Consider the following 82,898-nt stretch of genomic DNA (forward strand, 5'->3'; position numbering starts at 1 on the left):
GGATGGAGTGTGGAGAGGTTCTTAAAGGTTTCGCACTGCCATGCGGCCACATTGTCCTGGCAGGAGAGAATCCGGTTGTCCAGCTTGTTGATCTCATCCTGGGAGTCATCTTCTTCTGCTGAGGGGGCCAGTACGCTGCGCCCTCTGAAGCATGGCTCGATGTCTAATATCTTTCCGTCATCCACATGGGCGGTGCAGGTAAAACGGTACGGCTCATCCTTGTTATTTCCCCATCCGGTCTCCACTCTGACTTTAAAGCGGGTATCTGCCTTATCCGGTTTTAAGAAAAGTCCCTCTGTGATATGGATCGGCTCTAAATTTTTATAAATTACAATTTTATCAATAGGATAGCAGGCTTTCACAGAGTAATGAATCTCTCTGGGGGCGGAGGTGTGTTTCACGATCGAGCCCATAACAAAGCCGTTGATATCAAATGTACAGAGAATTCTGTCCCCGGTGACTGCGTAGGTGCGGCGGTTTATCATGGCATCCCAGATGGATTCCCGGTCCTTCTTATCGGTCAGTACAGCCATTTTGCCGTCGCCGTAGGAACCGGGGTATCCGGCGTGATGGTCGGTAGAGCCTGTAAAACCAAAATGGTAACCCCTTCGGAGTCCCTCGTAAACGGTATTTCTGCTGTCCCGCGGTCCCATATTGTGATAATAGGGATAAGCGGCCGTCTCATTCATGGCGCAGCCATGCTTGGAGCAGACCTCTACCAGCGGAGTCACGCTTTCATCAAATTCATCCCAGTTGATTCCACGGTATCCCGGTGTATAACCGATGTGGTGGGCGACCGTAACAGATCGGCAGCCGCAGTCATCCTTTAATTCCTGCGGAGAGCTGCGGTATATCAGAGGGAGTGTATCATCCGGGCTTACCAGATGATGATCTCCGTAATGCGAAGAGTGCATTTCATAAGCCTGAAATGTGACCAGCTCTTCGGAATTGGCATCGGCCACAGCGCTCCTGACCTCCGGCCAGTGATCCTTCAGCTTTTTAAAACCTCTGTTGTGGAAATCTACCACAAATGCCGTTTCCTCAGTTCTTTCATGCATATCCGGCCACATGGCATGTCCAGTAACCGCACAGAAGTCCAACTGATTTTTTGCTGCGGTCAGTGCGTTGTCAAGTGCTCCGTAGCCGTATGTGATGCCGCAGTGATTGTGAATATCGCCCCAATAAATGTTCATAAGTTTGTCCTTTCTGAATAAAAAGAGTGGTTGTGGTCTGGATTTGGAAGCGCCTCCGGGTGAGGAACCCACTGTCCCATATCCTGTGTGTATGCCGTAATTCCCATGGCTGCCTTTATGCGTTTTTGAAATTCCTTAGCCCGTTCGTTCACTGCATAAGGATCACAAATGGAGAGCAGGCGGCGATGGCAGTTGTCCGCAGCTTCCTGAACCACGCCGTCGTTCGCCCGGGTCTCCAGTAAGTTTTCATTTTCCCCGGGGTCGGCCTCCAGATCAAAGAGCTGGGGACCGTCAGAACAATAAAATACATATTTGTATTTGTCCCATCGAATCATGAACATGCCATCCGGAATACCGTGAGCATGGTATTCACTGAACGCGAAGTCTGGATGCGCGGAGTCTTCACCGTGTTCTGCCAGTCTCATCAGGCTGTGTCCTGAGATGGAAGATGGCTGGGGAACGTTTAGAAGATCGCAGAAGGTGGGATAGAGATCCACCAGTCCGGCAGGGGAGGAAACCCGTTTTGCCTCGATTCCGGGGATTCGAAAGATCAGCGGAATATGAGAGGACTGCTCAAACATACAGCATTTCCACCACATCCCATGATATCCCATCTGTTCGCCATGGTCGGTGGAATAACAGACCGCCGTATGATCCCGAAGGCCCAGGGCATCAATTTTATCAAGAAGGATTCCCAGGCGTTCATCCAGTTCCTCGATGGCGCAGTGATACCCGACTAAGACTCTCCGGACGGTCTCTTCCGGTACACTCCCGCATTTAAAATAGGTTCGCATCCATTCCAGTGAAGGGTTTAAGGAGGTAAAGGGAGGTTTTAATTCTTCTGGTATCTCTGTAATTGCGGAGTTATAGTAATCCCAGTGTTCCTGCTTCACATAAAATGGAAAATGTGGATCTAAAAATCCTATGTACAGCATAAAATCTTTCTCATCCCGATGCTCTGTCAGCCAGGAAAGGCCTGCCTTCAGCACCCGGTCATCAAAGCTCTCCTCTGTTTTGATGCCGATGCGGTCAAACCGTTTTTCCGCGCCGATTCTTGCCAGCTTTTGATCTCTGAAGTAACAGCCGATATCGGGTCTGAACATGTATCCCGCCAGGGCCTCATACGTAAATGCATAACTGCCTTCATGATGAAAATGTGTTTTTCCGATACAGGCAAAGGTATGACCGTTTTCCGTCAGATGGTGAGAGATACCCTTCACTGTCCCATCATATGGGGTTGAATTGTCCCAGGTTCCCAGTTGGTGTACATAGTCCCCGGTGAAGAAGCTGGCGCGGGCCGGTGCACATACAGGGCAGGAGGAATAGAAATTGTCAAAAACGATACCTTCCGCCGCCAGGCGGTCCAGATTCGGTGTCCTCAATATGGAATGATTGATAAAGTGCATCATTTCATAGGAATGTTCGTCGGATAAGATTGTAATGATATTCATGGCCGCCTCCTACCAGTAAGGGTTCCAGTCTTTTGTCAGCCGGGTCAGGGCTTCCACATAGAAATAATCACCCCACAGGTTGCATTCATCGATACCATGATCGATACAGTCGTTGTAAGGAGTTTTTTTCCCGTAGACGCCATGGAGCAGCTGCCCGTTTGAACTCTCGGGGGAGGTGACGGCGCATAAGTCTGTCAGTGCCTTCATAAGCCTTTTGGCGGCAGCCAGATAAGGAGCCGCTTCCGCTTCCGGCAGGAACCGGCACATCTCCAAGATTCCGCAGACGGCGATAGCGGAAGCCGAGGAATCCCAGGGCTCGCCGCTGCCGTCTTCAAAGATGAAATCCCAGTATGGCACCAGGTTTTCCGGAAGATGAGTGAGGAAATAATCTGTCACATGCTTAAAGTCTTCCAGATATTCAGGGCTTCTCGTATAGCGGTAGCTGAGCGCCAGCCCATAGACGCCCCAGGCCTGGCCTCTGGCCCAGACAGAGTCCGCAGAATATCCCTGATGCGTTACTCCGCGCAGCGGTTTCCCGGTTTCCGGATCAAAATAATACGTATGATAGGTGGAATAATCAGGACGGATAATTACGCTTAAGGCGGTGTCTAAGTGAGCTCTGGCCTTTTTGGCATACTCTGGCTGTCCGGTCTCCTCCGTGGCCCAATAGAGAAGCGGAAGATTTAGGAGACAGTCAATGATCAGGCGGTAGTTTTTTAAATTGTCCATAGCCCCCCAGGCCTGAAGAAACTGTCCTTTTTCATGAAATCGGGATTTCAGGCGGTCAGCTGCAAGGAGAGCCGCTTTTTTCGCTGTTTCATTTCCGGTGAGCTTATAGCCGGAGACGCAGGATAAGGAGTAGAGAAAGCCAAGATCATGGGTGTCGGTGTGATTGCCGGTCTCGATCCGTTCCAGGAAACTTTCTGCCTGCTTCAAAGCGGCTTCCCTGTATCGTTCATCTCCGGTATTTTCATAGGCCAGCCACAGTTCGCCCGTCCAGAAGCCGTTGGTCCATTGTTCGTTGGGGACGGGAGTATAGAAGCCGTTTTCAGAATAAACGGATTTAAACTGGCTGGAAAATTCGCTTAAGCAGCTTTCGGTCTGTCTGGAAGCCAGCTCCAGCGCTTTTTTCGTCTCGTCCGGAGAAAGCTCCGGTTTTTTCATTAATTCTTCAAATGTCATAATTTCCTCATATTCCGGGGCGGCTGCAGGTGATATTTCTTATTTCCTGCAGCCGCCTCTAATGTATTTACAGGCAGCGTGAGATTCTGATCAGATTGCAGGGAAACATTCCAGTGATAATTTTTTATCCATGGCAGGAGCCTGCTCCCGGAGTTTGGTCCTTAAGGAATGGAGATTCAGGCCGGAGCTCCACGTTCCATCTGTCACATCCAGGATGAGAAGGTCTAACGTGATAGTACCGATATCCACCTTTTTATCTTCCGGTCCAAGGAAAGACACATCAAGAATCGGAGCCAGCATATCTTCGGAGCCATAGATTTCAGGGCATAGAGCGGTATTCTTCCACAGTCGGATATCGCAGCAGTCTGTCCAGATCCAGAGAAGCGAAACTCCGTTTTTTTCCATCAGAACCGAATAATCATTGAGAATGCGGCAGACAGTTCCAGGTTCTAAGTGCCAGCGCTGGATATGCGGCTTCTCCCGGCGGTTTCCCCGTTCCATCTCGTCACGGATGATAAGACCGCGGGTACGATGGAACAGAATCCGGCGGGTGTGACGGCAATACGTATAGGCATCATGGTGCGCTTTGACATAAATACCTTTGGGATCGGTCCAATACTCAGTCACCGGCGTATCCGGGCGGTAAACGCCCCATTTATTTGCATAGACACAGTCGGGCAGAACAGGCTCCCCATGGGCCAGCACCGTGTTATGGGAGGTCATGTTATACATATATCCGCGCAGTTCACTGTTCATCCGTATGGAATGATACAGTTTGTCTGTGTACGGCTCCCCGATGAAGGCCTGACCGCGGAAGGTAAGAAACAGGGACAGTAAATCCATATGGTTATGGCCGGAACAGCCGCAGCCGGTCTTGGCGGACATGAGGATATAATTGCCGTCATGCCGGTAGGAGCTTCGACTGCAGAGAAAACCGGCTTTTGTGCTGCAGAAATCACGGGGAAGAATCTCCGGATCTGCGTCTTTCTGAAGCATTCTGGCGCGTTCCAGCTCTGTGCACATGGGGTGTGAAAGCATTTTTATGCCCAGCTGAAGGATTGGGTCTGCTAAGGGGCCGCCGTTGTCCCCCAGGGAAGGGTAGAGGGGGCCGGGCGGGGTCAGCATGGACAGAAGGGAGAAGGAAGCGTATATCTTCTGGTGGGATTCTTCATCCAGAAGAGGCACTTCATTTAAGTTAGCCAGATAAATGCCGCGAAACAGCATTTCTCCAATAGCAGCACCTGACCAATAGGCAATAGAATGCTCACTGTAACCACCGTCTTCATTGAAATCTTCTTTTATATGGCGGCAGACGATGCCGGCCCCTCTCTCTCTGTAAGCACGAAAATCAGGAATCTCAGGGAGCAGGATGCTGAGCAGGAAAGGAACCAGCCCTCTTTCCCACATGTGATGATTGTAAGGGCGGTAGCCATCCTCTTCAAAGCGCTTGAACTGAATTCCCAAAAACCAGATATGCTTCAGGAGATCAAAGGCTGTGTCGATGTCGGTCTCATAGGGAAGTCTGGTATAAAACAAGCTGATGAGAACGATGGTCAGCCAGCCCACGCTCATGGCATCCCGGTCCTCCGTATACTGGAAACGGTTGGCTCCGGCAGACGGATCCTCTACAATAAGAGGATAGGTCTCAAAAAATTTATGTACAAGCTCCGTGAAGGTAGCAATCACCTGTGTGTCGCCTTCCTCGTGATAAAGGACGGACAGAGCCTCGAAAAACTGTCCTCTTACAAACATATCAAGACTGTGACGGTGGCGCTTTCCCTGATCCTCCAGAAAGTTAAAATGTATCATATTTTCATAGGAAGGGCCTAAGTCCTCTGATTTTCTGGCACCCGGCAGAAGATAGCGGTGTTCCATCATACTGCGCCCGGATTGTAAGCAGAAGTCCTTCAAACTGCCGCGCAGGCCCAGGGAAGACTGATAGGCATATGGCAGTTCATCCGGCTCCATCCTCTTAAGCGGAAGGCTGCGGCAGTCATAAAAATAGGTCACCTGCGTTCTTTGCTCGAAGTACTTGACCAGCGCTTTTTTAGCCAGTGCTGTATTACCCCTGGCCCAGTTATATTTTACCTCAGAGAGGCCGGGGAGATTAAGGTCTAAAGCTTCAAACAGCTGGTTGTCTGTGAGAAGTGTTTCATCGCCGGGGATATTATTCATGGCGTATTTCCTCCTTCTTCAGTTTATTGCCGCTCAGTATAAAGCGGAGAGTGTATTCCTTAAACTCACATACTACGGTAAAGCTGTCCCCGTTAAGAGCCTGCCGGACAGATACGGTCCGCTTATTCTGGGTAACCGGGTAGGGAACTGCTAATACGGCAAAGTAACATGTGCCGCTGCTGTCTGGATTTAAGCGGAAGCAGACTTGCCTGGAATCGTGCCAGATGTTGTTGGCAGTGGAGATTTTTCCGTCTGTTATGATGGTTTCGCAGTCGGCGCCTGCCGCGAGCTCGATGGAGGGGCCGTCATCACAGGAATAAAGGGAGCGGTCATCACCACACACCAGATGCGTTCTGTTTAAATGGTAATGTACCTGTACTGTGTCATCCGGGGACAGACCGGTTACGTGGTCGATGATCAGGAGAAGACGGTTACCAATAAGGGCCAGATGGCGGACCGTCTGTGCCGGAGCATAATTTTCATGGCAGGAGGTAATGCAGGTAAGACCGGATGCCTCCTGTACTTCACAGATGAAGCCCTCTCTCTGAGGGCCGTATTTCCAGGAACCCCTGTATTCCCACGGGTCCCTGTCATTTACCGTCAGACAGTTGTGGGAAGCTGCTCTTTTGAAACGGTATCGGTTTTCATCATCCTTATACGTATAAATGCCTGGGTCGGAGATCAGAGGAAGGCCGTACGCGGTGAAATCAAAGCCTCCCGGGTCCATGTGAGCGTGGAGATTCTGCACGGGCGTGCGGCAGCCTGTCATGAGGCTTAGGGCCTGATTATCCCAGGAGGAACGCAGATAGACCTGATTTAAGTCCTTCTGCCAGGCCAGAAGGGGAAGGTCAGGTTTTTTTGGATGCGCTTCCGCCCAGATTAAATCGTCCTTTAAATGCGTGATATCAGGAATTCTCCACAGATTATCCCTGATGACCTCATATATGGAAGAAACAGGATAGAAATGAGCGGCAGCGGCCAGATAATCCCGATTGCCTGATGCCATATAGCAGGAGACTGCGGAAAGGCACAAGGATTCCTTGTCGGCCGTATGGCTGTCTCCCCATGGGAAGTTGCCTCCGCAGGCGCGGGTAGCGTGGACTGAGTGGAGAAACATCTTGTGAAGCCTTTTGGTATATGCCTCCGATTCCGGCAGATGAAATTTTCTGGAAAATACATTGCGCATGGCAAACCAGAACACACATCCATTATGGTAGGACGGACATCCCTCGATCTGTCCCCCGCAGGGCGTACACTGGGCTTCCATACACCGGTCCAGCTCCTTTAAGGCATGATTTTGGTAAAGACTGCTGTTTTTAAGCTCCGGAAAGAGACAGGAGAAGGACAGCAGGCCCAGGTTTTCCATCAGATAGTGGTTGTGATCTGCCTTCGGCCACAGAAGCGGGGAAATATGATACAATACCAGACAGTGAACATAGATGCATGGAACCAGCTTTTCTAAAAAGGATTCATTCATATAGGGTGTTTCTGCCAAAAGTTCAATTACATAAGGCCATGTGCGGTAACCTCTGATTCCGGCCTCTAAGGCTCTCCAGGGGGTGAGTCCGTCGAAACGTCCAGGCACATAGTCTCCCTTCTCGTCAGTTAAGGCCGGGCAGCGTACAGAATCAATCCAGTCATTCACTTCTTCTATAACTTTTTTTGCATATGTCAAATCCCCGGTCAGGCTGTAGGCTTCGCACATGGTTTTCCAATGGTGCATCCGGTTTAAATGAAACGTGTATTCATTATCGTTCACGGGATTTTCTGTCCATTCCGGCGGATTGCCGATGAAGTGGAGCGCTGGGCCCGTGCCGGGAAGTACCAGCCGGCCAGCCAGAGCTTCATCGGCCAGGCGCAGCGTGTCCACAGCCAGGTCAGGAAACTGCTCCCTGATGCAGCGGCCTCTTTCCAGGGCGCTTATCTGCCCGTTTGTTTGAAGAACTCTTTGCTTCAAGCCGGGTAACAGCGAGGCAGCAGTGGCGCCTTCTGTTAAAATGTCCTGAAGTAGCGGGTATGTCTCTGTCATGTGATTTCTCCTTTTACTTTGTGATAAATCTCATCCGGGTATTGTTTTTTTGTGGCCGAAGCCCAGTTCCAGGCTGCGCTTTTCAAAGCGGAGAACGGCTTCTTTATATTGGGGGGAATCGATAACGTTTAATGTTTCGGATGGATCAGAGGCAAGGTCAAACAAAACCCGGGGCATGTCCGGTCCGTAATACTGGTATTTTAAGTTTCCTTTTTTAATCATTAAGTATTCTCCAAGATATTGGCTGATACTCTCATCATCCCAGTCTTCTTCTTTGCCGGCCATAAGGCAGGATAAGGAACGGCTGTCGAGGCCGGCAGGGATGGGAATATCACAAAGCTGGCAGAGTGTGGCGTATAAGTCGCAGAGGTTTACATTAGAGGTTATCCGGCGCGGTCTGTACTGCGCGGGCCAGCGAATAAACAGGGGGACTCTTGCGCTGGACTCGTAAAACTTATGCTTGGCCCAGATCCCGTGTTCGCCCAGCATTTCTCCGTGATCGCTGGTAAAAACAATAATCCAGTCATCCAGATTCTGCCCGGCTTCCTCTAATTTATGGAGAATCTGACCGATATATCCATCGACTGTTTCGACCATACCATAGTAAGCGGCTGTAGTGCGCTGCACGTCACGCATGGTGATATCTTTTCCTATTTCCAGGTGCTTTGTATCCAGGTAAGGATGGCCGGACAGCTTCTGCTCGGGGCCGTATAGGGGAACCCGGTTTAAATAGTATTTAAATAAATCCTCGCTGCAAAAGTATGGATAATGAGGCAGGACAAAACTCACCTTCAGCAGAAGGGGCTGGAGGGGCTGAGGCTTATCGTAATAAGGAGATTCGAAAATTTCCTCTATAATATCTAACGCCCCCTGCAGGGTGTATTCATCCTCCACCGTGTTTCTGGCGTGTCCGACGCCGGAACGTCTGACTTCCTTTGCATTGGTCCAGCGGTGCTCTTCCTTTGATATCTTTACACGGGCCAGCTCTCTGGTATCTAATTCAGGCACAAAGGATTCCGTGATGCGGCAGTCCCGGCCGATTCGTCTCATCCAGCCCTGCATCTGATCAGGGCCGTTGTGATGCAGCTTTCCGCAGCAAACCGTATTGTAAGCATGTTCTGAAAAGGTTCGGGCAAACGTGGGGTAGAAGGGCGGCAAGTCTTCCCCGAATATCTGGCAGCCGCAGGTTCGCGGCAACTGGCCGCTCATCAGGCACTGGCGCGCCGGAATACATACCGGAGAAGGGGTATAGGCGTGATCAAATACGACGCTGTCTTTTGCCAGACGGTCCAGGTTCGGGGTCCTGATCACTGTGTTTCCTGCGAAACCCGTTAAGTCCGGCCGGTGTTCGTCAGTCATGAGAAACAGAATATTGGGTCGCCGTGAGTTCATGGTTTGATTTTTTCCTTTACAAAATTTTTTTAAAACTGAGTTTATTATAAGGATAGGGAAAATTAGGTTCAACGGCACTTTTTTGTAAAATACCAAATTTTTGTGAATCGTGCATAAGAAAATTAAAAAAATGGGTTCTTAAGGACTTAAAAATAGAGGATAAAATGGCAGATAAAGCAGAAATGATAATGATCTGACAGCAGGAATGCAGTAAACATGCGGATTTTTGCAGATCACAGGTTAAATACAGAAGCCACAAAAAAGTGGTATTTTTCAAATTTTTGCAGATTGTCAATCGGAAATGTCTGTGGTAGCATGTACCCAGAATCAAGCGCGTTTGGAACTCAAGCACTTTACATTTAAAAGGAGAGTATGATTATGAAGAGATCAAAACGGCTCATAGCCGGATTCATGGTATCTGTAATGGCAGCATCAGCACTGGCCGGCTGTTCTTCCTCAAAGAATACGGCGAAGGAAACGGAGCAGACACAATCACAGACTGCAGAAGATCAAAAGGGAGAGACCCGGAAGGAGGAAACTACAGCGGCAGAAAAAGGCGAGCCGGTAGAGATGGAATGGCTGGTAGGGCAGACCTCCTCTGAAGTAGATGATGACGCGGAAGTAGTGAAAGCGATTGAAGAGCGTTTCAATATTGATTTAAAGGCATGGTACGTGGATTCCAATAAATTCTGGGAGAACTTAAATGTAAGGTTCGCAGGAGGGGAAATGCCTGACGTACTGGTTATCGATAACTTAAGTCAGCTTCCGGCATTTGTTGATGGTGGAATCATCGGAGAGATTCCCATCGAAGAGATCCGGGAAAAGGCTCCTAATTACACAAAGACAGCGGATGCCAATGATGACGGTTCCCTCTGGAGTACCATGATCTATAACGGAAAGAATTACGGTATCGTAAATCCCATGGACGCGGTTCCTATGGCTATGTTCTGGAGAAAAGACTGGCTGGACAAGCTGGGCCTTGAAGTTCCGGAGACATTGGAGGATTACGAAAAAGTATTGACCGCATTTGTGGAGCAGGATCCTGACGGAAATGGAAAGAAGGACACGGCTGGTATGGCAGAAAGGGCATTCGGCGCAGTATTCGGCGCGTATGGAATGCGCTGTGTGACCGGAGGCGGAACCGGATTTAAAGTAGAGGAAATGCAGCTGGGCGAAGATAATGTACCGTTTTTCCCATATATACGCCCGGAAGCGAAAGAAGCGCTTACCACGCTTCATGACTGGTATACCAAGGGCCTGATCGACAAGGAATTCATTACAGGCGAGAACCATGGCGGATACGCATGGCTGTCTCATTCTTTTATGAATGGAAAGATCGGTCTGACCTCTGCCCAGCCGTATCACTACTTAAATGCCAGTACAGATACGACGGATGAGAACAACTGGGGCGTCTGCATGAAGGAGTTAAAGGGCTTAAATCCCGACGCGGATATCGTGATTGGGCCGGCTCCTGTCGGGCCGGATGGAAAGTCCGGAACAGAAGGCTGGAATTTAACAGGCCGTCTTACCTGTTTAACCACAAAGGGAGTCAGTGATCCCCGCAAGGTAGATGCATTCCTGGCTATGTTAGATGCATATTATTCCGATATGGATTATGCAAAGATGGTAAACTACGGGCTGGAAGGCAAGCATTTCAAGACCACACCGCAGGGGCCTGTCAGAATCATGGAGGGCACAGAGCTGCGTAAAGAAGGCGTGCTTCAGGTAGATTTCGGCAGTACTGTAAACTTCGCACAGGAAGTAACACCACAGAAGACGAAATTCGGACATGAAGTGACCGGTAACGGCTATTACCGTTTTAATGCGCCTCCGGTTGAGGAATTCTCTGAGGTTATCGCGACGCTGGATACCCTTACGGAGCAGGCATATTTCGATATGATCACAGGTACAAAGCCGATCGACTATTTCGATACATTTGTGGAAGAGTTTAAGAAAGCAGGCGGCGAAGCGGCAGAAAAGGCCGTACAGAAGGCATATGCCGAGAAGCTTGCCGCGGCAAAATAATTAATTGAAGCAGACATGGGGGCGCTCAGATAAATTTTTCATTTGCGCTCCCTTCTTTTTTCATGGAGGTACTTAAATGACATCAGAAGCACGAAAGGGCAAGACGGAGAAAAAAGGCTTTCTCTACAATATGACCCACTATAAAGAGTATTATATTATGCTGATTCCAGGAATCCTGTTTTTTCTGGTATTCTGCTATGGCCCCATGTATGGACTGGTCATCGCATTTCAGAACTATTATCCCTTAAAAGGTATCAGCGGCAGCCCGTTTGTGGGACTAAAGCATTTTAGAGCGCTGTTCACCGATCCATTTTTTCTTTCCGTACTGAAGAATACGCTGGTCATCAGCTTGTATAAGCTTTTAATCTGTTTCCCGGCCCCGATCGTGCTCTGCCTGATATTAAATGAGATTAAGGCTCCGCGGTTCAAAAAGTTCGCTCAATCGGTCTCTTATCTCCCTCATTTCGTTTCATGGGTCGTGGTATCGGGCATTATCATTGAGTTTTTATCTCCGTCTAGAGGACCCATTAATATACTGCTTCAGAACCTGGGCATTGATCCCATCTTCTTTGTAGCTGAGCCAAGGTGTTTCCGCGGCGTTTTGGTTATGTCTGATTTGTGGAAATCCATAGGCTGGGGCTCCATTGTCTATTTAGCCGCCGTTACAGCGGTAGATCCCACGCTCTATGAAGCGGCGGAAATGGACGGAGCGGGCAGAATTAAAAAGATTATCCATGTGACATTGCCGGCGCTGGCGCCTATTATCACCGTTATGCTCATCATGGAATCCGGTAAGATACTAAATGACAGCTTTGAACAGGTATACAACTTCCTGACACCCAGTACCTATTCCGTTGGCGACGTAATTTCTACCTTTGTATACCGGATGGGTATTCAGAAGATGCAGTACAGCTTTACCACTGCGGTAGATCTGTTTAAAAATACCATTTCATTTATTCTTGTCATACTGACCAATTATGTGGCCGGAAAAACAAATGATTATGCGTTGTGGTAAAGGGGGAGAACGATGAAAAAAGATAATAACAGCGGCGAAGACAGAGGCATAAACGTCAGAAAACACAAAAGGAGTATGGAAGACTGGGCAGTAGACTGTTTTGCCTACGGCATGGCGGCATTTTTAATGATATCCATCATCCTTCCCTTCATGCAGGTGGTGACAATCTCCATGAGTCCTGCTTCCGTCGTAAACGCGACGGGCTTCCATTTGTTTCCGACGAAATTTGACTTCTCGGGCTACCGCAAGATTGCAACTGACAGCAATTTCTGGCACAGCTATTTTATCACGATTATGAGAACTGTCATAGGAACCGGCTGTGGTGTACTGATCACGGTTATGACGGCCTATCCGCTGTCGAAACTAAACCTTCCCTACCGGAGGGGCCTCATGCTTTTTGTGGTGTTTACCATGTACTTTTCAGGCGGAATGATTCCTAAATATCTATTGATTAAGAATCTCCATCTGACCAACAATTTTCTGGTTTATATTCTTCCCTGTATGATGACAGGCTTTGCCCTCATCATCACCAGAAACTTTTTTATGAGTATACCGGGAGAACTGGAGGAATCGGCAAAGATAGACGGAGCCACGCCCTTTATGGTCCTGTTTCGCATTTATCTGCCTTTATCCAAGCCGGTTATGGCTACAATTTCGTTATGGTATTGTGTTCAGCACTGGAATTCCTGGATGGACAACATGCTCTATGTGACGAAAACCGGTCTTTATGTCCTTCAGTATGTCCTTCAGACGATCCTGACCAATGGACAGACGGCCGACATGGAGGCAATGGTAGATGTGGTGGTGCATACGGAGACCATGAAGATGGCGGCATTGGTGTTGTCTCTGCTTCCCATCGTGTGCACCTATCCATTCCTGCAGAAGTATTTTGTAAAAGGAATGATGGTGGGGTCCGTCAAAGGTTAACAAAGATAGTGGAGGACTTACCATGGGGGCTAAAAGATATTCAATTTTTTACATACTTTTGTGCATTAATCTTTGCAGTATCACAATTCTCTCTGCGTTCAATTACTTTGTTTTTCATGATATGAACAGCAAAGTATATCTGGAAAGCTTTATCGATTACAATAAGCGTGTTACCAATCTGGCCTTCCGCAATATAGACAAGCAGATTATGGAATCCCTGGTGGACATTCCCCAGCTATATTTTTCGGATTTAAAGTTAAATGAGCCTGTACTGCTTCCCCAGAAACGCTCGATCATCGATTCGCCCAAGGCGATTACCGATTTGGTAGGAAAGCTGGAGGAGATCAGAAAGGTGTATCCGTATGTGGTGAGTATGGATATCTATTATGAAGGAACCGGAACCATCGTGACCGGATTTAATAAAATACATTTTCCGTTGGATGAAAAAGAGGTAAACCAGTATCTTCCGTGGTATTTTGAATTTGAGAAGATGGGCGCGGACCAATACTTTTTTGAACTGTCTGACGGAGTATATCCCTCCAGAGAACCGGTACTCACCTATGTGAAAAAAATATCAGGTCTGAAAGGCAGGGGGCAGACCATCGTGGCCGCTTTTCACATCTCTCCAGGCAGTTTTCAGGAATATATTGACGAAAGCAAGGGATGCTTTGTACTGGCAGCTGAGGATGGAAGAATTCTTTATCAGTCAGGTTCTGACAAAGGGAGAAGTCAGGAAGTTCTGGATAATCTAAAGGGAACCAGTACCTGGGAGGAGCCGGGGAGCGGCGCCAGGTCCGTGAAGATGAAGGTATCCGGTGAACCGGTGACTGTCTTTTCCAACGCCTTTACTTTAACTGGGCTGAGTTATATTTATTATATACCGGATTATGCCTTTCTGGCGGATTATAATGTGAAGAGCCGGATTTTTCTAATGAATTTCGGTATTTCTATACTGTTTAATATTCTGGTGTTGGCAGGAATCTCTTATCTCAATTATTCTGTGTACCATAAGCGCGTCCTGGTAGTATCCAAACGGGCCGGAATTTCCATAGGAGAGGACAGACGAAGCTTCGACAGCTCCCTCACGGTGCTGACGGATACCATATCGGGGCTTAATGAGACCGTGAAGTCATCGGAGGAGGTGCTTCAGCAGAATTCTCTGCGTTCCCTGATCTTAAACCGTAAATCGGATCAGGCTTATGGAACGCTCTTTTCAGGCTGTCCATTCAGCAGAGTCTGCTGCTTTATTGTCTATCTAAAGGAAAGGGACTGGGAGAGTCTTCCTTTAACGGGAGTGCAGAGTGGGTACGACAGCCGCAGCGGCTGCGGAAGCTTGTTTCTGACGACCATGGATAAAAAAGAAGTGGTGGCGGTCATAGTATATGACGGAGATGAGGAGGAGAAGGAGGAGCAGATCCGTGCCGCGCTTTCAGAGAATTTTCGGCAGTTTGTAGAAATGAAGGGCTTTGTTTCAGGCGTTCCCTATGAATTGAATCAGGAAAATTTGAGAAAGAGCTATTTAAGCGCCAAAGAGGCCGCACGTTACCGCTTTATCTATTACGATGAGCCATTCTTATCCTGGGAGAAGTTAAAGATACCGGGAAGAAAAAGCAATGGCAGCCATTTAAAGATGTTTGCAGCTATTGAAAAGGATATTAACAACGAGAATATTCTGGATTTTAAATACCACATGGAAGCCCTGAAGGTATCCTTTCAGACCGGTAACTATGGAATCGACTACTGCCAGTCAACTCTGCGGGATTTGGTGACGCTGCTGTATCAGACCATACAGAGGCATCAGCTGGATATGTGGGTGGTCTATGGATACGATATCAGGGAATACTATAAGCAGTTGGCAGATATCGAAGCCTTCTGCGACTGGATGAACCGTCTGTGTGAAGTGCTCTTAACCAATATACGGCAGAAGAAAAAGCCGGAGAGTGAGGATTTAAAGGCCAGGCTGGAACAGATGATAGAGGAGCAGCTGGAAAAGGATATCTCTCTGGACTACCTCTCCGACTGTTTTTCACTGAGGCCAGATGTGCTGAGCCGTACCTTTAGGCAGCTGATGGGGAAAGGCTATACAGAATACATAAAAGAAAAAAAGTTAAACCGGGCGCTGGAACTGATCAGCCAGGATTACAGTATGAAGGACATCGCTTACAGGCTTGGTTACAGCTCACCGCAGTATTTTATTAAAATATTTAAAGAAACCTATGGAATCACACCTTATCAATACAAGAAGAGGCAGGATAAAAAGAAAGAGGGAGAATCAATCCTATGAGCATAGAGGGGGAGAAGAGAAATAATCTGATTATGATTGCTGCTGACCAGCTGCGCAGCGATGTGCTGGGGATGGGGGTGACGCCTAATCTGGAGCAGCTTATGGGAGAGAGCGTAATCTTTGAACGGGCCTATTGCGCCTGCCCTCTGTGCGTCCCGGCCAGAGGCGCCCTTTTTACAGGCACTTATCCGGGCAGAAATGGGAGCCTGATTAATGGCTGGTTTGGACCGGAAAAGGAATACTCCCGGGTGGGGGCGGCATTTGATAATCTCTACGATATGATGGAACGCCTGGATATGGAGTGCATCCACAGCGGTAAACAGCACTATTTCACAGAGGGAGAGCCGCTGGAGTGCCGGGCGGCGTCTAAGACGAAGTGGCTGACCACAGAAAAGACGTATAAGGAGTTTTTGAGAGAAGAGGGGAAACGTCAGCCGGGAGGGAAACGGTTCCGCACACCGGTACCGGAAATGCATGCCGGGAAATATACACGCGTAAGCAATTATTCGAATGCGTCTACAGGGATCTATGAAGAGGGGAACGCTTACTATTTTGACGGTTATTTTACGGACAGGGCAGTGGAAGCTCTGCGGGAAGTGAAGGGGGACCGGCCTCTGTTTCTCAGCATGATGCACTTAGCGCCTCATCCGCCTTTCGATATCCCGGAGCCATGGTATTCCAAAGTCAGCCAGTCGGATTTTGAACTGCCGGAGAACACGGGAGTCTGGTATCCCCACCAGTCTCCCTTGCAGAAATACAATTTGACGGGAGTGATTGGAAACCAGTATTCTGTGGAAGAGTGGAAGGAAAGCTTCCGTGTCTACCTGGGGCTGGTGGCTTTATTAGATGACTGTGTGGGCCGCATCATCGGAGTGCTTAAAGAGAAAGGGCTTTACGATTCCTCTATGATTATTTTCACCTCGGATCACGGAGAGATGATGGGAGCACACTGTCTGTTTCAGAAGATGTGCATGTATGAGGAATCCGCAAGGGTACCGTTTCTTGTGAAACTGCCGGAGAGCAGGAATGGAGGGAGGCATATTGAGCAGTCGGTGAGTCACATTGACGTGCTGCCGACTATCTGTGACTATAATTCCATCTCTCCCAGGCATCTAATGGACGGCTGTTCTCTGCGCCAGCTGCTGGAGGACGGGACTGATACAGGAGACAGGGCTGTATATATCCAATATGACGGGAACGCCTCCCTGGGGAATTACAGTCGCTGTGTGATTGACGGAAACTATAAGCTGATTGTGGACTTTTTTAAGGATGAGATATTCCTGGAGGTGTATGATCTGGATCGGGACAGGCTGGAAACGGATAATCTGGTGTTTTATGAGAAATATGATGAGGTGGCAGAGAGGCTCATAGGTATTTTGGCAGAGCATATGAGAGAAATCAACGACAGCCTGGTGCTTCCGGCTATGGATTTAAAGGAATTTCGAGAGAGATACCAGTAGGAAAGAACGTCAGTTACAACTGTAGTAAGGAAAGAAGCCGTGCTATACATATTTGCAAATCCCCCCGCATAAGATTGTAAAAACGTCCTAAGCAGGGGGATTTTCTTGAAGGAATATATTGAAGAGCGTGCAGTTGCCATAGCCAACTACATCATAGACTATCATGCTACGGTAAGGCAGACGGCGAAGAAATTTGGTATCTCCAAATCTACGGTACATAAGGATGTAACAGACCGTTTAGAGCACATCAATCCTTCCCTGGCAGCCCGGGCTAGAGTGATTCTCGACATCAACAAATCCGAGCGTCACATCCGGGGAGGCCTGGCTACGAAAGAGAAATACCAGCACAGGCTGGCCATGTGCAGCAAAGATTCAGACCGGTAAGTTATGATGACTGCATGGAATACATGCGGGAGGGGACCGCTGTCCGGACCGTCAAAGGAGTACGGTCCCGGACAGCGGTCTCTTTTTTTAGCCCGAAGCTGGTGAGAAGTGCGGTGTCCGCCAGTTCCATCTGTCCGGGTGAGAGCTGTCCTATGTACTCTTTTAAGCGGCAGCGGTCGATGGTTCTTACCTGTTCGAGAAGGATGGTGGAATCGCATTTTAAACCGCTTTCCTCTCTGGTGACCGGTACGTGGGTGGGAAGCTTAGCCTTGGTTGTCCTGCTGGTAATGGCCGCGACGATCACGGTGGGGCTGTGACGGTTTCCCGTGTTATTCTGTACGATCAGTACGGGGCGCAGTCCGCCCTGCTCGGAACCGATCACCGGTGATAAGTCGGCATAGTATAAGTCACCGCGCAGCACAAGTTTTTCTTTATATTTATCTGATAAATGATTCATCATGGTCTCCTCCTGTTAATACATCTATGTCAATCATTTGCGGAAACGGTCCTGGCCCTTGGCGGTTGTCCGTCTCCTGTCGTTCTGTTTATGAGTATTTCCACTGGTCCGGAAGATAAACAGGTTTTCCGATGAAAATTTTAGAAAAAACGGAAGGGATTACCTTTTGCATACGGATTTTGGAAAATCCGCATATTCCCCGGCATGGACGAATAAGATAGTAATAATCAACATAAACGGGGAGAGTGCTATGAAGAGTTTATTGAACAGAAAATGGATGCTGTTCATGTGCCTTTGCATGTGGGTTCTGGTTGTACGGACACTGAGCGGGTGCAGCATGAGCAAGGATGACGGAAACAAAGTACGGGACCTGGAATTTTCCGTGACAGCGGAAGCAGATATTCCACAGGAGCTAAAGCAGATTATTGCCGAAAAGCAGAAGACGCCGTTCAAGCTGACCTACAGCGACGACCAGAACTTATACATAGTGGTTGGATACGGAAAACAGGACACCGGCGGCTACAGCATCACTGTAAATGAGCTGTATCTGACGGAGAACTCCATCGTACTGGATACGGATCTGCTGGGACCGGAAAAAGGTGAAAGCGGGGGGACGGAACCCTCATTCCCCTTCATTGTCATCAAGACGGAGCTTTCCGAGCTGCCGGTGGTGTTCCAGTAGCCAGGCGGGAGGAAATGCGGCATGTCTGAGAAGAGGAGGCGCCAAACAGTCAAATGACTGTTTGACGCCTTTTTACTATTTTAAAAGATATAGAATTGCAGAAGGAAAAAACGTTAGACAGGCTGTCCTGGTACATCAGCCTTAGTGAAGGGGAGAATGTTTGCTGTACTTGATGTTGACTGGGAAGAGGAACTTTAAATTTCTGGAAATTGTCCTTTTTTCTTTCCACATCATATGATATACTATGGTATACTGTTTCACTAGGAATTAAATGGAAGGAAAATGGAAAGAAAATGGAAAGAAAAGGGGACGGATCGTATGATATTAAAGGATATATGGCTTGATGTAAAAGCCGTTCAGGAACGTGACCCGGCGGCGAGGAACGCCTTAGAGGTGCTTCTTCTTTATCAGGGCGTCCACGCGCTGATCTGGCACCGGTTTGCACACTGGTTTTATAAGCATAAGATGTTTTTTGCCGCCAGGCTGATTTCACAGATCGCCCGGTTTTTCACACTGATAGAGATTCATCCCGGGGCGCAGCTGGGCCACGGGATCTTAATTGACCATGGCTGCGGCGTGGTGATCGGCGAGACAACGGTAGTCGGAGATAATTGTACGATATACCAGGGCGTTACGTTAGGAGGCGTCGGCTTAAACAAGGGGAAACGCCACCCGACCCTGGGAAGCAACGTGACCGTAGGGGCAGGAGCCAAGATATTAGGGTCCTTCGAGGTGGGGGATAACTGTACCATCGCGGCAAACGCCGTATTGTTAAAGCCGCTTCAGGATAACGTGACGGCAGTGGGCGTCCCGGCCCGGGCTGTCAAGATCGACGGCGTGCCGATTCCCAAAAAGGAAAAGAATCTTGTGACCATGGATCACTACTGCAAGATGGAAGAGCGGATCCGGCAGATGGAGGAGACAATCGCGTCCCTTCAGGAAGAACTGGCGAGTGTCAGGAAAAAAGAGAACGTAGAATAGAGAAAAGAAGAAAAGCAGAAATGCAGAAAAGCAGAAAAGCAGACAGGAGCAGGCCGATCAGATGAAGGAACCAAAGACACGCTGCCAGCAGATCGAACGCAGCATTATCAAGAATTACCGCAAGGAAATATGGCGCCCCTTTGTGGATGCGCTGAATGAATATAAGATGATCGAGGAGGGAGACAACATTGCTGTCTGTATTTCCGGCGGCAAGGACTCCATGCTGCTGGCAAAGTGTATGCAGGAGATTCTCCGCCATGGTAAGATGAAATTCGGGCTTCATTTTCTGGTGATGGATCCGGGATACCATCCGGCGAACCGGAAGCTGATCGAGGAAAATGCAGCCCTGATGGAGATTTCTATCGAGATATTCGATTCCGACATCTTCGACGTGGTGGTAGATGTGGATGAATCTCCCTGCTACCTCTGCGCGCGTATGCGGCGCGGATTCCTCTACGCCCATGCGAAGGAGCTGGGATGCAATAAGATAGCGCTGGGGCATCATTTTGACGATGTGATCGAGACGGTGCTTATGAGCATGCTGTACGGCGGGCAGGTCAATACCATGATGCCGAAGCTTCACAGCACGAATTTTGAAGGGATGGAGCTTCTGAGACCGCTGTACTTTGTGAAGGAGCGGGCAATTATCGACTGGAAGGAAGAGAACGGCCTGCATTTTCTGCAGTGTGCCTGCCGGTTCACGGAAGCCATCGCAAAGGAACGGGCCATGCGAGCCGAAAGTGCCGCGTCAGACGGGATGGCCGGCGGCGATATCGTTCACTCCTCGAAGCGTCAGGAGATGAAGGAACTGATTGAGGAATTCCGAAAGATCAATCCCAACATTGAAAACAACATTTTCAAGAGCGTAACCAACGTCAACCTGGACGCCTGCATCGGATACGTGAAGAATGGGGAGCGCCATCATTTTCTGGATGAATATTAACGTAATATTGGAACATGCACCTGCATAAACTTTCTTAAAGGAATATAGAAGGTAAGGCAGGTGCTTTTTTATGTTGGAGCTGGTGAAGAAAAACATACATATGAACCGTTGGAAAGGAAACGCCACGTCACAGATAACCCTCGACGATGATTTTATCGTTCCGGATACTATGGACGATGTGGATCAGGTCATTCTCGATTCCGGTGAAATCGTCATCGAATCCGTGAAAAACCAGGGAGAACGGGTCCTGGTGCGCGGGAAAATGGATTTTAATGTCTTATACAGGAAGTCAGAGGGAGGTCTGCAGGCTCTGGGCGGTTCCATTTCCTTTGAGGAACCCATCAATGTGCCGGGGCTGGAAGAGAAGGACTATGTCCAGCTGGGATGGGATCTGGAAGATTTGAATGCCGGCATGATCAATTCCAGAAAGCTAAGCATCAAGGCTATTGTCACGCTGGAAGTAAAGGTGGAGACTCTCTATGACGTGGAGGCTGCCGTAGAATTGGACACCGGTATGTCTGGCGCAGGAGCGCCGGCCATGATGGGAGGCGCCAGCGATTTAAATGGAACGCCTCAGGTAGAGGTTCTGCGCCGCAATGTGGATGTGGCTGCGATCGCGGTGCGCCGCAAGGATACATACCGGATCAAGGAGAATTTACAGCTGTCCGGAAATAAACCGAACATCGATCACATTCTGTGGAGCGAGATGAAGCTCCGCGGCATTACCACCAGGCCGTTAGACGGCAAAATGGTGCTGGATGGGGAGCTGATGGTCTTCGTCATTTATCAGGGAGAAGGGGAAGACGCGCCGGTTCAGTGGCTGGAAGAGAGTATTCCATTTACCGGAGAGCTGGATCTATCCGAGGCTTCCGAGGAGATGGTGCCCTCTGTGTCGGTTCATCTGATTCACCGGGAAATTGAAGCGAAGCCCGATTATGACGGGGAAATGCGGGAGCTCGACGTGGATGCCGTCCTGGAGCTGGATATGAAGCTCTATCGGGAAGAGAGCATGGAACTGTTAAGCGATCTCTACTCCACGAACCGGGAGCTGACTCTTGAGACGGGAGACGCATGCTTCGACAAGGTGCTCACCAAGAATATGAGCAAATGTAAGATTGCTGAGAAATTAAACATGGATCACGCGGACCGTATCCTTCAGATCTGCCACAGCGAGGGCGTGGTGAAGATTGACGAGACGGAGGTCAAGGAGGATGGACTTCACGTGGAGGGCGTGCTGGAGGTAAGTCTGCTCTATCTGACCGCGGACGACAGCCAGCCGATTCAGTCCTCTGTGGAGGTGATTCCGTTCATTATCTAATCGAGGCGCCAGGGATCAACGAGAAGACCATCTGCCAGCTGGTTCCGGGACTGGAGCAGATGAGCGCCGTGATGATGGGCGGCGGCACGGTGGAGGTGAAGGCCACGATCGCGCTGGATTTGCTGGCCCTTCAGCCGGTATGCGAGCAGGTGATCAAAAATGTATCGGAAGCCCCGATGGACTTAAAAAAACTGCAGCAGATGCCGGGAATTGTGGGCTATATCGTCCAGCCCGGAGATTCTCTGTGGAAAATTGCAAAAAAATTCCATACAACGGTGGAAACGATCATGACGACCAATGGGCTGACCGACAGTCTGATCAAGCCGGGAGACCGTCTGCTGCTGGTGAAGGAAATGTCATAGACCGATGGAACATTTATGAGCGTGGGGCACAGCTGACGGGCTTGAATTTTCAAACACGCTAAAGCCCTGTGCTGCTGTGAGGAAGATCAAAAAGGAGATGGTGCGGCGTATGCGGCAGAATCTCCTTTTTGCTGGTATGAGGCGCTGCTAGTCCTTTTTGGCGGACTTTGCAGCGCCTTTTTTCCTGCGCGGATTTTTCTCGCAGAAAGGCGGGAACTTCTTCTCTTTCTCGTGATGCTCTCTGCAGGCGCCGCAGTCGCCGTGGCGGGGGCATTTTACCCATTTACAGGGACAGGAGGCGCCTGTTTTATCATTTTTATTGTCCATGGCAGAAAACGGCCGCTTTGTCGAAAGCATGCCAAAACGAAGCTTCGTAACTGGCTACAGGATTAATATGCGCAGGCTGGGCGGAGACATTCACAGTGTAAACAGATAATTTGCTGCAGTTCACAGCCCTGTCGTCCACTGCAACGATAATTCCAGTGTATTTGGAAATTTTGTGTTCACACATCCGCCCCTTCTGTTATATAATATATTATAGCTATGCAGTACCCCAGACGGCGCCATAACGCATCCAGCTGGTGCTTGAAATAGATGACAGGGGAACATTCCTGGACGGTAGTGACGTGATTGCAAGACGTGATTACCGTTTACATAACATGGATCAGGGCGGCAGATGCAGGACGTCGTCCGAGCTGTTAGATGCGGCAAAGGTGTGAGTGATCGGGAATGTGAAATTTCAGAAACAGGAGCAACGGAAGATGAATTATACATATTTGTTGAAATGTGCAGACGATACGCTGTACTGCGGCTGGACAAACCAGCTGGACAAGCGCTTAAAGGCGCACAACGACGGGAAGGGCGCCAAGTACACCAAGGCGCGCAGGCCGGTGTCTCTGGCGTATTATGAGATTTTTGAGACGAAAGAGGAGGCCATGAGGCGTGAGGCCGCCATCAAGAAGCTATCCAGGAAGGACAAGCTGAAACTGGTGGCTGGCAGTCCGCTGTAATACTGGTACTGCGCTGTGTGATGAATGGTAAACCGGCGGAGGTATCAGGACAAATAAAAACCGCAGTTCTCTTCGGATTATTGGAAAAGAACTGCGGTTTTTTGTAATAGGAAAGTGCCCTTATTACATATAATGCCTTTCGGGCAGGATGCGCACTTCGCGCCAGAGAAATATGGTTGCTGAAGCAGCCGCGCTCCGGCGCGAGAGTCCAGCGGGCCGGACTCTTTGTTTTCTTATGCTACAAACTGATACATCATAATGTAGTGGCAGAGACTGCCGCCCATAACGAATAAGTGGAAAATCTCATGAGAGCCGAAATATTTATGCCTCGAGTTGAAGATCGACAGCTTCAGTGCATAGATGATACCGCCCACTGTGTAGATGATACCGCCGGCCAGAAGCCAGCCAAATGCAGCCCGCGGAAGGGCATTGATGATCTTTGTAAATGCCAGGACGCATACCCAGCCCATGGCGATGTAGAGTACAGAGGAGAACCATTTGGGACAATAGATCCAGCAGGCCTTGATGACAATACCGGCTATCGCGATTCCCCATACCAGTGCCAGAAGTCCCCAGCCGGTCCGGTCACCCAGGACGATTAAGCAGACCGGAGTATACGTTCCGGCAATCAGTATAAAAATCATCATGTGGTCAATTTTCTTTAGAATCCTGTTGACGTTTGGAGAAATATCCAGTGTGTGATAGATGGTGCTTGCCGCGTAAAGCAGGATCATACTGATGATAAATATGGACAGGGCAGCGAGGTGGAGCCTGTCGTCGGCCGACGCTTTTAAGAGAAGCGGTGCGGCGGCAAACAGTGCCATGAGCATGCCGATAAAATGTGTGATTGCGCTTCCGGGGTCCTTGATTTTAAATTTCATAATGTCTCCTCCTTGCCAATTAATGAAAAATATATGACATAGTTTTAAAAACTACATGTTCTCTTTTTATATACTATACAACTTGTGAGAGAAAAATGCAATGGATTTGCAAAAATTTTTAAGAAAATAATGTACAAGAAAAAATAAGATTATACTGAAATAATTTAAAAAACAGTGTAATATACTTATATACTTTATGCAGGGAGGAAATTACAATATGAATCAGACTATACAGGAATTATATGAGCGAAAATCCGTTCGCGCCTATGAGGAACGGCCCATCGAACCGGAGAAGAAGGAGATGGTAATTCAGGCGGCGATCCAGGCTCCAAGCGCAGGCAATATGACACTTTACTCTATTATCGATGTGACGGACCAGAAGCTCAAGGACACGCTGGCGGTTACCTGTGACAACCAGCCGTTTATTGCCAAAGCACCGATGGTGCTGGTATTCTGTGCCGATTACCGGAAATGGTACGACCTGTTTTTGCAGCATGAGGAGGAAGTCAGAAAGCCGGGCATGGGAGACTTTATGCTGGCCTCCTGCGACGCGCTGATCGCTGCCCAGAACGCGGTGGTGGCGGCTTCTGCCCTGGGAATTGGATCCTGTTATATTGGAGATATTTTGGAGCGGTACGAGACGCACAGGGAGCTGCTTCATCTGCCAAAGTATGTGGTGCCTACCGCCATGGTAGTGTTCGGCTACCCGACAAAGCAGCAGCAGGAACGCGAAAAGCCGGTTCGTCTGCCGGAAGCGGCGGTGGTATCTGAGAATACATACCGTCAGATGGAAGCAGAGGAGTATGCATCGGTTTTGTCTGACCGCCAGGGAAAGACAGAAGAAGAATTTGACCGCTGGCTGCGTGCATTCTGCAAGCGGAAATGGAATTCGGATTTCAGCGCGGAGATGAGCCGGTCCGTGGGAGTGATGATGAAGGAGTGGGCTGAGTAGAGACGTGTAAGAAATGGTAACCGGGCAGAAGCAGGAAGCGAGCGAAAGCGAGGACTGGGCAGAAGCAGAGAACATAAAAAACAGGAGTAATAAGGATGCTGAATATACTGTATGAGGATGACCAGATCATTGTTGTGGAAAAGCCGGTGGGAATTGAGTCGCAGTCCAACCGGACCTTTGAGCCGGACATGGTCAGTGAAGTGAAGAAACATATCAACAATTTGTCCCCAAAAAAGGGGGAACCATATGTGGGAGTTATCCACAGGCTGGATAAGCCGGTTGGTGGAATACTTGTTTTTGGAAAAACAAAAGAAGCTGCGGGGGCTTTAAGTAAGCAGGTTTCCGGGCATCAGATGGAGAAAAAGTATCTGGCTGTTATTTGTGGAAAACCTGTGGATAACTTTGGGACATACGTGGATTATTTGTGGAAAGACGGGAAAAATAATATTTCTAAAATTGTGGATAAGGGGATAACCGATGCGAAGAGGGCGGAATTAAGCTATCGGGTCCTGGAGGAGCTGGAGGGAGAGGAGGGCCCGCTCTGCCTCGTGGAAATCGATTTGAAGACAGGACGCCACCATCAGATCCGCGTTCAGTTTTCCGGACATGGATCTCCGCTTTTGGGCGATTTGAAATACAATCCGGCCGGACCGAAGGTGGCCGGCCAGAGAAACGTAGCTCTCTGCGCCTGGAAGCTTGCCTTTACTCATCCGGGGAATAAAAAGAAGATGGAGTTTACGGTAAAGCCGCAGGGGACGATATTTAATAAATTTAAAATAATCACAAAAAAGTAAAGTAAAACGCATACATAACTATACCTCATTCTGGTAAAAATAGAAAAGACCGAGGAGGTGTTTATTCTATATGAAACAGAATGAAGGGAAAAAGGAAAGAAAATCACTGGTTTTCCGTTTCCTCAATACCGTAGAGCAAGTGGGCAACCGGCTGCCTCATCCGATTACTATGTTCGCAGCGCTTGCCCTTTTTATCGTCTTATTATCGGGAATCCTGGCTGCGGCCGGGATTTCGGCGGAAGGCGAAGTGATAGACAGTACGACAATGGAAGTGACGACGCAGACCGTGTCGGTGGTCAGCCTGATGGACCGCGACGGTCTCGTATATATGCTGACTCATATGGTAACCAATTTTACGGAGTTTGCTCCGCTGGGCGTGGTTCTGGTGACTATGCTGGGCGTGGGCTGCGCAGAGGGCAGCGGATACTTGTCGGCGCTGCTGAAGAAGACGGTGTCGGTTACGCCCGCGAAGCTGGTAACGCCCATGTTAGTATTTCTCGGTGTCATGTCTAATGTGGCTTCGGACGTAGGGTATGTGGTGCTGATTCCGTTGGGAGCAATGGTGTTTCTGGCATGCGGCCGCCATCCGATCGCCGGAATTGCCGCGGCGTTTGCCGGTGTGTCCGGCGGCTTCTCCGCCAATTTGCTGATCGGAACGCTGGATCCCATGCTGGCCGGTATCAGCTCCGAGGCGGCGCAGCTGGTCTCCCCCGGCTACGTTGTGGAGCCGTCCGCAAACTGGTATTTTATGATCGTGTCCACCTTTTTGATCGTGGCGCTGGGCAGCTGGGTGACGGACCGGATCGTGGAACCGCGTCTGGCTGGAAGCGTAAAACAGACTTACGGGGAAGAAAGCGAAGGCGGCGCGGCCGTGTCTCTGACCGGGCGGGAGAGAAAGGCGCTCCGCCTCGCCAATATAAGCTTTCTTGTACTGGCCGCGGCGATCGCCCTGCTGGCATGGCCGCAGGATTCCTTTTTCAGGAACCCGGAGACGAAAAGTCTGATTTCCTCTTCTCCGTTTATGACGGGCCTGATCGTGCTGATCGCCCTGCTGTTCTTCGTGCCTTCCGTGGTTTACGGCCGTGTTTCCGGCGCGTACAAAGGCGAGAAGGATGTCTGCGCCCAGCTGGGAAGCAATATGGAGGCCATGGGCGGTTATATTGCCCTGTCATTTGCGGCGGCTCAGTTTATCAGCTACTTTAATTATACGAAGCTGGGGACGATCCTGGCGCTGAAGGGGGCAGACGTTCTGGGCCATATCGGGGCGGGAGGGCCGGTTCTGATGGTACTTTTTATTCTGCTGGCAGCGGTCATCAATCTGTTCATGGGCTCCGCCTCCGCCAAATGGACGATTCTGGCGCCGGTTTTCGTACCCATGTTTATGCTGCTGGGCTACTCGCCGGAACTGGTCCAGGTGGCGTACCGCATCGGGGATTCTGCTACCAACCTGATTACGCCGCTGATGGCCTACTTTGCCATGGTGGTGGTCTTTGCTAAGAAGTATGATGACAATTCCGGGATCGGGACGCTGGTATCCACCATGCTTCCATACTGCATCTGTTTCCTGATCGGCTGGTCGCTGCTGCTCATCCTGTGGATGGGGGCCGGACTGCCTCTGGGACCGGGAGCGGGTCTGATGATTTCATAGGAAAATAAGAGAGAGCCGGACCTCGGCGCGCTGAAAGAAAAGCGCCGGGGTCCGGTTTCTTTTTCAAAGGCCGCCGCCCCTTTGTGCATCTGCACAATCGCTGAATGAGAATTCAAATAAATGCATAAAGAATGCCCCGGCAAATTGACAAAGAAAATGGTTTGTTTTAAAATGACAACGTAGGACAAAATGAAACAGAACATAGGACAAAATTAAACGGAGAGAGGGTGGTTGAGATTCAAAAAGCAAATATGATGCAGATAGCCGAGCACTGCGGCGTGTCTTTGAAGACGGTATCCAGGGTATTAAATCATCCCGAGCAGGTGAGTCCGAAGACGAGGGACGCGGTGCGGAAATCGATGGAGCAGTGCGGCTTCCAGGTAAACCTTCTGGCCAAAGGTTTAAAACAGAACAGAACCAATATTATCATTGTTTTTCTGGACAAGCACAACGGCGATTATATGAACTTATGGAGAAGCGAGATGCTTAAGTATCTGTTCCGCTATTCCAGCGGTATCGGTTTGAAGATCATTGTGTCTCCATCCGACAGCCACGGTTTTCTGGAAGATGAGACGGATGGATTTTACCTGCTTTCCAGTGGTATCGCTGATGGCGCCATACTGCTGGAACATATGGCAAAAGATCAGAGAATCGAGTATTTGAAACGGACCGGAACTCCGTACGTAGTCCTCGGACAGCCGGAGGAACAAGATATACCGGCGGTCAGCCTTGACAACTTCGATGTGGGGTTAAAGGGAGGCGGATACTTAAAAGAGAAAGGCTTTAAAAAGATTTGTTACCTGACCAATGACGCGAATTTCTATTCTACGAAGCTGCGTGTCGGCGGCTTTTTAAAGGCAGTCCCGGAAGGCCGCGTCGTTTATGGCGTAAAAGACGCAAAGACCGCGTATGAAAGAACCAGGGAGCTGCTGCAGGAAGGGGCAGCAGACAGTATTTTCACAAATGGAGACAACCGTTTCCTGGGAATCTACAGGGCCGCAGCCGAGTGCGGATACAGAATACCCCAGGATTTGGGCGTGTTGTCGGCAGACGATCTGGCCGTCAACGAGGAAGCATATCCGTCCCTGTCATCTCTGGGTCAGGACTTTGAAGGTTTGGCGGAGAACTGCATCACCCTGCTCCAGTCCCTTCTTCAAAAGAAGCAGTGTCATGAGGCACTGATCCGCGAGCAGATTTTCCTGCCATCCACCATTAAGGAACGGGAATCAACCAGAAGTACCGGCGCAGCCGGGACAGAGTAAAGAAAATTAAAAAGTCTATATAATAGAAGAGTTTGGAGGAAGCATCATGAAGAAGCTTGTAGCTACGGCGCCGAGAGTAGCCGAATTAAAGGATTATGAGGACAGACCGATTCAGAGCAACGAAGTGAGAGTGAAGGTAGAGTTTGCCGCACCGAAGCATGGAACGGAGTTAGCCGATTTCAGAGGCACAACACCATTTATCAATGGAAAATTCGATAATGACTGGAAGGTATTTGTGGAGAGAGCCGCGGATGAGCCGCGGGGAATTGAGTTCGGCGATCTTCCCATCGGCAATATGTTTGTCGGAACCATCATTGAGGCAGGCGCTGATGTTACGGAATATGCGGTAGGCGACAGAGTCTGTTCCTACGGACCGATTAAGGAGACAGAGATTGTCAATGCCGTGGACAACTATAAGCTGAGAAAGATGAGCAGGGAAGCTTCCGCGAAAAATGCCGTCTGCTACGATCCGGCACAGTTCGCATTGGGCGGAATTCGTGACGCCAACGTCCGCTCCGGCGACAATGTGGTCGTAATCGGACTGGGCGCCATCGGACAGCTGGCGGTACAGATGGCAAAGAAGTCAGGCGCCTCCATCGTGATAGCGGTGGACCCCATTGAAAAGAGAAGAGAGATCGCAGGAAAGTACGGTGCCGATTACTGCTTCGACCCGACCGCCTGTGACGTGGGATACGAGATCAAACGTATTACCGGAAAGATGGGTGCGGATGCGATTCTGGAGACCAGCGGCAGCGTGCAGGCCCTTCAGTCTGCGTTAAAGGGGCTGGCATACGGCGGAACTATCGCTTATCTGGCATTTGCAAAGCCATTTCCGGCGGGGCTCTGGCTGGGACAGGAAGCTCATTATAATTACGGCAAGATCGTTTTTTCAAGAGCGTGCAGTGAACCGAATCCGGATTATCCAAGGTGGAACAGAAAGAGAATCGAGGATGTGGTCTGGGATATGCTGATGAGCGGATATTTAGACTGCTCCGAGATCATCGATCCGGTCGTGAAATTTGAAGATTCAGCAGAGGGCATCTGCACTTATATGGATAAGGAACAGGAAAAGAGCATAAAGATGGGCGTTACATTTGGAGGTGAAGAATGATGCTGCTTGGTACACAGGACAGGGATTTTTTCCCGCAGGACCTGACAGAAAAATTTAAATTTGTAAAATCAATCGGCTTTGAATGCTTTGAGATCGATGGAAAGGTGCTGATGGAAAAGCCGGACGAGATTAAACGGGCAGTCGAAGCTTCCGGCCTTCCGGTTTCCAGCGCCTGCGGCGGATACCGCGGTTGGATCGGCGATTTTATCGAGGAGAAGAGACTGAACGGCATCGCCGATTTGAAGGTGATCATCCGGAATTTAAAGGAAGTAGGAGGAACCGGCGTGGTGGTTCCTGCGGCCTGGGGCATGTTTACATACCGCCTTCCTCCAATGGTATCTCCGAGAAGCCGGGAAGGGGACAGAAAGGCAATTCTGGATTCTTTGAGCCAGCTTGAGGAGACGGCGAAGGAGTGCGGCATCTACATCTACTTAGAGCCGTTAAACCGGTATCAGGACCATATGTTAAATACGACGGAAGACGCAGTTTCCATCATCGACGAAGGAAAATTTGAGATGGTGAAGATTACGGGCGATTTCTATCATATGTCCATCGAGGAGGATGATATCTCCGAGACGCTGGAAAAATATAAGGATTATATCGGCCATATCCACATCGCGGAGAATCACAGATACCAGCCGGGTACGGGAAGCATTGATTTCAGACGCCATATGGAGACGTTAAAGAGGATTGGATATGACGGAGCGGTTGTGAATGAGGGAAGAATCCGCGGCGAAGATCCGCTGAAGGTCTATGTGGATTCCATTGCTTATATGAAGCAGTTTATGTAAAACAGTTTATGTAAATCATTTCATGCATTACCAGCAATTGCAATACAGGGAGAAGGCCATGAGCAAACTTAAGGTAGCAGTTATCGGGTCCGGGCAAGTAGCCCGGACCTCCCATATCAATCATTATAAGAGCCTCCCGGACGTGGAGGTAAGCGCGGTCTGCGATGTGAATCCGGACGCGGCGAAAATGGCGGCCGATGAGTTTCAGATTCCATCCTGGTACACAGATGCCGGGACCATGCTTGAGGAGGTCCGTCCGGACGCGGTCAGCATCTGTGTGCCGAACAAGTTTCACTGTGATATGACGTGTCTCTGCCTGGAACACGGCTGCCACGTCCTGTGTGAGAAGCCGCCGGCGATCACGGAGGAAGAAGCGGAGAAAATGCGGGATACCGCGAGGCGGTGCGGAAAGATCTTAACGTTTGGGTTTCATTTCCGCCATGCGGAAAAGATCGCCTTTCTGAAGAGAAAGATCGAAGCCGGTGAGATGGGAACTCTGTACGCCGGGGACGTGACCTGGCTTCGGCGAAGAGGGATTCCGGGATGGGGCAATTTCACAAACCCGGAGATGCAGGGAGGCGGTCCTCTGATCGATATCGGCGCTCACATGCTGGATCTGGCCGCCTGGCTGCTGGATTACCCGGAAGTATCCTATGTCTGCGCCTCCTCCTCGGACCTGATCGGAAAACAGGGCGGAACGGGCTTCATGGGAAGCTGGGACGGCGCCAGATTCGGCGTGGAGGACGGCCTGTTCGGATTCATTCGATTTTCCAATGGCGGTTCCTTACATATAAGAACCTCATTTGCGGTCAATATCGCCGATAAGGAAGAGAGAAATGTCCGCCTGTACGGCAGCAAACGGGGATTCAGCGTGTTTCCCTTAGGAATCTACGGCGATGAGGACGGACAGCAGGTGAACGCGGTCTATCCCTTTGATGAGACGAAGGACTGGCATTACGACTGCATCAGAAACTTTGTGGAGAGCTGCATGGGCCGGGCGGATATTCTTGTTACGCCGGATCAGGCCGTTTATGTGCAGAAGCTGATTACCGGTTTATACCGATCCGCTGGAACGGGAAGACCGGTTATATATGGGAATGGAAATCTATGATCTATTACAAAATAGAGGAGAAGGAAAAAGGATTCCGTTTTTATGAGCCGGAACGGAATCCGGATTATAACAGAAAGACAGAAGCCGTTTTCGCACAGTGCAACGGCTTTCTGGGTATCCGGGCGTCTTTCGAGACGAAGCAGCTCGATGAGTCGAGGGGAACCTTTATCGGCGGCCTGTACCATAAGGCCGGTGTTCATGAGGTGACGGAGCTGGTGAACTGCCCCGATGTTACCGAATTCAGAATTCGTATTAATGGGGAGAACCTGCGGCTGGATTCCTGCTGTCTGACGGATTACGACCGCTCTCTGTATACAAGATACGGTGAACTGGAGAGCCGGATCGGATGCGAAATGAAGGCGGCCGGTAGTGTCACGCTTACCTCCAGGAGATTCGCATCTGTGGACAACCGGCGGCTGTTTTGCCATCAGCTGTCGGTCTCCTGTGAGAAAGGCGGTATTCTGGAGCTTTCCACCGGAATCAACGGACAGATTACAAACAGCGGAGTGTCCCATTTCGACCATATGGAGGCCAGAGTATTTGAAAAAAAACGGATGTTCCTGGAATGCGGATGCGACGATGGGCAGATACTATCTGTTATGACGGTATGCAGCACAGGCGAAAGCCGTGAGACGGCGGCCTTTCATCTGGAATGGAGAGGAATCTGTCAGGACTTTAAAAAAGAGCTTCGGCCGGGAGAGGTGTGGACAATCTGTAAGTATACGCTGTTTTATGTGGAAAACGGCGAAGAAGCTGCCGGAAAGACGGCCGGTCAGACCGTGACGGAGATGACGGATGTCCTGGAGGAAGCGGAGGAGGCTGGCTGGGGCGGGCTGAACCGCCGCCACAGAGAGGCATTTGACCGATTCTGGGATATGGCGGCCATTGAGATCACTGGGGCATCGAAGGAAGAGCGGGCCGCCGTGGAATTCGCAGAGTATCATCTGGCGGGTATGGTTCCCTGGGACGGCTGTTCCTGCAGTGCGGCTGCAAAGGGACTGACCGGGGAAGGCTATAAGGGCCATGTCTTCTGGGATACGGAGATCTTCATCATGCCATTTTTTATTTATATGTTTCCGGAGACAGCGAGGAATCTGCTGCTTTACCGGTACCATGGCCTTGCAGGGGCGCGGAAGAAGGCAGAAGAGTACGGATACTCCGGAGCCATGTATCCCTGGGAGGCGGCGTCCTCCGGCGAGGAGGAAACGCCTCTTTACGCGGCAATCGACATCCATACGGGAAAGGCCGCGAAGGTATGGTCGGGAATCAAGGAGCACCATGTGACCGCGGATATCATTCATGGACTGATTTCTTACTATCAGGCGACCGGCGACCGGGAGTTTATGGAGCAGTACGGATGCCGGATGATTCTGGAGACCGCTGTGTTCTGGCACAGCAGAGCTGTCTGGAACGAGGAGAAGGGCCGTCTCGAGATTCGTGATGTGATTGGTCCGGATGAGTACACAGAGCATGTGGACAATAACGCATATACCAACTACATGGCTTATGAAAATGTAAAAGCGGCGGGAGATGTCCTGGCCTCCTGGAAACACCCTCTGGCGGATTCCTACCGGGAGGAAGGATGGAGCGAGCGGTTTGACCATTTTCTTCGCTGCCTCTATCTGCCGGAGCCGAATGATGAGAAGATCATTCCGCAGGATGACACCTTCCTCAGTAAAAAGAAGCTGCCGGACATTGAGAAATACAGGAATGCGGATGTGCGCCAGCTGATCTTAAAGGACTACAGCCGCAGCCAGGTAGTGGACATGCAGGTACTGAAACAGGCGGATGTGGTCATGCTGCTGGAGCTTCTGCCAGGCCGGTTTGACGCAGAAACCGTTAAGAAAAACGTGGAGTTTTACGAGGCACTGAACACTCACGATTCCTCCTTAAGCCTCTGTGCTCACGCCGAGGCGGAGGCTGTGATTGGGGAAATGGACATGGCGATGAAATTTTTCCGTCAGGCGATGGAGATTGATCTCTGCGAGGGATATAAGGATTCTGCGGAAGGAATTCACGCTGCATCGCTGGGTGGGATCCTTAACTGCCTCCTGAGGGGATTTGCAGGGATGAAAACGGATGGCGGAACTTATCGGTTTACTCCACATCTGCCGGACCACTGGCAGTCCATACGTTTTTCCTTTATGGATCATGGAAAGAAGAAAACGGCCGTGGTGTCTGGCAGTCCATTCGAAGAACGGACTGCCAGAGAGGGGATGGAGATCACATGTACGAAAATTATCTGAACACAGAGAATGCGCAAAAGATTGCAGACGGGATTATGAAAATCATCCCCTGCAATATCAACATTACGGACACGGCCGGAGAGATCCTTGCAAGCGGTGACAAAAGCACGCTGGGAACGCTTCACAAGGGAGCGCTGACCGCACTGAAGCGGAAGGAAGCCTATGTGATATATGAGAGCACTCCCACGGAACAGAAGGGAGTCAGCCTTCCGATTATCTATAACAACAGCATACTGGGCGTGATTGCGATCGGCGGGGACGTGGAAGAAGTGATGCCCATTGGGCAGATCTGTTTATCCATCGCGGTTCTGACCATTGAAAACCGTCTGCTGAGCGATATGTCCTCCATTAAGGAAAGCCGTCTGAAGGATTTCCTGTATGAATGGATCGGCTTAAGCAAAGAACAGTACGATGACGCATTTTACGACCAGGCGGCGTATTTAGGCATCGATATGAAGATTCCGAGAACCGCTGTCGTCATAACCAGCAGCAGAATCCGTTACAGCATCATTGAAACCATAAAAAGCCATCTGGCGGCGGGAGAGTACATCGTGCGTCAGGGTATGGAGGAGGTCCTGATTCTGTTCCGGTCGGATAAAAGGCTGGAATCGCGTCTGGAGAAAATACTGGATATCAGCAAAGACCTGGAGAACTGTTATATTGGTGAATCCGATGTCATTGCCAGCAGAACGACAAACTCCGTCATGCAGACGTTTCACATAGCCAGGGCGCTGAATATCCGCAAACGGATTCTGTGCTACCACGAGGTTTCACTGGAATGTCTTCTTAATAATATAGAAGTGACCAGGGAGCTGGAAGAGATCCTGAAGCTTTTGGAGGAGCGGGATGTGGACGGCGTCCTGAAGGAGACGATAACCGCTTACGTGGAAGATAACGATAACTATGCCCAGATCTGCGATAAGCTTCATATACACCGCAACACGTTAAACTATCGTCTGGCAAAGATCGAAGAGCTGCTGAACCGGAACCCGAGACGGGCGAAGGATTTGATGATGCTCTATATCGCCGTGATTAAAATGGGCGGTGAAAAGTAAAAATGGCAATTGTGCAAATGCACAAAAGCGTAGCCCGGGTTTGGGCGCTGCCACATTGTAGTGGGAAGGTTGGAATGTTACAATGTTATCATCAACAAATGGTAAAGGAGAGGGAACAATGAAAAAAAACTTAACGAAGAAATTAGCGGCACTTGGTCTTGCAGTGATAACGACGGCGAGCATGGCGGGATGCTCATCGAAGCCGGCTGAGACAAAGGCTCCCGAGACAACGACGGCGGCAGCCGGAGCAGAGAGCACGGAGGCGCCGGCGACGGAAGCAGCAAAGAAGGAAGCCGGCGGCACGAACGTCTTAAAGGTTACCTACAGCGGCACTCCGGAAATTCATGAGAAGCAGTATTTGATGGATACCTTCTTCAAGAACTTCGAAGAGGAGAATAACTGTACCGTAGAAGTGGATTTTGTAGCTCAGGCGGACGCGGTGAAGAAGATCCAGTCGGAGCAGGAAGGCAAGAATTACATAACCGATATTATCTACGCCGACACGGCAAACATGGCGCCATACGTGAACGGCGGCTGGATGCAGGATATCACAGAACTGGTAAACAGCACAGGATCGACCTATACCCAGATGTTTGACAACACAACAAATAAAGACGGTGTCCGCTACTTCGCTCCGTTTACCTTCGATGTATACGTAACGTGTGCCAATAAGAAGGCCCTGGATTATCTTCCGGATGGACTGACAGAAGAAGATGTTGTTTCCGGTATCACATGGGAACAGTACGCAGACTGGGCGGTTGCGATCGCAGCCGGTGAAGGCGAAGGAAAGACCATGATGCCTGCCAACTTAACAAGCTCCCAGCTGTTATACCCGATGGGCGGCATGAGCCTGGCTTATGGCGGAGGTTTCCCGGAATTTACCTCTGAAGGATTCAAGGAGGCGCTGGGCATTATCGCCAAGATCGCGGCAGGCAATGGATTCTACGCAGAGCAGGATCAGTACACCGCACCGACAGATCCGTTAAACAGCGGCGACGTATGGCTGACATTTGCCCATATGGCACCTGTTGGTACAAGCTACAACGCAGCTCCCAACAACTATGTAATCGGCGCGGCTCCTAAGGGAAGCAAGGGCGCAGGCTCCACATCAGGCGCATGGTGCTACGGCATCGCTCAGGGTGCTCCGAATCAGGAACTGGCAGAGAAATTTATCAATTACATTGCAGATCCGGAAGTAAACTATGAATTCTGTTCCAATTACGGCGGATCCTTAAGCCCGATCGAAGAGGTTGGCGACATTCTGGAATCCAGCGACGTAGTGATGAGAGCCGGTATTGAAATGTTAAAGACCACGATTGTAACCGGTGTACCGGCAGCAGAGTATTCTGACTGGAACGCGGTAAAACTGCTTTACGGTGATATTTTTAACGATGTATTAAAGAATAAAGCGGTTCCTGGAGATGATTACCTTGCAGAAGAGCAGAGTAAGCTGGATGCATTGAAGAACTAATCAATTATGCAAAGGCCTGGAAAGCTGCGGTGTGGTAATGCGACCTTCACCGGGCGTTTCCGGGCCTTTCTATTATACAGACAGGTTTACCCTGCCTAAAGGAATGGGGGATATATTTGAACGAGAACGATTCAAAACAGACGACAAAAAAAGCAATATTCAGTAAAAAAAGCATTCCCTATCTGCTTCTGCTCCCGGCATTCCTCTTTTATGCAGTATTCTGGCTGCTGCCGGTGCTGTCGGGGGTAAAAGAGGTTTTTACTGATTTTGACGGCAATTTCACACTTCTTGGCAACTTTAAGCTGATGGCCCAGTCCGACTTAATCGGCCCGGCAATTTTTAACACCGCAACATTTGCAGCAGTCTCGGTTGTGCTTCAATATTTTCTGGCGCTTCTCTTAGCCGTACTCCTTTCGAGAAAGTTCAAAAGCTCCAAGCTTTTGATGTTCATTTCCATGATTCCCATGGCCATTACCCCTACCGCAGTAGCGATACTCTGGAAGACGGGACTGGTCAGAGATGGCTGGATCAATACCGTTCTGATCGGATTACACTTAATCGACAAGCCCATCGTGTTCATGGGGGCGGAGGGACTGTCCGCAGTCTTTCTGATTATCCTTATAGACACCTGGACCGTAACCCCTTCCGTCATGATTATCTTAATCGCAGGACTTCAGGGGGTACAGAGGGAGTTAAAAGAGGCGGCATACCTTTTTGGAGCCAACAAATGGCAGACCTTTAAGGATATCGTGATTCCGATCTTAAAGCCTTCCATTACCACGTCGATCATCATGAGACTGATCGCGGCCATTCAGGTGTGGTCGATTGCGGTTATGGTATTGGGATACAGCAAGGTTCCGTTCCTGGTGGAGCGAATCGCGTTCTATGTCGAAGCCGTACCCGGTGTCAACACGAGCCAGAAGCTCGCATTTACGCTCTCCTTCTTGACGACTCTGATCGTACTGTGTGCGACGGTTGTGTACTTGAAGGTATCGAAGGGCGCGGGAGCCGGTTCCCACGAAAAAGGCGGGAAACGCCTGGCTAAAGCGAAGGAGGCAGCAAAATGATGGACAAACTGAATATCGTACAGAAAACCGTTATGGCCCTGATACTGGCGACCATGGTCCTCCTTGTGGCGGTTCCGCTTCTCGCATTTACAACGGTTGCATTTTCCAACTCCGTCGAAATGACGGAATTCCCCAAACGGCTCATCCCAAAACGCACGGTCACCGTCAAGGTAGCGCCGACTTCTGAGGGGGAATTCGAGATTTTCTACGACAGCGGCGAGGGATATGAATCCATTATCACGACAAAGAGAGCCTCCAAGCTGGAAGCGCACTTTACCAGACAGTATGCGGTAACCGTGCCCGGCGAGGAGCTGGTCCAGGATTTTAAGCAGACTCTTACCGATGGCCCCATGGAGTTTACCTATAAGAAGGACTTATTCTATAATTTTAAGACATTTTTCAGTATCGTGCCAAACGCAGCCGGGGCGCTGAAAAACAGTATTATCGTTTCACTCTACACAATTCTGATTTCCCTGGGAATCGGCAGTCTGGCCGGGTTTGCAATGGCCAGGTTCCAGTTTAAATTTAAGGAACAGATTAATGTATCGCTTTTAATCGTCCGCATGTTCCCGGTGGTGGGAATCAGTATTCCCATGGCAATGCTTTTGATTAAGTTTGGCCTCTTTGATACGAGAATCGGTCTGGCGCTTCTCTATTCCGTCCCTAATATTGCGCTGACGGCATGGATCACCAACAGTATCTTCATCGGAATCAACAAGGAGCTGGAAGAGGCGTCCATGATATTCGGGGCCAACAGTGTGCAGACTTTTGCGAAGATCACTCTGCCGCTGGCCTTTCCGGCACTGGCGGCGAGCTCAATGTATTCGTTTTTAACAGCCTGGAATGATACCATTTCAGCCCTGATCCTGACCAATAAAAACCAGACGCTGTCCCTGGTTGTCTATAAGGCGATCGGAACCACCTCAAGCGGAATCCAGTATGCGGCAGCAGGAAGTATCGTGCTGATCCTTCCGGCACTGGTGTTTACATTTATTATCAGAAAATATATCGGTCAGATGTGGGGCGGAGTAGAACTATAGGAGGAAGCTTATGAGCTATTTGGAAATCAAGAATTTGCAGAAAAAATATACGAAAGATGGTCCGCTGGTTGTTAATAATATGAATTTATCCATTGAGAAGGGAGAGTTCATTGTATTTCTGGGACCGTCCGGCTGCGGCAAGACGACCACCATCCGCATGATTTCGGGACTCGAGGATATCAGCGGCGGTGAGATATTAATCGACGGGGAAGACGTAATCGGAAAGAAGCCGAAGGACCGCGGCGTATCCATGATATTCCAGAGCTACGCCATCTGGCCCCATATGACGGTATTTGACAATATCGCCTATCCCTTAAAGCTCCAGAAGGTGCCGAAGGATGAGATCAAAAAACGCGTGACGGCGGCAGCGGAAGCCACCGACATCGTAGGGCTCTTAAACCGTTATCCGGCGCAGATGTCGGGCGGTCAGAGACAGAGGGTTGCCGTATCCAGGGCGATCGTTGTGAAGCCGAAGATTTTCCTGATGGACGAACCGCTGTCCAACCTGGATGCAAAGCTCCGTGTGTCGATGAGAACCGAGCTGAAGAATATCCATATCCAGCAGAATTCCACCAGCATTTTCGTTACTCATGACCAGTCTGAGGCCATGAGCCTTGCAGACAGAATCGTCGTCATGTACAAGGGCAGAATCGAGCAGATCGGCACGCCCATGGAGGTATATCAGGACAGTGCAACCAGATTTGTCGCAGAGTTCATCGGTACGCCGCCGACCAATTTCTTTGTCACAAAGATCGAAAAGACGGCAGACGGCCTGATGGCTGTAAACGATGATATTCACTATCTGGTGCCGGATTCCTTAAAGGATGCGCTACTGCCGTACGCCGGCAAAGAGGTGGACTTAGGCGTGAGGCCGGAATACATCGATCTGTCATTCTCCATGGATCGGACGAAAGGTTACTTATGCGACACCGTCATCGATTTCGTGGAGCCCCAGGGTTCCCACGCCATTCTGATCACAAAGATTGGCGGAAATGAAGTGAAGATTCACACCACCACCTACATGGAGATGGCGCCGAAGACAAACGTGGCATTAAACGTGAAGGACGACAAGGTGATGTTCTTTGACCGCGATACGTCTTGCAGGATTAAGTAGTAGCTGGAATAAAGCAACAATCAGATAAGTAAGAAACCGTGAAACGGTGGAAAGAGGATGCAACATGGATAAGATTCTGATCGCGGCATCAACCCATTGGGACCGTGAGTGGTACCGTACCTTTCAGGAGTTCCAGATCCGGCTCTGCGGACTGATGAACCGGCTGATCGCTCTTCTGGAACAGGATGAGGAGTTTCTGTGCTATACCTTTGACGGACAGTCGGTGGTTTTGGAGGATTACCTGGAGATCTACCCGGAAAACAGGGGGAGAATCGAGAAGCTGGCGGCGGAGGGGCGTCTCGTATTCGGGCCGCTCTATAATCTGCCGGATGAGTTCTTATCCGGAGGAGAGGCGCTGATCCGTAATTTCCTGTTGGGAGATGAGGTCTGCCGGTCGGTTGGAGGCAAGCTGAACGCGGGCTATGTGCCGGATAATTTCGGTCATATCTCCCAGCTTCCGCAGATATTAAACGGAGTGGGAATCGATACGGCGTTCTTCTTCCGTGGAGTGGACCGGACGGAATACAAAGAAAAGGAGTTTTGCTGGGAGTCCCCGGATGGGTCCCGCGTCCTGTGCGAGTATATGATTCTGGGATACTGGAGTCTGAAGAGCTGGGGGAAAATGGGAAAGACCGTGGCAGAGCATTTTTACGATGCCTACCGCACGTTAAAGGAATCCAGCCGTTTAAATACCTTTCTGCTGATCAATGGTTCCGATCATCTCTACCAGGACCCGGATTTTACGGCTATGGTGAGAGACGTGAAGGAAACGTTTCCGGAACTGGATATCAGAAATGGTTCCATTGCCGATTACGCGGAAATGGCGAAGGAAGCGGCGGGCGATTTCTGCGGACTGAGAACGGTCAGAGGGGAGCTGCGGGATTTCCGGTACGGACCGGATCCGACCGCGGTCACTTCCTGCCGGGGCCGGATCAAACGCCTTCTGTTTGCGGTTCAGTCGCAGGTGGAACGGTACGCGGAGCCGCTGGCCGTCCTGGCCTCTGCCTGTGGAGACGGATTCGACTATCCGGAAGGGCTCTTCGGAAAAATCTGGAGAAACATCTCCATATCTCTGGGACACGACGGAATCTCCGGCTGTTCTACCGACGAGGTGATGGACGATATCAAGTCCTATTTAACCCATGCGCTCCAGTCTTCCTCACGGATCAGCGAGGCGGCGATGGAGGAGCTGACGGGACGGGAAGAGTACGGACAGGCTTCTGGCGATGAGTCGTATCTGGCGGTCTTCAATCCCCATCCATTTTCCTATACGGGGATGACGGAACAGACGGTGCACTTAGAGAAGGACGGAGGCTGGAAGGATTTCGTGCTTTACGGGGACAACGGCGAGGAGATTCCCTATGAAATTCTGGAACTTTCCGATGAGGTGATCACCCGGGAATACTTTTATAACAGCAAGGAGAAGGTTCCGAGAACGTGTGTGAAGATTTTATTCCCGGTAAAAGATATTCCGGCGCTTTCCATCCGGTATTTCCGGATTCAGAAGAGCCGTCTTCTGGAGAAGCGGTGTCAGGAATTCTACGTGCGGCGCCAGCCATCCGGGGCTAAGATTGAAAACCAGCGTTTTTCTGTCACCGTCAATGAAGATGCCAGCATCAATGTGCAGGACAAAAAGAACGGACAAATATACCGGGGACTGAACAGCTTTGTGGACAGAGGCGAGGCGGGGGATGAGTATCAGCACGTGTCTCCTCTTCTGGACGAACATGTGCTGGCAAGGCTGACGGGCGTCTCCGTAATTCACAACAGCCCCCTGTCACAGAAGCTTAAGATAACGGCCGAACTGAACATACCGGACCGGGCGGACCGCGGATTTTTAAAGCGCTCCGCCGAGTATCGGGTGTGCCGGATTGTAACGCTCGTCTCTCTGACTGAGGGATCGGACCGGGTGGAATTTACGGTACAGATCGACAATCCCTGTCCGGATCACATCCTGTTTGCCAGATTCCCGGTGACATTAAAAAATCCGGTGGAATACTCAAACACAGGCTTTGAGGAGACGGAGCGGACCGGGGAAAGAAAGGATTTTGCACCGGAGCTTAAATCGACGCAGTCCCTGTTAAAACCGATGCGGGGATACGCAGGACTCAGGGGGAAAAAGGAAAACGCCTCGCAGGGTACGGCGGCGGAATGTGACGGAAGCTTCCACGTGATGGGAAAAGGGCTTTATGAGTACCACACGAAGAAAAACGGAGAGACAGTAGATTTCTATATCACCCTGCTTCGAAGTACGAGTTACTTGTTCCACGGCCTTCCAACCTCATGGCTGGATGGACAGGAGAGCACCACCCCTGTGGTGGAGACGAAGGGAGCCATGGAGCTGGGGGAGACCACTGTGGAATATGCGGTTCTGTTTGATGAAGAGAATCCGGCAAGGGAGGCAGAGAAATACTTATATCCTCTTTATGGAATGGCTGTACCACGCCTTCCGGCAGAGAGAGGGGGCTGCGGATCCTTCTTAAGCTTTGACAACGAAAACATCCTGCTCAGCGCCCTTAAGAAACACCGGACAATGAATGGAACGGTGGTGCGCTTCTATAACAGAAGCAGCCACGAGGAGGAACTGGTGATCCGCACCGGCCGGGAGATCGGTGAATGCCGGGCGTGCAGCCTTTTGGAGAAACTGGAAGGGGAAGTAAAGCACACGTCGGACACCGTAACCTGTACGGTACCGGGAAATAAAATTATAACACTATACATCGCATGGAGATAGAATATGGACAGCATAAAAGAACACTTACAAAATTTATACCCGGACTGCTGGGAGGAACTGGAACAGCGGATAGGAGCACTGACGGAATCGTGGCAGCTTAAGATGGGGAGTACCTCCGGTGAGGCGCTATATCCATGGGTGAGCAAGGAAGATGTCATGCTGATTACGTACGGTGACGGAATCAGAAGAGAGGGGGAAGCGCCTCTCGCGACACTCCGCTCATTTCTGAGCGAGGAACTTTCCGATACGGTGACCGCGGTCCATTTACTTCCCATGTTCCCCTATACGTCGGACGATGGATTCGCAGTGACGGATTTTAAGGAGATCAATCCGGAGCTGGGAGACTGGGAAGATATCGGGAATCTGGGGAAACAGTACGATCTGATGTTTGACGCAGTGATCAATCACGTCTCTAAGTCGAGCCGGTACTTTAAAGAGTATGCGGCAGGAAATCCGCACTACCGGGGATTCTTTATCGAGGCGGATCCCGATGGGGACTACAGCACCGTGATCCGGCCCAGAACGCTGCCGCTGCTCACGAAGTTCGAAACTTCCATGGGGACGAAGTATCTGTGGACCACCTTCAGCGATGACCAGCTGGATTTAAACTACAGGGACCCGGAAGTCTTAATAGAGATTCTCGATGTACTTCTGCTCTATGCGGCGAAGGGCGCGCGGTTTATCCGGTTTGACGCCATCGGCTTTGCCTGGAAGGAGCTGGGGACGACCTGCATGCATCTTCCGCAGACCCACGAGCTGATTAAGCTGATGAGGTGTGTCCTGGAGTCCTGCGCAAGGGGCTGCACGATTATAACAGAGACCAATGTGCCTCATAAGGAGAACATCAGCTACTTTGGCAGCGGCTATGATGAGGCCGGGCTGGTATACCAGTTTCCGCTTCCTCCGCTGACCCTGTACTCATACTTGAGCGGGAGCGCGGCGCATTTATCGGACTGGGCGGCGGGGCTGGAACCGACCACGGAAGCGACTGCCTACTTTAATTTCCTGGCATCCCACGACGGAATCGGCCTTCGCCCGGTGGAAGACATCTTAAGCGAGGGGGAACGGCGCCTCATGGTGGCAGAGGTCATGGAGCGCGGCGGAGAAGTCGGTTACCGTTCCCTGGCCGACGGCAGTATGGTGCCGTATGAGCTGAATATCAATTACCTGGACGCCATAGCCGGCAACGAGACGGATATGGGGAAAATGGTCCGCAAATTCCTCGGCTCCCAGTGTATTCTGCTTTCCGTCATGGGAATGCCTGCGATTTATTACCACAGCCTTCTGGGCTCCAGAAACTGTTATAAGGATTTCAAAGAATCAGGGATTAAGAGACGGATTAACAGGGAGAAGCTAGACGCAGACCAGCTGAAGGCGGAACTCTCGGATCCGGATTCCTTAAGAAGCCGGGTGCTGGCCGGATACAGGCAGATGTTAAAGATCCGGAAGCAGGAGGACGCGTTCTCGCCCAACAGTCCGCAGCAGGTTCTGAAGCTGGATGAGAGAGTGTTCGCGCTCTTGAGGGGAACGAAAGAAAATCAGATTCTGGTACTTATCAATGTATCGGATGATGTGGTAGAATTAAAGACAGGAATGGCGGGAAGCGGTCTGCTTTCCGGTAAACTGATGAATCAGGAGGTCACGCTGGAGCCATATGAATATCTGTGGATGAAGATTAACAGCTGACCAATATAAAAGAGGAGAAGCAGGGTATGGACAGAGATTACAGCTTTTTGGATTCCCTCGACAGGGGAATGTATTTTGATAAGAAAGAGTACGACGGAGCGCCCCTTTTAAGCTACGAAGAGGTAAAGGACAGGCTTCCTGTTCCTATTGTATCAAGCCATCCGGAATGGGTGGACTGCTACAAGTATGCGATTCAGGTATTATATACCAACGTACACCGCCCGACAGAGGGCAGCGGGTTTGTCAGCAATTTTGTGGACGCCGCATTTAACGATGATATATTCCTCTGGGACACGGTATTTATGACGCTGTTCTGCAATCTTCTTCATCCTTACGTTCCGGGAATCTGTTCTCTGGATAACTTTTACTGCAAACAGTTTGATGATGGGGAGATACCCAGAGAGATGGTGCGGGATACGGGAAAAGATTTTCTCCTGTGGGTCAACGCCTTTGACAGCCCGCTGTACTCCTATTTCCAGAATCACTACGGCTTCCGTACCTTAAGAGAACTGGGAAAGCTGCCGTATGAGGACATGTACAAGCCGAATATGGGCCGTATCATCGAGAAGAAGCCGTATCTGACCCTGGACAATCTAAACCATCCCCTTCTCGCCTTCGCGGAATGGGAGAGCTACTGCCATACGAGAGACGCGGCTCGTCTTCACATGGTATTCGAGCCGCTCTACCACTATCATGAGGCGATGAAGTACCATCTGCGCCATCAGAACGGCTTGTACGTTACGGACTGGGCGAGTATGGATAACTCACCGAGAAACAAGCATCTGGGGCTCGCGGTGGATACCAGCAGTGAGATGGCCATGTTTGCAGGCAATCTGATTGACATCATGGATGTCCTGGTAAAACAGGGATATGAAGTGACAGATTATGATAAACGGCGTGAAGGCCTTATGAAGGACCGTACGGTTCTGATTGAGAAAATCAATCACTATATGTGGAACGAACAGGACGGATTTTACTACGATATGACATTTGGCGAGCGCCAGACCAGAATCAAGACGATCGCGGGCTTCTTCCCGCTGGTGTCAGGCGTGGCGGATGAGAAACAGGGAAAACGTCTCATCGAATGGCTGGAGGACAAGGAGACCTTTAACCGCGTACACCGGATTCCGGTTGTGGCTGCGGACGAGGAAGGATACGATCCAAGAGGCGGATACTGGAGAGGCTCCGTGTGGGCTCCGACCAACGCCCTCGTCACCTGCGGACTGGAGAAGCACGGGTTCCATAAGCTGGCCAGGGATATCGCCATCAACCATCTGGACGTGATCGCAAAGGTCTATGAGGAGACGGGAACTATCTGGGAGAACTATCCGCCGGATGAGATATCCAGCGGAGATGCAGACAACAAGGATTTCGTGGGCTGGTCCGGCCTCGCTCCGATTCTCTATCTGATCCAGTACGCCGCAGGCCTGTCCCTCGACAGGAATGAGACGGAAACGACGGTCCGTTGGGAGATATCCGAGCATCTGGTGCGGGGAGGCGTTCTGGGCTGCAAGCAGTACTGGTTTGCAGGAAAGACGGCTGATTTTGAGGCAAAGGACGCAGGCGGGTCCCTTGAGGTGAGCATCCATACGGAGGACTGCTTCAAGCTGAATCTGATCTATCAGGGCGCACAGCATTCGATTATGGTGCAGGGGGACATGAAGCTGACATTTTAAATCCTGACTTGTATGGTAAATGAGGCGTGATATTTTATGAAGACAATAGCAATTTACGGCGACAGTATTTCGACGGGAGCACACGGGGAGGGCGGCTATGAGGCCATGCTGAAAAGCAGCCTCTCCCTGGAAAAGGTTTATAATTTTGCAGTCGGCTCCAGCGGACTGACGCGGAAGACACCCGTCGGCATGCTGGAGGTACTCGATAAGAATCCGGTTCCGGAAGACGCAGATCTGTTTCTTATCTGGCACGGCAGCAATGACTGGTACTGGGGAAGCAGGCTGGAAGAGTTTTCCCATGGGGTAAAGGAAGCTGTAAACAGGCTGCGCGCCGCGACTCCCACTGCGGAACTGGTTTGGGTGACTCCGATCTACCGGTTTGAGTGCCCGGATGGCATGACGCAGGCGGGAGAGGCTTACGAACTGCCCAACAAAAACGGATACACCATGCTTGATTACTACGAGGAGCTGGAGCGCTCCAGTAAGCGGCTGGGCTTCCCACTCATCGACATGCGGCGGCTGTGCGGAATTCACCGCGATAATGCCGGTATATACCTGGAAGACCGGGTTCATCCCAACCGGGCGGGCTACCAGAGGATTGGCGCGGTCTTAGACCGGGAGATTCAGAGATTTTGTATATATTAAACGTTTCAGCTTGACATTTCCCCAAAAATCTGTATTAATAGTTTTAGAGACTTGGGGGTGATTGAATGGCAACCATAAAGGAAATTGCAAAGGCATGCAATGTTTCCGTGGCAACGGTATCAAATATATTGAATGATAAGCCCGGGGCCAGCGCGGCGACCAGGAAAAACGTGATGGCCATGATTGAGAAGATGAATTACACGCCAAACGTGGTGGCCAAAAATCTGAAGCTGCAGAAAACGAGAAGTATCGGCGTGATCGCCGAGGATATGACCATATTCAGCATTCCGGATATCATAGATGGAATTACGGAACAGTGTGAACAGGTGGATTATCAGATCCTTCTGATCAATTTAAGGCTTTATAAAAAGTATAATGACACCTACTACAGCAAGGACGACTATTACGAGGTGGTACGCCGCGAGATCAAAAAGCTGATGCAGAAGCAGGTGGAAGGAATCATTTATGTAGCGGCCCATGAGCGGCCGATCTTATGTATACCGGAGAATCTTCCCATACCGGCGGTGATGGCCTACGGCTATTCCAGGACGCCGAAGGTGCCCTCCGTCGTGGTGGACGACTGCCACGGCGCATACGAGATCACGAAATACTTAATCGAGAACGGCCATACGAGAATCGGCGTGATCATGGGAAAATCGGACAGTATCCACGCGCAGTCCCGGCTGGTGGGATACCAGGAGGCGCTGTTTGACAGCGGTATCCTCTATTCCCCGGGTTTCGTGACTGAGGGAGACTGGAACAGGGAGTCAGGCTATGAGGGCATTACGAAGCTTCTTGCAAAGGATATCACGGCGGTATTCTGCATGAACGACCTGATGGCGGGCGGCGTCTACGACAGGCTGGCGGAGTTAGGCATGACGGTGGGCGAAGATCTGTCCGTGGTGGGCTACGATAACCGGGAGCTGTCCAGTTATTATAATCCGCCGCTGACGACCATTGACCTGCCGCTTCACGATATCGGCTACCGGGCCAGTGAAATCATGATCGAGATGCTGGAAGGCAGGGAGATCAGCGAGGAGGACGCCGTCTGCGCAGTGGAGTGTACCAGGCGGATTCGGAAGTCGGTGAAGGATATATCCGGAAAGAATATGTCTGAGAAGAATGCATCAGAAAAGAATGCATCAGAAAAGAATGCATCAGAAAAGAATCCATCAGAAAAGATTCCGGAGTGACAACGAGAGGAAGTACGATCTGCCAACCGAGAGATATCGGACAGGCAGACTGTACTTCCTTTTTGCAGCCATAGGAAAACCCTATGCTTGTGGTCAAAGTGCCCTATATAAAACGATTAATAAAATGGAAAAATTGCGCAAAAGTACTTTACAAGGCGATTTTCTTGTGATATTATCTAACATATAAAACAAAAAGATGAAATGAAAGTATAAAAAAGCATATCAAATGCATAAATGATAAGAAAAAATCGATAAAAACATGCCATACGTAAAAAATGGTATTTTTTTTATAACTTTCATATTAATCGTTTAATATGAAAGAAAGGAGGAAATGCTAAGATGTTTCAGGAAATACCGCTGAGAAATACGAAAATTACCGATGAATTCTGGAAACCTTCCATTGATCTCGTGAGAGAAAGTATTATCCCGTATCAGTGGGAAATATTAAACGATTTAGTAAAGGATGCGGAGCCAAGCCACTGCCTGCACAATTTTAAAGTGGCTGCAAAGGAAGAAGAAGGAGACTTCATGGGAGCCGTGTTCCAGGATACGGACGTGGCGAAATGGCTGGAAGCCGTGGCGTATACGCTGGAGGCTTTTCCCGATGAGGAGCTGGAGCGGCTGGCCGATGAGACTATCGCACTGATCGGGAGAGCCCAGCAGGAAGACGGTTATCTGGATACATACTTTATTATAAAGGAACCGGAGGGACGGTTTAAAAATCTCCAGGAGGGGCATGAACTCTACACCGCGGGCCATATGATAGAAGCCGCTGTTGCCTACTATCAGGCCACCGGAAAGGACGAATTTTTAAAGATTGTCTGTAAAACGGCTGATCTGCTCTGCGACACCTTCGGGCCGGATGCGGATCAGATTCACGGATATCCCGGCCACCAGGAGATCGAGCTCGCACTGGTGCGGCTTTACCGCGTGACCGGCAGACGGCAGTATCTGGAGCTTGCGAAGTATTTTATCGATATCCGGGGTGTGGGAGCGAATTATTTTTTGGAGGAGCAGAAGAGGAGAGGCGGCAGGGGAATTTTTCCTGAATTCTCCGGATATGACCCGGCCTACTCCCAGTCCCATATGCCGGTGCGGGATCAGAAGACGGCGGAGGGGCACGCAGTCAGAGCTGTCTATATGTACTGTGCCATGGCCGATCTGGCGTTGGAATACGGGGACGAAGCCCTGATGGATGCCTGTAAGACTCTCTGGGACAATATGACCGGAAAGAGGATGTACCTGACAGGAGGAATCGGTTCCTCCGGCATTCTGGAACGGTTCACAACCGATTACGACCTGCCGAACGACCGGAATTACTCCGAGACGTGCGCGTCCATCGGCCTGGCTCTCTTCGGAAGCCGCATGGCGAGAATCACAAAGGACGCTTCCTATATGGATACCGTAGAGCTGGAGCTTTACAACAACATCCTGGCGGGAATCGCCATGGACGGAAAGAGCTTTTTCTACGTTAATCCCCTGGAGGTCTGGCCGGACAACTGCATGAACCGGACTTCCATGGAACACGTCAGGCCGGTGCGCCAGAAATGGTTCGGCGTTGCCTGCTGTCCGCCCAACATTGCAAGAACGTTAGCAAGCCTGGGCCACTATATTGCATTTCGAGAAGAAAAACGAGTTTATGTAAACCTATATGTAAGCGCCGTGATCGATGGAATCCTGGAGGATCCGGAAGACCGTCTTAACCCGGAGAATACTCAAAACTCGAAGGGGTCTCTTAAAATCGAGAGTCAGATGCCCTGGAAAGGCCGGTGTGAGATTACAAGAGGCGGAAAGGAAATGGAGCTGGCGCTCCGGATTCCCGCATACGCAGAAGGGTTTGCAATAACGGGACGTGACGGCAGACCGGTCCGGTGGCATGAGGAGACGGGGTATGCCGTGCTGGATGAGGACAGCGGCAAGGATCCGGTCATTCTTACCTGGAATATGCCGGCCGCCTATGTGTGGGCCAATCCCATGGTACGGGCTGATGCGGGAAAAGTGGCCGTTAAGAAAGGGCCTGTCGTGTACTGTCTGGAAGAAACGGACAACGGCGCGAATCTGGCCGGAGTCTTTGCAGATACTTCCCAGCCGCCGGCTGAGACATGGGAACCGGATCTTTTAGGCGGCGTGGTGAGCGTTTCCATTCACGGCAAACGGCTGGCCGCAGGAGCAACGCAGGAGAAGACGCTGTATGCCGCAGAACGGCCGCAGTTAGAAGATGTTTTGCTGAAGGCGGTTCCATACGCCAGGTGGTGCAATCGCACGCCGGGTGAGATGACCGTATGGATGAAGGAACTATACCATGTGTGATGCAGGCGAATCAGCCTGATCAGAATAAATGCTTCAGAATAAATGATTCAAAATAAGGAGGAAACTTTTATGAGAAAACGAGTATTAGCAGTTTTACTGACGGCAGCGATGGCAGTTTCAGCCCTCGCAGGATGCGGCTCCAAGAGCGCAGATACGAAAACAGATGATACTAAGGCCGCCGAGACGACGACAGCTGCTTCCGCAGGCAAGAATGAGATGGCCGTGGAAGGCGACGACGTCACCACCTTAAATGTATGGACCTTCATCGAGCTGCACCAGCAGTTCTATGTAGACATGGCGGAGAAATGGAACGCAGAGAATCCGGATAAGAAGGTGAAGCTGGTCTTAAGCAACATGGCTTACGATGATATGCACAACAAGCTGTCTCTGGCTCTGGAGTCAGGCGAAGGCGCGCCGGATATCGTGGATATCGAGCTGGGCAAATTCCCGGCGTTCATGACAGGGAAAATCGGCCTGATGGATCTGACATCTGCAATCGAGCCGTACAGAGACACTGTTGTAGAATCCAGACTCGACATCTACTCCAAGGATGGAAAGATCTACGGCTTCCCGACCCACGTAGGAACCACGGTAGCTTTCTATAACGAAGATCTCTTAAATGCGGCAGGCGTTGACTACAAGAGCATTAAGACATGGGATGACTTCAAGGAAGCGGGCGTCAAGTACTACGAAGCAACCGGCAAGTATTTCGCATGTATCGAAACCAGCGCACAGTGGATGATCAATCTGATGCTGGCTCAGAAGGGCGGAAATTACTTAGACGCTGACGGCAATGTCAACATCACCAGCGACGAGATGGTAGAAGTGCTGACCTACATAAAGGGAATGCAGGATACAGGCGCATTTGCAACCGTTCCGGGCGGACAGCCTGACAACGAGGAAGCGTATCCGTTCTATAATTCCGGCGACTACGCAGCACAGATTATGCCTTTCTGGCAGACATCCAGATACACCAACTATATGACCGACTTAAAAGGCAAAGTAGCAATCGCAGCCGTTCCCGCATTTGAAGGCAGCAAGGTTCAGACCATCGGCGGCGGCGGTACCGGTACGGCTGTTGTAGCCAGCGGCGAGCATGCAGACCTGGCGGCAGAAGTGATGGCATACATCAAGCTGTCTGCTGAAGCAAGTAAGGAAATCTGGAACGTATTGGGCTTTGACCCGGTCAACACAGAAGTATGGACCGACACGGCGCTGACACAGAATCCGGATAACCAGTTTGTACAGTATTTTACCACCTATCCATTTGACGTATTAAATGAAGTAAAAGACAGTATCGGTCTCTTGACCTGCTTTACAGATGAGAAGATGCCATCCATCAACAACGAATTCTGCAACGTAACGCTCAACAGCATTTACGAGGATGGAATGGATATTAAGGAAGCACTGACCCAGTCCCAGGAAACGTTGGACAATGAATTCAGATAAGTAATGATGGAAAGCATCGAGGAAAGGAGTTAGCGGAATGAAAAAACTGTTTTATTCACAGAAAATAGCCCCATACGTATTTATCTGCCCGTTTGTCATCACGGTCCTTCTGTTCTGGATCGCCCCCATATGCAACGGCGTGCTGTTAAGCTTTCAGGATGTGCTGAAGGATGAGTGGGTGGGGTTTAACAACTACTCCCGGCTGCTGACGGATAAAATCTTTTATAAAGCCGTGTGGAACAGCTTTAAGTATATGGTCGGGACACTGGTTCTGCTGATTCCTTTCCCGATGCTGTTTGCTACATTATTAAACAATAAGCTGTTAAAGGGAACCGAGTTCTTTAAATCCGTTTATTTCCTGCCAGCTCTGACGTCGGTAGTGGTAGCAGGTACGATTTTCCGGCTTATGTTCGGAGAATCGGCCTCCTCCCTCTTCAATCAGGTTATTGGATTTTTCGGCCTCGACCCGATCAAATGGTTAAAGGGCGCTAATACCACGTATTTTGCCCTCCTTCTGCTGGCCTGCTGGCGCTGGACGGGCGTCAATATCCTCTATTTCCTGGCCGGACTCCAGAACATTCCGACGGAATTATACGAGGCGGCGTCCATCGACGGAGCGACGAAATGGCAGCAGTTTAAAAGTATTTCCATCCCCCTGTTAAAGCCGACTACAGTCTACGTACTGACCATCAGCATCTACGCGGGCCTGTCCATGTTCCTGGAGAGTACCATGCTGTTCAAGGGCAATAACTCCCCGAACAACATCGGCCTTACCATTGTCGGATACTTATACCGGCAGGGCGTGGAGAAGCGGGCCATGGGATACGCCTGTGCCGTTGGTATGGTTCTTCTCATTATCGTCATGGTTGTCAATGTCATTCAGCTGAAGCTGACAGGTACCTTTAAAGAGGAGGATAAATAGTATGCAGACGAAATTATCCGGTAAATCAAAAAAGGCAAGTCTGGAGCTGTGGGGCAGTACCATCCTGTTCATTGTTCTGGCAATTGTGATTATTCTTCCGATCTGGCTTCTGTTAATCGCCAGCTTCAAGCCCGGAGGCGACTTATTACAGTACGGCTTAAACCTGGATATCAATTTCTCCAGAATGAGCCTCGACAATTTCGTCCTTCTTTTCACGGGACAGCACGAGTACTGGACCTGGTTCTTCAACAGTATCTTTTTAACGGCTCTGACCGTGCTGCTGACACTGGCCGTAAGCGCCTTTGTCGGATACGGCTTTGCGGCGTACGAGTTTAAGGGAAAAAGGGTATTTTTCGTCATCGTCCTTCTCATCCTTTCGATCCCGCTGGAGGTTGTCATGCTGCCGCTGTATAAGCAGATGTCCGTGATGAAGCTGATGGACAGCTATACGGCCATTGTCCTTCCGTTCATGGCGCATGCATCCACAATTTTCTTTTTCCGCCAGTACTTACTGAGCCTTCCAAAGTCTCTCCTGGAGGCGGGAAGAATCGACGGCGCTACAGAATACGGAATCTTTTTAAGGCTGATCGTACCGATTATGAAGCCGGCGTTCTCTGCCATGGCGATCTTAAACGGCATGAACGCATGGAACAACTACCTGTGGCCGCTGCTGGTAATCCGTTCTTCGGATAAATACACACTGACCCTTGGTTTAAATACGCTGATCAACCCTTATGGGGACAATTACAGCCTGCTGATCGTAGGTTCCCTGTTCTCCATCATCCCGATCTTCATCCTGTTTATTGCTTTCCAGAAGTATTTCATTGAAGGCATGACGGCCGGAGCGGTGAAAGGTTAAGCGTCGGAGGGAGAAACATGTATGAATCAGTTTAACTATAAAAAGACTCCGGAAAATGTCCCGTTTATCAGTAACCGGGCAGACCCGTATGTGACGCGCCGCGACGACGGCACGTATTACTTTACGGCCAGCGTTCCGGAGTACGACAGAATAATATTGAGAAAGTCGGATTCCCTTATGGGGCTTCGGGATGCTCCCGAAAAAACGGTATGGAAAAAACATGAAAGCGGTGAGATGAGCGCCCACATCTGGGCGCCGGAGCTTCACCGGATCGGGGACGCCTGGTATCTCTACTTTGCCGCGGGCGCTGCAGAGGATGTCTGGGCCATCCGGCCGTATGTGCTGGAGTGCAGGGCGGAGGACCCCATGGAAGGTCCCTGGCGGGAATTGGGGATGATGGAGGCCGCAGATGAGTTTTCCTTTCAGGATTTTTCCCTGGATATGACCGTCTTTGCCTCGAACGGCGCCTGGTACTGTGTCTGGGCGGAAAAAGTGAGCGTGGGAAAGAAGATTTCCAATCTCTATATTGCCAGGATGAAGTCCCCGCATAGTCTGGCGACGAAGCAGGTTCTCCTGTCGTCCCCGGATTACGACTGGGAGCGGGTTGATTTCTGGGTCAATGAAGGGCCGGCTGTTATCAGACGGAATGGACGCATCTGCATGACGTATTCGGCCAGCGCCACAGGCGCGGAATACTGCATGGGATTACTGAGCGCCAAAGAAGACAGTGACCTTCTCGACCCCGCCAGCTGGGCCAAGGAACGGCTGCCGGTCCTTGTGACCGATGAAACGGCCGGACTGTACGGTCCCGGCCATAATTCCTTCACTGTCGATGAGAATGGCCGGGATATCATGGTATTTCACGCACGGCAGTACGATGAGATTACGGGAGATCCGCTGTATGACCCGAACCGGCACGCGTATCTGGCCGGTGTGGAATGGGAAGACGGGAAGATGGTTTTCAAGCCGATGAGGCTTTAGGCAGAAGACAGACCACAGACAACATTTGACAGACTGCATCCCCTGTGATACACTGATGAAGTAAAACGAAAATAAACGAAATCAAAAACGCTTCTGCCGATTGCGGCGATAAACGTTTTTATGAGGATAACAGCGATGAACAGACCAGCTCATGTATTCACTTATGAATATTGCAGCGATACCTTCAGTGCAGAGACTTACTGCAGTGAAGCTTTTGGCGTACAATATAAGAGGGAATCCATGCAGTCGGGATATGGTTTATCGTGAAATCCGTTTAGACATTTTGAATGTAAAATGTAATGATATCGGAGGAATCGCTGCCCGGCGGTTCCTTTTTTGTGTGCAGCAGGATATCTGCCATACTATGAAAAATAATTTTAAAAATCTGTAAAGTAATGCAAATTTGCATTGTTCGGTGTGGTAAAGTATGACCATAGACAACAGAAAGAAAGTCAAAAACGTAATATTTGAGGATGCGTAAGCCCAGCGGCGAGGGCAGGAGACTGTAAATCTCTCACATCGGAAACAACGCAGGTTCGAGTCCTGCCGCATCCATTTTTCGTCAAACGAAGCGGGACGGGAGCCGCCGCACTTCGAAAAAAACGGGAAATTCAAAATTTGGAAAAGTGATCGAGAGGATTAAGATGATACTTTGCTAAAGTATTGTGCCGTCAGGCACCGGGGGTTCGAATCCCTCCTTTTCCGTTTGGAGTATTTTATAATAGGAAGAAAGGAATGGAAAACGAAATGGAAACCGTCGTACTGCGTGAGCGATATTACAGCAGCGCGCCTGTCAGTTATGATAACTACAGGCTTTTTTGCGTTGCAGAAGACGATCGCTTAAAGAACGTGCGGCGGATTATCCAGTCCCGCGGCAGGGACCGCATGATCTTTAAGCCTCAACAGGAGGATGGGTATCATGCATCAGGTTTTATTTCCGCTGGTGATTGTAAATATATTAAAACAACATGGATCAAAGGAGCAGCCGCTGACGATCACGCAGATTGCGGATATGATCAACCGGCAGTACGCACCGTTTTCGGACCGGGAACAGGTCATCAACCGTTCTACCGTGGCGAGGACACTGGAATCGCTGGTGCTGTACACGGAGGTCGGCGATCTGCTGGATTTCTGTGTCGTAGAGGGCGGTTCGGCGAATAAGAAAAAATACTACATCGAAAATCACAAAATTGGATAAATTTTGGCAGGAGCAAGTCCGAATAATTTACTGCCCTGCGGCTCATACTAGATTTTGTACAAAAGAAGTACAAAACAGAAACAGGTGAGTCCATGGAGAAACCGAGTAGGAAACTGAAGAAAACTTTTTTAATACTGGGAGTTACGGGGGCAGTTTATGCAAGCTTTAAGTATCTGCTGCCCCTGGTGATTCCCTTTTTGATTGCATATATATTTGCCCTGGCACTTCGCCCTTCCGCCGTATGGCTGGAAAAGAAATGCCGGTTTACATTAAAAAGGAAAGAAGTCCATCTGCCCCTGGCGGTTATCGGCGGCGTCCAGATCATCATCCTGATGGCGCTGTTCGGCACGCTTCTGTATTATGGCGGGCGAAAGCTGTGTATGGAGGCGAATTTGTTCTTCGATAACCTTCCGCAGATGATTAACAGCCTCGACCGCTGGCTGACCGGCTGCTGCTTCTTTACCGAGAATCTCTTCCGCCTCCCCAGGGGCTTTCTGGTGGAAATGCTGCGTGAGATGCTGGTCGGCGGCGGGAAGGCCATGAAGGATGCCGCCATGCCGTTTTTAATGGTAAACTCCATGACCGTCGTGCGCTGTTTCGTGGAGGTTACGGTCATGACCATTATTCTGTTTATCGCCACCATCCTCTCCCTTCAGGAGATGGAGGATATCCGGATGCGCCGTGACAATTCCATTTTCCGCCACGAATTTGCCCTGTTGGGCAGCAGGCTGACCATGGTAGGCAGCGCATGGCTGAAGACACAGGGAAGCATCATGTTCCTGACCATGTGCATCTGTACCGCAGGCCTTTTCCTTATGGGCAATCAGTACAGCCTGCTTCTGGGAATCGGAATCGGCCTTCTCGACGCGCTTCCCATCTTTGGCACGGGAACGGTACTGATCCCCTGGACTCTGTTTCGCCTGGTGAATGGCGACTGGTTCTACGGAATCGGCCTCTTTGTCATCTATATTATCTGCTACTTCCTCCGCCAGGTGATGGAGGCTAAAATCATGGCAGACAAGGTCGGCCTGACACCGCTTGAAACGCTGATCTCCATGTATGTGGGACTCCAGCTGTTCGGCCTTCTGGGCTTTATCCTGGGGCCGATCGGACTCCTGATTATTGAAGATCTGGTGGAACTGTACGGCGGCTAGTGGTATACTGGTTCCATATAAGAATCTCAACAGGCGTGCCGCGGCAGCGATGCCATGGCAGAAATGGAGGCAGTAATGGAGCCGGAAAAATTGATTGAATTTTTAGGAGTATTAGAAAAACTAAAATGCAATACCCGCCATAACTGGACCACCTCCGGCAGGAGGGAGAGCGTAGCAGAGCACAGCTGGCGTCTGGCGGTTATGGCGTTTCTGCTGAGGGATGAATTCCCGGAGCTGGACATGGACCGGGTGGTGGACATGTGTCTGATCCACGACTGGGGAGAGGCCATTACCGGGGATATTCCCGCCTTTATAAAAGGCGGTGCAGATGAAGAGACGGAGAGCGCCGTCCTTCGGACTATGACCAGTTCCCTCCCCGATGATCTGGCCTGCAGGCTTAATGGCCTTTTCGACGAGATGGAGGCGCTTCAGACGAAGGAGGCAAGACTCACCAGGGCTCTGGACAAGATCGAGACCCTGATTCAGCATAACGAGGCGGGCGCGGACACATGGCTCCCTCTGGAATATGAGCTGAATCTTACATATGGCGACGACATATCGAACATGTCAGAATACACCAGACGATTACGTGACCTGGTCAGGCAGGAGTCCGAGCGGATTATAAGCGAAAAGCCGCTGGGGGATAAAGAATGCGGCAGTACAGGAAGCCACAGCGCTCTCGACGATGAAACCTTTGAAAAAATAAAGGCGCTCCGCAGAGAACTCCACAAAATCCCGGAACTGTCCGGCCAGGAACGAAGGACCATGGAAGTGTTAAAAACGTTCCTCAGAGAGCACACCTCCCTCTCGGTCACTGACCGCGGCGGCTGGTTCTACGCCCTCCATCAGGAAAACGGCGCTGAGGAAACCGTTGTCTTCCGCGCGGACATGGACGCCATAAAAGGACCCGGAAACATTCCTTATCACGGATGCGGCCACGACGGCCACAGCGCCATTCTGGCGGGGCTCTGCCTCTTGACGGAGGGGCGGGTTTTTCAAAAGAATCTCTGCTTCCTCTTCCAGCCTGCCGAGGAGACCGGAGAAGGCGGAAATCCATGCAGCAGATTATTAGAAGAACTGGGCGCGGACAGAGTCTACGGCTTTCACAATCTCCCGGGCTATCCGCTGGGGACTGCGGTTATGAGGAGGGAGACATTTTCCTGTGATACCGTAAACACCCCTGAGATCACAGACATGAGCCGGATGCTTTTCGAGCAGGAAGGAATCCCCTGCCTCGAAGCCGCCGCCCCATTCCGCTGGTCTGAGGATTTCGGAGGGTATTTAAAGAAATGCCAGGGCATGTATTTCGGCATAGGAGCCGGTGAAGACTGTCCGGACCTTCACACGCCAGACTATGAGTTCCCGGACGAAGTGATCAGAAATGCGGTCAGATGCCTGTATCTGCTTGCGGAGATATAGAGCGTATTCCCGTGTTGTGTGTCACCTTCCATGTAAATGGTACGGAATAATAAATCAAATATTTATGAAGAAAGCAGAGAGTGTGTCATGGAAAATATAAAAGCAGAAATCAAGATGAGTGATTTGGAAAAAGTTGATATCAGGGTTGGGACGATCGAACTGGTGGAAGACGTACCGAAATCAGATAAACTGGTAAAGCTGACCGTGAATTTTGGTACGTTTAAAAGGACAATTCTCGTCGGACTGAAAAAAGAACGGGAGAATCCAGGAGAAGTAGAAGGGAAACAGGCGTTGTTTGTTGTGAATCTGGCGCCGAGAGAGATGTTTGGCATCGAGTCCCATGGAATGCTGTGGGACATTGGTTATGAGGACGGAATCGTACCAGTTCTTGCGATGCCCGAAAAAACTGTTCCGAACGGAACGAGGGTGGGGTAATCAGCGGAGAACACGAAGGAGGTTAGAAGTAAAATGAAAAAGAGGATGGCAATGATCGTATTTTCCCTGTTCTTTCTCTGTTCCTGTTCCCCTAATACAGGGCAGAGCGGAAGCAGCAGTCAGACTGAGCCGCCGATCGCCTCCATACCTGAAACGAGTACCGGGACCATTGAGGTATTGGCTCCCTATTCGGATGTGCGTGGGTTTGATGAAGTCAATACACTGCGTTCCGGTGAGTATGTTCCGGCGGATATGATTACATACTGGTTTAATCAAAATACGCTTTTTGAGGGAAACGAAGCGCTTGCGGCCGAGATTATGGAAACTGGAAAAAATCCCGGACTGCATGTGCAGGAACTTCATGACCGGGGAATTACAGGTAAAAACGTGACAGTGGCAATCATTGACCAGCCCTTACTGCCCGGACATCCAGAGTATGCAGGCAAGATTGAAGAGTACTATACCGTGGGATTGACCGAAAAAGACCGCCCCAGTTCGATGCATGGCCCTGCGGTAACAAGTCTGCTTGCGGGGAACTCCATCGGAACAGCCCCGGATGTCAGGCTGTACTATGCAGCAATCAAATTCTGGGACAGAAACGCATCGGAAATGGCAGGCCAGGCGCTGGACTGGATGATCGAGCAGAATAAAACACTGCCGGAGTCTGAAAAAATTCGTGCTGTCAGTGTATCAGCAGACCTCACAAACACGGAATATTTTGATCATCCTGAGGTGTGGGACGAGGCGGTGAAACGGGCCCGGGAGGCCGGTATCTTGGTATTGGACTGCAGAGCGGACTATGATACCTGTGTATTCTGGCCCAGCTTTTTTGATTTCGATCAACGGGATGATATTACGGCGAGCAAAATCGGAACGCCTGACGGTGATTTTTTGGAATGTCCTGTGCAGGCCCTGGGAACCCCGGTGGGATACCGCACCACGGCAGAGGTCTCCAGTGAAGGTGAGTATTCTTACAGCTATGACGCGTCAGGCGGACATAGCTGGGCAATTCCTTATGGGATAGGCGTCCTGGCTCTGGGCTGGCAGGTAAATCCATCGCTGACAGGCCAGGAGCTGTTGGATCTCATGCGGCAGACGGCTTACCAAAATGATTCCGGGGATCGCTTCCTGGATCCGGCTGCTTTTATAGATGCGGTTCAGTCAACGGTGCACGAAAATCAGCAGGAGCAAGTTCTGATCTCCCCTTGACAAAGAAATCCAAATAGCGTAAAATCAACCATACAAACTAACATAACAACATACGTTTCAGACGTGGAAGAGGATTAGTAAGCGATGATGCATTCCAGAGAGAGGGTCACTGGTGGAAGACCTTCATGCCCCTGGTCGCCCAACCTGCCTTGGAGTCCCGCAGCAAACTGCGGCGCATATCCGGCGTTATCGGAGATACAAGTGAGTCACGATTGTGGCTAAATTGGGTGGTACCACCGAGCTGTTCGGTCCCTTGTCTGGGGATCGGCGGCTCTTTTTTGTTTCACGGGATACGCCCTCCGCGCTCCGGCGCAGGAGTCCGGTAGCCGGACTCTATTGACAGGAAAATACGTAAATTTAAAAGGTAAAGGAGAATTGTTATGGCAAAGGACAAAAAGTTAGTAGAAGCAATCACATCAATGGATGTGGACTTCGCCCAGTGGTATACCGATGTGGTGAAGAAAGCGGAACTCATCGACTATTCCAGCGTAAAGGGCTGTATGGTTATCAAACCGGCCGGTTACGCGATCTGGGAGAATATCCAGAAGGAACTGGACGGAAGATTTAAAGAGGTTGGCGTGGAAAATGTATACATGCCGATGTTTATTCCGGAGAGTCTTCTCGAGAAGGAAAAGGATCACGTGGAAGGATTCGCGCCGGAGGTGGCATGGGTGACCTATGGCGGTCTGGAGCCGCTTGCAGAGCGCCTCTGTGTGAGACCGACTTCAGAGACTCTGTTCTGTGATTTTTACGCGAGGGACATTCAGTCTTACCGCGATCTGCCGAAGGTATATAACCAGTGGTGTTCCGTTGTGCGCTGGGAGAAGACGACGAGACCGTTCCTGCGTTCCCGCGAGTTCTTATGGCAGGAGGGCCATACGGCTCATGCCACAGCAGAGGACGCGCAGGCAAGAACCGAGCAGATGTTAAATCTTTATGCCGATTTCTGTGAGGAAGTCCTGGCCATGCCGGTTATCCGCGGCCAGAAGACCGACAAGGAGAAATTCGCCGGAGCAGAAGCTACCTACACGATCGAGGCACTGATGCACGACGGCAAGGCGCTTCAGTCCGGAACGAGCCATAACTTTGGCGATGGATTTGCAAAAGCCTTTGAAATCCAGTACTCTGATAAAGAGAACAAGCTGCAGTACGTACACCAGACCTCCTGGGGCATGAGCACCCGTCTGATCGGCGGCATCATCATGGTACACGGCGATGACAACGGCCTCGTGCTGCCACCGAGAATCGCACCGGTTCAGGTGATGATCGTTCCGATCCAGCAGTCGAAGGAAGGCGTTCTGGAGAAGGCGGCCGAGATCAAATCCGTGCTGTCCGGATACCGTGTGAAGGTGGATGACACAGACAAGAGCCCGGGATGGAAATTCGCTGAATCTGAGATGCGCGGTATTCCGGTCCGCGTGGAGATCGGACCGAAGGATATTGAGGCAGGCCAGGCCATTCTGGTTCGCCGCGATACCCATGAGAAGACCGCCGTTTACCTGGAGGAGATCGGTCAGAAGGTTGGAGAACTGCTCGATACTATCCAGCACGATATGTACGAGCGCGCACTGGCACACCGTGAGGCCCATACGTATGAGGCGACTGATTTTGATACATTTACAAAGACGATTGAAGAGAAACCGGGCTTCGTAAAAGCCATGTGGTGCGGATGCCAGGAATGTGAAGACAAGATCAAGGAACTGACAGGAGCGACTTCACGCTGTATGCCATTTAAGCAGGAGAAACTTTCCGATACGTGTATCTGCTGCGGAAAGCCGGCGACGAAGATGGTATACTGGGGCCGCGCATATTAATGCATGTATCGATTCAACCGTAGGGCTGGTGGATTGAAACTAATATAGAAATGAGATGATGGCATGGGGATAGAAATGCGGGTTCCGGCGGATGCGGAGCAGATCATTGAAAAACTGAATGAGCACGGATTTGAGGCGTATGTCGTGGGCGGGTGCGTCCGCGACAGCCTGCTGGGAAAAGAGCCGGAGGACTGGGATATCACCACCTCGGCGAAGCCAGAAGAAGTGAAGGCCATTTTCAGCCGGACGATCGATACGGGGATCCAGCACGGCACGGTTACGGTGATGCTTAACCGGCAGGGCTATGAAGTGACGACGTACCGGGTGGACGGTGAGTATGAGGATGGGCGCCATCCGAAGTCCGTAGATTTTACCACCAGCCTTTTAGAAGACTTAAAACGCCGCGATTTCACCATCAACGCCATGGCTTACAACGGCCGCGAGGGGCTGGTGGATGCATTTGGCGGCATGGAGGATTTAGAGAACCGGGTGATCCGGTGCGTCGGAAGTGCCGTGAACCGCTTTACGGAGGATGCGCTCCGGATCTTGAGGGCAGTCCGGTTTTCCGCACAGCTCGATTTCCGGATTGAGGATGAGACGTACGAGGCGATTTCCCTGATCGCCCCCAACCTGGAAAAGGTGAGCAGAGAGCGTATTGCGACGGAGCTTACGAAGCTGTTGCTGTCCGGCCATCCGGAGAAGATGAAGAGAGTTTCCGATACCGGGGCTTCCCGCTATATCTCGGAGCCATTTTTTAAGGCAGCCGTGCTGAGCAAAGGCGAGCTGCGTCCGCTGGGGTGTCTTCCCGCTGTAAAATATATGAGATGGGCCGGCTTCCTCCGCAGGGAGCAGGGGGAGACGGCGGCAGACATACTGCGGGATCTGAAGATGGACTGTGACACCATGGATCGGGTAAAAATACTTGTATCCCGGTGGAGAACGCCGATTGCCGCCGAAAAACCGGCGATCCGTCGGGTGATGAACCAGATTCCCGGCGATCTTTTCGACAGCCTGCTCTGCTTCCAGGAGGTATTTGCCGGAGAAGTAGGCGAAGGCTATGGAGAGACGTTAAAGACGGTAAAGGCACTGGCGGAGGAGATCCGCAGGGCCGGAGACCCGGTGAACTTAAAGGAACTGGCCGTGGATGGCCGTGATCTGATGGCGGCCGGTATGAAGCCGGGACCGGCACTTGGGAAGACGCTGAATGCGCTGATGGAACAGGTGCTGGAGCGGCCGGAGTGCAACGAGAGAGCGTATCTGCTGCGCGCCGCCGGATTGGAAAATGGGATAAAGGAATCATGAGAAGGAGTTTGGCCCCTGCGGCCGCGGCTGTGTAAAAACAGCAGCGGAAGCAGGGGCCAAACTTTCTTTTTTCACGTATATTTCCGTCCCGCCACTCATACCCTAGAAGTAGCCGATGAGCTAAGAGTTGGAGGGGTGGTTGTGATAGAGAAATACACAGAGGTGCTTTCGCAGTATGAGCTTGAAATTCTGGATGTGAGACGCGGCCGCGGCGCCTGGCTGTGTGAGACAAACCAGGGCCTGAAGCTTCTCAGAGAATATAAAGGGACCATAAAACGGCTGGATTTCGAAGACCAGGTGTTTACACAGCTGGAAGAGGCCTGGCACCCTTTTGTGGACCGTTATGTGAGAAACCGTGAGGGCGAACTGCTTTCCAGCGCGGATGACGGGACGAGATGGATCGTAAAAGACTGGTATGCCGACAAAGAGTGTAATTTAAAAGACGACAAAGAAGTCCTCAGAGCCATTACGCAGATTGCCAGTTTACATAAAATGTTGCGAAAGATCGAATTCAAGGAAGAGTGGAATCTCGGTTCTATTCTCGTGCAGCTTCCGGGAGATGAGATGGAGCGCCATAACCGGGAGCTTATAAGGGCACGTTCCTTTATCCGAAACAAGAGAAAAAAGACGGAGTTTGAGCTCTGCGTCATAGGAAACTACGATATGTTTTACGAGCAGGCCAAGGACGCCAGACTTGGCATGAAGGAATTCTGTGCGTATCACGGAGACGAGGAATGCTATCTGTGTCACGGAGACTTAAACCAGCATCATATCCTGATGTGTCCCAGGGACGTGGCTGTGGTGGAATTTAACCGCATGCATCTGGGAATGCAGATGGAGGACCTGTACCATTTTATGAGAAAAGCCATGGAGAAGCATGACTGGAGTTTAAAACTCGGCAACTCCATGCTGGAAACGTATTCCAGGATCCTTCCGCTTTCGGACACAGACAGGACCTGTCTTTACTATCTGTTTCTGTATCCGGAAAAATACTGGAAACAGATTAATTTCTACTACAATGCGAACAAAGCCTGGATTCCGGCCAGAAATATCGAGAAATTAAAGGACCTGGAATTGCAGCAGCCGCTTCGCAATGAGTTCCTTTCCAGAATTAAATAACACAATTTCGCTTTCCTTTTAGGCTGTTATGATTTATAATGTTGATAACAGAATGGAGAGAAAGGAGTATTGTGTTTTATGAAAGACTATAAGAGTATTTATGAAGAATGGCTGGCTAATCCATACTTCGATGAGGCTACGAAAGAAGAACTCCGGTCCATTAAAGAGGACGAGAATGAAATTAAAGAAAGGTTTTATCAGGATCTGGAATTTGGCACGGCAGGCCTGCGCGGCATCATCGGCGCGGGAATCAACCGTATGAATATTTATGTGGTCCGCAGGGCAACCCAGGGGCTTGCCAATCATATTATCAAGCAGGGCGGCGCCGATAAAGGCGTGGCAATCGCTTACGATTCCAGACATATGTCTCCGGAATTTGCAGAGGAAGCGGCCCTTACTCTGGCGGCCAACGGTATTAAGGCCTATAAGTTCGAATCCCTGCGTCCGACTCCTGAACTTTCCTTCGCAGTCAGGGAACTGGGCTGTATCGCCGGTATTAACATCACCGCAAGCCATAACCCGCCTGAGTATAACGGATACAAGGTTTACTGGGAGGATGGCGCACAGTTTACCCCGCCTCACGACAAGGGAGTAACCGCGGAGGTTCTGGCGATCACAGACCTTTCCACGGTAAAGACCACCGATGTGGAATCAGCAAAGGCAGCAGGCAAGTACGAGATCATCGGCGAAGCCATAGATGATAAATACATCGCGCAGGTAAAAGCCCAGGTAGTGAATCAGGAAGCGATCGACAAGATGCAGGACAGCATTCAGATTGTATATACTCCACTCCACGGCACAGGCAACATTCCGGCCAGGAGAGCACTGGCTGAGATCGGCTTCACCCATGTATACGTGGTTCCGGAGCAGGAGCTTCCGGATGGAGACTTCCCGACCGTCAGCTATCCGAACCCGGAGGCAGAGGAAGCCTTTGAACTGGGCCTTGCTCTGGCAAAGGAGAAGGACGCCGATTTAGTGCTGGCGACCGATCCGGATGCAGACCGTCTCGGCGTTTACGTAAAAGACGCGAAGTCCGGCGACTATATTCCGCTTACAGGCAACATGTCAGGTTCCCTGTTATGTGAATACGTGCTGAGCCAGAAGAAGGAGCGCGGTGCCATTCCGGAGGATGGACAGGTGGTGAAGTCCATCGTTACCACCAATCTGGTTGACGCGGTGGCGAAGTCCTACGGATGCGAGCTGATTGAGGTTCTGACCGGATTTAAGTATATCGGCCAGCAGATTTTAAAAGAAGAGAACACGGGATACGGAACGTATTTATTCGGTCTGGAGGAGAGCTACGGCTGTCTGATCGGTACGTATGCCCGTGATAAAGACGCGATTTCCGCTACGGTAGCGCTCTGTGAGGCGGCCGCTTATTATAAGATGAAGGGCATGACCTTATGGGATGCCATGATTGCCATCTATGAGAAGTACGGCTACTATAAAGACGCCGTCAAGTCCATCGGACTGAAGGGAATTGAGGGCCAGGCAAAGATCCAGGCCATCATGGATACATTAAGAAACAACACACCAACCGAAGTGGGCGGATACAGAACGGTCTCTGCCAGGGACTACAAGCTGGATACCATAAAGGATATGGAAAACGGCGAAGTAAAACCGACCGGACTTCCGGAATCAAACGTTCTCTATTACGATCTGACCGATGACGCATGGCTGTGTGTAAGGCCATCCGGCACAGAGCCGAAGATCAAGTTCTACTATGGGATCAAGGGCACTTCCCTTGCGGATGCGGATGAGAAATCTGCGAAGCTGGGTGAAGCGGTGATGGCTATGGTGGATTCCATGATGTAGGGAACTGCGTTTCATGAAGACGAAATAAGTAATGGAATAAGAAGGGAAGTATCACCAGTGATTTTTATATCATGGGTGATGCTTCCCTTTTTTAATATGCATAAGAGGCTAAGTCGCTTATATCCCGGCTTCTTTCATAAGTTCCATAATCTTTTCCATGCGCTGCTCCATATCTTTCCCGGTATATTTGGGGAAATGAGCCTCGCGCACGATTCTGCCGTCACACAGGAACAGGACGCGCTCTGTGCGGGCTGCGGTCCTGGCATCGTGCGTTACTAGCATGACTGCGGTTCCCTGTGCGTTGATTTCTGTAAATATATCCATGATCTCCTGGGCGGATTTTGAATTTAAGGCGCCGGTAGGTTCATCGCCAAACAGGATTCGCGGGTCATTCATGAGAGCGCGGCAGATTCCGGCGCGCTGGAGCTGTCCGCCCGATGCATGGGAGATATCCCTGTCTTCCAGCTCCCCGATTCCGGTCTCCTTCATGAGCGATCTTGCCTTTTCAGTGATCCGTGAGACATCCTTCTTTTTATCCCGCAGGGAAGGGAGGATGATATTGTCCAGAATGTTTAAATTCTTCAGCAGAGTGGGCTGTTGGAAGACGAAGCCCATCTGAGTCCGGCGAAGGTCTGCCAGCTGGTTTTCCGTGCAGGCGGACAGATCGCTGCCGCAGAAGGATACGCTGCCGCTGTCAATGCGGTCCATGCCGCTCAATGCGAAGAGCAGTGTCGATTTTCCGGAACCTGAGGGACCCATCACCGAGATAAATTCGCCCTCGCGGACCGACAGGCTGATTCCATCCAGGATGCGCTGGTTTTCGGACCCCTCGTGAAACGATTTGATAATGTTTTTTGCGTGTATGATTTCTTCCATGTTATACCTTTCCATGTTATTCCTTTCCATATTCAGCTATTGTGATCTTCTTTATTCCCTTTGTGCCGGCAAGTGAGGCGGAGACCGCGGTGTAGATCATGAGAAGCGGGCAGAGCAGACAGGACAGGAGAGGGTTTACCGCAAAGCGGAAGGTGGGGGCGCCGAAACCGGAGAGCACCAGGCTGGCAAATGCCCCGCCCACAGTATTGGCCAGAAGGATTCCGGCAAAGACTCCGCACACGGATACGAGTACGAAACGGCTTATATACTGCAGCCGGATGTCCCCGGCCGTGAACCCGGAGGCCTTCATCACGGCGATGGAGTAGCGGTCCTTCGCGGTCAGCATATTGACAAACAGCAGTGTAATCAGACCGGTGAGCGCAAGAGCCACCGCAGCCGCAGCGATGGCCGCCATGCGGATGGCGTTCAGCGTCGGTCCGTAAGTCTGCGCAACGTAATCGCGGATATCCGTAACTTTCGTATCGGGAAATGTGTCCGCATATTCACGGACAGTCTGTGAGAGCATCGAGGGATCCTTCAGCCCGGCGTAGATGACGGCCCATACCGTATCGTCTGAATCCGCCGGGAAGGCGGCCTTCGCCGTTTTTCCCCCGTTGGTGATGTCGGAATAGATTCCGCATACCGTCATGGTCTGTGTACCGCTGCCGGTAATCAGTGTGAGGCTGTCGCCCAGACTCCTGCCCAGTTCTTCGGCATTCATGGCAGAGAGGGCGATCTCATCGGGCGAGACGGGGGCCTGCCCTTTTACGTAGGAAACAGGAAATACCCGGTGATCCCCCAGCTCTGTCAGGAGATTATGAACGGTGCCGTCCGGCGTTTCCACCTGAAATGCCTTGGTAATCAGCGAAGTATGGCGGAGAATAGAGTCGTCCTGTTCCATCTCCCGGGCGATCCGGGCGGCGTCTTCTGCCAAATGGTCTGACTGGCGCAGATCGATCCGCAGATCACAGTTACCGATTCCCATGTAGGTGACGAAGCCCCTGGACGACATGGTGGTATACAGATTGATGGGAATCACAAGGAGAAATGCCGCAAAGAGAAGTACGGTGAAATTGACGCCGTACAGCTTCTTTTGCAGGAGTACATCCCGGATTCCCAGGAAGATGCTGACATTGGAAAAATGGCTGTGGCTCAGAGCCATCCGGCCGGCGCCGCCGGAAGCCATCGGTCCGGTACCGAGCCGCATGGCCTCGGAGGCGGATACTTTATGTAAACGTCCCAAAACTCCATTTACATAAAGCATAATGGCAAAAAACACGATCAAAACGCCCGCCGGTGCGAGGAATAAGGCAGCCTTCCCGTTTCCGCCGGTTCCCATGTTTAGACGGATATTCTGAAGGAGAAGACTCTTAAGCAGGAATGACAGAACGATTCCTGCCATGCATCCGGCCGCGGCAATTGCCGCATATTTGGCGAGATACAGTTTCTTTATGTCGGAGACGCGCAGGCCGACCGCCTTCATCACACCCAGTTCCCGGTAGTCGGATTCCAACTGGGCCAGGAGCGTAAAACGAATGCATAAGAAGGCGATCATCACGGTCAGGAATCCGAGAAGCAGGATCACAGCGATCATCATGCCGTCGGATAAGGCGCCCAGCATGCGAAACAGCGGGTATGTGACGGCCGGACCGTTGGAAGGAAGCCCGGCGGCCATATAATCAGCGGCAAAGGCGTCCAGGGCCGATAAGTCTTTTAAACGGAACTCAATTAGATGTTCCATGGTTCCGAGGTCTCTCAGCCGCTCAAAATCCTGGGGACTAACGAGGAAGCGTTTGGAGGAAGAGAGCATGGAGTTCATCTGTGAATCCCGCAGAAATCCGGCTGCGCGAAACGGAATTCCACAGATGGAGACGGTGTCGCCTGTCTTCATGGCGGCTTCCTGCATATAGCAGACCGGAACGTAGATATCTCCGACGGCAGGGGTGATGACGGCTCCATCCAGATCCAGAAGGTAATCAAACGCACCGCTCTGAGTGGAAATACCGTTGTCCTGCGTACTGCTGATCAGGGATTGGCCGTTCAGTTCAATCTCCCCGTTGTCAATATTTAAAAATTCCAGAATTTGATACCGGTCAACGGCCTCATGGTGTGAGGCGAAACGGTTTAAGGGCTCAGCATCCAGCGGGCCGGAGTGCATCTGCATGAAATGGGGTGTCTCTGCCTGCACCATCAGCCGGTCCAGGGCGCCCGCAAGGTTCAGAGCCAGGATAACGGCCAGGGAGACGAGCATGGCGGCCAGCGCCACAAACAGAGTAGTGATCATGGTGGTGAGCCGGCTTTTTCTGATATCGTTACGGATAATGCGGCAATAGTTCATAGTTTACCTCGTTTCTTCAAGGGCCCTCACGGATTTGATCCGGCAGGGCAGAAAGGATATGGCGGCCAGGAAAATACCGGCTGCGACGATCAGGAGACCGGAACCTCTCCCGGAGCCGATGGAAAACAGCGCGCCGGTACCGTCCGCCAGAATGCCGGAAACTGCATAAGCGGCTACGTATCCCAGCTGTGACAGGACGCCGATCAGCCCCCAGGCCCTTCCCTGGAAATCATCGGCAATATTCGTGCGGACGAGAAAATCCAGCGCTGCGTTCGCAAAAGGCAGGGAGGAGAAGAAAAGAAATCCAAAGATGCAGATAACTACAATGTTTTCCCTGATTCCAAAACCGGCCATGAAGATCCCCGCTGCAAAGAGGGCGGCAGACAGGATAACCACGCGGTTTTTCTTCAAACTGACCGTCCCGATCACCAGACTGGAGATGAGCATGCCCGAGGCGCAGATGGTTTCGGAAACGCCGAGGACAGTGCTGTCTGCGAAGCCCAGGATCATCGGTCCGAAAAGCGTCTGGATAAAGCCTAAGAAAAATGTGATGGCAGAAGACAGAATAACCAGCACCAGCACGCCCTTCTTCTGCGTAATGGCATTCCAGCCTTCCGAAAATTCTCTGGTAAAGGATTTTTTCTCCATAGCCTTCCTGGAGTCGATCCCTTTCCGGACGACCAGCGTCGCAGTAACCGTTAAGAAAAAGGTAGCGGTGTCTAAGAGAAGCAGAAGACGAATATCGGAGATGGTGAGCAGCAGGCCCGCGAGTACCGGAGAAATCAGGTATTTTGCAGATCCTGCGACGCCTACCAGACCGCTGGCCTTCGTATACTGTTCCGGCGTCAGCAAGTCGGTCACCGTGGCCTTATAGGCGGGATCGAGAAGCGAGGAAAACACAGAACTTATGGTAACTCCCACACAGATCTGCCACAACGCGGCCTCCCCCTTAGAGAGGCAGAACAGGATAAAAAGGAGTCCCAGCGCGGACAGGCCGTCGCCCAGAATCATTAAGAGCCTTCGGTCGTAACGGTCTGCCAGAACCCCGGCAGGAACGCCCAGAATCAGTCCCGGTGCAAAGGCCAGCAGTGTGACGAGAGCCGTGGCGGAGGCCATACCTGTCTGCTGAAAGACGTATACGCCCAGTCCGAAGGAGGTGAGTCCGCTTCCGATGGCGGAAACCAGTTCTCCTGTCCAGAGGAGAAGAAATTTATTAAAATTAGTTGTCTGCTTCATTTTGCTCGACCTTTCTGCTGCTGAACACCCGCATGAGATCCGACGCAAGACTCCCGGTCTCTGCTCCCAGCAGCCGTTCTATATTGAAGATAAGCGCCTGCGTCCGCTCGTCTCTCAGTTCCTCTGAGGTTTCCGTGGCATCGTCGAAGAAGACGTTGCTGTAGACCATAATCATCTCCACACACTCCCTTGGGTAGGGAGTCTGAAAGTATCCGGCCTCCGCGCCTTCCCGGATGAGCTTCGTCAGAATCGGAGTGACGCCGTTTAATACCGCCATCTGTGTCTTCTGATGCATCAGCGCGTTCTGTGGCCGGTGCATCTGTTCTTTCAGCTCCTGACCGCCCTTCTGGCTGACATTCAGCGCCAGAATCGTGCGGATCAGACGTTCTCTGGCGGAGAGACTGCTGTCGGACGCGGCCGCCTGCGCCGCACTCAGGATCTGTCTGTTATACCGGTCGATCAGGGCATCCAGAATATCCTCTTTTGATTTAAAATGGTAGTACAGGGTTCCTCTCGCGATTCCGACCATCTCTAAAATATCGCCGGTACTGGTATTGTCAAAGCCTTTCTGGGCGAAAAGTGTATCTGCCGCATCCAGAATTTCATTTTTACGTATCTCGGGTTCTTTTACCGTTCTCATTGTGCCGTCTCCTTTTACAATTCATTACCGACTGACTGTCGGTCTATATGAAGAGGATACCATACTCTGATCTGTTTGTAAAGAGAAAGAATAAAAAATATGGCAGTATTTATGATACAAAAAAACAGAGCCGATGTTTCTGCTCTGTTTTTCCAGTCTTTTCACTCTGCTTTTTGCTATTTAATTTTTCAGACGTTCCTTTAATTCCTTCAACGCCTCTCCAAACTGTCTGGAGGAGGCAGTCGGGTTTCCCCTTAAGAGGCCCTTGCGGTAGAAGCCCAGATGTTTGGATAGCTTGTCCCTGTTTTCTGTGAGGGACTGGAGACGTTCACTCAGTGAGGATAAGTCGGGGACTGCCTTGCCTGCAGTCTCCTTGAAGAGGGAAGCGGCCTCGAGGCCCCGTTCCGCACTTTCCTTTAATGCGTTTATGGTCTCTTCTGTACGCATGGCAGTTTCTGCTTTCAAGGTGGTGATTTTTACAGCGGCTTCGCCCTTTAGGTTGGCAGCCCGCTGAATCTGCTCGTCACGCAGGCCGGAGAGTTTGTCTGCGGTTTCTGCCTTTAAGAGGGCCATCTGCACCTGGATCTCCTCCAGTTCTGCCTTCATCTTTGTCATGGACTCCAGCACGCGGCCCAGATCGAGGGCCTCTTTCGTGGATTCCACCGTGTCGGCCACAAACAGGGCTCCGATAATGCCGCATAAGACGATGCACACGATGGGGTTTAAATCCAGGACCACGGTTTCCACGGGGCGGTGAATAAATTCTGTCAGCACAATGGTCAGAAAGCCCCAGGCAATGGAGGTGCCCAGGCAGATATAGCCGTTAATGTTGAAGGGATTGTTGGTGTAGTCCCAGTATTTCATTTTAAACAGGCGCTCCATGGTCCAGCCGGTGACGTATTCCAGTGCGGATGCGCCGATCATGCCGGACAGAAAAACAAGGAACAGGTTATTCTGGAACGGCAGGGAGACCCAGAGCATGATGATGGCCCCGCTTCCGTATAACGGGAGGAGCGGAAGGCGCAAAAAGCCGCGGTTTACGAAATGGCCGCATTTTAGGGAAACGTATGTGGATTCAATGATCCAGCCTATAAAGCAGTAAATGAAGAAAAAGAGGAGCCATTGATACCAGGTGTATATGTACATAAGTAAAATCCTTTCGTTTAAAATTATCGACTTAACGATCTATACTATATCATAAACGTTTTTGTCGAATTTTACAACCCAAAACTAAGCGCGCTCTTTCCCCTTGCCAGAACGGCAGTTGTCATGTAAAATGGGTAAAGAATAAGAAGACTGAGGAGTTTACGAATGAGCATATTAAACGTTGAACATCTGACACATGGATTTGGAGACCGGGCCATCTTTAGCGACGTGTCGTTCCGTCTCTTAAAGGGAGAGCACATCGGCTTAATCGGAGCCAACGGCGAAGGCAAATCCACATTTATGAATATTATTACCGGAAAGCTTCAGCCTGACGAAGGTAAGGTTGAATGGGCGAAGCGTGTCCGCGTCGGCTATCTGGATCAGCATACGGTTCTGGAAAAGGGAATGATGATACGGGACGTGCTAAAGTCCGCGTTTGCATTTCTGTTTCAGATGGAAGAACAGATGAATGAGATCTGCGACCGCATGGGCGAAGCGGGAGAGGAAGAGATGGAGACCATGATGGAAGAACTGGGAACGATCCAGGACCTTCTGATGGCCCACGATTTCTATATTATAGACTCCAAGGTGGAAGAGGTGGCCCGGGCCCTGGGGCTTACGGATATCGGCATCGATAAGGATGTCACCGAGCTCTCCGGAGGCCAGAGGACCAAGGTTCTGCTGGGAAAACTGCTTCTGGAAAAACCGGACATCCTGCTTCTGGACGAGCCGACCAACTATTTAGACGAACAGCACATTGAGTGGCTGAAACGTTACCTTTTAGAGTATGAAAACGCCTTTATTCTGATATCTCACGATATTCCATTTTTGAACAGCGTGGTGAATATCATCTATCATATGGAGAATCAGAGTCTGGACCGCTATGTGGGAGACTACGATAAGTTTGTGGAAGTCCATGCCGTGAAGAAGGCGCAGCTGGAGGCGGCTTATAAGCGCCAGCAGCAGGAGATTGCGGAGCTGGAAGACTTCGTGGCGCGCAACAAGGCCCGGGTGTCAACCAGGAATATGGCCATGTCCAGACAGAAGAAGCTGGATAAGATGGATGTCATCGAGCTGGCGCGGGAAAAACCGAAGCCGGAATTTCATTTCCTGGAGGCGAGAACCGCGGGAAAGACGATCTTCGAGACCACCGATCTGATTATCGGTTACGACGAACCGCTGTCGAGACCATTGAACGTCCGCATGGAACGCGGGGAAAAGATCGTATTGGTCGGCGCCAACGGAATCGGAAAGACGACGCTCTTAAAGAGTATTCTGGGACTGGTACCGCCGCTGGGCGGAAAGGTGACGCTTGGCGATTACCTGTCGATCGGCTATTTCGAGCAGGAGATGGCGCCCGGCAACAAGACGACGTGTATCGAGGAGATCTGGAAGGAATTCCCGTCCTATACTCAGTACCAGGTCCGCTCCGCCCTGGCCAAGTGCGGCCTGACTACCAAGCACATCGAGAGCCAGGTCCGTGTCCTGAGCGGTGGTGAGCAGGCAAAGGTGAGATTATGTAAACTCATTAACCGGGAAACGAACGTGCTTCTGCTGGACGAGCCGACCAACCATTTGGACGTGGAGGCGAAGGAAGAACTGAAACGCGCATTGAAGGAGTACCGGGGAAGTATCCTCTTAATCTGCCATGAGCCGGAGTTTTATGAGGGCGTGGCGACAAAGGTATGGGATTGCCGGGAGTGGGCGCTGAAGCTGTCATAGAAGAAATTGATATTCCGTTCCTTCCCGGCTGGACGCCGGGAGGGAATGATGATAATAAAGAAGCAGCCGCCTTGCTCCAGGCAGCTGCTTCTTTAAACTATTGGGAATGGTAGGTATAATAAATTAGGATAATGTCTTTAGGGGGGCCGGATGATTTTTTGGATCATCCGGTATGAGTATGAAAAAGCTTTGTGTTAATCACTGTTTTGTGATTAGTTATATAATATCAGGAATTTGTGTGCAATCTGTGGACTTTCCATTAAGAAAAAATAAAAAAGATTATAACTTTATGAAGAATTAATCAATGCATTCTTTAAATAAAATCTGACAATCCATTAAAATTTCTTTTTTAGGTTCAATCCCAGATGTTAAATATTGAGAGAGGACATCGATAGAGCGATATCCCTGTTCTTTTTGCGACTGAACAATAGCAGCGTCAATTCGACCGTCTAACAGTGCTTTTTTTGCATCGGATGAAAGGTCATAAAAAATGGAAGTGAATGGCCGGTTTACATTTTTCATTGCGGAGAGGGCGACATTCGTATCTCCGCAGTAAATAATATAGCCAACCTGATTATGTTCCCTTAGTTCGCGAATCATTGTTTCCATATCATTTTCCGGCATATTTTTGAGTTCAACTATTTTTTCCAACACGAGATTGGAGGAGGTATCCTTAAAGTAATCAGCGATTCCGTCTTTTCGGTAATTATTGCCGAGCATTACGCTGGAGGGAAGAAAGGCCATTACATGTCCTGTTCCTCCGGACAGGCGGTCAGCAAGCATTCCTCCAATTCGGCCGGAGCGGTAATAATCACAATGAATGGAGGAAAGACAGGATATGCGGTTTAAATATGTATTCAGAAATACGACCGGAAAATTTTCTTTGTTTAGCTGCCGAATCCTTTTTGCGATAACGGGGGAGTTAATAGGAATGATGACTATTGCATTCGCTCCATCCTGAAGCGCCTGATCGATAAGTGTAAGCTGTACCTGTGGATCAAAATCATTACCAAAATACATCTGTACCGACATTCCATAATCTTTAATCTCTTTCTCCGCTTTATGGATTCCTTTCAGAACCTCATTCCAGAATTCACTCCCAGTTATATGAAAAATAACCGCAATTTTATATTTCCTGCTTCGTTTGACCAGTCCGGATGCAATTTTATTTGGCTGATAATCCATCTCTTTTGCAATCTGCCGGATTCGCTCAGCAACCTGTGGATTGATTCTGTCACGATTTTTTAAGGCGCGTTCCACTGTTCCAATAGAAACTCCGGCAGCGGCAGCAATATCTTTTAACGTTGTTGGCATAATCTTCACCTTCTGAATATTTATCGTCTACTCATTAGTATTACATAATGTCCCCAAAGTTACAAGTGAAAAAATATAGACATAATAGACAAAAAATAACTTATAAAATAGGCGTTGTGTAGAAAAATGGTGTGTCGACCTGGAAAAATTAAAAATCATATTGACATTTTTGTTATAAGGGTGTATTTATAAATAAACGGTGCGTTAACGTTGACGCAAACGTAAATATTAAATTTCAGGGAGGTACAAACATGAGATGTAACAAAATTATGGCAGTTGTATTGGCAATGGGGCTGGTAGCAGGATTGACAGCATGCGGAACTTCAAACGGGGGATCAAATCAGACATCAGGAACATCAAAGGAAGCTACAGAAAAAACAGAAGGTAAAGATAGCAGTTCTGAATTTGATGTGCTAAAAGTTGGAACTATGCCGCTCACATGCGGAATTCCGGTTTTGTATGCAGAAGAAAAGGGCTATTTTAAAGAGGCAGGGTTAAATGTCAGCCTTGAACTGTTTGCGACAGGTGCTCCGATCAATGAGGCGATTGCTGCTAAGCAGATCGACATTGCAGTATCTGGATTTGCTTCTGTATATTCATTGGCTAATGCAAACTGTACATGGTTGGCCGATGTTAATACAACAGGCGGCATGGGATTATATGTACGGCCTGATTCACCAGTAGCTCAGTGTGGAGAAAAAGATGGAATGATCGGAGATACGGAAGCGATTAAGGGACTGCAGGTTTTGGAACCGCTGGGTACGGCAGTACAGTATATGACAGAGTCCTATGCAGAAAAGTTTGGCCTGGAGCCGGCAGACATTAATCAGGTTAACATGGAATTTGCATCTGCGTATCAGGCGTTTACTACAGGAGAAGGAGATGCAGTAGCCGCGAATCCTCCATATTCCTACTCACTGGAGGAAGACAATTATGTAAAGCTTTGTTCGTTTGAAGCGGCAACGGGCGTAAATATGTGCGATGGCTGCTTTGCACGAAACGAGGTTGTAGAAAAGCGTTCAGAAGAAATTCAGCTCTTTGTTGACTGTCTTGTAAGGGCAATGGGAGATATGAAGGATGAGAAGCTTCGTACAGAGTATACAAAAAAAGTCTATGAAGATAATGCAATTAATTGTTCCGATACTGATCTGGCACATGAAATTGAAGACCGTGCGTATATCGATGCGGAGGCAATGAAGGATCCGGAATATAAACTTGGTGAAGCATGGGTAGCAATTACAGATTTCCTTGTAAAAGCAGAAAAAATTACTGCGGAGAATGCTCCGAATGTTGCTAAATCCATTGATTCTACTTTTGTTTCAAAAACAACAGGCAAAGAGATTAAAGCAGACTGACAACAATAATGTTGGTTCATAAGGGGCTGATTAAAAATGAAGAAAAAAGATAATTTCTGGTATCTATCCATCATATCCATTGTCGGGTTTCTCGCAGTCTGGTGGTTCTGTTGTGACGTGTTAAAACTTACCAGTTCGGCAACACTGCCAGGACCGATAACTGTAGCAAAGACATTTATTAAAAAATTGAGCAGTACGGCACCAGATGGTGCCACTCTGCTCAGCCATATTGCGTCATCCTTACAGATTGCGCTGGGTGGCTGGGCAATGGGAGTTGTAATTGGCACACCATTAGGAATTTGCATGGCCTGGTATAAAAAAGTAGACTTATTTGCGCGTCCCATATTTGACCTTCTGCGGCCAATCCCAGGGCTTGCCTGGATACCACTTATGATTATATTATTTGGCATTGGGATTACGCCAAAGATTGCAACCGTATTTTTATCTGCTTTTGTGCCATGTGTCTTGAATTCATATACAGGAATCAGACAGACAAAAGATGTTCATCTGTGGGTAGGGCAGACGTTTGGTGCTTCTGATTTTCAGATGCTTAAGCATATTGCGGTGCCGACGGCGCTTCCCATGATTATGACGGGGATAAGGGTTGCACTGGGAGCGGCGTGGACCTGTATTGTGGCAGCCGAAATGCTGGCTTCAACAAAAGGGCTTGGTTATATGATTCAGCAGGCACGCGGTATCTACCGACCAGATATCATAATCTGTGGCATGATTGCTATTGGGGTTATTGGCGCTGTTTTTTCCGGTATACTGTCACTGATTGAAAATACCATAGTGAAAGGAGTTCGCAGAGATGCTTAATCGCTTTAACAAAAGTTCCCGAAATTATGTAAAGACAATCTGTGCAGCAGTCTCTATTCTGGTATTTCTGTGTATTTGGCAGCTTGTAGTTTCATTTACAAAGGCAGGACTCGTACTTGCAGGTCCTGCAGATACCTTAACCGCTTTTTTTGTATCAATCGTGCATCCGATCGGAACACATACAATTGAGGGACATATCCTGTGGAGTTTAAGTCGTGTACTCATAGGGTTCCTCCTTGGATCTATAACCGGAACTGTGTTGGGTATTCTCATGGGGTGGTTTAAAGTAGCCTCTGCATTATTTCGCCCTATTTTTGAAATTCTGAGGCCAATTCCTCCAATTGCATGGATACCATTGTCTATCGTGTGGTTTGGGCTGGGGGAGTCCTCCAAGTATTTTCTCATATTCTATTCTGCATTCTGCGCAGTTACCATGAATGCATATTCAGGAGTACGTTCTGTGGATCCGGAACTAATGGGAGCTGCGAGGATGTTAGGTGCAAATAATCGGCAGGTATTTTCTACGATTGTTTTGCCCTCGTGTATTCCCCAGATATTTGCCGGCCTGCAGATTGCAGTCGGAACGTCCTGGGCCACTGTAGTCGCCGCGGAGATGGTTCGCTCCTCAGAGGGAGTTGGTTGGGTTATTGTGAAAGGACAGGACAGTAACAGTACAGTTCAGATCCTGGTAGGAATTGTCGCTATCGGAATAGTCGGATATATTCTGGCAGTTGCCATGAGGGCCATAGAGGCCAGACTTTGCAGATGGAGCGTGAGGGGAAAATGAGTAAAGAAGTAATAGTATGTAAAAATATGAGTAAGACCTTTGACACCTCCAGAGGAGCGGTACATGTAATAGACGATGTAACACTAAATGTCCATGAAAATGAACTTCTGGTTTTGTTCGGACCGGGACAGTGTGGTAAGTCAACAATGATCAACTGTATGTCAGGTCTGGAATCTGTGAGCGGGGGACTTGTGGAGGTGAGCGGTAAAAAGGTAAGTAAGCCTGGCCCTGACAGAGGGGTTGTATATCAGCGTATGGCTCTTTTTCCCTGGCTTACCGTTATGGGAAATGTGGAATATGGACCAAAGGTGCAGGGAATGACAAAAAAGGAGCGCCGGGAGAAGGCCAGCCATTATATTGATTTGGTTGGATTAAAAGGTTTTGAAAACTCCTATCCGAATCAACTTTCGGGCGGTATGCAGCAGCGGGTGGGGATTGCGCGGGCGTACTGCAATGAACCAGATGTGCTTTTTATGGATGAACCATTTGGTCATCTCGATGCACAGACTCGCTATCTTATGCAGGAAGATTTGATGAAGATATGGGAAAAAGAAAAGAGAACGATAGTTTTTGTTACCAATAATATTGAAGAAGCACTTTACCTTGCAGACCGTATTATTGTTTTGACAAATTGTCCGACCAGAATCAAGAAGGAATATGAAATACGGCTGCCAAGGCCGAGAAATTATGTTGACACCGAATTTTTGAACCTGCGGGAAGAAATTAGTGGGGTTGTGGATAAAGCATTATAGCGAGGAGTATAGCTGTGGAAAAAAATGATATTATACTGCATGTGGACCATATGACAAAAAATTTCGGTGATTTGTCTGTACTGAACGATGTTTCTTTCGATGTTCACCGGGGAGAATTTTTATGTATTGTTGGTCCTACCGGATGCGGAAAAACAACATTTTTAAATTGTATAACGGGATTATATAACTTAACGGCTGGTCAGATTCTGGTAAATGGAGAGAAAGTAGATACACATAAACACAATATTGCATACATTTTTCAGGAATATTCTACCATGTCATGGCTTACAGTGGAACAAAATGTAGCTTTCGGCTTGAAAATGAAAAAAAAGCCAAAGGATGTAATTCAGAAGGAAGTTGCAGAGGTCCTTGAAATGGTGGGTCTCACAAAGTATAAGGATTACTATCCGGTTGAACTGTCGACGAGTATGCTTCAGCGAGTGGTGATTGCCAGAGCATTTGCTGTGAAACCAGATATACTTCTTATGGATGAACCGTATGGACAGCTGGACGTGGAGCTGAGGTTTCGGTTAGAGGACGAGTTAATTAAACTGTGGAAAAAGCTTGGGACAACTGTCATATTTATCACCCATAACATAGAAGAAGCGGTTTACTTAAGTGAGAATATTCTGGTTTTGACTAATAAACCTACAAGCATCAAGAAAAAGTTGGTGAATGGGCTGCCGCGTCCGAGAAGTGTTGTGAAACCTGAATTTATTGATTTGAGAAATCAGGTTACTGAATTGATTAAGTGGTGGTAAAAGGGAGGCAATTATGAAAGCAGTAATGATGATGTTTGATTCACTTAACCGTGAAATGCTTGAGCCCTATGGCTGTGATTGGACAAAAACGCCTAATTTTAAAAGGCTTGCTGAGAGAAGTGTGAAATTTACGAACTGTTATGCGGGCAGCTTGCCCTGTATGCCGGCACGCAGAGAATTGCAGACAGGGAGATATAATTTTCTGCATCGCAGCTGGGGACCTATTGAGCCTTTTGATGATTCCATGCCGCAAATTTTAAAAGATAATGGTGTATATTCTCATTTGATTTCTGATCATATCCATTATTGGGAAGATGGCGGCGCTACATATCACTATCGTTATAATTCCTGGGAAATCATACGCGGTCAGGAGGGAGATAAATGGAAGTGCCTTCCAGAACTGCTTGGCCCCTGTGATGAGTCCAAGCTTCAGAATAAAGATGGCCTTTACTTCCAGGCTACTCAGGATTTACAGCGCCACGATGCAGTAAACCGGAAATTTGTAAGAAATGAAGAAGATACCTCACTAGCCCAAACGGTTAAGAGCGGTCTGGAATTTCTTGATGCCAATCACGGCTGTGATAATTGGTTTCTGCAGGTAGAATGCTTTGATCCCCATGAACCGTTTTTTTCGCCGCAATGCTATCGGGAATTATATCCGGATGGATATGACGGGCCGGATATGGACTGGCCACCCTATCATCACGTGACCGAAGATCAGACAACAGCAGAGCATTTGAAGAACGAATATGCGGCGCTGCTTACAATGTGTGACAGTTATTTAGGTAAGGTCCTGGATAAATTTGATGAACTGGATCTATGGAAGGACACCATGCTGATTGTCAATACCGACCATGGATACCTGCTTGGAGAACATGGCTGGTGGAGTAAAATTGTAATGCCATGTTACGATGAAATTGCACATACACCACTCTTCATTCATGATCCGAGATTTGACTGTGACGGTGAGACGAGGGAAGAGATTGTTCAGACAATTGATCTGTCGGCGACATTATTGGAATTTTTTGGGCTAAAACGTCCTGCCGATATGCAGGGAAAACCAATCAGGACTGTAATTGAAGAGAAGAAAGCAATTCGTGACTATGCGCTATTTGGGATTCACGGCGCCCATATCAGTATTTATGATGGCCGCTATATTTATATGAAAGCACCGATATCGGAAGAAAATAGACCTCTTTATGAATATACGACGATGCCGACTCATATGAGAAATTTATTTTCAGTTGGGGAACTGAAAAAAGCAGTGGCTGTTTCCGGAGATACATTTTCTTTTACAAAGGGATGCCCGGTGTGGAAAATTCCAAAAGGAAACGGAAATGGAGAACGGGATTTCAGTGATCTGCTTATAAATGGAAAGGATAGTGAGGAAGCAAAGCATATTGACAATAACAGTATGGTGGATTCGGTCAACTTTGGGGACAAACTATTTGATATGGCGTCGGACCCCCATCAGGAAAATGAGCTATGCGATGTGGCGGTTGAATGCCGGATGGCTAATCTCCTCCTAAAAGCAATGAAGGAGAATGACTGCCCGGAGGAACAGTATGCAAGAATTGGTTTTCCCAATATGCAGGAAGTCAGGGAGGAAGATATACTTTTCATACACAAGAGAGAAGAAAACCGGCTGAAGCCGTCAGTTCTTTTGAATTACCAATGGACGAAAGGTGCAATAAATGCTTATAGAGCCTTACTTAAATTTATACCTGCAGATCGGAAAAAATGGGCGGATGATATGCTGGAGGCCAAGATCCCATGTACAGTGAGTGATGGGAAAATTAATGCCAATACCGTTATAAAACAAATACCAGAAGTCATACCAGAAGCGTATACGGATATGGTTGAGTATTTTGTTGGATTGTCTGGAAGAACTTCATAGAAACGCTGTGTGTCTCTCATCAGGACAACATATTTCATAAGAAATTATGTTATTGGTGAGAGGCATATTTTTATGAAAAATGCAAAGACTCCCATAGAAGAAAAAATAGAGATATTCCATGATAAATCACCTCTTTATACAGACAAAATTCCCGCTCCGAGGGGGATCGAAGCGGGAACTGATCTTTAGGGGGGCCGGATGATCTTATGACCATCCGGTATGAGTATGAAAAAGCTTTGTGATTTCAAGTAAGTTACTTGAAACAAAGGCCCGCTATCCTCTCGGATAACGTATTCTCAGTATACGGGGAAATTGTGACCAAAGTGTGTATTGGGCATAAAAAAACCATAAACATAATAAAAATAAAAAAAACCCTTTAAAAACAGGTTGTTATTGTATATAATAAGGGAGATAAACGAAATTTAACTATTAGGGCCAGTAACCCGAATTTGAAATACAGATAAAGGAAACTCTGGGAACCGTTTAAGCGAACAGGAGGAAATAAATGATGATGTCCAATGATATCGGTATCGACTTAGGTACCGCCAGCATACTTGTGTATATTAAAGGGAAGGGTGTTGTGTTAAAAGAACCTTCCGTAGTTGCAATCGACCGTGACACGAATAAAATCAAGGCAATCGGGGAAGAGGCAAGACTGATGATCGGCAGAACGCCGGGCAACATCGTCGCAGTCAGACCGCTTCGCCAGGGTGTTATCTCCGATTATACCGTAACGGAGAAGATGTTAAAATATTTCATTAACAAGGCAGTCGGCAAGAAAACACTGAGAAAGCCGAGAATCAGCGTCTGCATTCCAAGCGGAGCCACAGAGGTTGAGAAGAAGGCGGTAGAGGACGCTACGTATCAGGCGGGCGCCAGAGAAGTAGCGATTATCGAAGAGCCGGTTGCGGCTGCCATCGGCGCAGGCATCGATATCGCCAAGGCCTGCGGAAACATGATCGTAGATATCGGCGGAGGTACTTCCGATATCGCCGTGATTTCCCTGGGCGGTACGGTAGTGAGTACGTCCATCAAGGTGGCTGGCGATGATTTCGATGAGGCGCTGGTCCGTTATATGCGCAAAAAACACAATCTTCTGATCGGTGAGAGAACCGCAGAGGAGATTAAGATTAATATCGGTGCTGCTTACCGCAGACCGGAAGTTCTGACCATGGAAGTAAGAGGCCGTAACCTGGTTACCGGTCTCCCGAAGACGATTGTCGTTACCTCCGATGAGACTCTGGACGCATTGAAGGAACCGGCCATGCAGATCGTGGACGCCGTACACAACGTACTTGAGAGAACTCCGCCGGAACTGGCTGCCGATATCTTTGACCGCGGCATTGTTCTTACGGGCGGCGGCTCCCTGCTTTCCGGCCTGGATTCTCTGATCGAGGAGAAGACGGGAATCAATACCATGATCGCGGAAGATCCGCTTACGGCAGTTGCGATCGGTACAGGAAAGTTTATCGAGTTTACCCATGACGGCGGTAAGTCTGAATTTTAACCATTTAAGCAGGAT

Annotated in this window: 66 protein-coding genes, 2 tRNA genes and 1 pseudogene; 54 read left to right on the top strand and 15 right to left on the bottom strand. The window is 49.8% G+C overall.

The features are described from left to right. From ACLTD4_RS06160 to ACLTD4_RS06185, 6 genes are all read right to left on the bottom strand, one after another. Positions 1 to 1,193: hypothetical protein (locus tag ACLTD4_RS06160; RefSeq protein WP_412331202.1), on the bottom strand; the 1,193-nt coding region annotated here is incomplete at its 3' end. Further along, complete coding sequence (locus tag ACLTD4_RS06165) at positions 1,190 to 2,644, bottom strand: sulfatase-like hydrolase/transferase (protein WP_117621140.1); 1,455 nt, start codon at positions 2,642 to 2,644, stop codon at positions 1,190 to 1,192. The genes ACLTD4_RS06160 and ACLTD4_RS06165, both read right to left, overlap by 4 nt. Before the next feature lie 9 nt (positions 2,645 to 2,653). Continuing rightward, positions 2,654 to 3,826, bottom strand: a complete 1,173-nt coding sequence (locus ACLTD4_RS06170; protein WP_117621139.1) for a glycoside hydrolase family 88 protein — start codon at positions 3,824 to 3,826, stop codon at positions 2,654 to 2,656. 90 nt (positions 3,827 to 3,916) lie between these two features. Next, a complete protein-coding gene (locus ACLTD4_RS06175; RefSeq protein WP_117621138.1) occupies positions 3,917 to 6,001 on the bottom strand; it encodes a heparinase II/III family protein in 2,085 nt (694 codons plus the stop codon). Beyond that, a complete protein-coding gene (locus ACLTD4_RS06180) occupies positions 5,994 to 8,030 on the bottom strand; it encodes an alginate lyase family protein (RefSeq protein ID WP_117621137.1) in 2,037 nt (678 codons plus the stop codon). Before ACLTD4_RS06180 ends, ACLTD4_RS06175 begins: the two co-directional genes overlap by 8 nt. Before the next feature lie 30 nt (positions 8,031 to 8,060). Continuing rightward, complete coding sequence (locus tag ACLTD4_RS06185) at positions 8,061 to 9,422, bottom strand: sulfatase-like hydrolase/transferase (protein ID WP_117621136.1); 1,362 nt, start codon at positions 9,420 to 9,422, stop codon at positions 8,061 to 8,063. Positions 9,423 to 9,800: 378 nt separating this feature from the next. On the opposite strand from ACLTD4_RS06185, the gene ACLTD4_RS06190 reads away from it, so the two are divergent. The 6 genes from ACLTD4_RS06190 to spoIIID all read left to right on the top strand — a co-directional run bounded on the left by ACLTD4_RS06190 (position 9,801) and on the right by spoIIID (position 17,517). After that, positions 9,801 to 11,447: an extracellular solute-binding protein gene (locus ACLTD4_RS06190; RefSeq protein ID WP_181988568.1), complete on the top strand. Its 1,647-nt coding sequence runs from the start codon at positions 9,801 to 9,803 to the stop codon at positions 11,445 to 11,447. Between the two features lie 76 nt (positions 11,448 to 11,523). Beyond that, a complete protein-coding gene (locus ACLTD4_RS06195) occupies positions 11,524 to 12,462 on the top strand; it encodes an ABC transporter permease (RefSeq protein WP_025529141.1) in 939 nt (312 codons plus the stop codon). A gap of 12 nt (positions 12,463 to 12,474) precedes the next feature. Further along, positions 12,475 to 13,389, top strand: a complete 915-nt coding sequence (locus tag ACLTD4_RS06200) for a carbohydrate ABC transporter permease (RefSeq protein ID WP_055654548.1) — start codon at positions 12,475 to 12,477, stop codon at positions 13,387 to 13,389. 22 nt (positions 13,390 to 13,411) lie between these two features. Further along, positions 13,412 to 15,673: a helix-turn-helix domain-containing protein gene (locus tag ACLTD4_RS06205; RefSeq protein WP_117621134.1), complete on the top strand. Its 2,262-nt coding sequence runs from the start codon at positions 13,412 to 13,414 to the stop codon at positions 15,671 to 15,673. Further along, entirely contained in the window at positions 15,670 to 17,133 is a 1,464-nt protein-coding gene (locus ACLTD4_RS06210) for a sulfatase (protein WP_117621133.1), read from the top strand. The genes ACLTD4_RS06205 and ACLTD4_RS06210 overlap by 4 nt, the downstream gene beginning before the upstream one ends. Before the next feature lie 105 nt (positions 17,134 to 17,238). Further along, positions 17,239 to 17,517: a sporulation transcriptional regulator SpoIIID gene (gene spoIIID, locus ACLTD4_RS06215; RefSeq protein ID WP_002601848.1), complete on the top strand. Its 279-nt coding sequence runs from the start codon at positions 17,239 to 17,241 to the stop codon at positions 17,515 to 17,517. A 1-nt stretch (position 17,518) separates the two neighbouring features. Here spoIIID and ACLTD4_RS06220 read toward each other — a convergent pair whose 3' ends face one another. Next, positions 17,519 to 17,977, bottom strand: coding sequence for a type II toxin-antitoxin system PemK/MazF family toxin (locus ACLTD4_RS06220; RefSeq protein WP_117621132.1), 459 nt, complete (start codon positions 17,975 to 17,977; stop codon positions 17,519 to 17,521). Positions 17,978 to 18,251: 274 nt separating this feature from the next. On the opposite strand from ACLTD4_RS06220, the gene ACLTD4_RS06225 reads away from it, so the two are divergent. The 4 genes and pseudogenes from ACLTD4_RS06225 (at position 18,252) to ACLTD4_RS06240 (ending at position 22,260) form a co-directional block, all read left to right on the top strand. Next, positions 18,252 to 18,656, top strand: a complete 405-nt coding sequence (locus tag ACLTD4_RS06225) for a protease complex subunit PrcB family protein (protein ID WP_086022245.1) — start codon at positions 18,252 to 18,254, stop codon at positions 18,654 to 18,656. Positions 18,657 to 18,974: 318 nt separating this feature from the next. After that, on the top strand, positions 18,975 to 19,637 hold the full coding sequence (gene cysE, locus ACLTD4_RS06230) for a serine O-acetyltransferase (RefSeq protein ID WP_117621210.1): 663 nt from the start codon (positions 18,975 to 18,977) through the stop codon (positions 19,635 to 19,637). A 61-nt stretch (positions 19,638 to 19,698) separates the two neighbouring features. Continuing rightward, a complete protein-coding gene (locus tag ACLTD4_RS06235) occupies positions 19,699 to 20,580 on the top strand; it encodes a tRNA 2-thiocytidine biosynthesis TtcA family protein (RefSeq protein WP_117621131.1) in 882 nt (293 codons plus the stop codon). Positions 20,581 to 20,650: 70 nt separating this feature from the next. Continuing rightward, positions 20,651 to 22,260, top strand: a pseudogene (locus ACLTD4_RS06240) (DUF3794 and LysM peptidoglycan-binding domain-containing protein). A 147-nt stretch (positions 22,261 to 22,407) separates the two neighbouring features. Here ACLTD4_RS06240 and ACLTD4_RS06245 read toward each other — a convergent pair. Next, entirely contained in the window at positions 22,408 to 22,587 is a 180-nt protein-coding gene (locus tag ACLTD4_RS06245; protein WP_117621130.1) for a hypothetical protein, read from the bottom strand. A 434-nt stretch (positions 22,588 to 23,021) separates the two neighbouring features. On the opposite strand from ACLTD4_RS06245, the gene ACLTD4_RS06250 reads away from it, so the two are divergent. Beyond that, positions 23,022 to 23,270: a GIY-YIG nuclease family protein gene (locus ACLTD4_RS06250; RefSeq protein WP_055654560.1), complete on the top strand. Its 249-nt coding sequence runs from the start codon at positions 23,022 to 23,024 to the stop codon at positions 23,268 to 23,270. 233 nt (positions 23,271 to 23,503) lie between these two features. On the opposite strand, the gene trhA is transcribed toward ACLTD4_RS06250, so the two are convergent. Next, entirely contained in the window at positions 23,504 to 24,151 is a 648-nt protein-coding gene (gene trhA, locus ACLTD4_RS06255; RefSeq protein WP_117621129.1) for a PAQR family membrane homeostasis protein TrhA, read from the bottom strand. 217 nt (positions 24,152 to 24,368) lie between these two features. Here trhA and ACLTD4_RS06260 point away from each other — a divergent pair, with 217 nt between their 5' ends. The 34 genes from ACLTD4_RS06260 (at position 24,369) to ACLTD4_RS06425 (ending at position 65,733) form a co-directional block, all read left to right on the top strand. After that, positions 24,369 to 25,103, top strand: coding sequence for a nitroreductase family protein (locus ACLTD4_RS06260; protein ID WP_117621128.1), 735 nt, complete (start codon positions 24,369 to 24,371; stop codon positions 25,101 to 25,103). A 95-nt stretch (positions 25,104 to 25,198) separates the two neighbouring features. Further along, positions 25,199 to 25,897 carry an RluA family pseudouridine synthase gene (locus tag ACLTD4_RS06265; protein WP_117621127.1) on the top strand — a complete coding sequence of 233 codons (699 nt, stop codon included), beginning with the start codon at positions 25,199 to 25,201 and terminating at the stop codon, positions 25,895 to 25,897. Positions 25,898 to 25,967: 70 nt separating this feature from the next. Next, the gene (locus tag ACLTD4_RS06270; protein WP_117621126.1) at positions 25,968 to 27,545 is read left to right on the top strand and encodes an AbgT family transporter; all 1,578 of its coding nucleotides are present in this window, start codon (positions 25,968 to 25,970) and stop codon (positions 27,543 to 27,545) included. A 227-nt stretch (positions 27,546 to 27,772) separates the two neighbouring features. Beyond that, positions 27,773 to 28,807, top strand: coding sequence for a LacI family DNA-binding transcriptional regulator (locus ACLTD4_RS06275; protein ID WP_055654571.1), 1,035 nt, complete (start codon positions 27,773 to 27,775; stop codon positions 28,805 to 28,807). A gap of 46 nt (positions 28,808 to 28,853) precedes the next feature. Then, entirely contained in the window at positions 28,854 to 29,918 is a 1,065-nt protein-coding gene (locus tag ACLTD4_RS06280; RefSeq protein WP_117621125.1) for a zinc-dependent alcohol dehydrogenase, read from the top strand. Continuing rightward, complete coding sequence (locus tag ACLTD4_RS06285) at positions 29,915 to 30,709, top strand: sugar phosphate isomerase/epimerase family protein (protein WP_070102377.1); 795 nt, start codon at positions 29,915 to 29,917, stop codon at positions 30,707 to 30,709. Before ACLTD4_RS06280 ends, ACLTD4_RS06285 begins: the two co-directional genes overlap by 4 nt. Positions 30,710 to 30,767: 58 nt before the next feature. After that, entirely contained in the window at positions 30,768 to 31,820 is a 1,053-nt protein-coding gene (locus tag ACLTD4_RS06290) for a Gfo/Idh/MocA family protein (RefSeq protein ID WP_117621124.1), read from the top strand. Then, the gene (locus tag ACLTD4_RS06295) at positions 31,817 to 34,066 is read left to right on the top strand and encodes a glycoside hydrolase family 65 protein (protein ID WP_117621123.1); all 2,250 of its coding nucleotides are present in this window, start codon (positions 31,817 to 31,819) and stop codon (positions 34,064 to 34,066) included. Before ACLTD4_RS06290 ends, ACLTD4_RS06295 begins: the two co-directional genes overlap by 4 nt. Continuing rightward, entirely contained in the window at positions 34,048 to 35,121 is a 1,074-nt protein-coding gene (locus ACLTD4_RS06300) for a CdaR family transcriptional regulator (protein WP_055654580.1), read from the top strand. The genes ACLTD4_RS06295 and ACLTD4_RS06300 overlap by 19 nt, the downstream gene beginning before the upstream one ends. 118 nt (positions 35,122 to 35,239) lie before the next feature. Continuing rightward, positions 35,240 to 36,592, top strand: coding sequence for an extracellular solute-binding protein (locus ACLTD4_RS06305; RefSeq protein WP_243008220.1), 1,353 nt, complete (start codon positions 35,240 to 35,242; stop codon positions 36,590 to 36,592). A gap of 116 nt (positions 36,593 to 36,708) precedes the next feature. Then, a complete protein-coding gene (locus tag ACLTD4_RS06310; RefSeq protein WP_110322960.1) occupies positions 36,709 to 37,659 on the top strand; it encodes a carbohydrate ABC transporter permease in 951 nt (316 codons plus the stop codon). Continuing rightward, a complete protein-coding gene (locus ACLTD4_RS06315) occupies positions 37,656 to 38,699 on the top strand; it encodes a carbohydrate ABC transporter permease (protein ID WP_055654585.1) in 1,044 nt (347 codons plus the stop codon). Before ACLTD4_RS06310 ends, ACLTD4_RS06315 begins: the two co-directional genes overlap by 4 nt. Positions 38,700 to 38,709: 10 nt before the next feature. Continuing rightward, positions 38,710 to 39,813 (top strand): ABC transporter ATP-binding protein, encoded by a 1,104-nt coding sequence (locus tag ACLTD4_RS06320; protein ID WP_117621121.1) that lies wholly within the window; start codon positions 38,710 to 38,712, stop codon positions 39,811 to 39,813. 64 nt (positions 39,814 to 39,877) lie between these two features. Continuing rightward, positions 39,878 to 42,547, top strand: coding sequence for a glycosyl hydrolase-related protein (locus tag ACLTD4_RS06325; RefSeq protein ID WP_117621120.1), 2,670 nt, complete (start codon positions 39,878 to 39,880; stop codon positions 42,545 to 42,547). Positions 42,548 to 42,550: 3 nt separating this feature from the next. Beyond that, on the top strand, positions 42,551 to 44,233 hold the full coding sequence (locus ACLTD4_RS06330; RefSeq protein WP_117621119.1) for a sugar phosphorylase: 1,683 nt from the start codon (positions 42,551 to 42,553) through the stop codon (positions 44,231 to 44,233). A 26-nt stretch (positions 44,234 to 44,259) separates the two neighbouring features. After that, positions 44,260 to 45,909: an MGH1-like glycoside hydrolase domain-containing protein gene (locus tag ACLTD4_RS06335; protein ID WP_055654593.1), complete on the top strand. Its 1,650-nt coding sequence runs from the start codon at positions 44,260 to 44,262 to the stop codon at positions 45,907 to 45,909. Positions 45,910 to 45,945: 36 nt separating this feature from the next. After that, positions 45,946 to 46,554: an SGNH/GDSL hydrolase family protein gene (locus ACLTD4_RS06340; protein ID WP_117621118.1), complete on the top strand. Its 609-nt coding sequence runs from the start codon at positions 45,946 to 45,948 to the stop codon at positions 46,552 to 46,554. A gap of 65 nt (positions 46,555 to 46,619) precedes the next feature. Beyond that, the gene (locus tag ACLTD4_RS06345) at positions 46,620 to 47,747 is read left to right on the top strand and encodes a LacI family DNA-binding transcriptional regulator (protein ID WP_117633847.1); all 1,128 of its coding nucleotides are present in this window, start codon (positions 46,620 to 46,622) and stop codon (positions 47,745 to 47,747) included. 339 nt (positions 47,748 to 48,086) lie between these two features. Continuing rightward, positions 48,087 to 50,057, top strand: a complete 1,971-nt coding sequence (locus ACLTD4_RS06350) for a glycoside hydrolase family 127 protein (RefSeq protein WP_117621116.1) — start codon at positions 48,087 to 48,089, stop codon at positions 50,055 to 50,057. 69 nt (positions 50,058 to 50,126) lie between these two features. Further along, entirely contained in the window at positions 50,127 to 51,506 is a 1,380-nt protein-coding gene (locus ACLTD4_RS06355) for an ABC transporter substrate-binding protein (protein WP_002601820.1), read from the top strand. Between the two features lie 37 nt (positions 51,507 to 51,543). Then, positions 51,544 to 52,428, top strand: a complete 885-nt coding sequence (locus ACLTD4_RS06360) for a carbohydrate ABC transporter permease (RefSeq protein WP_002601819.1) — start codon at positions 51,544 to 51,546, stop codon at positions 52,426 to 52,428. Between the two features lies 1 nt (position 52,429). Then, complete coding sequence (locus ACLTD4_RS06365) at positions 52,430 to 53,287, top strand: carbohydrate ABC transporter permease (RefSeq protein WP_055654605.1); 858 nt, start codon at positions 52,430 to 52,432, stop codon at positions 53,285 to 53,287. A gap of 21 nt (positions 53,288 to 53,308) precedes the next feature. Further along, on the top strand, positions 53,309 to 54,268 hold the full coding sequence (locus ACLTD4_RS06370) for a family 43 glycosylhydrolase (protein WP_117621115.1): 960 nt from the start codon (positions 53,309 to 53,311) through the stop codon (positions 54,266 to 54,268). Between the two features lie 471 nt (positions 54,269 to 54,739). Beyond that, positions 54,740 to 54,823, top strand: a tRNA-Tyr gene (locus ACLTD4_RS06375). 65 nt (positions 54,824 to 54,888) lie between these two features. Then, positions 54,889 to 54,973, top strand: a tRNA-Ser gene (locus ACLTD4_RS06380). Positions 54,974 to 55,187: 214 nt separating this feature from the next. After that, a complete protein-coding gene (locus tag ACLTD4_RS06385) occupies positions 55,188 to 55,466 on the top strand; it encodes a hypothetical protein (RefSeq protein ID WP_055654608.1) in 279 nt (92 codons plus the stop codon). Positions 55,467 to 55,558: 92 nt separating this feature from the next. Further along, positions 55,559 to 56,620: an AI-2E family transporter gene (locus tag ACLTD4_RS06390; protein ID WP_117621114.1), complete on the top strand. Its 1,062-nt coding sequence runs from the start codon at positions 55,559 to 55,561 to the stop codon at positions 56,618 to 56,620. A 54-nt stretch (positions 56,621 to 56,674) separates the two neighbouring features. Next, positions 56,675 to 58,039, top strand: a complete 1,365-nt coding sequence (locus tag ACLTD4_RS06395; protein WP_243008221.1) for a M20/M25/M40 family metallo-hydrolase — start codon at positions 56,675 to 56,677, stop codon at positions 58,037 to 58,039. Positions 58,040 to 58,126: 87 nt separating this feature from the next. Further along, entirely contained in the window at positions 58,127 to 58,474 is a 348-nt protein-coding gene (locus ACLTD4_RS06400) for a tRNA-binding protein (RefSeq protein ID WP_117621112.1), read from the top strand. Between the two features lie 33 nt (positions 58,475 to 58,507). Then, on the top strand, positions 58,508 to 59,683 hold the full coding sequence (locus ACLTD4_RS06405; RefSeq protein ID WP_117621111.1) for a S8 family serine peptidase: 1,176 nt from the start codon (positions 58,508 to 58,510) through the stop codon (positions 59,681 to 59,683). A gap of 380 nt (positions 59,684 to 60,063) precedes the next feature. Then, the gene (gene proS, locus ACLTD4_RS06410; RefSeq protein ID WP_117621110.1) at positions 60,064 to 61,497 is read left to right on the top strand and encodes a proline--tRNA ligase; all 1,434 of its coding nucleotides are present in this window, start codon (positions 60,064 to 60,066) and stop codon (positions 61,495 to 61,497) included. 69 nt (positions 61,498 to 61,566) lie between these two features. Beyond that, positions 61,567 to 62,799, top strand: coding sequence for a CCA tRNA nucleotidyltransferase (locus ACLTD4_RS06415; RefSeq protein WP_055655030.1), 1,233 nt, complete (start codon positions 61,567 to 61,569; stop codon positions 62,797 to 62,799). Between the two features lie 141 nt (positions 62,800 to 62,940). Further along, on the top strand, positions 62,941 to 63,918 hold the full coding sequence (locus ACLTD4_RS06420) for a hypothetical protein (protein WP_055654616.1): 978 nt from the start codon (positions 62,941 to 62,943) through the stop codon (positions 63,916 to 63,918). A gap of 78 nt (positions 63,919 to 63,996) precedes the next feature. Then, positions 63,997 to 65,733, top strand: coding sequence for a phospho-sugar mutase (locus ACLTD4_RS06425; protein WP_055654618.1), 1,737 nt, complete (start codon positions 63,997 to 63,999; stop codon positions 65,731 to 65,733). 117 nt (positions 65,734 to 65,850) lie between these two features. On the opposite strand, the gene ACLTD4_RS06430 is transcribed toward ACLTD4_RS06425, so the two are convergent. From ACLTD4_RS06430 to ACLTD4_RS06450, 5 genes are all read right to left on the bottom strand, one after another. Next, entirely contained in the window at positions 65,851 to 66,609 is a 759-nt protein-coding gene (locus tag ACLTD4_RS06430) for an ABC transporter ATP-binding protein (protein WP_117621209.1), read from the bottom strand. A 16-nt stretch (positions 66,610 to 66,625) separates the two neighbouring features. Then, complete coding sequence (locus ACLTD4_RS06435; protein WP_117621109.1) at positions 66,626 to 68,947, bottom strand: FtsX-like permease family protein; 2,322 nt, start codon at positions 68,945 to 68,947, stop codon at positions 66,626 to 66,628. A gap of 3 nt (positions 68,948 to 68,950) precedes the next feature. Continuing rightward, the gene (locus ACLTD4_RS06440) at positions 68,951 to 70,183 is read right to left on the bottom strand and encodes an MFS transporter (RefSeq protein ID WP_117621108.1); all 1,233 of its coding nucleotides are present in this window, start codon (positions 70,181 to 70,183) and stop codon (positions 68,951 to 68,953) included. Further along, complete coding sequence (locus tag ACLTD4_RS06445) at positions 70,167 to 70,823, bottom strand: TetR/AcrR family transcriptional regulator (RefSeq protein ID WP_117621107.1); 657 nt, start codon at positions 70,821 to 70,823, stop codon at positions 70,167 to 70,169. Before ACLTD4_RS06445 ends, ACLTD4_RS06440 begins: the two co-directional genes overlap by 17 nt. Before the next feature lie 180 nt (positions 70,824 to 71,003). Beyond that, positions 71,004 to 71,969 (bottom strand): putative ABC transporter permease, encoded by a 966-nt coding sequence (locus ACLTD4_RS06450; protein ID WP_055654626.1) that lies wholly within the window; start codon positions 71,967 to 71,969, stop codon positions 71,004 to 71,006. Positions 71,970 to 72,134: 165 nt separating this feature from the next. Between ACLTD4_RS06450 and ACLTD4_RS06455 the strand changes: the two genes are divergently transcribed. Together ACLTD4_RS06455 and ACLTD4_RS06460 are read left to right on the top strand one after the other, a co-directional pair. Further along, positions 72,135 to 73,691, top strand: a complete 1,557-nt coding sequence (locus ACLTD4_RS06455; protein WP_117621106.1) for an ABC-F family ATP-binding cassette domain-containing protein — start codon at positions 72,135 to 72,137, stop codon at positions 73,689 to 73,691. Continuing rightward, a complete protein-coding gene (locus ACLTD4_RS06460; protein WP_181991261.1) occupies positions 73,655 to 73,804 on the top strand; it encodes a hypothetical protein in 150 nt (49 codons plus the stop codon). Before ACLTD4_RS06455 ends, ACLTD4_RS06460 begins: the two co-directional genes overlap by 37 nt. A gap of 184 nt (positions 73,805 to 73,988) precedes the next feature. Here the strand turns inward: ACLTD4_RS06460 and ACLTD4_RS06465 are convergent, their stop codons facing one another. Further along, positions 73,989 to 75,005, bottom strand: a complete 1,017-nt coding sequence (locus ACLTD4_RS06465; RefSeq protein ID WP_055654630.1) for a LacI family DNA-binding transcriptional regulator — start codon at positions 75,003 to 75,005, stop codon at positions 73,989 to 73,991. Positions 75,006 to 75,256: 251 nt separating this feature from the next. Here ACLTD4_RS06465 and ACLTD4_RS06470 point away from each other — a divergent pair, with 251 nt between their 5' ends. The 7 genes from ACLTD4_RS06470 to ACLTD4_RS06500 all read left to right on the top strand — a co-directional run bounded on the left by ACLTD4_RS06470 (position 75,257) and on the right by ACLTD4_RS06500 (position 82,883). Then, the gene (locus ACLTD4_RS06470; RefSeq protein WP_117621105.1) at positions 75,257 to 76,360 is read left to right on the top strand and encodes an ABC transporter substrate-binding protein; all 1,104 of its coding nucleotides are present in this window, start codon (positions 75,257 to 75,259) and stop codon (positions 76,358 to 76,360) included. Between the two features lie 36 nt (positions 76,361 to 76,396). Continuing rightward, positions 76,397 to 77,179: an ABC transporter permease gene (locus ACLTD4_RS06475; protein ID WP_055654634.1), complete on the top strand. Its 783-nt coding sequence runs from the start codon at positions 76,397 to 76,399 to the stop codon at positions 77,177 to 77,179. Next, entirely contained in the window at positions 77,172 to 77,966 is a 795-nt protein-coding gene (locus ACLTD4_RS06480) for an ABC transporter permease (RefSeq protein ID WP_117621104.1), read from the top strand. The genes ACLTD4_RS06475 and ACLTD4_RS06480 overlap by 8 nt, the downstream gene beginning before the upstream one ends. Continuing rightward, positions 77,945 to 78,718, top strand: coding sequence for an ABC transporter ATP-binding protein (locus tag ACLTD4_RS06485; protein ID WP_055655035.1), 774 nt, complete (start codon positions 77,945 to 77,947; stop codon positions 78,716 to 78,718). Before ACLTD4_RS06480 ends, ACLTD4_RS06485 begins: the two co-directional genes overlap by 22 nt. 14 nt (positions 78,719 to 78,732) lie before the next feature. Then, positions 78,733 to 79,479 (top strand): ABC transporter ATP-binding protein, encoded by a 747-nt coding sequence (locus ACLTD4_RS06490; protein ID WP_055654638.1) that lies wholly within the window; start codon positions 78,733 to 78,735, stop codon positions 79,477 to 79,479. 13 nt (positions 79,480 to 79,492) lie between these two features. Further along, positions 79,493 to 81,376 carry a sulfatase gene (locus ACLTD4_RS06495; protein WP_117621103.1) on the top strand — a complete coding sequence of 628 codons (1,884 nt, stop codon included), beginning with the start codon at positions 79,493 to 79,495 and terminating at the stop codon, positions 81,374 to 81,376. A 505-nt stretch (positions 81,377 to 81,881) separates the two neighbouring features. Then, entirely contained in the window at positions 81,882 to 82,883 is a 1,002-nt protein-coding gene (locus ACLTD4_RS06500) for a rod shape-determining protein (RefSeq protein ID WP_006772389.1), read from the top strand. The last annotated feature ends 15 nt before the right edge of the window (positions 82,884 to 82,898 follow it).

Source organism: Hungatella sp., assembly GCF_046966825.1.

Excerpts from the sequence above, each read along its gene's own strand:
- ACLTD4_RS06165 (WP_117621140.1), bottom strand. The coding sequence starts at position 2,644 with ATGAATATCATTACAATCTTATCCGACGAACATTCCTATGAAATGATG.
- ACLTD4_RS06170 (WP_117621139.1), bottom strand. The coding sequence starts at position 3,826 with ATGACATTTGAAGAATTAATGAAAAAACCGGAGCTTTCTCCGGACGAG.
- ACLTD4_RS06175 (WP_117621138.1), bottom strand. The coding sequence starts at position 6,001 with ATGAATAATATCCCCGGCGATGAAACACTTCTCACAGACAACCAGCTG.
- ACLTD4_RS06180 (WP_117621137.1), bottom strand. The coding sequence starts at position 8,030 with ATGACAGAGACATACCCGCTACTTCAGGACATTTTAACAGAAGGCGCC.
- ACLTD4_RS06185 (WP_117621136.1), bottom strand. The coding sequence starts at position 9,422 with ATGAACTCACGGCGACCCAATATTCTGTTTCTCATGACTGACGAACAC.
- ACLTD4_RS06190 (WP_181988568.1), top strand. The coding sequence starts at position 9,801 with ATGAAGAGATCAAAACGGCTCATAGCCGGATTCATGGTATCTGTAATG.
- ACLTD4_RS06195 (WP_025529141.1), top strand. The coding sequence starts at position 11,524 with ATGACATCAGAAGCACGAAAGGGCAAGACGGAGAAAAAAGGCTTTCTC.
- ACLTD4_RS06200 (WP_055654548.1), top strand. The coding sequence starts at position 12,475 with ATGAAAAAAGATAATAACAGCGGCGAAGACAGAGGCATAAACGTCAGA.
- ACLTD4_RS06205 (WP_117621134.1), top strand. The coding sequence starts at position 13,412 with ATGGGGGCTAAAAGATATTCAATTTTTTACATACTTTTGTGCATTAAT.
- ACLTD4_RS06210 (WP_117621133.1), top strand. The coding sequence starts at position 15,670 with ATGAGCATAGAGGGGGAGAAGAGAAATAATCTGATTATGATTGCTGCT.
- ACLTD4_RS06220 (WP_117621132.1), bottom strand. The coding sequence starts at position 17,977 with ATGATGAATCATTTATCAGATAAATATAAAGAAAAACTTGTGCTGCGC.
- ACLTD4_RS06225 (WP_086022245.1), top strand. The coding sequence starts at position 18,252 with ATGCTGTTCATGTGCCTTTGCATGTGGGTTCTGGTTGTACGGACACTG.
- cysE (WP_117621210.1), top strand. The coding sequence starts at position 18,975 with ATGATATTAAAGGATATATGGCTTGATGTAAAAGCCGTTCAGGAACGT.
- ACLTD4_RS06235 (WP_117621131.1), top strand. The coding sequence starts at position 19,699 with ATGAAGGAACCAAAGACACGCTGCCAGCAGATCGAACGCAGCATTATC.
- ACLTD4_RS06245 (WP_117621130.1), bottom strand. The coding sequence starts at position 22,587 with ATGGACAATAAAAATGATAAAACAGGCGCCTCCTGTCCCTGTAAATGG.
- ACLTD4_RS06250 (WP_055654560.1), top strand. The coding sequence starts at position 23,022 with ATGAATTATACATATTTGTTGAAATGTGCAGACGATACGCTGTACTGC.
- trhA (WP_117621129.1), bottom strand. The coding sequence starts at position 24,151 with ATGAAATTTAAAATCAAGGACCCCGGAAGCGCAATCACACATTTTATC.
- ACLTD4_RS06260 (WP_117621128.1), top strand. The coding sequence starts at position 24,369 with ATGAATCAGACTATACAGGAATTATATGAGCGAAAATCCGTTCGCGCC.
- ACLTD4_RS06265 (WP_117621127.1), top strand. The coding sequence starts at position 25,199 with ATGCTGAATATACTGTATGAGGATGACCAGATCATTGTTGTGGAAAAG.
- ACLTD4_RS06270 (WP_117621126.1), top strand. The coding sequence starts at position 25,968 with ATGAAACAGAATGAAGGGAAAAAGGAAAGAAAATCACTGGTTTTCCGT.
- ACLTD4_RS06280 (WP_117621125.1), top strand. The coding sequence starts at position 28,854 with ATGAAGAAGCTTGTAGCTACGGCGCCGAGAGTAGCCGAATTAAAGGAT.
- ACLTD4_RS06285 (WP_070102377.1), top strand. The coding sequence starts at position 29,915 with ATGATGCTGCTTGGTACACAGGACAGGGATTTTTTCCCGCAGGACCTG.
- ACLTD4_RS06290 (WP_117621124.1), top strand. The coding sequence starts at position 30,768 with ATGAGCAAACTTAAGGTAGCAGTTATCGGGTCCGGGCAAGTAGCCCGG.
- ACLTD4_RS06295 (WP_117621123.1), top strand. The coding sequence starts at position 31,817 with ATGATCTATTACAAAATAGAGGAGAAGGAAAAAGGATTCCGTTTTTAT.
- ACLTD4_RS06300 (WP_055654580.1), top strand. The coding sequence starts at position 34,048 with ATGTACGAAAATTATCTGAACACAGAGAATGCGCAAAAGATTGCAGAC.
- ACLTD4_RS06305 (WP_243008220.1), top strand. The coding sequence starts at position 35,240 with ATGAAAAAAAACTTAACGAAGAAATTAGCGGCACTTGGTCTTGCAGTG.
- ACLTD4_RS06315 (WP_055654585.1), top strand. The coding sequence starts at position 37,656 with ATGATGGACAAACTGAATATCGTACAGAAAACCGTTATGGCCCTGATA.
- ACLTD4_RS06320 (WP_117621121.1), top strand. The coding sequence starts at position 38,710 with ATGAGCTATTTGGAAATCAAGAATTTGCAGAAAAAATATACGAAAGAT.
- ACLTD4_RS06325 (WP_117621120.1), top strand. The coding sequence starts at position 39,878 with ATGGATAAGATTCTGATCGCGGCATCAACCCATTGGGACCGTGAGTGG.
- ACLTD4_RS06330 (WP_117621119.1), top strand. The coding sequence starts at position 42,551 with ATGGACAGCATAAAAGAACACTTACAAAATTTATACCCGGACTGCTGG.
- ACLTD4_RS06335 (WP_055654593.1), top strand. The coding sequence starts at position 44,260 with ATGGACAGAGATTACAGCTTTTTGGATTCCCTCGACAGGGGAATGTAT.
- ACLTD4_RS06340 (WP_117621118.1), top strand. The coding sequence starts at position 45,946 with ATGAAGACAATAGCAATTTACGGCGACAGTATTTCGACGGGAGCACAC.
- ACLTD4_RS06345 (WP_117633847.1), top strand. The coding sequence starts at position 46,620 with ATGGCAACCATAAAGGAAATTGCAAAGGCATGCAATGTTTCCGTGGCA.
- ACLTD4_RS06350 (WP_117621116.1), top strand. The coding sequence starts at position 48,087 with ATGTTTCAGGAAATACCGCTGAGAAATACGAAAATTACCGATGAATTC.
- ACLTD4_RS06355 (WP_002601820.1), top strand. The coding sequence starts at position 50,127 with ATGAGAAAACGAGTATTAGCAGTTTTACTGACGGCAGCGATGGCAGTT.
- ACLTD4_RS06360 (WP_002601819.1), top strand. The coding sequence starts at position 51,544 with ATGAAAAAACTGTTTTATTCACAGAAAATAGCCCCATACGTATTTATC.
- ACLTD4_RS06365 (WP_055654605.1), top strand. The coding sequence starts at position 52,430 with ATGCAGACGAAATTATCCGGTAAATCAAAAAAGGCAAGTCTGGAGCTG.
- ACLTD4_RS06370 (WP_117621115.1), top strand. The coding sequence starts at position 53,309 with ATGAATCAGTTTAACTATAAAAAGACTCCGGAAAATGTCCCGTTTATC.
- ACLTD4_RS06385 (WP_055654608.1), top strand. The coding sequence starts at position 55,188 with ATGCATCAGGTTTTATTTCCGCTGGTGATTGTAAATATATTAAAACAA.
- ACLTD4_RS06390 (WP_117621114.1), top strand. The coding sequence starts at position 55,559 with ATGGAGAAACCGAGTAGGAAACTGAAGAAAACTTTTTTAATACTGGGA.
- ACLTD4_RS06395 (WP_243008221.1), top strand. The coding sequence starts at position 56,675 with ATGGCAGAAATGGAGGCAGTAATGGAGCCGGAAAAATTGATTGAATTT.
- ACLTD4_RS06400 (WP_117621112.1), top strand. The coding sequence starts at position 58,127 with ATGGAAAATATAAAAGCAGAAATCAAGATGAGTGATTTGGAAAAAGTT.
- ACLTD4_RS06405 (WP_117621111.1), top strand. The coding sequence starts at position 58,508 with ATGAAAAAGAGGATGGCAATGATCGTATTTTCCCTGTTCTTTCTCTGT.
- proS (WP_117621110.1), top strand. The coding sequence starts at position 60,064 with ATGGCAAAGGACAAAAAGTTAGTAGAAGCAATCACATCAATGGATGTG.
- ACLTD4_RS06425 (WP_055654618.1), top strand. The coding sequence starts at position 63,997 with ATGAAAGACTATAAGAGTATTTATGAAGAATGGCTGGCTAATCCATAC.
- ACLTD4_RS06430 (WP_117621209.1), bottom strand. The coding sequence starts at position 66,609 with ATGGAAGAAATCATACACGCAAAAAACATTATCAAATCGTTTCACGAG.
- ACLTD4_RS06435 (WP_117621109.1), bottom strand. The coding sequence starts at position 68,947 with ATGAACTATTGCCGCATTATCCGTAACGATATCAGAAAAAGCCGGCTC.
- ACLTD4_RS06440 (WP_117621108.1), bottom strand. The coding sequence starts at position 70,183 with ATGAAGCAGACAACTAATTTTAATAAATTTCTTCTCCTCTGGACAGGA.
- ACLTD4_RS06445 (WP_117621107.1), bottom strand. The coding sequence starts at position 70,823 with ATGAGAACGGTAAAAGAACCCGAGATACGTAAAAATGAAATTCTGGAT.
- ACLTD4_RS06450 (WP_055654626.1), bottom strand. The coding sequence starts at position 71,969 with ATGTACATATACACCTGGTATCAATGGCTCCTCTTTTTCTTCATTTAC.
- ACLTD4_RS06455 (WP_117621106.1), top strand. The coding sequence starts at position 72,135 with ATGAGCATATTAAACGTTGAACATCTGACACATGGATTTGGAGACCGG.
- ACLTD4_RS06460 (WP_181991261.1), top strand. The coding sequence starts at position 73,655 with ATGGGATTGCCGGGAGTGGGCGCTGAAGCTGTCATAGAAGAAATTGAT.
- ACLTD4_RS06465 (WP_055654630.1), bottom strand. The coding sequence starts at position 75,005 with ATGCCAACAACGTTAAAAGATATTGCTGCCGCTGCCGGAGTTTCTATT.
- ACLTD4_RS06470 (WP_117621105.1), top strand. The coding sequence starts at position 75,257 with ATGAGATGTAACAAAATTATGGCAGTTGTATTGGCAATGGGGCTGGTA.
- ACLTD4_RS06475 (WP_055654634.1), top strand. The coding sequence starts at position 76,397 with ATGAAGAAAAAAGATAATTTCTGGTATCTATCCATCATATCCATTGTC.
- ACLTD4_RS06480 (WP_117621104.1), top strand. The coding sequence starts at position 77,172 with ATGCTTAATCGCTTTAACAAAAGTTCCCGAAATTATGTAAAGACAATC.
- ACLTD4_RS06485 (WP_055655035.1), top strand. The coding sequence starts at position 77,945 with ATGGAGCGTGAGGGGAAAATGAGTAAAGAAGTAATAGTATGTAAAAAT.
- ACLTD4_RS06495 (WP_117621103.1), top strand. The coding sequence starts at position 79,493 with ATGAAAGCAGTAATGATGATGTTTGATTCACTTAACCGTGAAATGCTT.
- ACLTD4_RS06500 (WP_006772389.1), top strand. The coding sequence starts at position 81,882 with ATGATGATGTCCAATGATATCGGTATCGACTTAGGTACCGCCAGCATA.